The sequence below is a fragment of the Janthinobacterium sp. YR213 genome, assembly GCF_900099875.1.
Taxonomy (GTDB): Bacteria; Pseudomonadota; Gammaproteobacteria; order Burkholderiales; family Burkholderiaceae_D; genus Janthinobacterium; species Janthinobacterium lividum.
Map to the genome: position 1 here is coordinate 1 of NZ_FNDA01000005.1, position 114,610 is coordinate 114,610.

Annotated in this window: 98 protein-coding genes, 1 tRNA gene and 1 rRNA gene (1 of these 100 cut by a window edge); 28 read left to right on the forward strand and 72 right to left on the reverse strand. The window is 62.4% G+C overall.

Annotation, left to right across the window (positions count from 1 at the left end; genetic code table 11):
- Nucleotides 1-85: ribosomal RNA gene (locus BLT98_RS21015) — 16S ribosomal RNA — on the reverse strand; the annotation flags it as partial.
- A 605-nt stretch (nt 86-690) separates the two neighbouring features.
- Between BLT98_RS21015 and BLT98_RS21020 the strand changes: the two genes are divergently transcribed.
- The 3 genes from BLT98_RS21020 (at nt 691) to BLT98_RS21030 (ending at nt 4,148) form a co-directional block, all read left to right on the forward strand.
- The gene (locus tag BLT98_RS21020) at nt 691-1,971 is read left to right on the forward strand and encodes a sensor histidine kinase (protein ID WP_092611177.1); all 1,281 of its coding nucleotides are present in this window, start codon (nt 691-693) and stop codon (nt 1,969-1,971) included.
- A gap of 68 nt (nt 1,972-2,039) precedes the next feature.
- Nucleotides 2,040-2,798 carry a LytR/AlgR family response regulator transcription factor gene (locus tag BLT98_RS21025; RefSeq protein ID WP_034782231.1) on the forward strand — a complete coding sequence of 253 codons (759 nt, stop codon included), beginning with the start codon at nt 2,040-2,042 and terminating at the stop codon, nt 2,796-2,798.
- Nucleotides 2,799-2,954: 156 nt separating this feature from the next.
- Nucleotides 2,955-4,148, forward strand: coding sequence for a PAS domain-containing sensor histidine kinase (locus tag BLT98_RS21030; RefSeq protein WP_092611180.1), 1,194 nt, complete (start codon nt 2,955-2,957; stop codon nt 4,146-4,148).
- A 45-nt stretch (nt 4,149-4,193) separates the two neighbouring features.
- Here the strand turns inward: BLT98_RS21030 and BLT98_RS21035 are convergent, their stop codons facing one another.
- From BLT98_RS21035 to BLT98_RS21045, 3 genes are all read right to left on the reverse strand, one after another.
- Complete coding sequence (locus BLT98_RS21035) at nt 4,194-5,141, reverse strand: porin (protein ID WP_046682561.1); 948 nt, start codon at nt 5,139-5,141, stop codon at nt 4,194-4,196.
- 185 nt (nt 5,142-5,326) lie between these two features.
- Nucleotides 5,327-5,977, reverse strand: coding sequence for a class I SAM-dependent methyltransferase (locus BLT98_RS21040; RefSeq protein ID WP_034782226.1), 651 nt, complete (start codon nt 5,975-5,977; stop codon nt 5,327-5,329).
- Between the two features lie 61 nt (nt 5,978-6,038).
- A complete protein-coding gene (locus tag BLT98_RS21045) occupies nt 6,039-6,980 on the reverse strand; it encodes a CysB family HTH-type transcriptional regulator (RefSeq protein WP_034751505.1) in 942 nt (313 codons plus the stop codon).
- Nucleotides 6,981-7,140: 160 nt separating this feature from the next.
- Between BLT98_RS21045 and BLT98_RS21050 the strand changes: the two genes are divergently transcribed.
- The 8 genes from BLT98_RS21050 (at nt 7,141) to BLT98_RS21085 (ending at nt 14,920) form a co-directional block, all read left to right on the forward strand.
- Nucleotides 7,141-7,914, forward strand: coding sequence for a sulfite exporter TauE/SafE family protein (locus BLT98_RS21050; RefSeq protein WP_034782225.1), 774 nt, complete (start codon nt 7,141-7,143; stop codon nt 7,912-7,914).
- 81 nt (nt 7,915-7,995) lie between these two features.
- Nucleotides 7,996-9,684 carry a nitrite/sulfite reductase gene (locus BLT98_RS21055; protein WP_034782222.1) on the forward strand — a complete coding sequence of 563 codons (1,689 nt, stop codon included), beginning with the start codon at nt 7,996-7,998 and terminating at the stop codon, nt 9,682-9,684.
- The gene (locus BLT98_RS21060; RefSeq protein WP_092611183.1) at nt 9,677-10,237 is read left to right on the forward strand and encodes a DUF934 domain-containing protein; all 561 of its coding nucleotides are present in this window, start codon (nt 9,677-9,679) and stop codon (nt 10,235-10,237) included. The genes BLT98_RS21055 and BLT98_RS21060 overlap by 8 nt, the downstream gene beginning before the upstream one ends.
- A gap of 9 nt (nt 10,238-10,246) precedes the next feature.
- Nucleotides 10,247-10,963 (forward strand): phosphoadenylyl-sulfate reductase, encoded by a 717-nt coding sequence (locus tag BLT98_RS21065; protein ID WP_092611187.1) that lies wholly within the window; start codon nt 10,247-10,249, stop codon nt 10,961-10,963.
- Between the two features lie 39 nt (nt 10,964-11,002).
- On the forward strand, nt 11,003-11,914 hold the full coding sequence (gene cysD, locus BLT98_RS21070; RefSeq protein ID WP_092611190.1) for a sulfate adenylyltransferase subunit CysD: 912 nt from the start codon (nt 11,003-11,005) through the stop codon (nt 11,912-11,914).
- Nucleotides 11,914-13,230, forward strand: coding sequence for a sulfate adenylyltransferase subunit 1 (locus BLT98_RS21075; protein WP_034782214.1), 1,317 nt, complete (start codon nt 11,914-11,916; stop codon nt 13,228-13,230). The genes cysD and BLT98_RS21075 overlap by 1 nt, the downstream gene beginning before the upstream one ends.
- A 28-nt stretch (nt 13,231-13,258) precedes the next feature.
- A complete protein-coding gene (gene cobA / locus BLT98_RS21080; protein WP_092611193.1) occupies nt 13,259-14,023 on the forward strand; it encodes a uroporphyrinogen-III C-methyltransferase in 765 nt (254 codons plus the stop codon).
- A 246-nt stretch (nt 14,024-14,269) separates the two neighbouring features.
- The gene (locus BLT98_RS21085; protein ID WP_092611196.1) at nt 14,270-14,920 is read left to right on the forward strand and encodes a hypothetical protein; all 651 of its coding nucleotides are present in this window, start codon (nt 14,270-14,272) and stop codon (nt 14,918-14,920) included.
- Here the strand turns inward: BLT98_RS21085 and BLT98_RS21090 are convergent.
- The 4 genes from BLT98_RS21090 to lptF are packed head-to-tail and all read right to left on the reverse strand — an operon-like array spanning nt 14,917 to nt 18,600.
- Nucleotides 14,917-15,885, reverse strand: a complete 969-nt coding sequence (locus BLT98_RS21090; protein WP_092611199.1) for a Stealth CR1 domain-containing protein — start codon at nt 15,883-15,885, stop codon at nt 14,917-14,919. The two genes, BLT98_RS21085 and BLT98_RS21090, sit on opposite strands and share 4 nt — an antisense overlap.
- A complete protein-coding gene (locus BLT98_RS21095) occupies nt 15,882-16,289 on the reverse strand; it encodes a sirohydrochlorin chelatase (RefSeq protein WP_092611202.1) in 408 nt (135 codons plus the stop codon). The genes BLT98_RS21090 and BLT98_RS21095 overlap by 4 nt, the downstream gene beginning before the upstream one ends.
- On the reverse strand, nt 16,289-17,458 hold the full coding sequence (gene lptG, locus BLT98_RS21100) for an LPS export ABC transporter permease LptG (protein ID WP_034782207.1): 1,170 nt from the start codon (nt 17,456-17,458) through the stop codon (nt 16,289-16,291). The genes BLT98_RS21095 and lptG overlap by 1 nt, the downstream gene beginning before the upstream one ends.
- Nucleotides 17,455-18,600 (reverse strand): LPS export ABC transporter permease LptF, encoded by a 1,146-nt coding sequence (lptF, locus tag BLT98_RS21105; protein ID WP_034782206.1) that lies wholly within the window; start codon nt 18,598-18,600, stop codon nt 17,455-17,457. The genes lptG and lptF overlap by 4 nt, the downstream gene beginning before the upstream one ends.
- Before the next feature lie 67 nt (nt 18,601-18,667).
- Between lptF and BLT98_RS21110 the strand changes: the two genes are divergently transcribed.
- Nucleotides 18,668-20,161: a leucyl aminopeptidase gene (locus BLT98_RS21110; protein ID WP_034782204.1), complete on the forward strand. Its 1,494-nt coding sequence runs from the start codon at nt 18,668-18,670 to the stop codon at nt 20,159-20,161.
- A 94-nt stretch (nt 20,162-20,255) separates the two neighbouring features.
- Here the strand turns inward: BLT98_RS21110 and BLT98_RS21115 are convergent, their stop codons facing one another.
- The 4 genes from BLT98_RS21115 to BLT98_RS21130 are packed head-to-tail and all read right to left on the reverse strand — an operon-like array spanning nt 20,256 to nt 21,869.
- The gene (locus tag BLT98_RS21115; RefSeq protein ID WP_070282795.1) at nt 20,256-20,783 is read right to left on the reverse strand and encodes a hypothetical protein; all 528 of its coding nucleotides are present in this window, start codon (nt 20,781-20,783) and stop codon (nt 20,256-20,258) included.
- Between the two features lie 11 nt (nt 20,784-20,794).
- The gene (locus tag BLT98_RS21120; protein ID WP_058049645.1) at nt 20,795-21,265 is read right to left on the reverse strand and encodes a CreA family protein; all 471 of its coding nucleotides are present in this window, start codon (nt 21,263-21,265) and stop codon (nt 20,795-20,797) included.
- Nucleotides 21,266-21,298: 33 nt separating this feature from the next.
- Nucleotides 21,299-21,487 carry a DUF1653 domain-containing protein gene (locus tag BLT98_RS21125; RefSeq protein ID WP_034782199.1) on the reverse strand — a complete coding sequence of 63 codons (189 nt, stop codon included), beginning with the start codon at nt 21,485-21,487 and terminating at the stop codon, nt 21,299-21,301.
- Nucleotides 21,488-21,497: 10 nt separating this feature from the next.
- Nucleotides 21,498-21,869, reverse strand: a complete 372-nt coding sequence (locus BLT98_RS21130; RefSeq protein WP_034751548.1) for a phiTE_015 family protein — start codon at nt 21,867-21,869, stop codon at nt 21,498-21,500.
- A gap of 569 nt (nt 21,870-22,438) precedes the next feature.
- Here BLT98_RS21130 and xth point away from each other — a divergent pair.
- Nucleotides 22,439-23,203, forward strand: a complete 765-nt coding sequence (gene xth, locus BLT98_RS21135) for an exodeoxyribonuclease III (RefSeq protein ID WP_034782197.1) — start codon at nt 22,439-22,441, stop codon at nt 23,201-23,203.
- On the opposite strand, the gene BLT98_RS21140 is transcribed toward xth, so the two are convergent.
- On the reverse strand, nt 23,200-26,859 hold the full coding sequence (locus tag BLT98_RS21140) for a sensor domain-containing protein (protein ID WP_092611995.1): 3,660 nt from the start codon (nt 26,857-26,859) through the stop codon (nt 23,200-23,202). The genes xth and BLT98_RS21140 overlap by 4 nt on opposite strands.
- 211 nt (nt 26,860-27,070) lie before the next feature.
- Here BLT98_RS21140 and prpR point away from each other — a divergent pair, with 211 nt between their 5' ends.
- The 5 genes from prpR to BLT98_RS21165 all read left to right on the forward strand — a co-directional run bounded on the left by prpR (nt 27,071) and on the right by BLT98_RS21165 (nt 32,392).
- Nucleotides 27,071-28,696 carry a propionate catabolism operon regulatory protein PrpR gene (prpR, locus tag BLT98_RS21145; protein WP_092611205.1) on the forward strand — a complete coding sequence of 542 codons (1,626 nt, stop codon included), beginning with the start codon at nt 27,071-27,073 and terminating at the stop codon, nt 28,694-28,696.
- A 25-nt stretch (nt 28,697-28,721) separates the two neighbouring features.
- Nucleotides 28,722-29,660, forward strand: coding sequence for a phytanoyl-CoA dioxygenase family protein (locus BLT98_RS21150; RefSeq protein ID WP_092611208.1), 939 nt, complete (start codon nt 28,722-28,724; stop codon nt 29,658-29,660).
- 90 nt (nt 29,661-29,750) lie between these two features.
- Nucleotides 29,751-30,623, forward strand: coding sequence for an alpha/beta fold hydrolase (locus BLT98_RS21155; RefSeq protein ID WP_092611211.1), 873 nt, complete (start codon nt 29,751-29,753; stop codon nt 30,621-30,623).
- 3 nt (nt 30,624-30,626) lie between these two features.
- Complete coding sequence (locus BLT98_RS21160; RefSeq protein WP_092611214.1) at nt 30,627-31,676, forward strand: sensor histidine kinase; 1,050 nt, start codon at nt 30,627-30,629, stop codon at nt 31,674-31,676.
- Complete coding sequence (locus tag BLT98_RS21165) at nt 31,673-32,392, forward strand: LytR/AlgR family response regulator transcription factor (RefSeq protein ID WP_034782191.1); 720 nt, start codon at nt 31,673-31,675, stop codon at nt 32,390-32,392. The genes BLT98_RS21160 and BLT98_RS21165 overlap by 4 nt, the downstream gene beginning before the upstream one ends.
- Before the next feature lie 5 nt (nt 32,393-32,397).
- On the opposite strand, the gene BLT98_RS21170 is transcribed toward BLT98_RS21165, so the two are convergent.
- The 3 genes from BLT98_RS21170 to clpS all read right to left on the reverse strand — a co-directional run bounded on the left by BLT98_RS21170 (nt 32,398) and on the right by clpS (nt 38,522).
- Nucleotides 32,398-35,751, reverse strand: a complete 3,354-nt coding sequence (locus tag BLT98_RS21170; protein WP_244517622.1) for a S41 family peptidase — start codon at nt 35,749-35,751, stop codon at nt 32,398-32,400.
- Nucleotides 35,752-35,922: 171 nt separating this feature from the next.
- On the reverse strand, nt 35,923-38,223 hold the full coding sequence (clpA, locus tag BLT98_RS21175) for an ATP-dependent Clp protease ATP-binding subunit ClpA (protein WP_034751575.1): 2,301 nt from the start codon (nt 38,221-38,223) through the stop codon (nt 35,923-35,925).
- Nucleotides 38,220-38,522: an ATP-dependent Clp protease adapter ClpS gene (gene clpS / locus BLT98_RS21180; protein ID WP_034751577.1), complete on the reverse strand. Its 303-nt coding sequence runs from the start codon at nt 38,520-38,522 to the stop codon at nt 38,220-38,222. The genes clpA and clpS overlap by 4 nt, the downstream gene beginning before the upstream one ends.
- A gap of 321 nt (nt 38,523-38,843) precedes the next feature.
- Here clpS and BLT98_RS21185 point away from each other — a divergent pair, with 321 nt between their 5' ends.
- Entirely contained in the window at nt 38,844-39,047 is a 204-nt protein-coding gene (locus BLT98_RS21185; RefSeq protein WP_010395943.1) for a transcription antiterminator/RNA stability regulator CspE, read from the forward strand.
- Between the two features lie 87 nt (nt 39,048-39,134).
- Here BLT98_RS21185 and icd read toward each other — a convergent pair whose 3' ends face one another.
- Complete coding sequence (gene icd / locus BLT98_RS21190) at nt 39,135-40,388, reverse strand: NADP-dependent isocitrate dehydrogenase (RefSeq protein ID WP_070282785.1); 1,254 nt, start codon at nt 40,386-40,388, stop codon at nt 39,135-39,137.
- Between the two features lie 290 nt (nt 40,389-40,678).
- Between icd and BLT98_RS21195 the strand changes: the two genes are divergently transcribed.
- From BLT98_RS21195 to BLT98_RS21205, 3 genes are all read left to right on the forward strand, one after another.
- On the forward strand, nt 40,679-41,242 hold the full coding sequence (locus BLT98_RS21195; RefSeq protein WP_034782188.1) for a pseudouridine synthase: 564 nt from the start codon (nt 40,679-40,681) through the stop codon (nt 41,240-41,242).
- A 110-nt stretch (nt 41,243-41,352) separates the two neighbouring features.
- Nucleotides 41,353-41,673 (forward strand): hypothetical protein, encoded by a 321-nt coding sequence (locus BLT98_RS21200; protein WP_244517625.1) that lies wholly within the window; start codon nt 41,353-41,355, stop codon nt 41,671-41,673.
- A gap of 127 nt (nt 41,674-41,800) precedes the next feature.
- Entirely contained in the window at nt 41,801-42,244 is a 444-nt protein-coding gene (locus BLT98_RS21205) for a DUF192 domain-containing protein (protein ID WP_034782186.1), read from the forward strand.
- A gap of 161 nt (nt 42,245-42,405) precedes the next feature.
- On the opposite strand, the gene rpsT is transcribed toward BLT98_RS21205, so the two are convergent.
- Entirely contained in the window at nt 42,406-42,672 is a 267-nt protein-coding gene (gene rpsT / locus BLT98_RS21210; protein WP_010395935.1) for a 30S ribosomal protein S20, read from the reverse strand.
- 308 nt (nt 42,673-42,980) lie between these two features.
- Between rpsT and murJ the strand changes: the two genes are divergently transcribed.
- Nucleotides 42,981-44,528 carry a murein biosynthesis integral membrane protein MurJ gene (murJ, locus tag BLT98_RS21215; protein WP_092611219.1) on the forward strand — a complete coding sequence of 516 codons (1,548 nt, stop codon included), beginning with the start codon at nt 42,981-42,983 and terminating at the stop codon, nt 44,526-44,528.
- Nucleotides 44,529-44,707: 179 nt separating this feature from the next.
- Here the strand turns inward: murJ and BLT98_RS29355 are convergent, their stop codons facing one another.
- The 12 genes from BLT98_RS29355 to gspG form a co-directional block, all read right to left on the reverse strand.
- Nucleotides 44,708-45,205, reverse strand: a complete 498-nt coding sequence (locus BLT98_RS29355) for an FxDxF family PEP-CTERM protein (RefSeq protein WP_092611222.1) — start codon at nt 45,203-45,205, stop codon at nt 44,708-44,710.
- Nucleotides 45,206-45,446: 241 nt separating this feature from the next.
- Nucleotides 45,447-46,097 carry a type II secretion system protein gene (locus tag BLT98_RS21225; RefSeq protein WP_092611225.1) on the reverse strand — a complete coding sequence of 217 codons (651 nt, stop codon included), beginning with the start codon at nt 46,095-46,097 and terminating at the stop codon, nt 45,447-45,449.
- Between the two features lie 5 nt (nt 46,098-46,102).
- Nucleotides 46,103-46,495, reverse strand: coding sequence for a type II secretion system protein (locus BLT98_RS21230; protein ID WP_034782179.1), 393 nt, complete (start codon nt 46,493-46,495; stop codon nt 46,103-46,105).
- Nucleotides 46,496-46,498: 3 nt separating this feature from the next.
- Nucleotides 46,499-46,990, reverse strand: coding sequence for a type II secretion system protein (locus BLT98_RS21235; RefSeq protein WP_034782178.1), 492 nt, complete (start codon nt 46,988-46,990; stop codon nt 46,499-46,501).
- Nucleotides 46,987-49,011: a secretin N-terminal domain-containing protein gene (locus BLT98_RS21240; protein WP_092611228.1), complete on the reverse strand. Its 2,025-nt coding sequence runs from the start codon at nt 49,009-49,011 to the stop codon at nt 46,987-46,989. Before BLT98_RS21240 ends, BLT98_RS21235 begins: the two co-directional genes overlap by 4 nt.
- Complete coding sequence (locus tag BLT98_RS21245) at nt 49,011-49,532, reverse strand: hypothetical protein (RefSeq protein WP_070253562.1); 522 nt, start codon at nt 49,530-49,532, stop codon at nt 49,011-49,013. Before BLT98_RS21245 ends, BLT98_RS21240 begins: the two co-directional genes overlap by 1 nt.
- Nucleotides 49,529-50,101: a hypothetical protein gene (locus BLT98_RS21250; protein WP_092611231.1), complete on the reverse strand. Its 573-nt coding sequence runs from the start codon at nt 50,099-50,101 to the stop codon at nt 49,529-49,531. Before BLT98_RS21250 ends, BLT98_RS21245 begins: the two co-directional genes overlap by 4 nt.
- On the reverse strand, nt 50,098-50,646 hold the full coding sequence (locus BLT98_RS21255; protein ID WP_092611234.1) for a hypothetical protein: 549 nt from the start codon (nt 50,644-50,646) through the stop codon (nt 50,098-50,100). Before BLT98_RS21255 ends, BLT98_RS21250 begins: the two co-directional genes overlap by 4 nt.
- The gene (locus tag BLT98_RS21260) at nt 50,643-51,461 is read right to left on the reverse strand and encodes a hypothetical protein (RefSeq protein ID WP_139179346.1); all 819 of its coding nucleotides are present in this window, start codon (nt 51,459-51,461) and stop codon (nt 50,643-50,645) included. The genes BLT98_RS21255 and BLT98_RS21260 overlap by 4 nt, the downstream gene beginning before the upstream one ends.
- A complete protein-coding gene (locus BLT98_RS21265) occupies nt 51,454-53,160 on the reverse strand; it encodes a GspE/PulE family protein (protein WP_211615059.1) in 1,707 nt (568 codons plus the stop codon). Before BLT98_RS21265 ends, BLT98_RS21260 begins: the two co-directional genes overlap by 8 nt.
- Nucleotides 53,157-54,362 (reverse strand): type II secretion system F family protein, encoded by a 1,206-nt coding sequence (locus tag BLT98_RS21270; protein ID WP_092611240.1) that lies wholly within the window; start codon nt 54,360-54,362, stop codon nt 53,157-53,159. Before BLT98_RS21270 ends, BLT98_RS21265 begins: the two co-directional genes overlap by 4 nt.
- Before the next feature lie 36 nt (nt 54,363-54,398).
- Complete coding sequence (gene gspG / locus BLT98_RS21275) at nt 54,399-54,842, reverse strand: type II secretion system major pseudopilin GspG (RefSeq protein WP_034782166.1); 444 nt, start codon at nt 54,840-54,842, stop codon at nt 54,399-54,401.
- 465 nt (nt 54,843-55,307) lie between these two features.
- Here gspG and BLT98_RS21280 point away from each other — a divergent pair, with 465 nt between their 5' ends.
- The 3 genes from BLT98_RS21280 to BLT98_RS21290 all read left to right on the forward strand — a co-directional run bounded on the left by BLT98_RS21280 (nt 55,308) and on the right by BLT98_RS21290 (nt 59,795).
- Nucleotides 55,308-56,066, forward strand: coding sequence for an NF038120 family PEP-CTERM protein (locus tag BLT98_RS21280; RefSeq protein WP_092611243.1), 759 nt, complete (start codon nt 55,308-55,310; stop codon nt 56,064-56,066).
- A 43-nt stretch (nt 56,067-56,109) separates the two neighbouring features.
- Nucleotides 56,110-59,262 (forward strand): S8 family peptidase, encoded by a 3,153-nt coding sequence (locus BLT98_RS21285; RefSeq protein ID WP_092611246.1) that lies wholly within the window; start codon nt 56,110-56,112, stop codon nt 59,260-59,262.
- A gap of 113 nt (nt 59,263-59,375) precedes the next feature.
- Nucleotides 59,376-59,795, forward strand: coding sequence for a protease inhibitor I9 family protein (locus BLT98_RS21290; protein WP_170846456.1), 420 nt, complete (start codon nt 59,376-59,378; stop codon nt 59,793-59,795).
- Here BLT98_RS21290 and BLT98_RS21295 read toward each other — a convergent pair.
- From BLT98_RS21295 to BLT98_RS21310, 4 genes are all read right to left on the reverse strand, one after another.
- A complete protein-coding gene (locus BLT98_RS21295; RefSeq protein WP_092611252.1) occupies nt 59,792-60,463 on the reverse strand; it encodes a LuxR C-terminal-related transcriptional regulator in 672 nt (223 codons plus the stop codon). The two genes, BLT98_RS21290 and BLT98_RS21295, sit on opposite strands and share 4 nt — an antisense overlap.
- On the reverse strand, nt 60,460-61,158 hold the full coding sequence (locus BLT98_RS21300; protein ID WP_092611255.1) for a winged helix-turn-helix domain-containing protein: 699 nt from the start codon (nt 61,156-61,158) through the stop codon (nt 60,460-60,462). The genes BLT98_RS21295 and BLT98_RS21300 overlap by 4 nt, the downstream gene beginning before the upstream one ends.
- Nucleotides 61,159-61,345: 187 nt before the next feature.
- A complete protein-coding gene (locus tag BLT98_RS21305; RefSeq protein ID WP_092611258.1) occupies nt 61,346-61,984 on the reverse strand; it encodes an NF038129 family PEP-CTERM protein in 639 nt (212 codons plus the stop codon).
- Between the two features lie 10 nt (nt 61,985-61,994).
- Nucleotides 61,995-64,988: an ExeM/NucH family extracellular endonuclease gene (locus tag BLT98_RS21310; RefSeq protein WP_092611261.1), complete on the reverse strand. Its 2,994-nt coding sequence runs from the start codon at nt 64,986-64,988 to the stop codon at nt 61,995-61,997.
- Nucleotides 64,989-65,444: 456 nt separating this feature from the next.
- Between BLT98_RS21310 and BLT98_RS29360 the strand changes: the two genes are divergently transcribed.
- The gene (locus BLT98_RS29360; protein ID WP_092611264.1) at nt 65,445-66,194 is read left to right on the forward strand and encodes a PEP-CTERM sorting domain-containing protein; all 750 of its coding nucleotides are present in this window, start codon (nt 65,445-65,447) and stop codon (nt 66,192-66,194) included.
- Nucleotides 66,195-66,234: 40 nt separating this feature from the next.
- Here BLT98_RS29360 and BLT98_RS21320 read toward each other — a convergent pair whose 3' ends face one another.
- The 3 genes from BLT98_RS21320 to BLT98_RS21330 form a co-directional block, all read right to left on the reverse strand.
- A complete protein-coding gene (locus BLT98_RS21320; RefSeq protein ID WP_211551180.1) occupies nt 66,235-67,257 on the reverse strand; it encodes a TIGR03790 family protein in 1,023 nt (340 codons plus the stop codon).
- 157 nt (nt 67,258-67,414) lie between these two features.
- Nucleotides 67,415-67,993 (reverse strand): FxDxF family PEP-CTERM protein, encoded by a 579-nt coding sequence (locus BLT98_RS21325; RefSeq protein ID WP_081345400.1) that lies wholly within the window; start codon nt 67,991-67,993, stop codon nt 67,415-67,417.
- 78 nt (nt 67,994-68,071) lie between these two features.
- Entirely contained in the window at nt 68,072-68,626 is a 555-nt protein-coding gene (locus BLT98_RS21330) for an FxDxF family PEP-CTERM protein (RefSeq protein ID WP_070253550.1), read from the reverse strand.
- Between the two features lie 243 nt (nt 68,627-68,869).
- Here BLT98_RS21330 and BLT98_RS21335 point away from each other — a divergent pair, with 243 nt between their 5' ends.
- On the forward strand, nt 68,870-69,475 hold the full coding sequence (locus BLT98_RS21335) for a serine O-acetyltransferase (RefSeq protein ID WP_092611272.1): 606 nt from the start codon (nt 68,870-68,872) through the stop codon (nt 69,473-69,475).
- Here the strand turns inward: BLT98_RS21335 and BLT98_RS21340 are convergent.
- The 35 genes from BLT98_RS21340 to ggt all read right to left on the reverse strand — a co-directional run.
- Entirely contained in the window at nt 69,463-70,893 is a 1,431-nt protein-coding gene (locus BLT98_RS21340; protein ID WP_092611275.1) for a mannose-1-phosphate guanylyltransferase/mannose-6-phosphate isomerase, read from the reverse strand. The genes BLT98_RS21335 and BLT98_RS21340 overlap by 13 nt on opposite strands.
- A gap of 236 nt (nt 70,894-71,129) precedes the next feature.
- Nucleotides 71,130-72,410: a nucleotide sugar dehydrogenase gene (locus BLT98_RS21345; protein WP_070253547.1), complete on the reverse strand. Its 1,281-nt coding sequence runs from the start codon at nt 72,408-72,410 to the stop codon at nt 71,130-71,132.
- A gap of 49 nt (nt 72,411-72,459) precedes the next feature.
- Nucleotides 72,460-73,197, reverse strand: a complete 738-nt coding sequence (locus tag BLT98_RS21350) for a WecB/TagA/CpsF family glycosyltransferase (RefSeq protein WP_046682608.1) — start codon at nt 73,195-73,197, stop codon at nt 72,460-72,462.
- Complete coding sequence (gene wecB, locus BLT98_RS21355) at nt 73,194-74,303, reverse strand: non-hydrolyzing UDP-N-acetylglucosamine 2-epimerase (protein WP_092611278.1); 1,110 nt, start codon at nt 74,301-74,303, stop codon at nt 73,194-73,196. The genes BLT98_RS21350 and wecB overlap by 4 nt, the downstream gene beginning before the upstream one ends.
- Before the next feature lie 27 nt (nt 74,304-74,330).
- Nucleotides 74,331-76,313 carry a heparinase II/III family protein gene (locus BLT98_RS21360; RefSeq protein WP_244517627.1) on the reverse strand — a complete coding sequence of 661 codons (1,983 nt, stop codon included), beginning with the start codon at nt 76,311-76,313 and terminating at the stop codon, nt 74,331-74,333.
- Nucleotides 76,310-77,362: a glycosyltransferase family 4 protein gene (locus tag BLT98_RS21365; protein ID WP_092611281.1), complete on the reverse strand. Its 1,053-nt coding sequence runs from the start codon at nt 77,360-77,362 to the stop codon at nt 76,310-76,312. Before BLT98_RS21365 ends, BLT98_RS21360 begins: the two co-directional genes overlap by 4 nt.
- A 496-nt stretch (nt 77,363-77,858) precedes the next feature.
- Complete coding sequence (locus tag BLT98_RS21370) at nt 77,859-80,105, reverse strand: heparinase II/III domain-containing protein (protein WP_081345399.1); 2,247 nt, start codon at nt 80,103-80,105, stop codon at nt 77,859-77,861.
- A 177-nt stretch (nt 80,106-80,282) separates the two neighbouring features.
- On the reverse strand, nt 80,283-81,623 hold the full coding sequence (locus BLT98_RS21375) for a phenylacetate--CoA ligase family protein (protein ID WP_092611284.1): 1,341 nt from the start codon (nt 81,621-81,623) through the stop codon (nt 80,283-80,285).
- Between the two features lie 53 nt (nt 81,624-81,676).
- The gene (locus BLT98_RS21380) at nt 81,677-82,678 is read right to left on the reverse strand and encodes a glycosyltransferase family 2 protein (RefSeq protein WP_170846457.1); all 1,002 of its coding nucleotides are present in this window, start codon (nt 82,676-82,678) and stop codon (nt 81,677-81,679) included.
- Complete coding sequence (locus BLT98_RS29710; protein ID WP_070253542.1) at nt 82,656-83,141, reverse strand: serine O-acetyltransferase; 486 nt, start codon at nt 83,139-83,141, stop codon at nt 82,656-82,658. The genes BLT98_RS21380 and BLT98_RS29710 overlap by 23 nt, the downstream gene beginning before the upstream one ends.
- 58 nt (nt 83,142-83,199) lie before the next feature.
- The gene (locus BLT98_RS21390; RefSeq protein ID WP_070253541.1) at nt 83,200-84,699 is read right to left on the reverse strand and encodes an O-antigen ligase family protein; all 1,500 of its coding nucleotides are present in this window, start codon (nt 84,697-84,699) and stop codon (nt 83,200-83,202) included.
- Nucleotides 84,700-84,745: 46 nt separating this feature from the next.
- The gene (locus BLT98_RS21395) at nt 84,746-86,206 is read right to left on the reverse strand and encodes an oligosaccharide flippase family protein (RefSeq protein WP_092611290.1); all 1,461 of its coding nucleotides are present in this window, start codon (nt 86,204-86,206) and stop codon (nt 84,746-84,748) included.
- Between the two features lie 49 nt (nt 86,207-86,255).
- The gene (epsI, locus tag BLT98_RS21400) at nt 86,256-86,942 is read right to left on the reverse strand and encodes an exosortase-associated protein EpsI, B-type (RefSeq protein ID WP_070253539.1); all 687 of its coding nucleotides are present in this window, start codon (nt 86,940-86,942) and stop codon (nt 86,256-86,258) included.
- Nucleotides 86,939-87,838, reverse strand: a complete 900-nt coding sequence (gene xrtB, locus BLT98_RS21405) for an exosortase B (RefSeq protein WP_070253538.1) — start codon at nt 87,836-87,838, stop codon at nt 86,939-86,941. Before xrtB ends, epsI begins: the two co-directional genes overlap by 4 nt.
- Before the next feature lies 1 nt (nt 87,839).
- Complete coding sequence (epsG, locus tag BLT98_RS21410; RefSeq protein ID WP_070253537.1) at nt 87,840-88,715, reverse strand: chain length determinant protein tyrosine kinase EpsG; 876 nt, start codon at nt 88,713-88,715, stop codon at nt 87,840-87,842.
- A gap of 15 nt (nt 88,716-88,730) precedes the next feature.
- On the reverse strand, nt 88,731-90,140 hold the full coding sequence (gene epsF, locus BLT98_RS21415; protein ID WP_070253536.1) for a chain length determinant protein EpsF: 1,410 nt from the start codon (nt 90,138-90,140) through the stop codon (nt 88,731-88,733).
- A 53-nt stretch (nt 90,141-90,193) separates the two neighbouring features.
- Nucleotides 90,194-90,982, reverse strand: a complete 789-nt coding sequence (gene epsE, locus BLT98_RS21420; protein ID WP_070253535.1) for a polysaccharide export protein EpsE — start codon at nt 90,980-90,982, stop codon at nt 90,194-90,196.
- A gap of 46 nt (nt 90,983-91,028) precedes the next feature.
- A complete protein-coding gene (locus tag BLT98_RS21425) occupies nt 91,029-92,039 on the reverse strand; it encodes an EpsD family peptidyl-prolyl cis-trans isomerase (RefSeq protein ID WP_070253534.1) in 1,011 nt (336 codons plus the stop codon).
- Between the two features lie 662 nt (nt 92,040-92,701).
- Nucleotides 92,702-94,084, reverse strand: coding sequence for an undecaprenyl-phosphate glucose phosphotransferase (locus BLT98_RS21430; protein WP_070253533.1), 1,383 nt, complete (start codon nt 94,082-94,084; stop codon nt 92,702-92,704).
- Between the two features lie 7 nt (nt 94,085-94,091).
- Nucleotides 94,092-95,459 carry an XrtB/PEP-CTERM-associated polysaccharide biosynthesis outer membrane protein EpsL gene (gene epsL / locus BLT98_RS21435; RefSeq protein WP_211551197.1) on the reverse strand — a complete coding sequence of 456 codons (1,368 nt, stop codon included), beginning with the start codon at nt 95,457-95,459 and terminating at the stop codon, nt 94,092-94,094.
- Entirely contained in the window at nt 95,407-96,069 is a 663-nt protein-coding gene (locus BLT98_RS21440; RefSeq protein WP_170846458.1) for a CAAX prenyl protease-related protein, read from the reverse strand. The genes epsL and BLT98_RS21440 overlap by 53 nt, the downstream gene beginning before the upstream one ends.
- Nucleotides 96,070-96,245: 176 nt before the next feature.
- The gene (locus BLT98_RS21445; RefSeq protein ID WP_034782110.1) at nt 96,246-98,138 is read right to left on the reverse strand and encodes an ATP-binding cassette domain-containing protein; all 1,893 of its coding nucleotides are present in this window, start codon (nt 98,136-98,138) and stop codon (nt 96,246-96,248) included.
- Between the two features lie 160 nt (nt 98,139-98,298).
- Nucleotides 98,299-98,373 (reverse strand) — tRNA-Arg (locus tag BLT98_RS21450).
- A 65-nt stretch (nt 98,374-98,438) separates the two neighbouring features.
- The gene (locus BLT98_RS21455) at nt 98,439-99,173 is read right to left on the reverse strand and encodes a PEP_CTERM-anchored TLD domain-containing protein (protein WP_211615062.1); all 735 of its coding nucleotides are present in this window, start codon (nt 99,171-99,173) and stop codon (nt 98,439-98,441) included.
- A 122-nt stretch (nt 99,174-99,295) separates the two neighbouring features.
- Nucleotides 99,296-99,688 carry a RidA family protein gene (locus tag BLT98_RS21460; RefSeq protein ID WP_070253587.1) on the reverse strand — a complete coding sequence of 131 codons (393 nt, stop codon included), beginning with the start codon at nt 99,686-99,688 and terminating at the stop codon, nt 99,296-99,298.
- Between the two features lie 26 nt (nt 99,689-99,714).
- Nucleotides 99,715-100,875: an acyl-CoA dehydrogenase family protein gene (locus BLT98_RS21465; RefSeq protein ID WP_092611299.1), complete on the reverse strand. Its 1,161-nt coding sequence runs from the start codon at nt 100,873-100,875 to the stop codon at nt 99,715-99,717.
- A gap of 1 nt (nt 100,876) precedes the next feature.
- Entirely contained in the window at nt 100,877-101,731 is an 855-nt protein-coding gene (locus tag BLT98_RS21470; RefSeq protein ID WP_092611302.1) for an enoyl-CoA hydratase family protein, read from the reverse strand.
- Nucleotides 101,732-101,733: 2 nt separating this feature from the next.
- The gene (locus tag BLT98_RS21475) at nt 101,734-102,246 is read right to left on the reverse strand and encodes a MarR family winged helix-turn-helix transcriptional regulator (RefSeq protein WP_092611305.1); all 513 of its coding nucleotides are present in this window, start codon (nt 102,244-102,246) and stop codon (nt 101,734-101,736) included.
- Between the two features lie 13 nt (nt 102,247-102,259).
- A complete protein-coding gene (locus tag BLT98_RS21480; RefSeq protein ID WP_092611308.1) occupies nt 102,260-103,048 on the reverse strand; it encodes an SDR family NAD(P)-dependent oxidoreductase in 789 nt (262 codons plus the stop codon).
- A 1-nt stretch (nt 103,049) separates the two neighbouring features.
- Complete coding sequence (locus BLT98_RS21485) at nt 103,050-105,431, reverse strand: bifunctional salicylyl-CoA 5-hydroxylase/oxidoreductase (RefSeq protein WP_092611311.1); 2,382 nt, start codon at nt 105,429-105,431, stop codon at nt 103,050-103,052.
- Nucleotides 105,428-107,047: an AMP-binding protein gene (locus BLT98_RS21490; RefSeq protein WP_092612007.1), complete on the reverse strand. Its 1,620-nt coding sequence runs from the start codon at nt 107,045-107,047 to the stop codon at nt 105,428-105,430. Before BLT98_RS21490 ends, BLT98_RS21485 begins: the two co-directional genes overlap by 4 nt.
- Nucleotides 107,048-107,140: 93 nt before the next feature.
- Complete coding sequence (locus BLT98_RS21495) at nt 107,141-107,851, reverse strand: response regulator (RefSeq protein ID WP_034782102.1); 711 nt, start codon at nt 107,849-107,851, stop codon at nt 107,141-107,143.
- 86 nt (nt 107,852-107,937) lie between these two features.
- Complete coding sequence (locus BLT98_RS21500; RefSeq protein WP_244517629.1) at nt 107,938-112,167, reverse strand: hybrid sensor histidine kinase/response regulator; 4,230 nt, start codon at nt 112,165-112,167, stop codon at nt 107,938-107,940.
- A gap of 54 nt (nt 112,168-112,221) precedes the next feature.
- Entirely contained in the window at nt 112,222-113,391 is a 1,170-nt protein-coding gene (locus tag BLT98_RS21505) for a patatin-like phospholipase family protein (RefSeq protein ID WP_034751717.1), read from the reverse strand.
- Nucleotides 113,392-113,430: 39 nt separating this feature from the next.
- Nucleotides 113,431-114,610: the 3' portion of a gamma-glutamyltransferase gene (gene ggt, locus BLT98_RS21510; protein WP_092611314.1), read on the reverse strand. 596 nt of this gene lie beyond the right edge of the window; only the last 1,180 of its 1,776 coding nucleotides appear in the window; its start codon lies beyond the right edge, outside the window; its stop codon occupies nt 113,431-113,433.

The following is a 114,610-nucleotide window of genomic DNA, read 5'->3' on the forward strand; positions in this document are numbered from 1 at the left end:
AGCAAGCTCCGTGCTGCCGTTCGACTTGCATGTGTAAGGCATGCCGCCAGCGTTCAATCTGAGCCAGGATCAAACTCTTCAGTTTAATCTCTGTTTAATGTCATTTCTGACAGGTCGGACAGTATCACTACCATCCAAATCTTTTGCATTGCAAAAGATTTGCTCACTCAAAAAACTGACAGGCTACTTCCGAAGAAGTATCCTATTTCATTATTTCTTGTGAACATTTGATATTTTAAGTTTTACAGCGATCCGAAGATCACTGCTGCACTTACATCAAATGCCCACACTTATCGACTGTTAATTGTTAAAGAACTGTATTCGGTTACTGCTTTCGCGCTATCGACAAAGCGTTGTGTTTGTCAGCTGCGAAGAAGGAAGAGTATGAAGCAATTTGCTACGTCCGTCAACTCCTTCTTTTTTCTCACCGCACTCAACATTTGCATGCGTCGTTCAGCGAGGGGGCGAATTATAGCCTTGCCCCGCACGCCCCGCAAGCGCTATTTTTCCACCCTCACCGCCCAGCAAGCATAGTCTTCACTTCAAGCGCCTTTTTGTGCAGCCTGTCGCAATCGGCTGGCGTAGTTCGTGGTCTTTAGGCACAGTGGCAACATCAGACTCTGACGCTACTCAACAAGGGGTTAAACTTGCCCGCTGCGTCGATTAACTCTTGTACTTGAAAGTGCCCTCATGCTTCCGATTTCCAGCCTGCCCCAATTGTTGAAAACCATCCTCGCTTGGTTGCAACGGGCATTCGACGCGACGACGACCTGGGTTACCCAACTGTCCTGGTGGAAATTCTTCCTGTTCGCTGCACTGGCACTGATCGCCGGCTCCATTTTGCAAGATGAGCTGTTCTCGTCCAGCCCGGACGAAGAAGTGGTCATCAAGTCGCATAAACGCAGCAGCAAAGGCTCGGGTGAAACCAATATCCTGATCGACGATACGGGCATTCACTTCAATCCCCGCAACAGCAAGAACCGCCGTAGCAGCCCGGCCGATCCAGCCGATGCGGCCGAGGCAGACGTACAAGCCGGTGCCGTGCCGCCCGAACCGCCTGAACCACCGGCGGCCCCTGCCAAACCCAGCTATCCAGTAACGACGAATGCCTCGGGCGAAGAAGTCCATATTGAATTGCCGCCGCAAATCGGCGAAGAGCTGTCGAATGCTATTGAAGAAGCGGTCGATGATGCGGCAGAACAAAAAGTGTCCCGCTATCACCAGCAGGCATCGACCTGGTTCAAGAGCTTTGTGTCCTTGCTGGTATTGGCCCTGTTTGCCATGAAAGCCCTGGTTGGCGGCAAGAAACGTGCGGAAGCGGAAACTGTCACGGCAAACGAGGCGGCCGAGCGCGAATCCATGCAGCGCCAGCTCAGCGAAGCGAAGATGCAGATGATGCAGGCGCAAGTCGAGCCGCACTTCCTGTTCAACACACTGGCCTCCGTCGAACACCTGATCCAGGTCGATCCGCCGCGCGCGGCCAAGATGCAGCGCAGCCTGATCCAGTATCTGCGCGCCGTGCTGCCGCAAATGCGCGACAACGCCCTGATTACCAACCTGGGCCGCGAAGCGGATATGGTGCAAGCGTACTTGAACCTGCTGAAAATGCGCATGGAAGAACGCCTGACCGTCGATTTCCAGATTCCCGACGGCCTGCGCAGCGCCGCCTTCCCGCCCATGATGCTGCAATCGATGGTAGAGAATGCCATCAAACACGGCCTGGAAGTCAAACCGGAAGGCGGCACCTTGCGCATCGTGGCAGAAGTGGCGCACAGCAAGCTGCGCGTCACGGTGACCGATGACGGCCTGGGCTTTGGCGTGGTACCCAGCGATGGCACGGGACTCGGTTTACCCACCATCCGCGAGCGCCTGAAGCTGCTGCATGGCGACCAGGGCAGCCTGACCATTACGCCAAATCAACCGTCCGGCGTATGCGCCGTGATCGAAGTGCCATATCAATTGTCCAAATAAGACAGAGTAGTTGATAAAAACGCTAAATCATTGAATAATCAATCTTCGCCCGTTCACACTTGAGACCTATGCCTACCGCTATTATTGCCGACGACGAAAGACTGATGCGCGACCAGCTGCGCCTGCGCCTGGGCCAAGCCTGGCCTGAACTGGAAATCATCGGCGAAGCCAAGAATGGCGACGAAGCGATCGAACTGGTGGAGCAACTCAAGCCGGACTTTGCCTTCCTCGATATCCGCATGCCGGGCAAGACAGGCATGGAAGCAGCGCAAGTGATTGGCGGCAAGACGCATATCGTCTTCGTCACGGCCTATGATACCCACGCCGTCGAAGCCTTCGAGCGGGGCGCCGTCGACTACGTGCTCAAGCCGCCCGAGCATGAGCGCTTGCTGGTCACGGTGGAGCGCCTGAAAACCCATTTGAACAAGCCGGCCCTGGACGTCAACAGCAGCGTCACGGCCATGCTGTCGCAACTGGCGGAAAAAATCACGGCCAAGCCCACGTATCTGCAATGGATACAGGCCAGTATCGGCCAGGACTTGCGCATGATCCCCGTGGAAGAGATTCTGTTCTTCCGTTCTGACGAGAAATACACCTGCGTGCAGACAGCCAAGTATGAGGCGCTGATCCGCAAGCCCGTGCGCGACCTGGCCGAAGAGCTCGATCCTTCGCTGTTCTGGCAAATCCACCGCGCCACACTGGTCAACGTGAATGCCATCGAAGGCGTGACGCGCGACATCCGCGGCCGCCACCTGGTGCTCATCAAAGGCAAGTCCGACAAGCTCGAAGTGAGCCGAAGCTTCCTGCACCTGTTCAAGCAAATGTAAGTCTCTCGCCGCCGCCCGGCCCAGGCCGGGGCGGCGCATCACTCTCTTCTTTCCCCTTCCTGCGCCACATCAAGCCGCGCCGTGCCAACAAGCATAGGCTAAAGTCCTGTCTGCCATTCCTGTCTTGCCTTCGTTCACGTTCGCAAGGAGAACCCCATGCCTGACCGAGGCAGTTCCACACTGCTGCGCATCCTGCCGCTGGGGATGGCGGCAGCGCTTTTGCTGTGCTTGTTTCCTCCCCTGAAAGCCCTCCGGCAACGGCAGGCGCGTGGCCAGGCCATCATCGATAGCGCCAGCGACGCCATCATCAGCATCGACAGCGGGCAAATCATCCTGCATGCGAACGCGGCGGCAGCCAGGTTGTTCGATGACACGCCGGACGGCATGCGCGGCATGCGCCTGGGCCACTACATCCTGCGCGACTTGCGTACCCTTGACGGCCTGGGCAAGCACGATGGCGATCCGCCGTTTGGCGACATCAGCCAGGAGCTGCGTCTGACGGGCCGGCGCGCCACCGATTACACCTTGACGGGCCGGCGCAGCGATGGCGCCATGTTTCCCCTCGAAGGTTCGCTCTCGGCCATGCAGGAAGACGGCCATAGCGTGTTTACCATCATCGTGCGCGATATCACTGCGCGCCAGCAAATGCATGAACAGCTGGCCCGCTCCTTTTCGCAACTGCGCGAATTGTCGAGCGCGCTGCAATCCATCCGCGAAGAGGAGCGCAAGCATATCGCACGCGAACTGCATGATGACCTGGGGCAGCTGCTGGCCACCTTGCGCGTCGACCTGACCCTGGTGCGCCAGCACACGGATACCACCGCATCCTTGCAAGCACTGCTGCACAGCATGGACGGCTTGCTGGTGACGGCAATCACCTCGCTGCGGCGCATCGCCAGCAACCTGCGTCCGCGCGCGCTCGATGAAGGGGGCTTATATTTTGCGCTACAAAAACTGCGGCACGACTTCCTGCTGCGCCGCGCCATCCATTTCGACTTGCTGGCCGACGAAGCCGACCTCGTGCTCGACGATGCGCGCAGCACGGCCATCTATCGCATCGTGCAGGAAGCGCTGACGAATATCGCGCGCCATGCCGAGGCCAGCCACATCACCATCGCCCTGCACCGCATCGATTCCTCGCTCGCCATCACCATCCAGGATGACGGCCGCGGGATTGCCGAGCACGACCTGGAAAAAGCCACGGCCCTGGGCTTGCTGGGCATGCGCGAACGGGTGTGGGGCTTGAACGGCAGCATCCATATCGGCGCCGATAGCGAATTGGGCGGCACGCGCATCGACATCTCGCTGCCCATGCATGCGGAGGCGGCAGCAGCAGCGGCGATGCAATAAAAAAGGCGCCCGCAGGCGCCTTTGCTTCCTTACATCGAATGATGCTTAGAACTTGTGTGCCAGGCCGATCTGGTACGAAGTCAGCGACTTGACGCGCTCGCGGCCAGCGTAGGCGTACACGTCGGTGCGCTTCGACAGATGGTAGTCGTAGCCGACGCCGAATTCCTTGATGGTGTCCTGATCCTTGAACTTGTTGTTGCTTTGCTCTTGCTTGCCATACGACACTTTGGCATCGCCGCCGCCAACCGTGTAGTTCAGGCCGATCAGGTAAGACTTGAATTCGCCGGTCGTGGCAACTTTGGTGTCGCCTTTCGAGTAGGCGGCCGTGATCTTGGCTGGGCCGAATTTATAGCCGCCACCGATGGACCACAGGTCAGGCTTGGCGGCCGTTGCCGTTGCTTGCACGGCTTTTTCGTAGCCGGCGTGCAAGCTGATCGGACCATTGTCGTAAGTTGCCAGGCCGATCACGCCTGCGTCAGCGCTGTTGACTTCGCTCAGCACGTATTGCAGGCTGCCCACGAAACCTTCAAAGCTTGGGCTGTTGTAGGTCACGGCGTTGTTGACGCGCGACGAGCCGACGCCCGAACGCAGCAGGGTTTCATTGTTCTTGCCGACCACGCCGTAGGTGTTGAATGGATCGACGCGGGCGATGGTGCCATCGACCAGGTTCTTGGTGCGGCCCAGGATGGCGGTACCAAACGCGCCTTTCAAGCCCACGTAAGCTTGACGGTCGAACAACACGCCTTTTTGCGCGCCGGTATCGGCCAGGAATTCACTTTCCAGGTTGAAAATTGCGGACAGACCGCCACCCAGATCTTCCGTACCCTTGAAACCGAGGCGCGACGCATTGTTTTCGCGTTGTACCGTCGGCTGGCCAGTGGTCTTGGCAATACCGAGGTCAACCAGGCCGTACACGGTGACGTTCGATTGTGCTTGTGCCGTAGCTGCTGCGAAGGTGCCGATGATCAATGCTGCCAGAGTAATTTTTTTCACTTGAGATTCTCTACATTAGGTTGGACAAGAATGTTGCTGCTTAGCTGCTGAACCGAATCATGCCCACCAAATACTTCAACAATATGACATCGACAAGATGTTGTTTTTTAGCACAATGTCTTGTCAGATAAAAACAACAGGCGAAAAAAAACCGCCCGAGGGCGGCTTGTGGCGACAGTCCGGCCTTACTTCAGGCGGCAGCTCAGCAGCCAGTAGTACTCCAGGCGCTTCATGCGGATTTCGCGGGCCGAGTGGGCAAACTTCTTGCGCAGGTGGCTATCCGACGGGAAATTCTTCAGCACTTCATAGCGCTCGCCCCCATCCGTCGTGCGGAACTGGTGGGTATTGCCTTCCAGGTCGGTGCGCGCGATAACGGTGCTGCTGCCATCGACATAGGAATTGTCGATCAGTACCAGCAGGATGTCTTTGCCCAGCTTGCTGCGCAATTGCTTCAGGTATTTGTCCTGGTCTTCACGCTTGACGTGCGACCACCAGAAGCCGGCAAACACGGCCGTGAACTTGCCCAGCAAGTCGTCTGGCAAGTTGAACGCGTCGAGCTTGGCGAAGGTGACGTTGTCGGGCAAACCGCGCGCCTGGGCCAGCGCCAGCATTTCATCGTTGATATCGGTGGCCAGGACGGACTCGGCCGACTCGGCGACCACCTCCGTCCAGTAGCCGGTGCCGCAAGCCAGTTCCAGCACGGTGTGGCCTTCCAGCACGTCGGCGACCTTGTCGCGCAACACTTCCAGGTCTTCCTGGCGTTCGGGCTTGTCATAGACGCGCTCGTACTGCTGCGCGATGGTGGCGTAATATTTGGCAAGCTGATCGGTAATCATTATTTCTTCTCTTCTTAAATAATCTTGGCCAGGCACCTCGCCCGGCCGACTTCATGCATTGTTATAGTTCGTAGTGCTCTTTATCACCGCTCATCGCCTGCTCGATGAGTTTGCGATTCAGGGTCGGTGTCAGCAACTCGATAAAGGTATAAATATAGCTGCGCAAATACGCGCCTTGCTTGACAGCCACGCGCGACACATTCATGCCGAACAGGTGGCCGACAGGGATGGCGCGCAAGCCTTTGTCGCGCTCGGCATCGAAGGCCATACCCGCTATGATACCAATCCCCATGCCCAACTCGACATAAGTCTTGATCACGTCCGCATCGATGGCTTCGAGCAAGATGTCAGGCTTCAGGCCGCGCAGCACGAAAGCGTGGTCGATCTTGTTGCGTCCGGCAAACGCGCTGTCATAGGTAATCAGGGGGAAAGCGGCGATTTCTTCCAGGGTCACGGACTTCGATTTGAGCAGCGGATGGTCGACCGGCACCACCACCACGTGCTCCCACTGATAGCAGGGCAAGGTGATCAAGCCATCGATAGCGGCGATCGATTCCGTGGCGATGGCCAGGTCGGCCTGGTCGCGCTGCACCATTTCGGCGATCTGACGCGGGTTACCTTGCAGCAAAGACAATCTTACCTTCGGAAACTTCAACATGAAGGCTTGCACCACCTTCGGCAAGGTGTAGCGCGCCTGCGTATGCGTGGTGGCAATGGTAAAGCTGCCACTGTCCTGCGCCGCGAATTCCTTGCCGATGCGCTTCATGCTGTCGATTTCCTGCATGATCAGCTCGACGGACTCCAGTACCAGGCGGCCCGGCTCCGTCAAGCCGCGGATGCGCTTGCCGTGGCGCGTAAAAATATCCACGCCCAGCTCTTCCTCCAGCTCGATGATGGCTTTCGATACGCCCGGTTGCGACGTAAACAATGCCTTGGCGGCGTCCGTCAGGTTGTAATTCTGCCGGACCGCTTCGCGCACGAAGCGCAATTGATGGAGATTCATTGCTGGTTTGCCCTAGATTGCCGTAATTTGCCGAGTTTCCGCCCCACCCATGATTTTACGTTCATGCATATACGCATATCGCATATAAGCAAATGCGTACTTAGTAGTTTGGAATAAACACTAAGTTTATTACTATTGCGGGTACTTTGGGGGTGCAAGCATGACTTTGTCTTATATAGTCTCAGGATTTGCCGTAGGATTACTCGTAGGAATGACCGGCGTGGGCGGCGGTTCGCTGATGACGCCGCTGTTAACCTTGCTGTTTGGCGTGCCGCCTTCCGTGGCGGTGGGCACCGACCTGGCGTTCGCCTCGATCACCAAGAGCGCCGGCACCCTGACGCACCGCCTGCGCGGCACCATCCGCTGGGATATCGTCAAGCGCCTGTGCATCGGCGCCCTGCCCGCCGCCGTCATCGCGACCCTGGCGCTGAAATCGTTCGGCACCCTGTCGCCGGAAATCGGCCAGATCATCCGTTACTCGATCGCCGGCTCCGTGCTGCTGACCGTCGTGGCGCTGATTTTCAAGGGCCGCATGCTGGCCTGGATCAATGCACACCCCGAGAAACAATTGCAAGGTAACAAGCTTGCCGCTGCGACCATTATTTCCGGCGCCGTGCTGGGCGTGCTGGTAACGGTGTCCTCGATCGGCGCCGGCGCCATAGGCGCGACTCTGCTGGTGATGCTGTATCCACGCATGAGCTCAGCCGAAGTGGCGGGCACCGATATCGCCTACGCCGTGCCCCTGACGGCCATCGCCGCCCTGGGCCACTGGTGGCTCGGCTCCATCCACTGGGAATTGCTGGCCTCCTTGCTGGTCGGCTCCCTGCCCGGCATCACGCTCGGTTCCTGGGTCGCCCGCTCCGTGCCGGAAAAGTTTTTACGAGTGCTGCTGGCGATGACCTTGACCGGCGTGGCAGTGAAGCTAATCTATTAATTACCGAACAAGTGACAAGAGCAGTATCAAGAACATAATCCCAGGCAATCTTCCAGCACCCCGGCTTTTTTAGGAATTGATATGTACCACTACGATCAGTACGACCACCTCATCATCAAAGAACGCATCGCCCAGTACCGAGACCAGGTTGCGCGCCGTATCGCCAATGAGCTGACGGAAGAGGAGTTCATTCCGCTGCGCCTGCAAAACGGCCTGTACATGCAACGCCACGCCTACATGCTGCGCATCGCCGTGCCGTACGGCTTGCTGTCGTCGAAGCAGATGCGCATGTTCGCGCACATCGCGCGCAAGTACGACCGCGGCTATGGCCACTTCACGACGCGCCAGAATATCCAGTTCAACTGGATCGAGCTGGAGCAAACCCCCGATATCCTGACGGACCTGGCATCGGTGGAAATGCACGCGATCCAGACTTCCGGCAACTGTATCCGTAATACAACATCGGATCCGTTCGCCGGCGTCGCCGCCGATGAAATCATCGATCCGCGCCCGTACGCGGAAGTGTTGCGCCAGTGGAGCACCTTCCACCCCGAGTTCATCGCCCTGCCGCGTAAATTCAAGGTCGCCATCAATGGCGCCGAAGAAGACCGTGCCGCCATCGCCGTGCACGATATCGGCTTGACGGCCGTGCGCAACGAAGCTGGCGAAGTGGGCTTCAAGGTGATGGCCGGCGGCGGCATGGGCCGCACGCCGATCCTGGGCAGCGTCGTGCGCGAGTTCTTGCCGTGGCAGCATTTGCTGACATATATCCAGGCCATCATGCGCGTGTACAACCTGCACGGCCGCCGCGACAACAAATACAAGGCGCGCATCAAGATCCTGTTGAAAGCCATCGGCGTGGAAGAATTCACGCGCCAGGTGGAAGCAGAGTGGGTCGACTTGAAAGATGGTCCGGAAACCTTGACGGCCGAGGAAATGCAGCGCGTGGCGGACTTCTTCAATCCACCCGCCTACCTTGCCCTGCCGGAACTCGACTACAAGGCGGAGCACGCGGACAACAAGGCGTATGTGAACTGGCTGGCGCGCAACGTCAAGCCGCACCAGCGTCCCGGCTACGTGGCCGTGGTACTGTCGCTGAAGAAAACGGGCGTGCCGCCGGGCGACGCGACGGCCGAGCAGATCGACTTCGTGGCGGATCTGGCCGACCGCTACAGCTTTGGCGAACTGCGCGTGACCCACGAGCAAAACCTGGTGCTGGCCGACGTGGAGCAGTCGAAACTGTTCAAACTGTGGCAGGAAGCCAAGGCGCACGGCCTGGCCACGCCGAACATCGGCTTGCTGACGGACATGATCTGCTGCCCCGGTGGCGATTTCTGCTCGCTGGCCAACGCCAAGTCGCTGCCGATCGCGGCCGCCATTGCCGAACGCTTCGACAGCATCGACTTCCAGCATGACATCGGCGAGATCGAACTGAATATTTCCGGCTGCATCAATGCCTGCGGCCATCACCACGTGGGCAGCATCGGCATCCTCGGCGTCGACAAGGATGGCAGCGAATGGTATCAAGTGTCGATTGGCGGCGCGCAAGGCAACAATGCGGCCATCGGCAAGATCATCGGACCATCGTTCTCTTCCCTGCAGATGCCTGAAGTCATCGGCCGCCTGCTGCACGTCTATGTGCGCGACCGCCACGAAGGCGAGCGCTTCGTCGATACGGCTCAGCGCCTGGGAGTGGCGCCGTTCAAGGAACACGTATATGCAACGCCGATCACGGTCGGCAACCTGGTGGGAGAGGACGAATATGTTTGAAGTACGCGAAGAAATCATCAAGAATGCCGCCGTGGTGCAAAATACCTGGGGCTTGCTGCGCCTCGATGAAAACGACACGCCGGAAACAGTCGTCGTGCCTGCAGGCAAGGTCATCGTGCCCCTGCTCGTATGGCAAGCCCAGCGCGAGACCCTGACCGCCCGCCTGCCCGACATCGGCGTATGGCTGGCCAGCGACGAGCGCCCGGAAGAACTGGCGGCCGACGTGGCGCAACTGCCCGTGATCGGCGTGGACTTCCCGAAATTCACGGATGGCCGCGGCTATTCGATCGCCTTCAACCTGCGCGCCCGCCTGGGTTTCCAGGGTGAGTTGCGCGCCATCGGCGACGTGCTGCGCGATCAGCTGTTTTCCATGCACAGGGTAGGCTTTGACGCTTATGCCACCCGGCCCGACCGCAGCATCCACGACGCCCTGAAAGGTTTGTCGGTCTTTTCGGAAACCTACCAGGCTTCGTGGGATCAAAAATCACCGCTGTTCCGCCGCCACCAGCGCGAAGGCCAGAATCCTGACCTCGACAACGCGGCCGGCATCTGAGGGCCCATCATGAGCAATTTGACTTCTTTGATTGACGCCACCGAGCAAACGCTGACACGCATCGCCGCGGATTTTTCGCCGGCCGTGTTCGCGTCCAGCCTGGCAGCCGAAGACATGGTGCTGACCGACATGATTCTCAAGGCGAAGCTGCCCATCGGCATCTTTTCCCTGGAAACGGGCCGGCTGCACCAGGAAACCCTGGCCGTGCTCAACAAGGTCAAGACCCGTTACGACCACGACATCACCTTGTACCGCCCGCAGCCGGAAGCGGTGGCTGCCTACGTGGAACAGAACGGCCTGAACGCCTTTTATAACAGCGTCGAGATGCGCCGCGAATGCTGCCGCATCCGCAAGGTCGAACCGCTGGGGCGCGCGCTGGCCGGCAACAAGGCCTGGGTGACGGGACAACGCCGTGCGCAGTCCACCACGCGCGCCGAATTGCACGTGCAGGAAGACGACGCGGCGCACGCGATGACGAAATTCAATCCGCTGGCCGACTGGTCGGAAGAAGACGTGTGGGCATACATCCGCGCCAACGACGTGCCCTACAACGCACTGCACGACCAGGGCTACCCGTCGATCGGCTGCGAACCCTGTACGCGGGCCGTCCAGCCGGGCGAAGATGTGCGCGCCGGACGCTGGTGGTGGGAAAACCCGGACTCCAAGGAATGCGGCCTGCACATGGTGGACGGCAAATTGATACGCATCAAATCCGTGGCAGCCTGAACAGACACAACAGACTCAGCAGAATAAGAAAGCACCCATATGAGCAATATTTTGAACCAGCGTCACCTCGACAGCCTTGAATCGGAAGCCATCCACATCATGCGTGAAGTGGCGGCCGAATCGGCCAATCCTGCGCTGCTGTTTTCCGGTGGCAAGGATTCCGTCGTCCTCTTGCGCTTGGCCGAGAAAGCCTTCCGCCCGGGCAAGTTCCCATTTCCCCTCGTGCATATCGACACGGGCCACAACTTCCCGGAAGTCATTACTTTCCGTGATAAAAAGGTGGCGGAACTGGGCGAACACCTGATCGTCGGCTCCGTGGAAGACTCGATCAAGCGCGGCACCGTGCGCCTGCGCAACCCGGCCACGGATTCGCGCAATGCGGCGCAAGCCGTCACCTTGCTGGAAACCATTGCCGAACACGGCTTTGACGCCTGCATCGGCGGCGCCCGCCGCGATGAAGAAAAGGCCCGCGCCAAGGAACGCATCTTCTCGTTCCGCGACGAATTCGGCGCCTGGGACCCGAAAGCCCAGCGTCCGGAACTGTGGGACCTGTATAACACCCGCGTGCATCCCGGTGAAAACATGCGCGTGTTTCCCATCTCGAACTGGACGGAGCTGGACGTGTGGCAATACATCGCCCGCGAGCAACTGGAATTGCCGCCGATCTACTTCGCGCACGAGCGCCAGGTGATCCCGCGCAACGGCTTGCTGGTGCCGCTGACGGATCTGACGCCGCCACGCGAAGGCGAAACGGTGGAAACGCAAGTCGTGCGCTTCCGCACGGTGGGCGATATCTCGTGCACCTGCCCTGTCTCCTCGGATGCGGCGACGGTCGACGCCATCATCGCCGAAACGGCAATCACGCAAATCACGGAACGGGGGGCCACCCGCATGGATGACCAGACTTCCGAAGCCTCGATGGAAAAACGCAAGAAAGCAGGGTATTTCTAATGAACGCAGCAATCCAGAACACCAACCTCACCGACAGCCTGGAGCGCGGCATGTTGCGCTTCATCACGGCCGGTTCCGTCGATGACGGCAAAAGCACCCTGATCGGCCGTTTGCTGTTCGACAGCAAGGGCATCTTCGCCGACCAGCTCGACGCCATGTCGCGCTCCAAGCACAAGCGCACGGTGGGCGACACGGTCGACCTGTCCCTGCTGACGGACGGCCTGGAAGCGGAACGCGAGCAAGGCATCACCATCGACGTGGCCTACCGTTACTTTGCTACGCCGAAACGCAAATTCATCATCGCCGACACGCCGGGCCACGAACAATACACGCGCAACATGGTCACGGGCGCTTCCACCGCCGATGCCGTCATCATCCTGATCGACGTGTCGAAGGTGAAACTGGGCGACGATGGCAGCGTGGAATTGTTGATCCAGACCAAGCGCCATTCGACCATCGCGCACTTGCTGCAGATCGAGCATGTGGTCGTGGCCGTCAACAAGATGGACCTCGTCGACTACGATGAAACGGTGTACAAGCGCATCGTGGCCGCCTACCGCGAATTTGCCCAGTCGCTGGGTTTGAAGGACATCACGCCGATTCCCCTGTCGGCACTCACTGGCGACAACGTCGTCGAACGCGGCGACAAGCTGGGCTGGTACACGGGCCCGACCCTGATCGAGCTGCTCGAATCGCTGTCCGTCTACGATGAATCGCACGACACGCCATTCCGCTTCCCGGTGCAGCTGGTGGCGCGACACAATGGCCACGAAGCGAACGACTTCCGCGGCTACATGGGCCGCATCGAAGCGGGCAAGGTCAGCATCGGCGACACCCTGGTGGTGCAGCCATCGGGCCAGACGGCAACAGTCAAGGATATCGTCACCCTGGACGGTTCGCTGTCGACGGCCGTGGTGGGCCAGTCCGTGACCCTGCTGCTCAATGAATACCTCGATATCTCGCGCGGCGACTTGCTGGCAAGCAGCGAGCGTCCTGCCACCCTGCTGAAACAGGTGGTGGCCGACGTGTGCTGGCTGTCGGAAGACGCGCTGGACCTGCGCCGCAAGTACTGGATCAAGCACGGCACGAAACAGACGGCAGCCAAGGTGACGGCGATCGAATCGATCCTCGACATCAATACGCAGCAGCGCCATCCGGCCGAAGGCTTGAAGCTCAACGATATCGCCCGCATCAGCCTGAATGTGCAGCAGGCGCTGGCGGCCGACGCGTATGCCGATATCCGCGCCACCGGTGCTTTCATCCTGATTGATGAAGTCACTCACCAGACGGTCGCAGCCGGCATGGTTCGACTCTAACTCCGCATCGTCCAGGAAAGGCAGCCACATGAACAGCTCCCCATCTCTCCCCGGCAAGGTCTACCTGGTCGGCGCCGGCCCCGGCGCGCAAGACCTGATGACATTGCGCGGCGCGCGCCTGCTGGCGCAAGCGGACGTCGTGCTGCACGACGCGCTGGTCACCGAAGAGATGCTGGAGCTGTGCCCGCAGGCGAAGAAAATCCTCGTAGGCAAGCGCTGCGGCCAGTTGTCGACGGCGCAGGCCTTCATCAACAAGCAACTGGTCGACCATGCGCGCAAGCACGCCGTCGTCGTGCGCCTGAAAGGGGGCGACCCCATGCTGTTCGGGCGCGCCGATGAGGAATTGCGCGCGCTGGAAGAGGCAGGCATCACGGTGGAAGTGGTGCCCGGCATTACCACGGCACTGGCGGCAGCGGCCGCCACACAACAGCCGCTGACCAAGCGGGGCGTGTCGCGCAGCGTGGCCTTTTTCACGTCCAGCACGGCGCCGGGCGAACCGGACCAGACGCGCATTCCCGACTGCGACACCCTGGTGCAATACATGGGCGGCCGTGAAGCCATCGCCACGGCACAGCGCCTGCTGGCGCAGGGCCGCCGTGCCGACACCCCGGTGGTGGTGATTGAAAACTGCAGCCGCCCGGACCAGCGCATCGTGCGCCTGCCGCTGAGCGCCCTGGCGCATGGCCTGGGCGATACCCACGGCCCCGTGCTGGTGATGCTGGGCGACGCCATGGCCGCGCGCGCCCACCAGAGCACCGAAGAAGCAGCCGCCATGCTGGCGCGCCATGCTTGAATAAACACACCGTATTTTACCGACTTTAAAGTCAGTAATCGACGTCTTCAGAGGAAACATGATACGATGCGGACGCATCTTTTCTCGAGAAGTTGTTGTGTGATAGCAATAAATTCACGCTTCGCCCCGCCATAGCGCTTGCCATGCGGTCTCCCGGCTGACGGGAACCACTGGCAACCTCCCCGAAAAAAGCTGCGCCCGCAGGCTGCAATACCGCGCCGCGCAACTTTAGCCTTACGACCACACATGAATTTCACCTCCATGCGCGAAGCCCTGACTTCGCTCAGCCGCAGCAATGTCGGCGTCGCCAGTGCTGTGCTGTTAAGCATGCTCGCCTCCATCGCCCTGTGGACGGTGTTCCCGAATATCGACGACGAAAACCATTTGCTGGAATGGCTGCAAGCGCTGTTCCTGGCCCTGGCTTGCACCGTGCACGGCGTGCGCGCCTGGCAAGAGACTGACCGCCAGTCGCTGCGCTTCCTTATGCATGCAGGCTTGTGCGCCCTGCTGTTCGGCTTCCTGCTGCGCGAACTCGATATCGACCAGTTCGGCACTGCGCCCGTCTGGGCCCAGCTGGAAAAAGCCCTGCGCGTGCTGGAATTGCTGATCCTGATACGCATCCTGATCTTTTTCGCGCCGCGTGCCCGCAAGGTGTTTGCCCATGCCGGCCTGATTTTCAGCATGCGCATCACCATCCTGACGGCCATCGGCGGCTTGCTGATGGTCGCCGGCTGGCCCTTCGACAAGAAGGTCTTCCATGGCATGCCGGACGCCTACGCGCTGCTGGGCGAGGAAGTCTTCGAACTGGGCGCCTATCTGCTGCTGTTCCTCGCTTCGCTGTCCGACAGTTCGGCCGCCGCCCGCATCAGCCTGGCGCCAAAGAAGAAACCGGCTTAACCGCCTTCAAATGAAGATGGCAGCGGCAGCAGCCGCTGCAAGGTCGCGGCCACGCGCAGCAGGCGCGGGTCGTCATCCTCGGCCTCGTCGCAGGTATCGTTGATACAGAAAAACGGCAAGCTGCCAAAACGCGCCGCCAGCTCCTCAAGCTGCTGCGGCGCCGCCACATCGCCGCTGGCGATATGCAGCGGGTCGAGCATGCGCGACCGCGCAATCCCCTGATGCACCATCCAGCGCGGCACCAGGTCTGGCAGCAACGCCGGCACCTGCCACGAGCGAAACACCGTCGCGCGCACGCCGGCAAACATGGCCGGCGCCAGCCCTTCCAGTGCATGCAGCGCGCTTTTCAGCATGGGCCGCGGCGCGTGCGCATACAGGCGCGGTTCATGCTGGTAAGCTGCATACTGCGCCGACAGCCATTGCCGCGACAAGGTGGCGCAATTGACAGGCGCCGCCACGTCGGCGCGCAAGCACTGCATGTCTTCGTGCAGCGCACTCTCCGTGAAAACACTCAAACGCCCGTCCCCTTCCTCCCCAAACCAGAATGCGGGCTCGAACGGCGCGCCAAAAAATACGTCGTCGTTCAGATACAGGAAGCGCTCGGACAGGCCCGGAATATGGTGCAGATACGATTCGATATGGCCGGAATCGAACACGGGCAAGGCGGCGCCGGGCATCAGGCTCGCATGGTCGATCACCGTCAGGCGCGGTGAGGCGCGCAGCCACTCCGGCACTTGCCGGTCCGTCAGCAGGTAGACATGGCCGTGGCCGGGGAAGAAGCGCTCGAGCGCGCGCAGGTTGTAGCGCAGCTCGCCGTTGTCGCGGTAGCGCCCCGCCACGTTGCCGTGCAAGGCCAGCTGGCCGGGATGCGCCTGCGCCCAGGCGGCATACGCGTGCTGCCAACGCGCGCGCCAGGCGGGATCGGTGCCGTCGACCCACAGGTAGACGATGTCGATGCCGCTCAAGGGAGAGTGCTGGAGCCTGGCGCCGCCACGCAGTAATCGGCGATGGCGGCGAGCACGCTGGCGTTCTCGCCGACCGCCTCGACCACCTTCAGGCGCAGTGCCGGATGCCGCTGGCGCAATTCTTCCAGCAATAGCGGCAAGTCGCGCAGCACATGCCCGCCCTGCCCCAGGAACACGGGCACCACGGTGACGTCCAGAATGGCGCCGGCCGGCAGCTTGGCCAGCAGGGTCGCTACCAGCTCGGGCAGGCGTGGCGTCATCAGTTCAAGGAAAGCCAGGTGCACGCCGGTGCCGGGCATGCGCGCCTGGGTCAGGTCGCGCAGGCGCTCGAAGGGCGCGGCCCACGATGCGGCGCGCGCGCCATGGGCAAACAGGATCAGCGCCTGTTCCTCGTTCGTCTCCATCAGTGCCGCTCCACCCACCACAGGGCGCCCAGCGCCAGCAGCAGATACAGCGCGCTCGGCGCCACCGCCGTCAGGAAGGCCGGCCAGGTGCTGAGCAGCCCCAGATGCGAGAACAGGGTGTTGACCAGCATGAAGCTCACGCCGATCATGATGCCGATGAAGATCTTCAGGCTGATGCCGCCGCTGCGCGTATGCATGTAGGCGAACGGCAGCGCCAGCGCCATCAACACGAAAATGGCCAGCGGATCGATCAGCTTTTTCCAGAAGGCGATGCGGAAACGCTCGGTTTCCTGCTTGTTCTCGGCCAGGTGGCGCGTGTACACGGCCAGTTCGCTGGCCGACATGCGCTCGGGATCGGAAGCCGACACCGTCAGGATCTTCGGCGTCACTTCCGACGTCATGTCCTTGCTGGCGCTTTGCACCGTGTGCACCAGGCTCGTTTCCTGTCCATAGTAGTTCGACAGCTTCGGCTCGAAGCCGGGCGACGTGGCCGCGCTGTTCGAGAACGAGGTTTCCGTCACATCGGTCAGGCGCCAGATATTATTGCCCCGATACGTCGCGCCCTTGGCCACGGTCAGGGTGCGCAAACGCATATCGGTGTCGAATTCATACAGCTTGACGTTTTTCAGCTGGCCGTCCGGACGCGCTTCGCCGACATTGAAAAAGCGCGAACCGGTGACGGTGCCCGTCAGGCCATCGCTCTTGACCATGTCCTTGGTCCACAGGCCCGAGCGAAACTCGCTCGACACGGCCGCGCCGCGCGAGGTCAGCTTGAGGCGTTCGGCCAGCGGTTCCGTGCGCGGCGTGATCAACTCGCCGAAGATGAAGGTGATGACGACGAAGACGATACCGATGCGGAACAGGAAACCGGCCGCCATCGCCGTCGACATGCTCGATGCGCGCATGATGGTAAATTCGGAACTGGCGGCAAACTGCGCCATCGTGTAGATCGTGCCGATCAGCGCCGCGATCGGCATCACCTCGTACACGTGCCCCGGCACCAGCACCAGCACGTACAGGAAGGCATACTGGATGGTGTAGCCGTTGCGGCCCACCTTGGGCAGCTCGCCCGTCAGGTCGATGAAGGCTTGCAGTGCCAGGAAGGCCAGCAGCACGAACAGCACCGCCTGGAATATCGAGACCGCAAAATAGCGCTGTAAAATCTTCATTTCGATGCCGCTTTACTTGTATTGCCGGCGCGGCGCGCGCGCTTGAAAGCCGCCAGCAGGACCAGCGGATGATAGCGGTGGTTCACATTCAGGCGCCACGCAAACAGCGCCACCACGGCCAGCGCCGCCAGCAGGTGCAGCGGCCACCAGGCCAGGCCAAAGGTCAGGCGGCCCTGTTTCACGCTCGCTTCGATGACCTTGATCAGGTTGCTGTACGTAAAGAAAATCAGCAGGGCGATGATCAGGTTGGTCGAACTGCCGGCACGCGGATTGACAAAGCCCAGCGGAATGGCCAGCAGGATCAGCATCAGGCCGATCAGGGGCGCGCTGACACGCCACAGCAACTCGGCCATGGTATACGGATTCGGATCGGCGATGAGCGCCATGGTGCTCATGGCGCGCACGCCCAGTTCCGCGCCCAGTTCCTGCTGCTTGCTCTCGATGCGCATGATGTACTGTTCGAACTCCATGGTCTGGAAGTCCGCCTGCGTCGGCACGCCCTGGTAGCGGCGGCCGCTCTTGAGCACCAGGAAGCGTTCACCCTTGGCGTCGGTATTGATCACGCCTTCCTTGGCGACGACGACGACGGCGCTGCCTTTTTCATCTACGGTATTGACGAAGACGTTTTGCACCACCGTCTTTTCGCCGCTGACGCCCTCGACGAAGAAGATGCGGTTGCTGCCGGCCGATTCGCGGAACTGGCCCGGCGTGACTTTCTGCAGGTCTTCGCGCTTTTCAAAGCGCGCCACATATTCATCGCTTTTCTTTTGCGCCCACGGCGTGGCGTACAGGCTCAGGATGCCGGTGGCCAGCACCAGCGGCAGGCCGAAGCTGAGCACGGGCCAGATCCAGCGCGACAGGCTCAGGCCGGAAGCGAACCACACCACCATCTCCGACTCCTTGTAGCTGCGGGTGACGACCATCAGCACCGAAATGAATCCGGTGAGGATGATGATGGTGGGCAGCTGCATCAGGGCGGAAAAAACCATCAGCGACATGACGTCGGACGACGCAATCTTGCCGCCCGCCGCCTTGCCGAGAATACCGATCAGCATCCAGGTGAGCAGGATGCTGAACAAAACTGTGAAGGTGGCCCCGGCGGCACTAGCCAATTCACGTCGAAGGGCGCGTTGAAAGATCATTCGGAGTTTATAATTCGGATCAGTTAGTTGAGTAACACGTTACTAGTAAATGAAAACGGAGAACCAAATGGACTTTAGCATAAAAGCATTCGATACCAAGAGCACCCTCGGCACGGCCAAAAGCGGATGCATCGCGGTTGCGGTATTCGAAAACAAAAAACTGTCGCCAGCGGCAAAATCGCTGGACAGCAAGGGTGCAATTTCGGCTGCGCTGAAGTCCGGCGACATCAGCGGCAAGCCTGGCAGCACCTTGCTGCTGCGCGCAGTCGATGGCGTCGCCGCCGAACGTGTTCTGCTGGTAGGCATGGGCAGCGATGACACTGTCAGCGAAAAAAGCTTCACGACCGGCGTACAAGCCGCACTGAAGGCCTTCGGCTCGCTGGGCGCTGCGGACGCCATTATCGCATTACCGCTGGCTGAAGTGAAAGAGCGCGACGTAAATTGGGCAATCCGTTGCGTGGTGCAAGCCGCACATGACAGCCAATACCGCTGCGACTCGCAGAAAAGCAAAAAAGATCCGGCGCCAGCAGGCGTGCGCAAGATCGTCCTGGCTGCTCCTGCAACGGCCGCCACGCGCGGCGCGCTGGCGCAAGCCATCGCCATCGCCAACGGTTCCGACCTGACGCGCAACCTGGGCGACCTGCCGGCAAACATCGCCAATCCGACCTACCTGGCCAACACGGCCAAGCAGCTGGCCAAGGATTACAAGTTCGAAGTCGAAGTGCTGGACCGCAAACAGCTCGAAGCGCTGAAGATGGGCAGCTTCCTGTCCGTCACCAACGGCAGCGAGCAGCCGCCGAAGTTCATCGTCCTGAAGCACATGGGCGGCAAGGCCAAGGATGCGCCAGTCGTCCTGGTTGGCAAGGGTATCACCTTCGACACGGGCGGCATTTCGATCAAGGCCGGTCCTGGCATGGATGAAATGAAGTACGACATGTGCGGCGCCGCCTCCGTCCTGGGCACCTTCCGCGCCATCGGCGAAATGAACCTGAAGCTGAACGTCATCGGCATCATCGCCGCGTGCGAAAACATGCCGTCGGGCCGTGCCACCAAGCCGGGCGACATCGTCACTTCCATGAACGGCCTGACCATCGAAGTGCTGAACACGGACGCCGAAGGCCGTCTGGTGCTGTGCGACGCGCTGACCTACGCCGAACGCTTCAAGCCGGCAGCCGTGGTCGATATCGCCACCCTGACGGGCGCTTGCGTCGTGGCCCTGGGCCACCACAACAGCGGCCTGTTTACGCGCAGCGATGCGGCGCATGACCAGCTGGCCAATGAATTGCTGGCAGCGGGCAAACAGTCGAGCGACACGGCATGGCGCATGCCGATCGAAGAGGCGTACAACGAGCAGCTGAAGTCGAACTTCGCCGACCTGGCCAACATCGGCACGCCAGGCGGCGGTTCAGTGACGGCAGCGGCCTTCCTGGAAAACTTCACCAAGAAGTACACCTGGGCGCATCTGGACATCGCCGGCACGGCATGGAAATCGGGCGGCGCAAAAGGCGCGACCGGCCGTCCGGTGCCTTTGCTCACCACGTTCCTGATCAACCGCGTGTAAGTTGACGCCTGCCGGTAGCACGCCCTGCGCTATCGGCGCCGCGAAGCAGCCGCCACGGTCACTGACCCTGGCGGCTTTTTTATGTGCAGTTGAATCAGTAGACGACGGGATTGGGCAAGGGCGACGGCGCCACCTTCGGCTGCACCACTGTTTCCGGCACGGCGGCCGGCTGCGGCTTCGCGGCGACGGGCGCGGGCGGCGGCGCCAGGCGCGCGGGGTCCTGCATGACGATGGTCAAAATGGATGGGTAGTCAAAGCCGGCGCCCGTATTGCGGTCGACGAAATAGCCGACGCCCAGGGTCAGGATGACATTGCCCCAGACGCTGCCATTGAGCTTGGGGTCGATATGGTCGTCCGTCGCGATGGCGGGCGAACCGTGCTTGCGGCAGTCGACCTTCAACGGTTCCTGGCTCTTGCGGATGGTGATGCGCCCGGGCGTGGTGACGAACCACTTGCCCACGTCGTTGCTGAGGATGCAGCCGGCGCCCGTCAGTTCGCGGTTGTCCTGGATGGTTTGCACCAGCACCATCTGTTCGGTGTTGCCAGTCAGGGTGGCGCAGCCGCCCAGGCCAAACAGCAGCAGCGTCCTGGCGGCAAGGGCGGCAGACGATGGCACGCGCATGGGAAGCTCGCTTAACGGACGGGAATCGGCTGGTCGCCGGGCACGGCGACGGCGGTGACGCTGTTTTTCGGACTGCCGTCGATCAGGCGGTCGGAATACACGAGATAGACCAGCGCATTGCGCTTGCTGTCGACCATGCGCACGACGCGCACATGCTTGAAGAAGATCGAGGCTCGCTCGGTAAACACTTCTTCCTGGCGTGGCAGCTTGCCCTTGAATTGCAGCGGCCCCACCTGGCGGCACGCCACGGCCGCATCGGCCTTGTCTTCTGCCAGGCCGACGGCGCCCTTGATGCCGCCCGTCTTGGCGCGCGACAGATAACAGCTGACGCCGGCGACGCGCGGGTCGTCATACGCTTCGACGACGATCTTGTGGTCAGGGCCGATCAGTTTGAACACCGTGTCGACCGAACCGATGGTTTCGGCGTGCGCCGCGGCGCAGGCAAAGCCCAGCACCAGAGCGGCAGGCAGCAATTTACGCATGAAGAGTATCCCGGGCACGCACGCAGGCGGCCATCAGTTGATGGGAGCGAAACGCTGGACCATGACGCCTTCGACTTCGATCAGTTGAAAGAACACGTCCTTCGGCCGGGTCCAGATGGAACCGTCGGCGGCGCGATAGACGATCATCGGCGTCAGATCCGCTTCCAGCGTGGCTTCGCACACCAGTTCGTAAATGCCGCCCTTGTAGTGCCGATAACGCATCGCCGTCCCCTCAAGCCGTTGAATCTTCGCTCTTGTCGTCGGCCAGCGCCTTCTGCTTCTGCTTCAGGCCCTGGATCACTTTCAGTATGCCTTCCATGCCGGCCGCGCCATCGGCGCCGCTGAAGGCGTCGAGCACTTCATTGAGCACCTTGTTGCGCACGGTCGCTTCATCGGAAGACATTTCCAGCGCGCGCTGGGCTTTCGCCGCCTTTTCGGCAGCGCTCACGCGCGGCTTGGCAGCCGTCTTGCCATGCGTCAGAGCAGCCTGCCAGATAACCCAGCGGCGCTGGGTCTCGAAAATCAGGTACTCATCCGGTTTGTCTTCTCTTCGCCGCACAATGTGGCCGTCACGCTGCGCCCACGCTTCAAATGCAGTTCGCATTTTCTTCCTTTGCAAATGCTACGCGCAAGTTTCACTATTAAAACTGCAACATTTCAAAATAGTACCATCTATTGATGTCGCAAAACAGTCTCATAGATATAGTACTGCAATTTATATAACAAGTCTGGCGGCGCCAAGGACGGAATTGACACTCCGTCCCCGGCACAGTGGTCATGTAATCGGAATAGCAATTACAACTAATTACAACTGCTTCCTGTCTGGTTGCCAACTTGGCCGTAACAAAGCTGTGTGACACAGTTGTTACACGGTGCCATTTTAGTAGTTTTTATCGCGTTTTAGCGAGAAACTTTACACCTTTGTCGCGTTAATCAGCGAGACGCATCCTGCCACGCCAGCCACTTATGCCAAATCAAACATAGGGGTTGATCAATGATACACAAAAACATAATATTCATGCGCCACGATTGGTTAAGTATAAATACTTTATTTGTACTCTTTTTCCCTGCCAGCAAATAAAGCTCCTACCCGGCAAGCGGCGCAAGACGTCATCGACATGCATGCGGTAAGATTCGCGCCTATCGATACCCATTCAAGCAAGGATTTTTCCCATGAAACTCGCCACCTGGAACGTCAACTCGCTCAAAGTGCGCCTGCCGCAAGTGCTGCAGTGGCTGACAGACAACCCGGTCGACATACTCTGCCTGCAAGAGACCAAACTGACGGACGACAAGTTCCCCGTCGCCGAGATCGAGGCGGCCGGCTACCAGGTCGTCTTCAGCGGCCAGAAAACGTATAACGGCGTGGCCATCCTGTCGAAGCTGCCGATCACCGACGTGGTGAAGAACAACCCGCGCTATGAAGATGCGCAGCAGCGCATCCTGGCCGCCACCATCGGTGGCGTGCGCGTCGTCTGCGCCTACGTGCCGAACGGCCAGAGCGTCGACTCGGACAAGTACGAATACAAGCTGGGCTGGCTGGCCGCCCTGCACGACTGGCTGGCCGAAGAAGCGCAGCAGCACCCGCAACTGGCCGTCGTCGGCGACTACAATATCGCGCCCGACGACCGCGACGTGCACGACCCTGTCGCCTGGGAAGGCCAGGTACTGGTGTCGGACAAGGAACGCGCCGCCCTGCAGCGCCTGTTCGACATCGGCCTGACGGATGCCTTCCGCCTGTTCGAGCAGGCGGACAAATCGTTCAGCTGGTGGGATTACCGCCAGCTGGGCTTCCGCCTGAACAAGGGCCTGCGCATCGACCACATCCTGCTCTCGCCCGCCCTCGCCGCCCGCTGCACGGCGTGCGTCATCGATCGCGTGCCGCGCAAGTGGGAACAGCCGTCCGACCATGCGCCCGTCGTGGCCACCATCGATTAAACGCCGCGTCGCTCCAATAATACTTGCGCATTCGCCGCAGGCACTGGCGCGGAAAACAGATAGCCCTGCGCATAGCGGCAGCCGTTCGCCTGCAGCAGGGCGAACTGCTCTTCCGTCTCCACGCCCTCGGCCACGGCCGACAATTGCAGGCTGTCGGCCAGCGCGATGATGGCCGCCACGATGGCGCGGTCTTCCCCGCTGTGCTCCATATCCTTGATGAAGGCGCGGTCGATCTTCACCTTCTTCACGGGAAAGCGCTTCAGGTAGGCCAGGCTGGAATAGCCGGTGCCGAAATCGTCGATCGACAGGCGCAAGCCCATGCCATTGATCTGGCGCAAAATCTCCAGCGTATGCTCGCCGTGCTGCATCAGCGCCGTCTCGGTGATCTCGAATTCCAGCAGCGCCGGGTCGATGCCCGTTTCCCGCACCACGGCGCCAATCGCCGCCACCAGGCCCTTGTGCATGAACTGGCGCGGCGACAGATTCACCGCCAAGGGCACGGGCTGCAAACCCTGGCGCTGCCAGGCCATGCTTTGCTCGCAGGCCTGGCGCATCACCCATTCGCCCACCGGCACGATCAGGCCGTTTTCCTCCATGATGGGAATGAAGCGGTCCGGCAGCACCAGGCCGTGGCCCGGGCGGCGCCAGCGCAGCAGCACTTCCATGCCGTGCAGCCGGCGCGTGGCGATATCGATGACGGGCTGGTAAAACAGTTCGAACTGCTGCAGCGCCAACGCCGTGCGCAAGCTGCTTTCCAGGTCGAAGTGCAAGGCCGCCGCCTGGTTCATCGTCTGCGTGAAGAACTGGTAGTTATTGCGGCCATTGCCCTTGGCGTGGTACATGGCCGCATCCGCATGGCGCATCAGGGCGTCGACGTCGCCGCCATCGTCCGGATACAGGCAGATGCCGATCGACGGCGTCACATGCAGCACATGGCCGTCGAGCGGAAAGGCGGGTGTCAGCGCTTCGATGATCTTCTCGGCCACGCGCGCCGCTTCGTCGCTGCCGCGGATGCCCGGCACCAGCACGACGAATTCGTCGCCGCCCAGGCGCGCCACCGTGTCGCTGGCGCGCACGGCGCCGCACAGCCGGGCGGCCACTTCCTTGAGCAGCAGGTCGCCCGTCATGTGGCCCAGCGAATCGTTGATGGTCTTGAAGCGGTCCAGGTCGATGAACATCACGGCCAGCTTGCGCCCAGAACGCTGCGAGGCCAGCATGGCCCGTTCCAGCCGGTCCGACAGCAACGCGCGGTTCGGCAAGCCTGTCAGGTTGTCGTGATAGGCCATGTGGTGCACCCGCGCCTCGGCCTGGCGCCGCTCAACGATCTCGCCCTGCAACAGCAGGTTGGCGCCGGCCAGTTCGGCCGTGCGTTCCTGCACGCGCAATTCCAGCTCGTCGCGCGCGCGGCGCACCGCCTCGGCCGCCTCGCGGCGCGCCGTCACGTCGTCGACCAGCCACACGGAACGGCCATGCGCATGCGCCAGGTCGAACGGCCGGCCTGACAGGCGCGCCCAGAAGCGGCTGCCATCCTTGCGCACCAGCTGGTATTCCGACATGTGCACGCGTCCCGCATCGAAATCGCGCGCCGTCTCGCCGCGCGCCACCTTCCACGCGGCCATGTCCGGATACAGGGCCTGCACCGACAGGCCGTTGATTTCACCCGGTCCATAGCCGAACAGCTCTTCCATCTTGCTGTTGGCACGCAAATTGTAGCCGCCTTCTATCACCGAGATGCCCAGCACGGCGCTGTCCAGGATGGCCTGGTTTTCCAGCAGCGCGTTGCGCAGCGATTCTTCGGCGCGCTTGGCTTCCGTGCGGTCCTCGATGATCCAGATGGTGCCGGCGGCGGGATCGTCCGGATTGACGACATAGGCGATCAGCTGCGCCCACAAGGTGCTGCCGTCGCGGCGCATCATTTCCACTTCCGTCTGGAAGGGCTTGGCCACGGACAGGAAGGGGAAGGCCGCCGCGCCCAGCAGCTCGTACGATTGCTGCGACACGTACAGCGCGCGCCCGGGCAAGCCCAGCGCCTCGTCGCCGCTATAGCCGAACATCGCGGCAAAGCCCAGGTTATAGCGCGTGATCAGGCGGTTCTTGGTATACAGGATGCTCACCGAGGCATTCGTCATGATGGCCGCCACTTCCATCTGCGTCTGGCGGCTGGCCGTGATGTCTTCCAGTATCCAGATGGCGCCCTGCTCGCTGTGCGTCTGGTCGACGGCCTTGGCGCGGATGCGGCACCAGAACAGGCTGCCGTCGCGGCGGCGGAACAGCGATTCATCCTGCTCGTATGGCAAGCCCTGTCCCAGCAGCGGCGTGGCCTGTACGCCAAACTCCTCGTAGGCGGCGGGCGAAGGAAACAGTTCGGCGGCGGGCAGGCCCGTCATCTCCTCCTGCGCGTAGCCGAACATTTCGGCGAAACGGGGATTGCAGCGCAGGATCAGGCGCGAACGGGAAAACAGGATGCCGACGGAGGCATTGTCGAGGATAGCCTGCTGCTCGAGCATCAGCTGGCGCGTCGCCTCCTCGGCCGCCTTCTGCGCGCTGCGGTCGTCGAACAGCCAGATCGTGTCGCGCAGCGCGCGGTCGGACTGGCTCTCGGGATTCAGGACATAGCCATACGCCAGGGCCCAGAACGTGGAGCCGTCGCGGCGGCGCATCTCCATCTCGCCCTGGAACGGCAAGCCGCGCCGCAGCAGCGGTGCGGCCTGGCGCACGACACTGTCATACGCCGCGCGCGACGGATACAGGTCGGCGACGGCCAGGCCCACGCCGCTGTCGCAGTCAAAACCGAAGCATTCGGCGAAACGCCGGTTGTAGCGCCGCACGCCCTTGTCGCGCTGAAAACCGATGGCCAAGGGCGCGTTATCCATCACGGCCTGCATTTCCAGCATGGCGCGCCGCAGCTGGTCTTCATCGCGCCGGTGGTCGCTGATGTCTTCGATGATCCAGACCGTGCCGTCATGCGTATTGAGGGGATCGACGGCGCGCCCGTGCAGGCGGCTCCAGAACAGGGTGCCATCCTGGCGCCGCAATTCCAGCTCCGTGCGGTACGGCTTGCCCTTCGACAGCAGCGGCGCCGCTTCCAGCCCCAGGGCGCGGCAATGCTCGGCGGAGCGGTACAGCACCGCGCCCGGCATGCCCGTCAGCTGGTGGCGCGCGTAGCCGAGCATCTCGGCGGCGCGGATATTGCACTCCTCGATGAAGCCGCCCTTGGAAAAGACGATGCCGACGGCCGCGCTTTCCAGGATCGCCTGCTGCTCGAGCAAGGTCTTGCGCAAGGCTTGCTGGTCGCGCTGCTGCACGCTGATGTCGGCAAACACGAGGGTCGCACCGGGCAAGCCATCGTCCACCAGCAAGGGCCGCGACCAGACCTGCACGGCGATGGCGCCCGCCGCCCCTTCCAGGCTGCTGTCCCAGTGCCGCTCGCGCCCGGCCGCGCCAAGCGTACCGCGCAGCATGCTGGTGCTCGACGCCTTGTAGGCGTCCGTAAAGCAGTCGGCCAGCAGCCGGCCCGCGATATCCCGCCCCAACAAGGCCTGCAAGGCGCCATTCGCGGCCACCACCATGCCGCAGGCATCGCAGGCGCAGGCCGGCAAGGCGATCAGTTGCAAGGCATCGGCGATGAAATCGGGACTGGTCGGTACGCGGTTCATGGACACCATGGGATGGTTAAGGACAAGATAAACATGCGCCTGGGCAAATATTCTTCCAAGGATCATGGTGCTGCTAGATCATAAACCAGTTTCCCGGGGTTTTTTCATATTCCTTATTGGCAATATCTGAAACACCACAGACCACTTGCAACACGCCCGTTGCAACGCCGTTGCATGGCTGAAAAATGAAACAAATCGTTTAGAATAAAGCATGCGCCGCCCTCCCCAACCTCCGCTCGACCACCGCGACAAACCCGTCATCTGGACCGTCTCCGTCTCGCGCCTGTTCGACCTGTTCCGCGACATCACGCTCGAATACGACGACCTGGCGACGATCGAACCGATCAACCTGGGCTTCGACGACGCCGTGCGCCACATCCGCGAACGCATGGCCACGGAGCGCTGCGACGCCGTCATCGCGGCCGGTTCGAACGGCGCCTACCTGAAAGGCAGGCTGTCGGTACCCGTCATCATCGCCAAGGCCAGCGGCTACGACGTGATGCAGGCGCTGGCGCGCGCGCGGCGCATCTCGCCGCACATCGGCGTCGTCACCTACCAGGACCCGATGCCGGAACTGGCGGAATTTGCCGCCACCTTCGGCTTCCAGATCTTTCAGCGTACCTATGCCACCGAGGAAGACGCGCGCGCGCAGATCAATGAACTGAAGGCGGCCGGCGTCAAAGCCGTCGTCGGCGCGGGCCTCGTCACCGACCTGGCCGAAGAGGCGGGACTGGCCGCCGTCTTCGTGTATTCGGCCACGGCCATCCGGCGCGCCTTCGACGATGCGCTGGAACTGGCGCGCCTGACCCAGATCGAATCGAACCGCGGACGCCGCACGGTAGTGGCCGACACCCTGCGCGCGCGGCACGGCCTGCACGATCTGCGCGGCGAGTCGGAAGCGATGGAAGCGCTGCGCCAGTCGGTGGTGCTGTATGCGCGCTCGCCGGCAACGGTGCTGATCCAGGGAGAAACGGGCAGCGGCAAGGAACTGGTGGCGCAGGCGATCCATCGCGAAAGCCCGCGCAGCCTGGGCGCGAACCGCCCCTTCATCGCCATCAACTGCGGCGCCATCGCCGAATCCCTGCTGGAATCGGAACTGTTCGGCCACGAGGATGGGGCCTTCACGGGCGCCCGCAGGGGCGGCCATGCGGGCCTGTTCGAGGCGGCCAACCACGGCACCCTGTTCCTCGACGAAATCGGCGAAATGCCGCTGGCCCTGCAAACGCGATTGCTGCGCGTGCTGGAAGAGCGCGAAGTGGTGCGCGTGGGCGGCACGCGGCCCATCGCCATCAATGTGCGCATCATCAGCGCCACGCATTGCGACCTGGAACAGCGCATCCGCGAAGGACGCTTCCGCGCCGACCTGTTTTACCGCCTGGCCGTGCTGCGCCTGCATTTGCCCGCCTTGCGCGAACGCGCCAGCGACATTCCCGGCCTGGCCGAGTGGTCGCTGAAAAATGCGCTGGCCGCGCTGGGCGCCCGTCCGCACCCCAACCTGCATGCGGAAATCCAGGCTTGCGCGCCGCTGCTGCGCCGCTACGACTGGCCCGGCAACGTGCGCGAACTGCGCAACCTGGCCGAGCGCCTGGCCCTGTTCCTGGCCGCCGAACCGCTGCAGGCGCTGACGCCCGCCTTCGTGCTGGGCGTGGCGCCGGAACTGGCCAATGCTGCCGGCACGCCGGCGCCGCTGCCGGCGCCGGCCGCCGCCATCGCGCCGCGCCCGGAAGACGAAAGCGCCAGCGCCGTGCTGGCGCGCTTTGGCGGACGCCGCGACGCCGCCGCCCACTACCTCGGCATCAGCCGCACCACCCTGTGGCGCCGCCTGCGCACCGGCTGAATTCTTCAACCAGACAAAAGACACCATGGACGACTGGCCTCACTTGCACGAATTATGGCAACGCTGCACGGGACACGGCGGCGCGGCCGGCAGCCAGGGACTGGCGCGCGACCACCGGGACATCAAGGCGCTGTATGCGCGCGGCATTTCCATGGAAGACGCCATGCAGTTCCTGTTCCAGCAACGCCCTACGCTGGAAGCCTTCCAGGCGTGGCTGGCTGGCCGCACGCGCGTCCGCCCGGCGCACGCCGCCAGCGCGCATCAGGACGTGCTGTCGGCCGCCGAACTGCGCCATTTCGAGGAGCACGGCTACCTGGTGCTGCGCGGCGCCGTACCGCGCGCGCAGTGCGTCGCCGCACAAACGGCGATATGGGAATACCTGGGCGCCAGCCCCGATGATATGGCATCGTGGTACCGGCCGCACCCGGGCAAGCGGGGCCTGATGCTGCAGTTTTCCGACCATCCGGTCCTCGAGGAAAACCGCCACTGCGCGCACATACGCCACGCCTGTCAGCAGCTATATGACACCGGCATCGGCGCCGGCACCGGCATCTACGCCAGCATCGACAAGGTGAGCTTCAATCCGCCGGAAACGCCGCAGCACCGTTTCCTTGGCAGCGCCCTGCACTGGGACGTCAGCCTGCAACAGCCGGTTCCCTTCAAGCTGCAAGGCATGCTGTACCTGAGCGACTGTCCGGCGCAGCACGGCGCCTTTCACTGCGTGCCCGGCTTCCAGCACCACATGGCCGGCTGGCTGCGGCAAGTACCGCCGGGCCGCCAGCCGCGCGAATGGGCCGTCGAAGACTTGCGGCCCGTGCCCGTCGAAGGCATGGCCGGCGATTTCATCATCTGGCACCAGGCCCTGCCCCATTGCGCCACGCCCAACCGCGGCCCGGCGCCGCGCATGGTGCAGTACCTGACCTACCTCCCGGAGCACTGCCAGGATCAGGATGCGTGGATCTGAACCACTCATCCCGCCCTGGCGCCGCTCATCCCGCAGCGCTGGCCGCGCGCTCCCGGCGCCGCTAGCATGGTCGTCAAGGAGGAGTACCCCATGAAACGAACACTGCAAACATTGATCTTGCTCAGTACGGCGCTGCTGGCAGGCGCCAGCCAGGCCGCCGCGCCCACGGCATTCAAGGTCGAGGTCACAGGACAAGGCCGTCCCCTGGTCCTGATTCCCGGCCTGGCGTCTTCCGGCGAAGTCTGGCAAGGCACGGTGGCGCGCCTGTGCGGCCCGCAAGCCGCACGCCAATGCCACGTGCTGACACTGGCCGGCTTTGCCGGCGTGGCGCCCATCGAGGGCGACCTGCTGGCGCAGGCCGAGCAACAACTGGCCGACTACATCGGCACCCAAAAACTGGGCCAGCCGGCCATCATCGGGCATAGCCTGGGCGGCTTCCTGGCGTTGAAAATGGCCATCGACCATCCTGCCCAAACGGGCAAGCTGGTGATCGTCGACTCGCTGCCGGCGCTGGGCGCGACGCAGCTGCCCTCCATCACGCCGCCGCAGCTGCAAGCCATGGCCGCGCAGATGCAATCGGCCATGCGCGCGCAGGATGGGACCACCTACGCCGCCAGCCAGCGCCGCACGGTAAGCAGCATGGCCAGCGCGCAGGCCGACGTGGAGCGCATCATCGGCTGGGGCCAGCGCTCGGACCGCGAGACGGTGATCAAGGCCATGGGCACCCTGGTGGCCAGCGACCTGCGCCAGGACTTGGCGAAAATAAAATCGCCAACCCTGGTGCTGGGTACCTGGATCGCCTACAAGGACTATGCGCCGCGCGCCGCCATCGAGGCGACCTTCCAGCAGCAGTATGCACAGCTGCCCGGCGTAAAAGTCGCGCTGGCCGACACGGCACGCCACTTCATCATGTACGACCAGCCGGACTGGATGCAGGCGCGCATCGAACAGTTCCTGGACTAGGCGATGAACGCGCCCTTGCATCGGCCGCCGCTGCTGGCCAGGATCAACTGGTACTGGACCTTCCAGCTGGCCGGCTGGGGCGCGCTCACCCTGTTCAACAGCGTGTATGGCGGCTCCACGCAGCTGCGCATCGTCGTGACCATTGCCAGCTGGGGCTCGCTGGGCGGGTTGCTGCTGTCGCACCTGTGGCATGGCGTCCTGCGCCGGCGCGGCTGGGCGGCGAACGGCTTGCGCTGGCAGCGCATCGTGCCGTCGCTGATCGTGCTGGCCGCCATCCAGACGGCCAGCGTGGCGACCGCCTTCCACGTCATGTATCCGCCGGACACCATCCGCGGCATCGCCTGGCTGCCCGGCGCGCTGCTGTTCTGGTTCGGGGTATTCCTGACCTGGACGGTGTTCTACTTCACCGCGCTGTCGCTGCGCCGCGCCAGCCGTTTCGAGGCCGAGGCGCTGCGCCTGGAAGTGCTGGCCAAGGATGCCCAGTTGCGTGCCCTGCAGGCGCAAGTCAATCCGCATTTTTTCTTCAACAGCCTCAATAGCGTGCGCGCGCTGATCTTCGAAGACCGCGAAGCGGCCGCGCACATGATCGACCAGCTGGCCAACCTGATGCGCCATGCGCTGCAGTCCAGCCAGCACGCTACCGTGCCGCTGGCGGCAGAACTGGAGGCCGTGCGCGCCTACCTGGCCATCGAACAGAGTCGCTTCGAGGAACGCCTGCGCGTCAGCTTCGACATCCCCCCCGGCCTGGAGCTCGTGCGCGTGCCGCCCATGGCCCTGCAAACGCTGGTGGAAAATGCCGTCAAATATGGCGTCGAAGCGAGCGCCGATGGCGGCGACATCCGCATCGCGGCGCGGCGCGGCGCTGGCATGGATACGCTGCAGATCGAGGTCGCCAACACGGGCAGGCTGCGCAGCGCGTCCGGCTCCACCGGCATCGGCCTGCGCAATGCGCGCCAGCGCCTGCAACTGGCCTGCGGCGAGCGCGCCAGCCTGGAACTGTGCGAACATGCGGGCTGGGTACACGCCACCATCCACTTGCCGGAACTGGCATGAACGGCCAGCCGCTCAAGATACTGCTGGTCGATGACGAGCGCCTGGCGCGCGCCGAGCTGCGGCGCCTGCTGGCGCCGCATGTGCAGCAAGGTGCCGTGGAAATCGTGGGCGAGGCGGCCAGCGCGGCCGACGCCATCACGCAGATCGGCAAGCTGCGCCCCGACCTGCTGCTGCTCGACGTGCAGATGCCGGGCGGCTCCGGCTTCGACCTGCTGGCCGCGCTGGACGATGCGCCCGACGTCATCTTTTGCACGGCCTTCGACCAGTACGCGCTGCAGGCATTCGAGGTCAGCGCCCTCGACTACCTGCAAAAACCCGTGCAGGCGGCGCGCCTGGCCACGGCGCTGGCGCGTGCCGGCGCACGGGCGCAAGCCGTGCCGCCGCCCGCGCCGCGCAAGGTCTTCATCAAGGATGGGGAACGCTGCTGGTTTGTGGCGTTTGACGATATCCGCCTGCTGGAATCGGAAGGCAACTACACGCGCGTGCATTTCGGCGAACAGCGTCCGCTGATGCTGCGCACCCTGAACCAGCTGGAAGAAAAACTCGATCCCGCCCTGTTCCTGCGCGCCAACCGGCGCCAGATCGTCAACCTGGCGCAGGTGGCGCAGCTGTCACCGAACGGCGCCGATGGCCTCGACCTGCACCTGCTGGACGGCAGCGTGGTCGAGGTCTCGCGCCGCCGCGCGCAACAGTTCAAGGCCGCCTGCGGCCTGTAGCAGGACTATTTCAACGCGGGGATCGGCTGCGCCTGGAATGCGGGGCGCGGCTGCTCCTTGAGCTTTTTCGCCAGCATGTCGAGCGCCACTTCCAGCTGGCGGTCGGCGCCATTGAAGGTGGCGTGCGGCGGGTTTTCCACCTCCACGTCCGGCACCACGCCCACGCCTTCGATCAGCCACTGGCCATCGATGCCGAACTGGCCGTTTTCCGCCACGCGCGCCATGCCGTTATCCGCCAGGCGCGTATTGTCGCTGAGCCAGACGCCGGCACCGGCCGTGCGCTTGCCCACCAGCGGTGCCAGGCCCAGGGCCTTGACGCCGGCGGCAAAGGTCTCGCCATCGGAATACGTGAGTTCATCGACCAGCACCACCAGGTGGCCGCGGAAGGTGTTCTGCATGTTCGACGATGGCTGCACGCCCGGCGGCGCCCAGTAGGCCCAGGCCTTGCGCAGCAGTTTTTCAATGATCCAGCTGTCGATATTGCCGCCGTTATTGCGCCGTACGTCGATGATCAGACCTTCGCGGTTGATGTTGGCGTAAAAATCGCGCGCGAACGAGGCGATGTCATTCGGGCCCATGGCGCGCAGGTGCAGGTAGCCGATGCGCCCCTGCGAAGCGGCCGCCACCTGCTCGGCGCGGCTCAATTCCCAGTCGCCATAGCGCAGCGCCGTCTGTTTCGCCATGTTGACGGGCGTGACGATGACGGCGCGCGGCGCGCCCTTGCCATTCCCCCGTTTGACCTGCAACAAGACCTGCTTGTCGGCCTGGTTCAGCAGCAGGTCGCTGATATCGCGCGCGGCCAGCACGTCCTTGCCGTTGACGGCCGTGATCACGTCGCCCGCCTTCACATCCACGTCGGGGCGCGACAGCGGCGCGCGCGCCGAGGGCAATTCCGCTTCACTGCGGTAGACATGCTCGACCTGATAACCGTCGCTTGTCCGCGCCAGCACGGCGCCCAGGCCCGCAGGCGTGCCTTCCTGCTCCGTGCGGCGCAATTCGCCGGGACGGATCTGCGAATGCAGCGCGCCCACTTCGGCCACCATCATGCCGAGTAGATCATTGAGTTCGGCGCGGTCCGTGACCCGCTCGACCAGCGGCGCGTATTTGTCGCGCGCCGCCTTCCAGTTCACGCCGCGCATCTTCGCGTCGTACAGGAAGTCGCGGTGCAAGCGCCAGGCATCGTTGAACATCTGCTTCCATTCCAAGCGCGGATTCGACACAAACGTCCAGTCGTCAACCTTGACCTTGGCTTTCGACAGGTCGGACGGCAGCTTGGCGCCCGCCTCGATCACCAGCATCTCGCCCGGTCCCGTAGCTGCCGCCGTGCGGTAGTACAAATGCTTTTTATCCTGCGCCAGGTCGAATTCACGCACGTTGGCCACCAGCAGTTCCGGCTTGGAACCGGTATTGCCAATCGCCAAAGTCTTCAGGCTGGACTTGTTCTCGCCGCTGTCCCGTTCGAGGAAATACAGGCGCTTGTCATCGGCGGCCAGCGCGCTGTAATTGCCCGCCGCCAGCGGCACTTCATACAGGCGCTCGGCCAGGCCCTGGCTGACGATGGCCGGCAAGGCGGCCGGCGCCTTTTTCACGGTCCCCTTGCCGCCGGCCTTTTCCAATGCCTTTTCCGCTGCCTGTTCGGCCGCCTTTTCATCATCCGTCTCGGCCGGCTTGACGCCAGGGCGGCTCAATTCATCGTCGGGCTGGAACGGGAAACGGTTGCCCGGCTGCAGCGCCAGCGCATATACGCCGATACGCTTGTCGAACACGGGGCCCATGTTGCGGTCGCCCCACGGCGAACCATTGGCCAGCTGGAAATTGCGCGCCGACATGAAGTACAACCATCGCCCGTCGGGCGAGAACACGGGGGAACCGGAGGTATAGCGGTCGCTAGTGACGAACTGCAGCTGTTTCGACGCGAGGTTGTACAGGCCGATCTGCTCGCGCTGCTCATTGCTGGCCACGCGCACGATGGCCAGGTTGCGGCTGTCGGGCGACCATTGCACTTCGTCGTGCTTGTCCACGCCCGCCTTGCCCGCGTCGTCGATCAGCTGGTTGCCCCTGGTCGCCAGGTCCAGCAGCCAGAAACGGCCCTTCTTGTCCGTGTGGGCCAGCCAGCGCCCGTCCGGCGACGGGTACAGTTTCCAGCGGTGGTTATCTCCCTGCGTCGTCAGCTGCTCGCCCTTGCCCGAGCCATCGGCGGCGTACTTCCAGATTTCATTCTCTCCGCTCGTGTCGACGATGGCGAAGACGGATTTTTCGTCGCTGGAAAAGACGGCGTCGCGCGCCCGCGCCCCTTCGGGAATGGCGATATCGACGCGGCGCATGCTGCCCGTGCCGGCGATGCTGACGCGTCCGCGAGCCGTCAGGATGATGCGCTCATCCTTGCCGGACAGCTGCACATTGCTCAAGGTATCCAGCGGCGAGCGGATCTGGCGCGCGCGCTGCTGGTCGAAGTCGGATACGAGGCTGATCGGCAATGGCGATGAGTCCGTCCCCGCCGCCAAGTCCAGCACCTGCAGGTCCGCGCCCAATTGATACACAATCTTGCCATCGCCCAAGGAAGCATTACGCACGTCCCATTGCTTGTGCGTCGTCAATGCGCGGCGGTCGGAGCCGTCCGGCAGCATGCTCCACAAATTGTCGCTGCCGCCCGCGTCGCTAATATAGTAAACGCGGCCTTGCCACCACATGGGACGCTTGTTGTTGCCAGCCAATACAGCAGGTTCCGTATGCATGCGCACGGCCTCGCCCTTGCCGCCCAGCTCATAGCGCCACAGGGTGGCATGCGCGCCGCCCCGGTAATTGCGCACATTGTCGTTGGTCATGGCCAGGCCGAAACGCGTGAAGAACAGCGTCTTGCCCGCATCGTCGAGCACGGCGTCGTTGGCATCGGCCACGGGAAACACGCGGCGCGTCTGTTTCACGGGGTCGATGGCGGCGACGATGCGGCGCGAAGCGGGACCATCCGTGTTTTGCGTGCTGACCAGCACCTCGCCCTGCGCCGTCCAGCCCAGGACCAGCACGCCGCCGTTGTCATACGAAATACGCCGCGGCAAGCCGCCTGCCAGCGGCATCACATACGCTTCCTGCGCCCCTTCATAGGCGGCGGAAAAGGCAATCCATTGGCCATCGTGCGAAATCGCCGCGTTCGTTTCATAGCCGGGATGCGTGGTCAGGCGTTGCGCGGCGCCACCGCGCACGCTGCTTTTCCACAAGTCGCCTTCGGCGGTAAACACCACGGTATCGCCGCGCACGGCGGGAAAGCGGAAATAGCTGCTGGCAGGAGAAGAGGCAGCGGTGGCGTTGCCCAGCAGGCCGGCGGACAACAGGAGCAAGCTAAGATTGCGGGAAATTTTCATATGAGCATCCAGATAGCGTTCAGGTGGCATGGACATCATGTCGATACCGGACAGCAATTCTGGCATAACTATGACCAAAGAAAACCTTCTTAAAACCTTCTTTATTGCCCACAAAAACGTAAAAAAACCCGCGCCACTTGCGTGGGCGGGTTTTTGTTGACAGCAGGAAGCTTATTCCACTTCCACCGTTTCCGGCGCAGCCGTCGGCGCCGCGTCTGGCGGTTCCGGGAATTCCAGCAAGACCTGGTCCTTGTCGTCGAGGTCGACCGTGACACGTCCACCCGTCACCAGGCGGCCGAACAGCAGTTCGTCGGCCAGGGCCTTGCGGATCATGTCCTGGATCAAACGCGCCATCGGACGCGCGCCCATGAGCGGATCGAATCCTTTCTTGCCGAGGAAGGCACGCAACTTCTCGGTAAACACGGCTTCGACCTTTTTCTCGTGCAACTGCTCTTCCAGCTGCATCAGGAACTTGTCGACCACGCGCAGGATGATTTCCTGGTCCAGCGCGCGGAAGCTGATGGTCGCGTCGATACGGTTGCGGAACTCCGGCGTAAACATGCGCTTGATGTCGGCCATCTCGTCGCCAGCCTGCTTCGAGTTGGTGAAGCCGATCGACGTCTTTTGCAAGCTTTCCGCGCCCGCATTCGTCGTCATGATGATGATCACGTTGCGGAAATCGGCTTTGCGGCCATTGTTGTCCGTCAAGGTGCCGTGATCCATCACTTGCAGCAGGATATTGAAAATGTCCGGATGGGCTTTTTCAATTTCATCGAGCAGCAAGACCGCATGCGGCTTCTTGGTGATCGCTTCCGTCAGCAAGCCGCCCTGGTCGAAACCAACATAGCCCGGTGGCGCGCCGATCAAACGGCTGACGGCGTGGCGTTCCATGTATTCCGACATGTCGAAACGAATCAGCTCGATACCGAGGATGAAGGCCAGCTGTTTCGCCACCTCGGTCTTGCCGACGCCCGTCGGACCGGAGAACAGGAAGGAACCGATCGGCTTGTCTGTCTTGCCCAGGCCGGCACGGGCCATCTTGATGGCCGACGCCAGCGCGTCGATGGCGGGATCTTGCCCGAACACAACATTGCGCAAGTCGCGGTCGATCGTCTGCAGCTTGCTGCGGTCGTCCTGGTTGACCGTTTGCGGCGGAATGCGCGCGATCTTGGCGATGATGTCCTCGATCTCGGCCTTGCCGATGGTTTTCTTCTGTTTCGACTTCGGCAAGATGCGCTGTGCCGCGCCCGCTTCATCGATGACGTCGATCGCCTTGTCGGGCAGATGGCGGTCGTTGATGAAGCGCGCCGCCAGTTCGGCCGCCGTCGACAGGGCCGAAGCCGAGTATTTCACGCCATGGTGCTCTTCGAAGCGCGATTTCAAGCCGCGCAGGATCTGCACGGTTTGCTCGACGGTCGGCTCGTTGACGTCCACTTTCTGGAAACGGCGGGAGAGCGCATGGTCTTTCTCGAACACGCCGCGGAATTCCGTGTACGTGGTCGCGCCGATGCACTTCAACTGACCGTTGGCCAGTGCCGGTTTCAGCAGGTTGGACGCGTCCAGCGTGCCGCCCGACGCCGAGCCCGCACCGATGATGGTGTGGATTTCGTCGATGAACAGGATGCCGTTCGGATTGTCCTTCAATTGCTTGAGCACGGCTTTCAGGCGCTGCTCGAAGTCACCGCGGTATTTGGTACCGGCCAGCAAGGCACCCATGTCCAGCGAATACACGACGGCATTCTGCAGGATTTCCGGCACATCGCTTTGCGTGATGCGGTAAGCGAGGCCTTCGGCGATGGCCGTCTTGCCCACGCCCGCCTCGCCGACCAGCAGCGGATTGTTCTTGCGGCGGCGGCACAGGATCTGGATCACGCGGTCGACTTCTTCCTCGCGCCCGATCAGCGGGTCGATCTTGCCTTCGGCAGCGGCCTTGTTCAGGTTTTGCGTGAACTGGTCGAGCGGGCTTTCCTTCGGCTGGCCGTCGACGGGCGCTTCTTCCACACCTTCGGAGGCTTTCGCGCTTTCCGTCGACTGGTCCTTGCGCACGCCGTGCGAAATGAAATTGACCACGTCCAGGCGCGTCACACCCTGCTGGTGCAGGTAGTAGACCGCATGCGAATCCTTTTCGCCGAAGATGGCCACCAGCACATTGGCGCCCGTGACTTCCTTCTTGCCATTCGAGGCGGACTGGACATGCATGATGGCGCGCTGGATCACGCGCTGGAAACCAAGCGTCGGCTGGGTGTCGACTTCGCCCGTGCCAGGCACGGTCGGCGTGTTATCGCCGATGAAATTGGTGAGGGTCTTGCGCAGGTCTTCTATATTGACCGCGCAGGCACGCAACACCTCGGCAGCGGAGGGATTGTCCAGCAGTGCCAGCAGTAAATGCTCAACCGTGATGAATTCGTGCCGTGCCTGCCGAGCTTCGACAAACGCCATGTGCAAACTTACTTCTAATTCCTGCGCAATCATACTTCCTCCATCACGCACTGCAGGGGATGCCCCGCCTTGCGCGCATGCGTTAAAACGAACTCCACTTTGGTACACGCTATATCTTTAGAGAACACGCCGCACACTCCTTTGCCGTAGCGATGAACACTGAGCATGATTTGCGTCGCCGTTTCACGGTCCTTGTTGAAATACTCCTGAATGATGGCCACCACAAATTCCATCGGGGTGTAGTCGTCATTGAGCAAGGCTACCTGGTAGAGCGGTGGCGGCTTCAGCACTTGCCGCTCCAGCAGGGTTTCTGTGTCGTGCTTGGTTGCCATACGCTTATTCTAATGCTTTCACAGTGGTTGTCATGCGCAATATCTACGCCTTTCCAATTGTTTTCAATCTTACGCGTTTTCTTAATACTGCGCAGATGGCGACCTTGCCGTCAAAATCAAGAGTTGCTTTTTTGGTTGTCGTGAAGAATTTGGCAATATCGATGGAAAAGCGCTTGACTTCATTATTTATTCCGCCAACAATGCTGTATCGACTGTTGCAGTAATGTACAGCTTGATAAGAAGTGAGACGTCGAGGAGGGGGCAAGAAGCTTCTTGCTTTTATGGCTCGTGTGATTTGTTTTAATTTTGAAAGTTCTTTTTATGGCAACAGGTACAGTTAAGTGGTTCAATGATTCCAAAGGTTTTGGCTTCATCACTCCAGATGATGGCGGCGAAGATTTGTTTGCTCATTTCTCCGCAATCAACATGAACGGTTTCAAGACCCTCAAAGAAGGTCAAAAAGTTCAATTCGAAGTCACGCAAGGCCCTAAAGGCAAGCAAGCTTCCAACATCCAAGCAGCCTAAGCATCGCCGGCCCTCAGATGTGAAAAACCCCGTCTCCTGACGGGGTTTTTTTTCGTCCGCAGGGTGCGCGGCACCCTGCCCCTCCAGTTACATGTGCTCGATCATCACTTCGCCGAAGCCGGAGCACGACACTTGCGTGGCGCCTTCCATCAGGCGGGCAAAGTCATAGGTGACGCGTTTCGAGGCGATCGATTTTTGCATCGAAGAAATCACCAGGTCGGCCGCTTCCAGCCAGCCCATGTGGCGCAGCATCATTTCCGCCGATAAAATCAACGAACCGGGGTTCACGTAATCCTTGCCTGCGTACTTGGGCGCCGTGCCGTGCGTCGCTTCGAACATGGCGACGGAATCGGACAGGTTGGCGCCCGGCGCGATGCCGATGCCGCCCACTTGCGCCGCCAGCGCGTCGGAAATGTAATCGCCGTTCAAATTCAGGGTGGCGATGACGCTGTATTCGGCCGGACGCAGCAAGATCTGTTGCAGGAACGCGTCAGCGATGGAGTCCTTGACGATGATGTCGCGGCCCGTCTTCGGATTCTTGAACTTGCACCATGGGCCGCCATCGATCAGCTCGGCGCCAAATTCCTTTTGCGCCAGCGCATACGCCCAGTCGCGGAAGCCGCCTTCCGTGTACTTCATGATGTTGCCTTTATGCACAATCGTCACGGATGGCTTGTCATTGTCGATCGCATACTGAATGGCCTTGCGCACCAGGCGCTGCGTGCCTTCGATGGACACGGGCTTGATGCCCAGGCCCGACGTGGCCGGGAAGCGGATTTTCGTCACGCCCATTTCATTGACGAGGAAATCCATCAATTTCTTGGCCTCGGGGGAGCCTTGCTGGTATTCGATGCCGGCGTAGATATCTTCCGAGTTTTCGCGGAAAATCACCATGTCCGTCTTTTCCGGCTCTTTCACGGGCGATGGCACGCCCGTAAAGTAGCGCACGGGGCGCAGGCAGACGTACAGATCGAGCTGCTGGCGCAGTGCCACGTTCAGCGAGCGGATGCCGCCGCCGACGGGCGTGGTCAGCGGGCCCTTGATGGAAACCACGTAATCTTTCAGCACAGCCAAAGTTTCTTCCGGCAGCCACACATCGGGGCCGTACACATTCGTCGATTTTTCGCCCGCATAGATTTCCATCCAGCTGATCTTGCGCGCGCCGCCGTAGGCCTTGGCCACGGCGGCATCGATCACCTTGATCATGACCGGGCTGATATCGATGCCCGTGCCATCGCCTTCAATGAAGGGAACGATGGGATTATCTGGTACATTCAGCGAAAAATCGGCGTTGACGGTGATTTTTTGGCCGTCAGCAGGTACAGTGATATGTTGATACATCGTGATCTCCGAAGTGGGACACACCGCTGGCGGGCAACGCAGGCCGGCGACGCGCTCTGCGGTTGCAGAGTTTACAAAAACAAGTGCGAACATGGCGGCAACAACGCACTTTAGCAGGGAAAGAACACCCGGGCCATCTGCGGCGCCAAAGAATCTCATTGCCATACCGTCCATGTCTTCTATAAGACATAAGACTAACATCCACATTATGCACCAGTATCCTACAGGGCGCCACGCTTTTGCGGCGCCAACCAGCAGCCACCATCGCTTACATCAATTCCTCTACCAGCATGCCACTCATCCTCTTCAATAAACCATTCCAGGTCCTGTGCCAGTTTTCGCCGCAGGATGGCCGCGCCACCCTGGCCGACCATCTGAGCATCCCCGGCATCTACCCGGCCGGCCGGCTCGACGCCGACAGCGAAGGCTTGCTGCTGCTGACGGACGACGGCCGCCTGCAGCACGAAATCAGCCACCCGGACCGCAAGGAAGCAAAAACCTACCTGGTGCAGGTCGATGGCGTGCCCGATGCGGCCAGCCTGGCGCGCCTGCAGGCACCACTGGACCTGGGCGACTTCATCACCAAGCCATGCAAGGCCGTGCGCATCGCCGAGCCGGACTGGCTGTGGCCGCGCAATCCGCCCATCCGCGCACGCGCCGACAAGCCGACCTCATGGCTGGCAATCACCTTGAAAGAAGGAAAAAACCGGCAAGTGCGGCGCATGACGGCTGCCGTCGGCCTGCCCACCCTGCGCCTGGTGCGCAGCGCCATCGGCCCATTCTCGCTGGCCAGCCATCCCTTGCTGCCCGGAGAATGGTGCGAGGTGCCAGCCGAGAACATTGGGAAAACGTGAACCGGACAAGAAAAAACGCCTTCAGTACCGAATTTTGCCAATAAGCACTATTTATTTTTAGATAATGCATTAAAATCATCTGACCTCAACATGACCGAAAAGGAAAGATGATGACAAAAGTAATACTGGCCCTGGCCGCTTCCCTGCTTGCCGGCGCCGCACTGGCGCAATCGGGCGCCCAGGTGCATGCTTCCGCCGCGACCGATGCCGTCAAGCCGCCGCCCGCATCGGCTGCCAGCCATGCCTCGGCCGCCACCGACGCCGCCAAGCCGGTGCCGCCGGCATCGGCCACCGTCAACGCTTCGGCCGCGACGGATGCGGCGCGCTCAAGTGCATCGACCAAGGCCTCGGCCGCAACGGATGCGCCGCGCCTGATTCCCCAGGCGCGCAAGACCAAGCAGCCGGCCACTGAAGGCAAGCCCGTGAAATAAACGCAGTTCCCGGGGTTACGGCAGCATGTTGCTGTAACCCCACGCTTTCGGCGCGGCCCGGCAGCACGCTTGACCAGGCGGCCACCAGCATGGCTTAATCGCCGCTTCGCAGCCACCGTCCCGCCCCATGAAAAATTCCCTACGCCGTCTCAGCCTGTCGATCGCCCTGCTGGCGTGCGCCAGCATTGCTCAAGCGCAGACAAAGAGCTTGCAACTGTCGGCTGGCATGCATTTGATCCAGGCAGAAGTGGCCGCCACGGAAGAGCAGCGCGAACAGGGTTTGATGTACCGTGAAAAGATGCCGGCCAATGCGGGCATGCTGTTCGTCTTTGGCAACCCATCGACGCAATGCATGTGGATGAAGAACACGCCGCTGCCCCTGTCCGTGGCCTTTATCGATGCCGGCGGCAAGATCGTCAATATCGAAGACATGCAGCCGCACACGCTCGACAGCCATTGCTCCACCAGGACCGTGCCCGTGCGCTATGCGCTGGAAATGCACCTGGGCTGGTTCAAGCAAAAGAACATCAAGCCCGGCATGAACATCGGCAACTTGCCGGCGGCACGCTAGGCCGGCGCGGCCGCGGCCTGCCGCTGGCGGGCGCGGCCGCAAAAAAGGTGAAAAAACGCGAAAAAACCCGCCAGAATGAATCTGCGGGTTTTTGCTTTTCAACCAGTGCCAGCGTACCGGCACAGGCAAGGCCACCATGGTGGCTTGCCTGCTGGCGAATATTAAGCGGACAGTGCTTTCAAAGCAGCTGCCAGACGGCTCTTATGGCGAGCTGCCTTGTTTTTGTGGATGATCTTCTTGTCAGCGATACGGTCGATGGTCGACACGGATGCTTGGAAGATTGCAGCAGCAGCTGCCTTGTCGCCGCCCTGGATCGCTTTGCGAGCAGCTTTGATAGCCGTGCGCAAGGTCGAACGTTGGGACGAATTGTGTGCGTTTTGCTTAACTGCTTGACGAGCGCGTTTGCGCGCTTGTGCGGTATTTGCCATGGAATTTCCTAAAACAGGGTCAAAGTGCGTTTGCAAACATTAGTGTTTGCCAACCGGTGCGTTCTGTGCGTCTGCCGAACCATGTGTGCCAAACCAGTGCCTGTCAAACATTAGTGTCTGCGTAACAGAATTCTGTACAGCCTTCGATTATAGCGATATTTTCAAGCGGGGGCAAATCAAAAAACCGGGTATCGCGGTAAAAACACCTGAAAATGGGCCTGGCAAGGGCGAATCGGCGGCGCTTGTTACCCGCTTGTTACCATATTTTAACCGTTTGCCAGTACCGCGCCCGGCTATAATCTGGCCCCATGAACTTGCTTAAAACCCTCGCCGCCATTTCCAGCATGACCATGCTGTCCCGTGTAACCGGATTATTGCGCGAAAGCCTGTTCGCGCGCGCCTTTGGCGCCGGCGCCTACACGGACGCCTTCATTGTTGCCTTCCGCATCCCCAACCTGTTGCGCCGCCTGTTTGCCGAGGGCGCCTTCTCGCAAGCCTTCGTGCCGATCTTGTCTGAATACAAGAACCAGCATGGCCAGGAAGCCAGCAAGCAACTGGCCGACCATGTGGCCACCACCCTCGTCTGGGCCACCCTGCTGGTGTCCGCCATCGGCATCGTCGGCGCGCCGTGGTTCGTCTACGCCATCGCCACCGGCCTGTCCAAGGACCCGGGCGCTTTTGACGCGGCCGTGTGGATGACGCGCTTGATGTTCCCTTATATTACTTGCATGTCCTTCGTGGCCCTGGCCGGCGGCATCTTGAATACCTGGCGCGAATTCAAGATTCCCGCGTTCACGCCGGTGCTGCTGAACCTGTCGTTCATCGCCGCCTCGCTATTCCTCGCGCCCCATCTGGAGCAGCCGATCTACGCCATGGCCATTGCCGTGTTCGCCGGCGGCCTGCTGCAGGTGGCCATCCAGATCCCTGCGCTGATCAAGATCGGCATGCTGCCGCGCCTGTCGATCAACCCCGCCATCGGCCTGTCCGACGGCGGCGTGCGCCGCGTGCTGAAAAAGATGGGACCAGCCGTGTTTGCCGTCTCGGCAGCGCAGATCAGCCTGATGATCAACACCAGCATCGCGTCGCGCCTGGCCGAGGGCAGCATTTCCTGGCTATCCTATGCGGACCGCCTGATGGAGTTCCCCACCGCCATGCTGGGCGTGGCCCTGGGCACCATCTTGCTGCCCAGCCTGTCGAAGGCGAATGTGGATGGCGACAAGACGGAATACTCGGCCCTGCTGGACTGGGGCTTGCGCCTGACTTTCCTGCTGGCTCTGCCCGCCGCCGTCGGCATGGCGACCCTGGCCACGCCGCTGATCGCCACCCTCTTCCACTACGGCAAGTTCACGGCCGAATCCGTGACCATGTCGACGCAGCCGCTGGTGGCCTACAGCCTGGGCCTGATCGGCATCATCCTCGTGAAAACCCTGGCGCCTGCCTTCTATGCGCGCCAGGACATCCGCACGCCCGTGAAAATCGCCATCGGCGTGCTGATCGCCACGCAAATGATGAATCTGCTGTTCGTGCCCTACATCGCCGTGGCCGGCCTGGCCCTGTCGATCGGCCTGGGTGCCTGCCTGAACGCCAGTTTCCTGTACTGGGGCTTGCGCAAGCGCGGCATCTACCAGCCGAAGCCGGGCTGGGCCAAGTTCTTCCTGCGCCTGCTGCCTGCACTCATCGTGATGGGCGGCGTCGCGTATGTTGGCGCCATGCGCATCGACTGGATCGCCATGCAAGCCCATCCGCTGCTGCGGGCCGGCGCGCTGGCTCTGGTGGTGGCCGTGTGCGGCGTGGCGTACTTTGCCACTTTGTTCCTGGTTGGCTTCCGCTTCCGCGACTTCAAGCGCCACGCGTGACAAGCTGTGCAGGACGTTGTTGCCGGCGTCTCGCCGTACTAGCGTACTGTCTTCGACTTGGCGCCTGGTCCTGCGCAGCTTGTCCGGATTGCGCAGGACGTTGTTGCGGCGTCTCGCCATACTGACGAAAGACGAAAAAAAACCCGCCGAAGCGGGTTTTTTTTCATTGCAGCGAAAGCTTAGGCAGCTTTCTTGGCGCGGCGGCGTGCCACGGCGCCGACCAGTGCCAGGCCGCCCAGCAGCATGCCATAGGTTTCTGGTTCTGGTACTGGCAGGGCCGAAACCGTGCCTACGTACTGAACATTTTTCACCAGCGTCAGGCCCGTGACTTGCACCGTGTACGTGCCTGCAGCCAATTGACCGGCCCAGCTCAGATTCTGGATGCCGTTGGCCGTGCTCTTGTCCAGGCTGCCATAGCCGACCAGGCTGGCGGCGAAATCCTTGATCGCGCCGTTAGCAACGGAGAACGTTTGCAATGCACCGAACGAGGTCGACGATGGGGCCAGCAACTGGAAAGTCCACGAATCATTGATTTCCGAATTGATGGCGAACTTGGTCGTGAAAGCCGACAGGGTGTCCGAACCGGTTGGGTCCAGGATGCCCAAGTCGTAGGTTGCTGCCGACGCGCTGAACGATGCTGCTGCCAGAATGCCTGCAGCGATAAATTTCAATTTCATAGTTTATCCCTTAAAAAGTAATTTATGGCTGCAATGCGCAGGCCACCAATAGTTTTAGTACCGGAAGTACTAGACAGGATGGTAGCATAATCACATCAAATTACTTATAAATATTTTATCGAAGTTTCATCTAGGATAACTATTTTCGAAATGAACTATTTGCCACTATCTATGAATTTCTATGGAAAAATAGTTACCGGGGCATACATCTAATTTTTCCCATGTTTAACGGTGAAAATGCCTATTCGGCAGGGGTTTCAACGGGACTTTGCGGTTCAGGCGGATCAACTGGCTCTGGTGGCGCCTGTTCTTGCGATGGAGTAACAGGGCGGGAAAACAACGGTGGCGGCGGCAAGGCGGGCATGATGCCGGCCTCCTCACCCGCCGGAACAGTTGCCGATCCCGCAGGCGGCACGGATGACAGCCGTGCATCGACCATGAAGCGCCATTCCGAGAAATGCGCCCTGCCTTCGAAGCCCGCAAACCGGGCGTCGAAATTGCCAACCTTTAATGGCGCCGCCTGGGACAGGCTGTGTACGCCGATGATGCCCTGGCTGCCGGGCTGGTACAGCAAGCCCCACTCGGCGCGTCCCGTGATGGGGTCCACATACAGCTTGCGCAAATGGCGGCGCAGTTGCGGAAAGCGGGGGTCGCGCAGCAAGGCCGCCAGGGTCGGAGGCTGCTGCGGCTGGCCGGCCGGCGTGGCGGCCGCATAGCTGTAGAGGGCATCTGAAAACTGCGCGCCGATGTCGAGCAACTCCTGCTCGGTCGCTTGGCGCTGCAGCAAGGAACCCATCTTCAGTCCGGCCGCCCCCACGAGGCCCAGGATAGCCACCAGGATGATCAGGCCCAGGTAGGTAAAACCACGCTGGCGGCGCGCAGGACGGTGCATGGCCGCTACCAGTCGGCAAACGGCGTGCCGCTGCGGTCCTTGCCGGGCGCGCCGCTTTTCACGTCATACACCTGGCCCGGCGTGTCGTCGGGCGGCGGCACGATGAGCCAGCTGCTGTCGCTATCGGTGATGGGATCGATGGGCATGGCCCGCAAATATTTCTTTTCCACCAGCTGCTCCAGCGTATCGGGATAGCGCCCCGTATCGCCGTGGAACTGGTCGATGGTCGCGCGCAGGTTGCGCAAGTTGTCCGCCAACACGGTTTCCTTCGCCTTGTCCAGGCTGGGAAAGTAGCGGGGCACGGCCAAGGTCAGCAGCAGCGCCACGATGCCGAGCACCACCAGCAACTCGATCAGGGTAAAGCCGCGCCTGCGGTGTGGGATATTTTCAGCAGCCATGGTTCACCATAGACGGTAAGGCACGTTGTTCAAGCCCGTTTTGCCGGACGTACAATACACATCGTAGACATCGTCGCCCTCGCGTGGTTCGGCCGCTTCGCTGGCGTAGCTGCGCTTGCCCCACGTTTGCGCATCGCTCAGGCCAGCGTCCGCGTTGAACGGGTCGCGCGGTACGCGGCGCAGGAAAAACAGCTTGCTGCGCTTCGGGTTGCGCTGGTCAGGCACGCCCTCGACCAGCAGTTCCAGGCTTTTCGGATAGCCGCTGGCGTCTGGCGCGCGCAGGATACGGCCCTCGTCGCCAGCCCGTTTATAGGCATCGAGCCCCTGGCGGATCTCGCGCAGCGCGCGCCGCAATTCCTGCTCCTGGCGCCGCTGCACCGTCACCTGCGTGACGGGGATCACCAGGGTGGCCAGCACGCCTAGGATGGCCAGGGTCACCAGCAGCTCGATCAGGGTGAAGCCGCCCTGCCCGCCCTGCGCATGCGCCAGTCTCATTTGACGGGCGGCGGCGGCACCACCGGCACCGGCTGGCTCGATGACAGCGGCAAGGGCGCCGCCTGCAGCGGCACGGGCTGGCCCGACGATATCGGCAAGGGTGAGGCGGCCGGCTCGGGCGACGGCGCCACTTCCGGCGCCGGAACGCTCTGCGGCAAGGCCGATGGCACCTGGCCGGGCACCATCAGCGGCTGCGCCGGCGCCGGCTGCATGCCGACGGCCGACGGGCCGGAACGCACGATCACCGTGCCCGGCATCTGCGTGGGCGCCTTGGCCGCCATGTCGGGCCGGCGGCGGAAGCTGCCTTCCGTGCCGGCCGAGAATTCCGATTCCTTCGCTTCCGGACGCTGCACCGTGCGCACGAGGTGCGGCGTGATCGACAGCACGATTTCCGTCTTCTGGCTGTCGTCCTTGCTGCTGCCGAACAGGCGCCCCAGCACGGGTATGTCGCCCAGGCCAGGCACCTTGTTGCCCGAACTGCGCTCTTCATTGTTGATCAGGCCCGCCAGCACCTGGTTTTCGCCATCCTTCAGTTGCAGCATGGTCGACGCCTGGCGCGTGCCGATCTGGTACAGGGTCGAGCCGCTGCGGGTGGTGGTGGCCGCGCCCAGGTTGCTCACTTCGAGCGAGATGCGGATGCCCACTTCATTGTTCAAATAAATGGTCGGCTCGGCATTCACCGTCAGGCCGACGTCCAGGTAACTGATGGACTCGGAAGCGAAGCCGCCCGTGCCTGGCGAAATGGTGGTGGTCACCACGGGCACCCTGTCGCCGATGACGAACTTCGCCTTTTCCCGGTTGCGCACGCGGATGCGCGGATTGGCCAGGATATTCGCGTCGCCGTCCGTCTTCTTGGCGTTCGCCGTCACGGACAGGTCGCTCACGCCGATGGTGCGCTGGTTCAGGTTATTCAAGTCATTGATGGTCAGGCCCGCGCCGCCCGAGGTGGAGAGCGGCGTCAGGGTCAGGCTCGATGGCCAGACCACGCCCAGTTCCATCAGGCGGCTGCGCTTGACTTCGAGGATTTCCAGTTCCAGCACGACCTCGGCCTCCGGCACGTCCTGCAGCGCGATCAGGCGCTCGGCCAGGCGGATCGCCTCCGGCGTGTCGCGCACGATGACGAGGTTGAGTTTTTCATCGGCCACCACGTCGCGCGTCTTCAAAATGGTCTTGAGGGTGTTGGCCACCTGCTTGGCGTCCGCATTCGCCAGGAAGAAGGTTTTCACCAGCACTTCCTGGTACTCCTTCAATTTTGCCGCCACGTTCGGGTAGATCAGGATCGTGTTTGCATCCATCACCTGCTGTTCCAGCTGGTTCGTCACCAGCAGGAAGTAGACGGCCGATTCCACCGTGCTGTTTTTCAGGAAGATCGAGGTTTTCGCATCCGCCTTGACGTCCTTGTCGAAGACGAAATTGAGGCCGGAACGGCGCGCGATCAGCTCGAACACCTGTTTTAATGGCGCTTCGCGAAACTCGATCGTGATCGGCTGCTTGTACGATTTGGCCAGGCCCGATTCGACGACGGGCGGCGCCGTTTTGTCATCGACCTCGCGCAGCAGCGCGCGCGCGCCGGCGTGATTCGGCTGCTCGGTCAGGATCGCGTTCAGGCGCTGGCGCGCCGGGTCGTAGCGCTTGGCCTCGATATCTTTCTGCGCTTCGGTCAGCAGCTTGCCCTGGCGCTGCTCGCGCTCGAGCGCGCGCAAGCCGCTGTTGGCCCGTTCGTTCTGCGCATCGATTTCCAGCACGCTCATGAACGAGGCGCGCGCCAGCTCGCCCTGCCCCGCCTGCGCCTGGCGCTCGGCCTGCTGCAAGCGGCTGCCAGTCGCCCGTTCGCGCGCCTGCAGATAGGCGCTGCGGTATTGCGCATTGCCGGGGTCCTGCTGCAGCGCCTCCTGCAGTTTTTGCAGGCCGGCCGGGATTTGATCTTGCGCAATCAGCTCGCGCCCGTCGCGGTAGGCTTGCTGCCCTGCGCAGCCGGACAGCAGCAAGAGCAGCAGCGCCGATGAAAAGGAACGAGACATCACTCGGAAACTCCAATGTTGAGCTGCTGAACCTGGTTCAACGGCAGATAAGTGAGCGTCATGACGGGCGGCGCAATCGTCACGACCTTGTAGGCGCCATCGATGACGGTATTGGCGCGCACGATATACGTCTTGTCGGCGCGCGACAAAAACACTTCCCAGGCGCCATCGGCGGCCGCCTTGCCCAGGTAGACGAAGGGCAGCGGCGGCGCCATCGGCGGTGGCGGCGGCGGTGGCGCGACGGCTACCATTTTCGGCGGCGGCGGATTCCAGTTCTGGCTCTGGAAGACAGCGCCGGCGCCGGCAAAGGTATCGCCATCCTCGCCCGCCACTTCGCTGCGCGGCAGCAGGGCCAGGATGGCCGGCTGCGCGGCTGGCGGCTTGGCTGCCGCATGGCGCGCGGGCGCGACGGCCCGCTCCACCGCTTCGGCCACCTCGGCCACGGGCTGGCGCTCGCCGAACAGCAGCAAGGCGCCCGCGCCCAGCACGCCGGCCAGCATGAGCCAATGGCGCGGGGTCATGGCGCCTCTCCCGCATCACCAGGCGTATCGGTCAGATAAAAGGTGAGGCGCAAGCGCGCTTCGAGTTCCGTATCGGCGATCTGCTCGCGGCGAAAACTCAGTTCGTCGAGCGAGGCGAAGGGGACGGCGCGCAGCGCTTGCAGCGCGAACTGCCACACGGCCGCATAACTGCCCTTCAGCGGCAAGGTCACCTGATAGCTGGCAACCCTGCTGGCCTTGTCGTAGCCGCTCTTGTATTCGCCCTGCGCCAGCAGCAAGCCGTTTTTCGCGGCCAGGTCGAACAGCTGCTTGACTTGCTGCTCCGCGTGGCGCTGCTGTCCCAGGGCGGCATAAAAGCGCGCCAGGTTCTCGCTGGATGTCGCCGGCGGCGCCGCGATGACTGCGGCCAGCGATGGCTGCGGCAAGGGCCGCGCTTCCAGCTGCGCCGCCACGGCGCGCTGCTGCCAGGCCCACGCCCAGGCTGCCACGCCCAGCGCGAGCAGGGCCACGGCCAGGCAGGCAGGCGCGCCCAGGCGGCGCAGCAGCAGTTGCGCGCGCAGGCGCAAGCTATTGATGTCGATGGCCATCATGGCGTGCCCCAGCGCGCTTCAAGCTGAAAGCGCAAGGGTTTGTTCGGATCGAGCGCGTTGATTTCATGGCGCAGCAGCTGCACGCGGGTGCCGAACAGCTCCTGCTGCTTCAGTTGCGCCACATACGCGACCATGGCGTCGCTACTGGTCGTCTCGGCCGTGATCTTCAGCACGCGCTTGCGCGCATCCGGTTCCAGCGCCAGCAGCGCGATGGCGGGTGGCGTGGCGCTGGCCAGCGCATCCTGCACGTCGCGCCACGGCAGATTCAGTTGCAGGATGGCCGCATTCACGGCCGCCGCCTGCGCCGGCGCGATGGGTGTTTGCGGTGCAGCCACCGGTCCCTGCGTGGCGGCCATGACGCGCTGCTGCGCCAGCCGCCAATGTGCCTCGCTTGCCTGCTGCCGCTGCAGCGCGGCGCTGCCGCAGTACGCCGCCGTGGCGATCAGCGCCGCACCAACGGCGCCGATGCACCACGCCCACGCGGGCACGCGGTGCAGGCTGCGGCGCCAGCTGGGCGGCGCGAAATCGATATCGAGGCGCGTCATGCCACGCCCCCGCTGCGGGCCAGCCGGGCGGCCGGCGACAAGGCGCCGTCCCCATCCGGCGTGGATAAAATCTGGCAGTGGAACGCTTTCGCCTGTGTCAGCCATGCGGGCGGCGGCGCGCCGCACAGCTGCAGCAGCGCCGGTGCGGGCACGCCTTGCAGCAGCGCCTCGCGCGCCAAGGTCTGCGCCAGCCAGCCATGGCCGGCGTCTGCGGGCACGGGCAGCGCGCGCACGGCGCGCAGGCGGCCATCATGCCGCACGCCCAGGGTCAGGACGTTCTCCTGCAACTGGCCAAACCACGCCCCTGGCTTCAACGCGCCGTGCCAGCGGTTCCAGTGGCGCGCGAATTGCGGTGCGATAAAAATCAGGGCCAGCTTGCGCGCGTCGGCCACGCGCGTCAGCTGCGCCAGCAGCGCACGGGGCACGGCGCAAAAGAACGGCGCGCGCGCATCCCAGGCGCGGCTGCTGTGCCACAGGCCGGGCGCATCGCCATACAGCGACTGGAAGCGCAGCGCGGCGGCAGCCTCGATATCGGCCAGGCGCGCGGCGCCTTGCGGCATGTCCACTTGCCACAGGCGCGCCAAGCCATCGTCAAGCACCACGGACAGGGGCCAGCCGGCGTATAGGCTGGCTGGCAGAATCTGTTCCAACGCCTGGCCCAGGGCGGCAAAGTCGCCATGCAGCGTGCCGTCCGGCACATACGCGGCTTCGCCCAGCAAGATCCATGCAGGGGCGCGCCAGCGGCTGCTGCGCCACAGGCTCACCTTGCCCGCCGCCACGCCCAGGCGCAAACCTTGTCCAAAACCTCTACGCATGCAGGGTGACCCTCTTGATTTCCGTGATGGTGGTGGCGCCCCGCTTGACCAGTTCCAGCGCCGCCAGGCGCAGGCTGCGCGTGCCGTTCGCATACGCGGCCGCCTTGATCTGCCGGATCGGTTTCTTGTCGACGATCAGTTCGCGGATTTCATCGGTCAGCACGAGGATTTCGGCAATCGAGCGGCGCCCCTTGTAGCCCGTGCCGCGGCAGTCGCCGCAGCCCTTGCCCTGCTTGAATTGATACTGCGCCACGTCGGTGCGCGCCAGGCCCACGCTGGCCAGCTCACCATCGTCGGGCGTGTAGTCGGTGGCGCAATGGGGGCAGTTGGTGCGGATCAGCCGTTGCGCCCAGATGCCGTTCAGGGCCGAGACGAACGCATACGGATCGATGCCCATATGGGTAAAACGGCCGAACACGTCGAAGACGTTATTCGCATGCACGGTGGTGAGCACCAGGTGGCCCGTGAGGGCCGACTGCACGGCGATTTCCGCCGTTTCGCGGTCGCGGATCTCGCCCACCATGATCTTGTCGGGGTCGTGGCGCAGGATGGAGCGCAAGCCCTTGGCAAACGTCAGCCCCTTCTTTTCATTGACGGGTATCTGCAGAATGCCGGGCAGCTGGTATTCGACGGGGTCTTCGATGGTGATGATCTTTTCGCGCCCGTTGTGGATTTCCGTCAGCGCCGCATACAGGGTCGTCGTCTTGCCGGAGCCGGTCGGTCCCGTCACGAGCAGCATGCCGTAGGCTTCCTGCGCCAGCGCGCGCAACGCTTCCAGCGATGGCGCGTCAAAGCCCAGCGCTTCCAGGGTCAGGGCGCCATACGCTTCGATCATGGCGCGCTTGTCGAGGATACGGATGACCGCATCCTCGCCATGGATGCTGGGCATGATGGAGACGCGCAGATCGATTTCGCGTCCGCCCGATTCGACGCGGAAGCTGCCGTCCTGCGGCACGCGGCGCTCGGCGATATCGAGTTCTGCCAGCACTTTCAGGCGCGAGATGATGTGCTCGGCCACTTCGATGCCGTTGACGGACGTGGCGTGATCGAGCACGCCGTCGACGCGGTACTTGACGGCCAGGCCGCCGGCCGTGCTTTCCAGGTGGATGTCGGAAGCGCCCGCCTTCAACGCGTCATATAAGGTCGAGTTGACCAGCTTGACGGCGGGACTGGCCGCTTCCGACACGCTGGCGAACGACAGCACGGCCGCCGTCTTGCCGTCGCGACGCGCGTCCGTGGCGGCGCCGGGCAGCAGGCTGTCGACGGCGCGCGCCGATTCTTCCTGCTTCGACAGATAGGCGCCGATGTCGGCCTGCAGCGCCAGCCGCACGTGCAAGGCGCCCTGCCCGGCGCGCGCACTCAGCCAGGTTTGCAGGTCGAGATCGAACGGGTCGGCAATCACGCCTACCAGCTGGCCGTCGGCGGCGCGCAGCAGCACGCTGTGGCGCGCCAGCGCCTGCGACAGGGGCAGCACATCGAAGGCGGGAGAAAACGCCAGCATGTCGGCCGTTTCCAGCACGTCCAGGCCGAACGGGCGCGCCAGTTCGCGCACCACGGCGCGCGCCTCGATGCCGCTCAGTTCCTGCAATTCCTCGACCAGGCTGCGCTTCGATTGGCGGCTCAGGACGCGGGCGCGCTGCAGCAGGGTGGCGTCGATGGCGACGCTGGCCAGGGTGGATTCGGCAGCGGTCTGCATCATGAAATATCGCCGGCAAGGTCAAAGATGGGCATGTACAGCAGGATCACGATGGCGCCCACGACCAGGCCGATGCCAGCCATCAGCAAGGGTTCGAAAGTACGCGTAAAGCGGTCGATCCAGCGGCTGATTTCACCGTCGTAGAAGGCGGCCGACTGCGTCAGCATGGGCCCCATGTCGCCCGTGCGCTCGCCCACGCGCAGCATGCGCAGGGAAATCGGCGTCGTCAATTGATGCTGCTCGAAGGCGGACGACAGGGGCTGGCCCGCCTCGATGGCGCCGCGCGCGCCCTGCAAGGATGCCTGCATGCCCGGCGAGACCATCGCTTGCACGGTGGAAATCGCCTGCACGATGGTGATGCCGCCTTCGGCCAGCATGCCCAGGGTCAGGTACAGGCGCGACAGTTCATAGATGCGCACGCGCTCGCCGATGCCGGGCAGTTTCGCCAGCAGGCGCGTCACGCCGCCGTTGCGCAGCACGCGCCGCACGGCCATGAACACCGCGCTGCCGGCGAGCGCCAGCCCGAGCAGCAACAGCACGCCATGCTGCGTGACGAACTGGCCCCAGCTGAGCATGACTTGCGACATCCACGGCAGGTTGCGCCCTGCGCCCTGGTAGACCTCGGCGAAACGGGGCACCACATAACTGATCAGGAAGGCGCTGACGCCGCCGCCCACGGCCAGCAGGATGGTGGGATAGATGGCGGCGCTGACGATCTTGCCACGCACCGTATCGATGCGCTGCTGGTAGTCGATGTAGCGCGACAGCGCGCGCGGCAAGTCGCTCGTGCCCTCGGCCGCCTTGACAATGCCGATATACAAAGGGGGAAACAGTTCCGCCTGCTCTGCCAGCACGGCGGAAAAGCGCTTGCCTTCGCGCAAGCCTTCCAGCAGGCGCGTGAGCACGCTGCGCGTGGCCGGCGACGCTTCCTTTTCCAGCAAGGCTTCCAGCGCTTCGACAATGCCCAGGCCCGCTTGCAGCAGCGCCAGCAATTCCTGGCTGAACAGCAGCAGTGGCAAGGCCCGCGCCCGCTGGCGCCCGGCCGCGCTGAACGGCGTGGCCCGCAACGGGCGGATGGCGCTGACAAACAGGCCGCGCGCTTCGGCCTGGCGGCGCGCGTCGGCTTCGTCGCGGCCGTCGATCACGCACGTATGCAAGGTTGCTACGGCCTGGTCCGTGGAAAGCGCGCGTACTTCGAACTGCATGATGGCTTGTCCGTAGGAAAAAGAATGGCGCTGGCGTTATTGCGAGCTGATGTCGGCGTTCTCGCCGCTGCCGCCCGGCTGGCCATCCTTGCCCATCGAGACGATGTCGTACTCGCCCTTGCTGCCGGGCGCGCGGTATTGATAGGCATGGCCCCACGGGTCGAGCGGCACGGCCTTTTTCAGGTAGGGGCCATTCCAGCGCGTGCCGGCGGCGGGCGGCGCGGCCAGCAGCGCGGCCAGGCCTTCTTCCGTGGTGGGATAGCGCCCCACGTCGAGGCGGTAGGTGTCGAGCGATTTTTCAAACGCCTCGATCTGTGCCTTGGCCACCGTCACTTCGGATTTGCCCAGCTGGGCGAAATACTTGGGGCCGACATATGCCGCCAGCAAGCCGATGATCACGATGACGACCAGCAATTCGAGCAAGGTAAAGCCGCGCGCATGGCGCGTTGCCGCAAGGTTCTGCCTGTGTGCTGCATGCATCCGGTAACTCCTTATTGCCTACCTTCAATACATTGCGTCGCTGCGCGCGGCGGATGGCCACGCACAGGCGACACGCGCTTGCCTGATGCTTATCAGCCTACCATGCCGGTTATGGTTCATACAATCTTTTCTTTGTACTGTGAACAACAAATTCCGGCGGAAACCATCCAGTGTGCGCGAAACCGCCACGGCGACGCGCGCGCTTGACTGGCTGGTCAATCACTCAACTATTTTCAATGCGGAAACTATCTACTACTGGTTACCAATTCATAGTAAGTGATGAATTTTATTCATTCATTATTTGTAACTTTCAAATTAAATTTGCAAGAATATCAAACAATGGAATTGCCTCTTTTGCTATAGTAAAAATCAATTTTCTACGTATTGGTCTTATCCGTCCACGCAGGAAAGAGCATCCCAGACGCAAAACATATTGCATCCTACATAATCACCAAGGGAAAATTCATGACTCGTATTGTGCATTCGAAGGCAGCTTCCGCAGCAAGTCCTTTTTCGGCCAAGCAGTGGACCGGCGCCGCCATCCTGGCCCTGTCCGCCGCCTGGGCCCCCGCCGCCATCGCGGACGTGATCAACTTTGACAATCTGGATAGCCAGTTCGTCGGCCATGGCGACTCCCTGGAATTCGGCAAATTCCTGCTGACGGGTGCTTCGAATGCCGCCGGCGCCAGTTATGGCGACCTGGTCGGCGCCGTGTTCGACGGCACGGATCCGGCCGCCTGCGGCATGGCGTGCCCGACCAACAATACGAGCAATTACTATGCCTCGCTCAACGACGGCATCATCTACCTGGACCCGCTGAACCCGGGCGGCAGCGTCAGCCTGCAGGGTTTCGACGCCAGCTTCATCGGCTACGCCCAGGGCGTCACCTATCCGGCGGTAGCCGGCCTGCTGCGCGTGCAAGGTTTCTACGCGGACGGCTCTTCCATGTATGAAACATACCAGCTGGGCGGCCCCATCGGAGGCAACTTCCAGTTCCAACGCTACAACACCAGCGCCAGCTTCGGCAGCCAGCAATTCGCCTCGCTGGCCTTCTTCGGCTTCACTTGCAACACGGCCGGCAATTGCAACGCCTTCAGCACCAACAAGGGCCAGTTTGCGCTCGACAATATCGTCGCCTCGGTACCGGAGCCATCGACCTACGCGATGATGCTGCTGGGCCTGGCAGGCATCGGTTTCGCGGCGCGCCGCCGCCAGCAAGCCTGATTTATCCCTTTCGATTCCCGCTACCGTCACCAGGAAACCCTACATGACATTCCGTCCCGCCTTGCGTCCCATTTCGCTCGCCGTGCTGAGCCTGTTTGCCAGCCTCAGCTTCCAGGCCCACGCCGACGACCTGCGCCGCCCCTACATCGTGCAACTGAACGACAAACCGATCGCTTCCTACACCGGCTCGGTGGAAGGCCTGGGCGCCACCCAGCCTGCCGCCGGCGGCCGCCTCGACCTGGCCAGCACACAAGTGCAGCTGTACGGCGACTACCTGGAACAGAAACAGGCCCGGGTACAAGCCCTCGTCGCCGCCGCGCCCGTGCAATACCAGTACAAGATCGTCCTCAACGGCTTCTCCGCCCTGCTGACCGACGCCGAAGTGCGCCAGCTGCAGGCGAGCGGCGAAGTGGCCAGCATCGCCCCCGACGAACCGCGCGCCCTGCAGACGAACTACACGCCCACCTTCCTGGGCCTGGACCAGCCGGGCGGCCTGTGGAGCCAGCTGGGCGGCAAGCAGCATGCGGGCGAAGACATCATCATCGGCATCGTCGATGGCGGCGTGTGGCCGGAAAACCTGTCGTATGCGGACAAGGTCGACGCCAACGGCGCCCCGACCTTCGACCCGAACGCCACCCTGGCCTACGGCGCCGCGCCGGCCGCCTGGAAAGGCAGCTGCCAGACGGGCGAAGGCTTTACGCAAGACCACTGCAACAACAAGCTGCTCGGTGCGCAATACTTCAATGCCGTGCGCCTGACCGAGACGGACAAGATCCAGCACTGGAGCGAATTCACCTCGCCGCGCGATTCCATCGGCGACCCGAATGGCGAAGGCGGCCACGGCACGCACACCTCGTCCACCGCGGGCGGCAATGCGGGCGTGCCCGTCACGGCCAACGGCACGCCGCTGGGCGCCATTTCCGGCGTGGCGCCGCGCGCCCGCCTGTCCGTCTACAAGGTGTGCTGGTCGTACAATCTGGCTACCCAGCCGACCGGTGCGAAGAACGGCTGCTACGGCGGCGACAGCGTGGCGGCGATTGAAAAAGCCGTGCAGGATGGCGTACACGTCATCAATTACTCGATCAGCGGCGGCGGCACTGTCAACGATCCCGTCGAGCAAGCCTTTTTGCACGCCTCGAATGCGGGCGTCTTCGTTGCCGCTTCGGCCGGCAATGCGGGACCGGCCAATACCGTGGCCCACGTCAGCCCATGGATCACCACGGTGGCCGCCTCGACGCACAACCGCGCCAACCAGGCCAAGGTGACCTTGAGCAACGGCGCCAGCTACACGGGCGCCTCGCTCAACTACAATCCGCTGCCGGCCACCACCCTGATCCGCGCGCAAGACGCGGGCCTGGCCGGCGCCGATGCGCAAAAACTGGCCCTGTGCTACCGCGCCGGCGACAACGGCGGCGTGGCCCTGCTGGATCCGGCCAAGGTCGCCGGCAAGGTCGTCAGCTGCCTGCGCGGCACCACGGCGCGTACCGACAAGGGCGTCGCCGTGCTCGAAGCGGGCGGCGCCGGCATGGTGCTGGTCGACACGGGCGTGGGCCTGGTGTCCGACCCGCACGTGCTGCCGGCCGTGCACGTGAGCGCCGCCGATGGCGCGCTGATCAATGCACAGGCGCAAACGGGCACGGCCACGGCCGCCATCTCGCGCTTCGTCACCAACGGCAACGGCCCTGCCGCGCCCGTGGTGGCCGACTTCTCGTCGCGCGGCCCGAACCTGTACGACGCCAACCTGCTCAAGCCGGACGTCACCGCGCCTGGCGTGGACATCCTGGCCGGCGGCACGCCTGCCCTGTCGCGCGCCCAGCGCGACGCCGTGCAGGATGGCAGCCTGGTTCCTGCGCAAGCCTACATCTTCCTGCAAGGCACCTCGATGGCCAGCCCGCACGTGGCCGGCCTGGCCGCCCTGCTGCGCCAGCAGCATCCGGACTGGAGCCCGGCCGCCATCAAGTCGGCCCTGATGACGACCGGCAGCACCACCTTGCCCGACATCCAGGCAGGCGACGCGCGCGGCATCCTGCCATGGGGCCAGGGCGCCGGCCACGTGACGCCGAACAAGGCGACCGATCCCGGCCTCGTGTATGACGCCAACCTGGCCGACTACAAGAAATACATGTGCGGCGTCGGCATGACGGCCGAGTGCGCGGGCGGCACCCTGGCCGGCTACAACCTGAACATGCCGTCCATCACCATCGGCAACGTGCTGGGCACGCAAACGGTAACGCGCCGCGTCACCAACGTGGGCAGCAGCAGCGCCACCTACACGGCCAGCGCCTCGCTCAGCGGCTACAGCGTTGCGGTGGCGCCTGCCAGCCTGGCGCTGGCGCCCGGCGAAACCAAGTCCTTCACCGTCACCCTGACGCGCACCACGGCGCCGGACAACGCCTGGCAGTATGGTGCCCTCGTGTGGAGCGACGGCGTGCATACGGTACGCAGCCCCGTCACGGCCCGCTCGGGCCGCGCGGTGCAGTCGCCGGCATTACTGCAGGCCGACAAGGTCAGCGGCCTGCGTTCGCTGACCCTGTCCACCGGCTTTGCCGGCAAGGTCGGCGCGGCGACGGGCGGCCTGAAGGAAGTGGCGCGCAGCGCGCAAACCATCAGCCAGGCCGCGCCGGGCAGCGTGGAAACGCTGGTGCAGATGGCCGACGCGTGCAAGGCGGGCGGCAGCGGCGTGCGGGTCGTCAATGTCAGCATTCCCGCCAGCACCGTCGTGGCGCGCTTCGAAATCTTCGACCGCGACACCAGCGAAGGCGCGGGCAATGACCTCGACCTGCTGCTGCTCAACAGCGCTGGCGCGACCGTTGCCACCTCGGCCACGGTCGGCTCGAACGAGGCGATCACCGTGACCACCCCGGCGGCAGGCAGCTACAAGGTGTGCGTGGTCGGCTATGAGCTGGCAAATGGCGCGTCGACCGGCTTCGGCCTGTCGTCGGCCGTCGTCACGACAGCCGACAAGGTCGGCAACCTGAAAGCCACCCTGCCTACCAAGGTGTATGTGGGCGGCAGCGCCACGGCCGGCGTCAGCTGGTCGGGGCTGGAAACGGGCAAACGCTACCTGGGCGGCGTAGTCTTCCTTGATGGCAACAACGCGGCAGCGTCCACCACCGTGCTGTCGGTGGAGACCAACAGCCCGTTGCCGCTGGCCGTCCCCAGCCAGCGCAACGTGAAGGCGGACGCCAAGCTGTAACGGTATCGCTCCAGGCGGTAACACGACGCGCCCTGCGGGGCGCGTTTTTTATGCGTAACACGCGTACAATCGGCGCACGGGCAACTCGTCCGCCATGCGCAAAAGGAGTTTGCATGTCCGCATTTCGCCTCAGCCATGCCATCCTGGCCGGCATGGTCAGCCTCCATGCACTGCCTGTCGCGGCGCAGGCCGCTGCGGCGCGACTGTCCTATCTGGTGCAATTGCGCGCCCCGCCGCTGGCCTCGCAAGCGGACGGCGTGCATAGGCTCGATACGGACAGCGACGCGGCGCGGCGCTACACGGCCCAGCTGGAAGCGCAGCAGCGCGCCGTGCTGGCGCTGGTGCCCGATGCCCCAGTGCAATACCGCTACACGGTGGCCTTCAATGGCTTTGCCGCCATGCTGACACGCGCCGAAGTGGCGCGCCTGCAAGCGAGCCCGGACGTGGCACGGGTCTCGCCCGGCAGCATCGAACACACGCAAGATGGCGGCGGCAGCGGCAAGCCGCAGGCCAGGCCGCAGGACCAGCGCTAATGGCTGAGCAAGCGCAGCGCGATGCCGCGCGACACGGCTTGCATGCGATTGCTCACGCCCAATAATTTGTAGATACGCTGCAAATGGCTTTTCACGGTAGTGCCGCTGATACCGAGAATTTCCCCCACCTCCTCATTGCTTTTCCCTTCGCGCACCCAATGCAGCACTTCCAGTTCGCGCGCACTGGCCGCGCGCGTGGCAGCCGGGCCCGTCATGCGCGCACGCTGGCTGCCTGGCAGCGCCAGCCAGTGCACGTGCAGGTAGGGCAACAGCAGTTCCAGCACATACGCCTGGCGCGCAGCGTCCGCCGGCATCACGGCGAACAGGGCAAAAAAGCTGCCGCCGGCGTCGCCCACGCTGCCGTGCACCAGCACGCCGTCGATGACGGCAGCCCCCCGGCCGCCCGCGCGCCAGGCCAGTGCAAGGTGCGCCAGCTGGCCCTGGCGCTCGCGCAGCAGCGCGTGATCGGGCGCGGCGCTGTGCCAGGCTTCGCTGCGCAGCACGGCACCATCGGCATCCAGTTGCGCGCACATTAATATGTCGTGCGGCAACAGCGTTTGCAGCGGCCCCTGGCTCCACAGAAAGAAATCGCCGGGCGCGGCGATGCCATGCGCGCCGAGGATGGCGTGCAGCAGGTATTCCTGCTCCCGCCCCGTCAGCAGCATCATGCGCACACGGCGGCGTCAAACGCCAGATAGCGGTAGCCGCTGCCGCGCACGGTTTCGATGCGGTGGCCGCAGCCGCCCGGCTGCAGCGCCTGCCGCAAACGCCCCACGTGGGCGTCGACCGTGCGCTCGTCGAGATACGCTGCATGGCCCCACACCTGGTCCAGCAACTGCGCGCGGCTATGCACCCTGCCCGGATGGTTCATCAGGAAATGCAGCAGCTTGAATTCCACGCGGCCCAGGTTGACGGGCACGTTACCGGCCGTCACGCGCAGGGTGTGCGGGTCGAGCCGCAGCGCTGCCGTGCCTGCGCGCAGGGCCGATGGCGCGCGCCGGCGCAGCAGCGCGTGCACGCGGGCCAGCATTTCACGGGGACCGAAAGGCTTGCACAGATAGTCGTCGGCGCCGCTTTCCAGCGCCAGCACCTTGTCCTGTTCACTGTCGCGCGCACTGACCATGATGATGGGCAAGTCGCACAACACGCCATCCTGGCGCACCTGGCGCAGCAGCGCGATACCGGACGCATCCGGCAGCTCCCATTCCAGCAGCAGTACATCGGGCGGGTCGGCCGCCAGCAGCGCCAGCGCGCCGCGCGCATCCAGGGCGCAGCTGACCCGGTAGCCGGCGCCTGCGAAGTTATGCGCCAGCAGCGCTTGCATGGCAGGCGCAGGGTCCAGCACCAGGATATGGCCAGGCATCGATGCATCCTTCCAAAAAAGTGGCGGCCGCCCATGAAAGTACTAGACTGCCCGACAAGTTTTTTACTATGCATCAAGCGTAAAACGGTGACCAATACAATTTAGTTTCCTGATTTATAGCTATTTCAAATAAATAAACAAAAAAAACACAGCGGCCCGCAGGCGCGCTGTGTCCAGGCTGGAAAGACTAGGCCCGTGTGCCAGGCTGGCGGCGGCGCAGGGCAAAACCGATCAGCGCCAGGCCGCCCGTCAGCATCATCCATTCCGACGCTTCCGGCACGGCCGAGATCGTCGCGATGCTGGCGTAGCTACTGCCTGTAATGCTGGCGGGCAAGCCGCCGTTGAGCGGGGTCAGTTCGAATTGCACGAGGTTGCCATTCGCATTGCCCAGATAAGCCATGCCGGTGTAGTCGAGCAAACCCACGCCAAACGTCGTGCCCGCGTTGCCGGCCGTGTTCAGGAAGTCGCCGCCGAAGACGATATTGAAACCGAACTTGCCGCCCAGGGTCACGTTGTGAAACCAGTCGTTGTAGGCACCGCTATTGCCGAAGGTCAAGGTGCCGGGCAAGCTGCCGCTGACATTGCCTTCCTGCGATGCCAGCCCGCCGAACGCTCCCGAAAAATTGCTGAGCACGGCGCTGGCGCCCGGCGCGGGGCTGTTGCCCGCGATAAAGGCGAAGTCGAGGAAACCGGCGCCCGAGAACTGGCTCGTGTCGATTTCCACGCGGTAGCCGAGCGGATCCGCCAGCGCCAGGCTGGAGCTGGCGGCCAGCACGGCGGCCAGGACGGCGCGGCGCAGGGCCGGATGAAGTGTCGTTGTCAACATGATGGTGTCCTTAGAAGTTGCCGGCGAAAATGCTGGCGGAATAATTGATCGTCACTTTCGACGGATTGGTGAAACTGACGGCAAACGAGGCTGTCGCGCCCGGCGCCAGGCTGGCCGCGTTGACCGTGACATACGCGGCGCCCGCATGGCTGCCCGTGGCATTGGCCAGGGCCACGCCGGCAGGCAAGCCGCCGAACACCACCTGGAACGGGCCGGACAAGGCGCTCGTGCCCGTGTTGGTGAACGAGAAGGTGCCCGTGTATTTTTGCGTCACGCGGTTGTACGCGAGGCCCGAACTGGCTTGCGCCACGCCGGCCGTGATGTCGCGGTAAGCGGGCTGCAAGTCCAGGCTGATGACGACGGGATCGTGGTCCGAGGCGCGGTAAGGCAAGCCGTTGTACAAGTCTTGCGGCTTGGCCGAGTCGATGTTGTAGTCGATCACTTCCGGCTCGTCCGCATTCACATGCCATTCGGCCACGCCCGCCACTTGCGGGCTCAGCGACGCACTGGCCAGTGCATGGTCGAGGTAGCCGCTCTGGCCGCCGAATACGTACGAGTACGGCATGCCGGACGGCCGCACGAAACGCTCGAGTTCATTGACGAAGCCAGCGCCCGTGATGACCTGGATCGGGTCTTCCGCGCCATATGAATTCAGGTCGCCGATGACCAGCACGTCCGCGTCGCCGGCAGCGGCCGCCACTTGCGGCACGAAACTGCCCACCAGACGCTGGGCTTGCTGCACGCGGGTGGCATTCCAGCAGCTCTGACTATCGTTCTGGTCCGCGTCCAGGCCGCTCGATGGACAACTGCCCTTCGACTTCAGGTGGTTGACGACCAGCGAGAATTTCTCGCCATTGCCGGCGCGGAAGGTTTGCGCCATGGGCGGACGGTTGTTGATGGCGTTGGCATCCGACAAGGCGCCGCCTACCAGGCCCAGCTTGGCCGGCTTGTAGATCATGGCCACACGGATGGCGTCCGTTCCTGTGGCGGCCGGCTTCGGCACCACGGCATACGTGACGCCGCCGATGGCAGCGTTGAGCTGCTCGACCAGATAAGTGACGGCTGTTTCGCCATTGTTCTGGATTTCCATCAAGCCCACCACGTCCGCATCGATGGCTTTCAGTTCGGCGACGATCTTGTCGCGCTGGCGCACGAATTCGGCCAGGTTGTCGGCGCCGCGGCAATTGCTCTTGGTGGTAGACGAGCCCACGGTGCAGCCCTGTCCCGTCTGGCCAAATACGTTATTGCCATTGGTAAAGGTCGTAAAGAAGTTCAGCACGTTCGCGCTGGCCACCTTGACGTTGCCTGATGGCAGTTCCGGGCTGCCCGTGCGCGGGTTGTCGCGCGAAAATTGCGGCGCCTGCGTCGGCTGCAGTTTGTAGGCGGCACCGCCACCGCCGATGGCGCCAAAGTCCACCACGCCCGTCAGGTCGGCTACCGTGTCGCCGCTGCGCACGGTGCCATCCTGGCCGATGTACGGTATCGTCGGCGGTGCGACAAAGATGCCATCATCGAGCACGATCAGGTTGTTCGCATTGGCGGCGATCAAGGCTTGCGCCTCGGCGGAACCGGCCGGATAACGGTTGGTCGGCACTTCGCGCCGTCCCGCCGACAGGGTCAGTTCGCCGCGCGCGCCCAGGTAGGCGTTTTGCGACACGGTCAAGGGCTGCGTGAAGCGCACCAGCATGCCTTCCACGGCGGCCAGATTCTCGTTCGGCAAGGTCACATTCGTCGGCACGATGGCGTGGCCCGCGCTTTGCGTGAGAATGGCCGTCACGTCCTTGAATTCCGTATAGGAATTTTTCGCGCCCGACGGCGTGTATTCGACCACCGTGCCCGTCACGCGCACCAGCTCACCCGGCTGCACGGTGGTGGCCGTTGCGCCCGTGTACACGAAAATGCCGTCCGACGTCGATGGGTCGCCATCGCCGGCCGCGTCCTGGATGAAGAAGCCGGTACCCACTTTCAGGGTCACCACGCCTTGCGTCGTCTGCACGGAATTGGCGTAAGGGCTGGCCGCGCCGCTGCCCTGTATCTGCGGGATCGTGTGGCTGACGGCAGCCAGTCCTTGCACGGCGACATCGATCTTGCAACTGGCGCTTTGCTGCTGGTCGTTGCTGAAATTCACGATGACAGGGTAATTTCCCACCGGCACGCCGGCGGCCACCAGCAGGCTGACCATGGCGCTCTCGCCCGCCACGCCGGCCGCGCTGAAATTGGCCAGGCTGATGCCGGCCACGGCCGGCGAGCTCAAGGTGGCGGCATTCACGACGCCATCGACGTCGGATGCGCGCAGCACGGCGCTGCCGCCATTGCCCACGGCCAAGGCCAGGCTGGCTGGGCAGCTGGTGACGATCTGGTGCACGACAGGGCCGCCGCAGGCATTCAATGGCGAAGCCGTATTGCGCGGCGTCACGCTGCCGGTGGCAAAGTCGGCGCTGTTATCGTCCGTGTCGGCGCAGCCGCCATTCGCGCGCGCAATCGACAGCGTATTCGATGGCGCGGGCGCGACGGTGCCTTCGAAGCCGTTGGCCGTGCCGAAACCGACCAGGTCGATGATGGCGGCGCCCGTGGGGCTGGTGCCCGTCTGCGCCGTCTTGCTATTGCTCAACAACACCTTGCCCGCCGTACCGGACATGGCCAGGCTGCCCGTGGCATCCGGCGCAGGCAAGTCCTGCGTACCGCCCGCGCCCTTGGCTTGCTGGACCAGCAAATACTGGCCAGGTTGCAATTCGATAGCCTGCAAGGCCGTCACCGACCAGCTGGAACCGGCGGCGGACGCGTATTGCACGCTCCAGTTGCTCACATTCACGGGGCTGGCACCGCGGTTGAACAGTTCGATGAAATCGTTGCGGTACAGCGCCCCCGTATTGCCGCCCCCGCCATACACCTGGCTGATGACGATATCGGAAGCAGCCAGGGCCGGCACGGACAGGCTGGCCAGCAGAGAGGCCATGACGGTCAGGCGCAACGGCGTGCGCAAGGGGGAAAACGAGGTGTGCATGAGGATCCCGGTCGGTAAATAAAGGACGCCGGTCCCGCATGATCGGCCGGCGCGCCACAATTAACAAAAGTATTTCAGACTTGTTATTTGCATATTAAAGGCCCGGGATGACGACTTGATGACATTTGATTAAGCCGAATGGAGTAATTTTCTTTCCAGACGCATCAAAATAAGTATCTTTCAAACAACAAACAATGCTTTCCATTTACGCAAAGAAAGCGCCAATGTGAAAAATATGATATATTTCAGGCAAATAAGTTTTGTTCTTGATAAGCCATTGGCAACTTTGAGAACCTTGCAATACAAATGGATTGAGCGGGCCCCATACATGCCCGGCTCTTCATCTGCCATCCTGCCGTGCACAAACAATGTTGCACAGCTAGCGTAGGCACCAATTACATCCTCAGCGCCTGGCGATATGCGCCGCGCTCAGAATGCATTTCCAAGAGGTAAGTAATGTCAAAACCAGCCACCCCATCCAAGTTCGCATCCTTGTTCGCCTGCGGCGTGTTATTGCTGGCGGCTAGCACGGCGCAAGCGCAAAATGATGCGCAGCGTGCCAGCGGCGACGATAAACGCTGCCAGGCCACGGGAGCCGCCAGCAACGCAGGCGGCAAGGCGAAGGACGCCGACCTCGATAGCACGTACAGCGCTTGCAGCCTCGTCGATGGTTTCATCGGCTTCGGCGCACGCATCAACGACGGCACCAGCACGCCGCCGGAATTCGGCAGCGGCGCTTCGGACCAGGAATTGCGCAACCCGCAATTTGGCGGCGGCGGCCACCGCCTGGGCAATCAGTTTGCCGATGCGGGCGATACGGCGGGCGGCACGCGTGCGCGTCCGGCGCGCGACACGGGAAGCTATCAGTTTGGCACCCGCGATTTCGTTACCAGCCAGGAGTTCCCGCCGATTGATGGCGGCGCCGGCTACCGTGGACCGGGGCGCGCCTACCATGGCGCCACCGGCACCGATACCTATGCACCGCTGATCACGTCCGCCTCGCGCGGCACCGGCTCGCCGGCTGGCGGCTCCAGCGTGGGTGGCGGCGGGGCGACAGGCGGGATCGACAGCGGCAATAGCGGCATCGGCGTTCCCAGGCCGCCTATCGCCGTCGTGCCTGAGCCGGAAACCTACGCCATGCTAATCGCCGGCCTCGGCCTGGTGGCATTCGCGGCGCGCAGAAAGCGGAGCGTCAAAGCCGCTTAAGCTATCCTCCCCGGCGTCGGGCGCACCGCCAGGTCAGCGCTCAGCGCCGGTAAGCCATGTACGGCGCGGCCAGCGGGTCGCCGATAAACAGCCCCTGCGCCGGCCACAGCACACTCCCCCAGTACGCTTCCAGCGCCGTCATGCCGTTCAGGTAGCGGCGCAGGAGCACGGTAGGATTGGGGAATTTCTGCCAATAATTGCACGGCTCACTCACCGTACCGTAACTGGCCGTCGCGCCAGCTTCCAGCCAGCGCTGGCTGCTCATCTGTCCTGTGCCCTGCAAATCGCCACCGAATGACGTCAGGTGATCGGCCAGCGCCCCCGGCAAAAATCGCAGCGTGTCCAGCTTGGCCACATTGGCCACGCCGGTCTGGTACACCATGATGTTCTGGACACTTTCAATGCTGTTGGCATGCACATTCGTAATGGTCAGCTTGCGCTGACGCACCATGCCGGTCGGCGGAAAGAATGCCGCGCGGCTATTGCGCGCGGCGTCGCTGGTAGTCAAATAATAGGCGCCGGCGGCCGGTACGGCAAACCCGCTGGCCGTGCCGCGCTTGATGACGGCCTTGGCATCGTCCACGGAATCGACAGGCAACAGCATGGACAGGCGCATGCCCATCTGGGTCATGGGCCGGTCCACGTTGCTGTTGAAATAGATGCTGGGCTTGCCCGGGTCGCACGTCTTGACGCACTGCGCCATGTCATATCCCAGGGTAAATGCGGAGGTGATCGAATTGCACTCGACCGCATAGGGGGCGCTCCAGACCATCAGCACGGCCTGGATCTCGGGCTTGAGCTGCGCCTCGATGCGCTCCTTAAGCTGGGAAAATTGTTCGGCGCTAAGCTTGCGTGGCCGGTTTGGAATATTCACATGCACGACGTTGGCAAGCGGAATGTCGTGCGACTGGCGGTAGTACTCGCCGACCTCCACGCTATTCGGTTCCGCATCATTGATGATGACCGCCAGGTGCGCGGGCTGCAATCCTGGCGCCGCGCCAGCTTGCGGCACGGAGAAGAAAGCCGCCAGCAACACGGGCAAAAAACGTAGTGGAGTATGCAATGGATGGCTGCCAGAAAGATGAATCGAAACGACCGCAGCATGGCAGTCGGAGCTTGACGGCCAATTATAGCGCTGGAAATAGTGCCGCAACGCGGCAAACAAAAAACGGAAGCCAAGGCTTCCGTTTCTTATTGCTGCTGATAATGCCAGCGCGCGCTCAGGCTTGCAGCTTGCGCCGGCGCGCCACAAAGCCCATCAATCCCAGGCCGGCAAGCAGCATGGCGTAGGTTTCAGCTTCCGGCACGGCACTGGCCGAGATATTGCCGCTGTAGCTACCACCCGTTGCGGAAGCGACATAACCGTCAACTTGCAGGAAATAGGTTCCCTCAAGCAAAGGCGTCTTGCCGCTGTTCAGCACCCAGGCTTGGTCCTGCGCCGTGAAATTCAGCAGATCGAGCGCGCCCTGCAGCACTACGCCACTGGTATTGCTCAGGCTAAATCCCGTCAGGGTCAGGCCGGAATTGGCGCTTGGCTTGAGCGAAGTTGCCAGCCCGCTGAAATCATGGATGCCCGTCAGCGTGAAGAGGAATTTGTCGCTGAAAAAATTATTCCCGGCGCCAGCAAGCTGGCCGGCGCCCAGGCGGAAGGAACCAAACAGTTCACCGCTGGAATAGTCGATCAGGTCCTGCGTCAGGTCGACCGGCGCATGGCTCAGGTCGACGGGAGCGGCGTGGGCGCCCACGCTGGCAGCGGAGAGCACGAACGTCATGAACAGGGATTTCAATATTTTATGCATACTTTTCACCAAGATAACGGCGGTCAACGCAAGCGCGCCGCGGGAAAGGGACTATAGCGTCACGACAGCGAGTCGTGTTCAGGCGGATTTCTGACGGCGGCGGGCGACAAACCCCAGCAAGCCCAGGCCGGCAAGCAGCATCGCATAGGTTCCAGGCTCGGGCACGGCCGATACCAGGTTGCCATTGCCGCTGAACGTGGCGCCGGTGCTGAAGACGATATCGCCGCTGACCTTCATATAGTACGCACCGGCGGCCAGGTTCGCGAACGACAGGCTCCATTTGTCGGTCGCACCGCTCAGCTCCTGGGTACCGCCCTGCAGCAAGGTGTTGCCGACGCTGCTGTACAAGCCAAAGCCCGTCAAATTCAAGCCGGTCAGGGCGCTGGTGCTTTGCGACGTCAGGACCACGTTGAGCGCGCTGGGCTGCGTCACGTTAAACGTAAACACATCATTGAAAAAGCTGCCCTGTTGATTGTTCTTGAACTTGTCGCCAAATGTCAGCGAACCGCCGCTCTCCAGCTTGACGGCTTTCGGCAGGGAACTGATGTCGACAGCCGCAGTGGCCGCCTGGGACAGCAGGGCCGAACCGGCAAAAGCCAGGACAGCCAGAATAGAGCGGGTATTGTTCTTCATGCGACTCCACCAAGCAAAATTGTGGCCGCAACGCGGCCACATGAATTTATATAATCAAACCAGCAAGGATAATAGCATAAAGTAACTTTTTAAGTTATTTATTTTTTAATGAAAAGTTTCTTTATGGCATCAAAATAAGAGGCGAAAACTATCGCCCGTCAGCCACCAGGGCAGGCACATGCAGCAGTTATAATTGGCAAAGTTTTATCATATTGACGGATCATCTCAAGAAAAGGAAGTCATATGTCCACCTGGACGGCATTGCATGCGGACACATTCCGGTTATACGGGCGCAGTGGTTGGCGCCTGACGCTGAAAGGGGCTGTCGGCAGCCGTCCCTTCCGCGCGATCGTCACCATGCGCCTGTGCCAGGCCGCGCGCGACGCCCGCGCTCCCTGGAAATATCTGCTACCGTTTTGCAAGCTGCTACATCGCAGCGCCACCCGCCGCGCGGGTATCGACTTTTCCTGGCAAACCCGGGTCGGTCCCGGTTTCGCCCTGACGCATGGCTGGGGCACCGTCATTTCGCCTGGCGCCGTCATCGGCAGCAATGTCACCCTGCTGCACGGCGCGACCCTGGGCCGGCGCGACCGCATCACCGCCCCGGACCAGCGCAGCAGCGCCTATCCGACATTGGAGGACGGCGTCTGGGTCGGCCCCCATGCCATCATTACCGGCGCGATCACCATCGGACAGGGCAGCCGCGTCGCCGGCGGCACCGTGGTCGTGGCCGACGTGCCGCCCGCCTCCATCGTCGCGGGCAATCCCGGCAAGATCATCGCCAGCGACTGCGTTCCCGACGTCATGAATGCGGCGCCGCTCGGTACGCCCGCATCTCAGGCGCGCTGATACGCATCCGCATGGCGCACGATATCGTCCTCTCCCAGGTAAGCGCCCGTCTGCACCTCGATCAGGTGCAGCGGCAGCTTGCCAGGATTTTCCAGCCGGTGGATCATGCCGAGCGGAATATATGTCGATTCATTCTCTGTCAGCAGGCGCACCGTCTCGCCGCATGTGACGCGCGCCGTGCCGCGCACGACCACCCAGTGTTCAGAACGGTGATGGTGCATCTGCAGCGATAGTTTCCCACCTGGATTGACGACGATGCGCTTGACCTGGAAACGCTCGCCCACGTCGATGCCTTCATAGCTGCCCCAGGGACGGTACACGAGCCGATGCTGCACGTGCTCGGTGCGCCCATGGCGCTCCAGGTGTTCAACCACTTGCCGCACGCGCTGCACCTGATCGCGCCGCGCCACCAGGACGGCATCGTCCGTCTCCACGATCACCAGGTCCTGTGCGCCCAACACGGCCACGATGCGGCTTTCCGCCCGTATCATGCAGTTGCGGGCGCCGTCCAGATAGACATCGCCACGCACGACATTGCCCTGCTCATCGCCTGGCAACACGTCCCACAAGCCGGACCAGGAACCGATATCGCTCCAGCCCATGGCGGCGGGAAGCACCACGGCGCGGCGCGTGTGCTCCATCACAGCATGGTCGATCGAGACGCTGCGGCAGGACGAAAAAACATCCGCTGCCAGGCGAAAAAAATCGAGGTCGCGGCAACCGTCGGCCACCGCGGCGGCGCACGCCGCGTGCATGGCCGGTTCGAATTGCTGCAACTCGCGCAGGTAACTTGCGGCGCGGAACATGAACATGCCGCTATTCCACAGATAACGGCCATCGGCGAGGAAGCCACGCGCCGTCGCCAAGTCCGGTTTTTCCACGAAACGCTCAACTTCGCGGCCCTGCGGCGAACCGGCCAGCAGTGCGCCGGAAAGGATATAGCCGTAAGCCGTTTCCGCAGTGGTAGGAACGATGCCAAAGGTGGCAAGCTCGCCGGCCCCGGCCAGCGCAGCCGCTTGCCCGACCACCCGGTGAAACGCCGGTACGTCGGCGATGCAGTGATCGGCAGGCAGGACGAGCATGACCGCCTCGGCATCGAGCGTCAGCAGATATTGCGCGGCCACCGCCACTGCCGGCGCCGTATTGCGTCCCAGCGGCTCCAGGACGATGGCCAGCGGCGCCACGCCGATCTGGCGCAACTGCTCCGCCACCATGAAGCGGTGCTCATTGCCGCACACCAGCAGCGGCGGCATGGCCTCGAGCGCGGCATGACCCAGCCCGCGCACGCGCAGCACGGCTTCCTGCAGCAGGGTCTGCTGCGAAAGCAGCGGCAACAATTGCTTGGGCAACGCCTGGCGCGACAAGGGCCACAGGCGGCTGCCGGCACCTCCCGACAGGATCACTGGGTAGATTTTCATGTCGGGCTCCTGTCGACTCAATGGCGCACGCTTCCATCGGCGGTCCGGCACTCCGGTCGCGGCGCCGCTGCCTGTCTGTCTGAAGGATAGTTCGATAAGGCGCCGTCGGCGCCCCAGGAAGATGGCCAGGCCCAGTGTAGGGGACTATGCCAGAGAGGAAATTGATACAGTGCAAAAGAGGAGCACATTAACGGGACAAGCGTGGCCGCCTGTCCCGCCGTGCCGTCCAGCGGCTGTTACAAGCGCCAGACCTTGATCCCCACGGCGCGCAATGCCGCCTCGTCAAAACACGCCTTCACATCGATGAAACAGCCCCCCTTGATCAGTTTTTGCTGGAAGTCTTCCACGGGCAGCGACGTCAGCGCGCGGTGCGACACGGCAGCGACGATGGCATCGGCGCGCGGCAACTCATCCCACGCAAACAGGCGCACGCCATACTCGTGCATGGCCTCCTCCGCATCGGCATACGGATCGTGCACGAACACTTCCACGCCATAGGTCTTGAGTTCGTTAATGACGTCGCCCACCTTGGAATTGCGCAGGTCGGCGCAATCTTCCTTGAAGGTCAAGCCCAGCACATTCACGCGCGCGCCCTTGATATAGCTGCCGGCGGCAATCATGTTCTTGATGGTCTGCTCGGCGATGTACTTGCCCATGCCGTCATTGATGCGACGGCCGGCCAGGATGACCTGAGGATGGTAGCCCAGCGTCTCGGCCTTGTGCGTGAGGTAATACGGATCGACGCCGATGCAATGCCCGCCCACCAGACCTGGGCTGAACTTCAGGAAGTTCCATTTCGTGCCGGCCGCCGTCAAGACTTCGGAAGTATCGATGCCGATCTTGTCGAAGATGATCGCCAGTTCGTTCATCAGCGCAATGTTCAGGTCGCGCTGGGTATTTTCAATCACCTTGCACGCTTCCGCCGCCTTGATGCTGGAGCAACGGTGCACGCCCGGCTCGACGATGGATTCGTACATGGCGGCCACCGTTTCCAGCGTTTGCGGCGTGTCGCCCGAGACCACTTTCACCACGTTCGTCAGCATGTGCTTGCGGTCGCCCGGGTTGATGCGCTCCGGAGAATAGCCGACGAAGAAATCGCGCTTCCACTGCTTGCCCGACGCCTGTTCCAGCACGGGAATACAGATTTCCTCGGTCGCGCCCGGGTATACGGTCGACTCGTAGACGACGATGGCGCCCTTCTTCATGTGCTGGCCGACGCTCTTGCTGGCGCCGATCAGGGGGCCGAAGTCGGGGCTGTGGGCCACGTCGACCGGCGTCGGCACGGCGACGATGATGATGTCGGCCTGCGCCAGAATGGCGGGGTCGGACGAGTATTCGGCATGCACGGCGGCGGCCATCTGCTCGTCGCTCAGCTCGCGCGACGGATCGACGCCCCGCAGGCAGCTGTCAACCTTGCTTTGCACAATATCAAAGCCGATGGTGCGCGCCTGCTTGCCGAATTCGGCAACGAGGGGCAAACCGACATAACCGAGGCCAATCACGGCAATAGTAGTCATAACAATACTTTCAATCTAAAAGGTGGAAACCGTAATTCGGCGATGGCGCCTAGCGGCGCAGCGCTTCCTTGAAGAACAGGCGGATAAAGCCCATGTCCTCGATAAAGTAGCGCCGGAACATGCGGCGCGGTTCCTGTAAAAAACGATAAAACCATTCCAGACCCGATTTCTGCATCCACACGGGCGCACGCTTGACGCGGCCGACGGCAACGTCGAAGGTGCCGCCCACGCCCATGGCGAACGGGATTTTCATCTGCCCCTGGTACTGTCCCAGGAAGTGTTCCTTCTTGGGTGAACTGATGGCGACAAACAGCAGGTCGGCGCGCGCCTCCGTGATCTGCGCGACGACGCCAGGCTCCTCCTCCGCACTCCAGTAGCCATTACGGTAGCCGGCCACGGTCAATCCCGGATACTTCAGCTCGTACAGACGCTTGACCTCGCTGACGACCTCCTCGCGCGCGCCCAGCAGATACACGCGCCACTGCTTGTCGGCGCTGCGGCGCATCAGCGCCTCGAACAAATCGACGCCCGCGACGCGCTCCTTGAGCGGCTTGCCCAGCAGGCGCGACGCCCACACGACCGGCATGCCATCGGCATTGATCAGCGCGCAGTCATTGATGATGCGCCGCAATTCGGCATCGCGTTCCGCCTTGACCAGCTTGTCCACATTGACCACCACATGCTGATGGGGATGGCCGGACTGGATGAATCCCTCGACTTTTTGCAGGGTTTCTTCCATCGTCAGATTATCAATCTGACAGCCCATCATCGTGATACGGGCGCTCATGACAGCTGCGCGGCCAGCACGGCCACGATACGTTCGGCAGCCTTGCCGTCCCACAGGTGCGGACGCTGCCCGCGCTTGCCTTCGCCGCGCAGTATTTTGCCGGCCTCGGCCACGATGCGCTGCGGATCCGTTCCTACCAGTACATTGCTACCTTCATCGACAGTGACGGGACGCTCCGTGTTTTCGCGGATCGTCAGGCACGGCACGCCCAGCGCCGTGGTTTCCTCCTGCAAGCCGCCGCTGTCGGTCAGCACTACGCAAGCATCCTTCCACAGATTCAGGAAGGCCATGTATCCCTGCGGTCCCACCAGGGTCACGTTCGGCCCCAGGTCGATGCCGAACTTGTCCAGATTGGCGCGCGTGCGCGGATGCACAGGGAAAATCAGCGGCAAGTCCTGCGCGATCGTGCGCAGCGCGCCGCCGATCGATTGCATCATGTCCGCGTTGTCCACGTTACTGGGCCGGTGCAGGGTGACCACGCCGTAGCGCTGTCCCGCGCCCGTATGGGCCGCCTTGAAAAGCGCCCCCTCGCCTTCGGTGACGACGCCGGCACCGAGCTTGTTGGCCTGATACAGCACGTTGTCAACCATCACGTGGCCCACGTAGTGCACGGCCGCTTCCGGCTTGCCTTCGCGCCGCAGGTGTTCCAGCGCGCTGGGTTCCGTGACGAAAAACCAGTCGCTGATACTGTCGGTGACAAGGCGGTTGATCTCCTCCGGCATGGTCATGTCGCCGCTGCGTAAACCGGCTTCGACATGGGCAACGGGAATATTGAGTTTCTTGGCAACGATGGAACAGGCCAGCGTGGAATTCACGTCGCCCACCACCAGCACGGCGTCGGGACGCTCGGCCAGGCACAGCTCCTCGAAGGCCAGCATGATCTTGGCAGTCTGCTGCGCATGGCTGCCGCCGCCGGCGCCCATGAAGACGTCGGGCTGGGGGATACCCAGCTCTTCGAAGAAGACGTCGTTCATTTCGCGATCATAGTGCTGGCCGGTATGAATGATCTTGAACCCAAGCCCGCCGTGGGCTTGCAAGGCGCGCACGATCGGTGCGATTTTCATGAAGTTGGGACGCGCTCCGGCAACCAGATAGAGGGTAGGCATCGAATGTTCTTTCAACGTTAATAAGGTCTAAAATAATGCCATCGTAAATTCTGCCGCGATATCGCTGCCCTCGGCAGTGACGCACAAGGTCGTACAGGCAACTTTGACTTCGTAGTGGAGCGAATACCAGCCCAGCGGCGGCTGCTCTCTGGCGCTGGACAACTGCAAACGCAGCTGGCTGCCGGTAAAACGGCCTTCCAGGCGGAAACGCGCGCCGCTCACCACCAGCACCTCGCCGTCCAGCGCCACCGACAGGTCGGGCGCAAAATGCCAGAACTGTTCCAGGCGGTGCGCCTGACGTGCCTCGGCGCAATCCTGCACGCTCAAGCGCCGTGTTGCCGCATCGAATTGCACGCTGCGCACATGGCGCACGGGGTCGGTCAGGCGCAAATAGCCATCATGCGCACCGCGAAAGACAAACTGCGCGGGATCCTGCGGCATCTGCAGCACGCTGCTCGCCGCCTTGCGCAACCACATGAAGCGGCCGCCGCTGACGGACTGGTCCAGACCATCGACCCGCAAGGTGTTGTGCGCGGAAGTGCCGCGGAAATAATCGCGCCACTTCATATCCTGCCAATACGAGTAGGTACCGGGATCGACCAGGCACTCTTCGCCGCCAATCGACAGGGTCAGCGCCAGCGCGTCGGCATGCCCATGCGCCGCGATGCCCAGGTAGCCGAGCGGACCGCAATCGAGCATGCCCTTGATTTCTGTGGGTAGACCGAAATCGTTACCGAACAGCAGGTAACCGCCATCGGCAAAATTCCAGTCGCTGGCCCGTCCATCCACGGCAGGCACGGCTGGCAACTCCGTGCCGCCAAGCAACCATTGCGCCGTCGCGCCATACTGCGATGGCGCCTGCCCTCCCCACAGTACATCGGCCAGCGCCAGCAGCATTGCCGGCCGGTCGCCCATCGTACCGGGCTCCAGGCGAAAGACGATGCCGTCATCGGCGTCGCCCACCATAGGCACATGGCCGCCGACATCACGCACGGCACGCAGGAAATGTGTGGCCCGCTGCAGTACCTGCCAGTAAGCGTCGCTGAACGGCGTTTTGGCGCGCGCACCGCTCAAGCCCGCCAGCAGAAGGAATTCGGCGGCGAATACCTGATAGGCAAATGCCTGCTCGCGGTTGACGCCATCGGCTGAATGCTGCAACTGCGCTTGCTGCTCCAATTCGCGCGCCGCCTGATCGCGCCAGGCCGCACTGTGCTGCCAGCACGGCCAGGTCTGCGCCGCAACATACAGGCCGGCCAATTCACCGATCAGATGATTGTTTGCCGACGAGTGGCGCGACAGATGACGCTGGATAAACTGGCAGTGGGAAAAAATGCTGTCCAGCCAGCGCGATCGCCGCCGCGCCCCGGCTTCTCCCGTGAACAGGGCACCGTTGCCGCCCCCCATGATGTGCCAGATCAGGCTCCAGTTAATCAGGCGGATGCCCAGTTCCAGTGAGCTGGTCCAGTTCGGCCCTGTCAACGGCGGGCATTGCTCCAGCCAGGAGTCCAGCTGCCCCGCCAGCGCATCGCGGTAGCGCGCGTCGCCGCTCAGCGCCCAGGCCTGTGCCAGCCGCACCAGATGCAGATGACGGTTCAGCTCCCACACGTGCTTGATATCGCCCACGCTGCTACGGTCGGTAATGTCGAGCGCAAGGCTGAAACTGGCAGGTCCGGCCACCCCCGTCAGGGGATCGGTATTCCAGCGCGGCGCTGCGCCCACCTGGAAATGCGCCGTGGCAAAGAGTACCACGTCACCCGCCATGATCGCGTCGGCTTCGCGCAGATACAGTGCCGCGTCCGCCAGCCGTGGTGCAGCATACGGCGAGGCGATGCCGGTTTGCGCCAGCGGCGCCGGGATGGCCGTGCTCAGCAAGCCATGGCGCAACAGCCGCGACTGCCACACCTGACGCAGGCGATACAAAGGCTCGCCTGGCGGCATGCAGCGCAGCCGGTTCCATAGCCAGCCCAGGCGACTGGTCCGCGCGCGCACCATGCTCGTCGCCACACTCATCGTCCCGCTCCCTCGAGGCGCGCGTAAAGCGTCGCCAGCTTGTCGAGCATCAGTTCAGTATCGAAACGCTGCTCGATCGTGGCCCGCCCCGCCGCCGCCAGGCGCTCGCGCAACGGCTTGTCGGCAAGCAAACGCTGCAATGCACCAGCCAGGCTCGCGACACTCTCCGGCTCGATCAGCAAGCCATTGATGCCGTCCTGCACCGCTTCGGGGATGCCGCCGACGGTCGTCACCACCACCGCCTTTTGGGCCGCCATGGCCTCGAGCATGGCCATGGGCAAACCTTCATGATAAGAAGGCAGCACGAAGATGCTCGCGCGCTCCATTTCCGCGGCTTTCTGATCTGGATCTATCCATCCGAGCAATTCAAGCCGGTCGGCAATACCCAGTTCAGCAGCACGCGCACGGACCTCGGCCAGTGCGCCCTCGCCGCCCATGACCAGGCGCAGGTGGGGAAATTGTGCGCTCAGGCTGGCCACGGCTTCGATCAGTTCAAACACCCCTTTTTTCTTTTCGACGCGGCCGAGGAACAACAGGCGCCCCTCCTCTTCCGGCAGCACGGGGGGCAAGGTGGCCAACTTGACCGAATTGGCCACGACCAGCACGGCCGCGCGCGGCGCGAAAGTCTGCAGAAACTCGGCCCAGGATGGCGACAGGCCGATCACGGCCGAACTTTTTTCCAGGGTGTGGCGGATCCACCAACGGCCCACGGGACCCACCTCATCCATGGTGAACTGGCGGAACTCGCCACCGTGCAAGTGAAAGATGGTTTTGCATCCCATGCCGCGGGCCAGCGCCAGCAGGACGGACTTGCGGTAGAAACTGGCGCGCGACGAACAATGCGCATGCACGAGCGGCTTCACCCCGGTCAGGCGCACCGCGAGCAACTGGCGCAATGCGTTGAAGGCAAGGGCAAGCTTGTCCATCGCCGGCACTTCGGCATGCGTCACGACATAGCGTACCGCATGCTCATCCAGGAAACCCTCCCGCAGCAGGACGCAAACGACGGCCGCCACGCCCCCCTTGCCTTCCGGCGCGGTGCCCAGCATCAATGCCTGCGGCCTTTCGTCACTCACGCCGCCATCCCATGCCAGCCCACCGTGACCAGTAACTCACCCATCGATCATCTCCCAGATCAGATTCATTGAAGACATTGCAGAAAACACTTTGTGCACGTGCAATACGACTAACAAAAAAATAATGTTAAAACAACACAATCATTGCATTCATTACCACAATTGTCAACCGCAGCACGGCACTTTTCTTGTCTGTGCGCATCTGGAAAACCATGCACCAAGCATAAATCATGACGCATGGAAATTTGTCTCTTTCTCTCAACATCGGTTTGCCAACAGGTATCGACCGCCTCCGGTAAAAAAAAACCTCTCCGCCAGCGCCGCGCGGAGAGGTCATTTCATATCAGGAGAGCGTCAGGGGGTCGGCAAAAAAACGCGTCCACAACTTGCTCAACCATTGCCTGCAGCGTCTAAACCAATCCCACATCGAGCTTTCCGATGCGAACTGATCCGGCTGCCGGGCAGGCAGTCATTTCGGTATCGTGACCGTCTGTGCCCCAACCTTCAGGGTGCGCGCGACAGGATCGAACACGGGTGCCGGATTGCTGCAGCCGACATCGAGCACGACCACAAACTCGGCCTTGGGTTGCAGCACGGTATTCACAAACGCGCCGTGGTCTTCCACCGTGCCTACTTTTGGCGGAGGGCCGGTGCGCTTCTCGAAAGCAATCGGCATACCCGTCGACACGGGAATCAGGCACACCATTTGTCCATCTTTGGCGACAACCACCTTGCCATTCTCGCCCGTCTGCATCGGTGCATAGGAATGGAAATTCCATTCAAACTTGCGCGGCGTGGCCGACGCCAGGACGTCGACGACCACCGCCGCATTGGCACCGCGCAAATACCAGACCTTGCGCACGGCCTGCGTCAGGGCGCCACTGTACGCCGGCGTGGCATCGCCTTCCACGTAATCGAGCTGAGGTGTGGTCGAGAAGGCCGTGATCTTGCCGCCATAGGCTTTGGTCCTCGTGTAGCCCTGCGGTGTATAGCCATCGATGGCTTGACCCAGGCCGCCATCGAAGGTGACGGCATTGTGCGCCCGCGTCTGGCGATACCAAGTGCTGGCCAGCGGTGAACCATAATAGTCGGAGTAACCAGACTGCCCCAGCAGCGCGACGCCGTTGCGTACCAGGACAATGCTGTTCTGCTCGCCATGGCTGTGGTTATACGAGCCGTACGGACTCGATTTGAAATACAGCGAGGTCCGTCCGTTGTCGGCCATGCTGCTGTGCATGGCCGCCCAGCCTATGCTGGGGTACAAACGGGCATTCTCCGGAGGCAGCGGCGTGCTGACCGACGAGACGGGCAGCGGATACGGCGCCTGCAGCAGGGTCAGCGCGTCCATCTCCACAGGCAGCGCGCGGAAATACCAGGCCGCCTCGGGACTCGCATAATGCGACACGAAGGCCTTCAGTACCGCGAAGGTGGGTACGACTTCCGCCTCATCACCAAACAAGTGGCGCGGCGTACCGGGCGGCACGAAGTGCATGAAGTAGCGCACGAAACCCTTCGACCATGGCTTGCCGAACATATCGATGCCGGAAGCGCTGGCCAGCGGCTGCCATACCTGCAAGGCGAGGTCCGCCGTGTACTGCGCATACGCCGTGCCATTCGCAAAGCCGCCTTCCGGACCGCTCCAGGCGCTGAATGCCGCCGCGTAGGCGCGGAAGGAAAAGTCAAACCAGGTATCGGCTTCCTTGATTTCACCGAGCGACAAGGTGGCGATGAGGGCAAGGAAACCCAGGTTCGTGCCACCATGGGAGTCGAACGGATATTGATCCATGCGGCCATTGCTACCGGCCAGATCGGCGTAGATATCGTTGGTGCGCAAACGCACGACATTGAGCCACGCAGCGCGGCGGGTACCGTCGATGGCACTGCCCAGCGTATCGATGGCCTTGATCAGCGTCAGCGCGATGACGCGCGTGCCCTGATCCTGGTTGACATAGCTGGTCGGACCATATGGATTGAGCGCGGCCAGCATATCGCCGCGGTAGATCGCCTCGGTCAGGTACTTCTGCTCGCCGGTCAGGCGGTACAGCAGCGAAGCGCCCTCCAGTTGGCGTCCATTCGCCGATACCAGAGCACGGATATTAGCCGTCTGCGCAACGTTGGCAGCCGTCAACACGGAACCCGTCTGCAGTGTCCAGTTCGAATCCAGAACTCCAGCGCCAGGCTTGACTGTCACCCAGTCGACCTCGGAACGCATCTTGAGCATGGCGGCATTGCGCTCGGCCTTCAGCGGCGCGCTCCAGGCACTATATAAAGGCAGGCCCTGCAAACTGCGTGGCCTCGGCATTTTAGCGATGCGCGCGCGCAAGTCCGCATTCTCCGGCACAACGAACGGCGCCGAAGCCGTCGTGATCGTGAAGTTGCGGTAATCGGACCATTCCACGGTCGGCGTGGGGCGCACGCGCCAGGAATAACTACCGACTGGCAATAGCTGGCTGGGCAACAACCAGTTACGGGTCGTTGTATAGGTACTCACCGCGCCGGTGGCCGATTTGACTTCCACCGTATAAGATGCCGGCGCCGACACATGGCGCGACCAGGTAAAGGTGGGGGGATTTTGCGCTTGAATCTGCAGGTTTGTTGGTGCTGGCGCCACCACGACTGGGTCGACGGACTGCACCCAGTCGGCATGCGCCGGCCCTGCGACCGACAACACACCAGCTGCCAGCAATATTGGCAGCTTCACGGGAAAGAATTTCATAATTTAGCCTCCGAGGCAACGGCAATAAGATCGGAACCGATCTTGAAAAATAGGTGTGACAAGGCTGGCAAGATAAACCATTTTGCAGCGCAAAAATATTTGTGATTCAACGCGAGATTTAGAGACCTGGACAGGCCTCAATTGGAGTTGACGCCTAGCATTTTATTATACGCATTTTCATTTATTTTTTTTATGCTCATTCACGACCCAGCGGAACTTAACAGAAGATGTGTTGGGGATATCCGACGTTAATACAATTTCGACCATGATATCCTTATCTACCAATTGTCGAATATTCTCGATGAGCGCAAGTTCCTGCACTTTGGAGAACGCGGGTGCGGGTACGATGCGGATTTGCCAGCGGTCCTGCGCCACCTGCGCCACCTGTGACTTGAGGATATGTTCGACGCCCTTGAAGGCGAAGGTCAGCACGGATGGGCTGACGGGTTGACCATCGCCGCCAAAAATCGCATCCTCGTACTTGCCGCTGATTTCTTCCAGCACGGGGAATGGCCGGCCGCAGGCGCAAGCACCCGTCTTCCAGCGCGCGCGGTCCGACAAACGGTAGCGCACCAATGGCATGACGTGGTTATGCAGCGTCGTACCGACGACAAAACCGAAATCTGTCGTCGGCTGGCCATCGTCATCAACAATTTCCACATATGCATAATCGGCATTTACATGCATGGCGCCAAATTCACAGGCGCTGGCAAACGCCACCCGTTCGGCCATGCCATACATATCGCTGACCCGCGCACGGAAACGCTCCTCGATCAGCGCGCGCTGATGCGGATACAAAGGCTCGGAACTGGTAAAGACCAGCGGAATGGACAGGAAGCGCTGCTGGCGCTGCAGGTAGCTGGCCAGGGTGAAGGCCGTGGATGGATAGGCTTGCAGCATGGCCGGCGCGTAAGCGTCGAGCTGATCGCAAATCGCTGCCATATAGCCTTCCTTCAGGTGACGCGAGGAGATCATCAACTGTTTGTCATGGCGGTTATAAAACCAGAATGGCGGCGCCTCGCGCGACTGCGGCACGACAACGTCGCCGCGCAGCACGGCGCTGCGCGCGCCGCGGCGAAAACCGCTACATTCCCAGTGCCTCCACACAAAAGCCATTTCGTACAGCACGGAAAGCGGACTGCGGAAGATCGTCAGTGGCGTGCCCGTGGTGCCGCTGGTTTTGCCGACACTGTACCAGGGCTTGGTCTTGCCACCGTTCGGATACAAACGCTGGCGGTTGGCGAGCAAGGTACTCTTGTCGATGATGGGAAAGTCCCGGCGCAACACTTGCAGCGTGTCGCCTACGGGAAAATGCTTGTCGATGTGCGCGTAATACGGCAGCTTGTCGATCGCGCATTGCAAGGTTGCGTGCAGCAAGTTCAACTGCAAACGGTCCATGCCCGCCTGGTCCAGCTGCGCATTGCGGCGCAGGCGTGCCAGCAGATGCCGGCTCAGAAAATTATCGCGCAGCAGCGAACGAAGGCCATAAAACAGCTCTTTTTTTACATTTTTCTTCATTCGGTGTCTTTAATACGTGTACCACATTTACCATGGTGCCAAACTGCACCGGCCTATACCGCCGTATTCTCGGACAGGATCTGACTGGGAATCGCCTCGCACGGCGAGCGCAACCTGGCCGTAACGAAACCCCTTACCAGGCCTGCGGCAGAAAGATGCCACAGCAAAATAGAAAAACCGGCATCATTGACACTGCGCTTCTTGACGCACAGGGCCAATGCCGCCAGCCCCCCCAGCCCCAGGCATGCCGCAGGCAGACGCCAGTCGGGGGCCAGCAGCGCGGCACCGAGCACCAGCGCCCAGAAACACAGCACCGCCAGCGGATGCAAGCACATGCGCATCACACGCCAGCACCAGGGCCGTCCCAAGGCTGACTTGAGCAGCACGCCGCCAGCATCCATGCGTCTGCTACGCCATTGGCGCCAGATCAGCGCGCCTGTCGATTCGGCATGTCCCGTATGATACACCGCCACCGTGTCGAGCCGCAGCATGCGCCAGCCGTGACTGCCCAGGCGCAAGCCCAGTTCCGCCTCCTCATATGCCTTCAGGTTGCGGTTTCCCGCATATCCTCCGGCCTCGTCCAGCGCCGCACGGCGATACAGTCCGCCACCCGCCAGCCACTCGACGTCGCCGGCGCGCGCGGCGGGCTTGTTTTTCAGCCGGTGCCGGTCAAACCGATTATTGATGTGCCGGTCGCGTAATACGCCGGAAATGCCACCCAGCGTCGCGTCGTTTTCGATGAGCGCCAGCGCCTGCTTCAAAAAGTCGCCCTGCAGTTCCATGTCGCCGTCAAGCAGATACACGAACTGGGCGCGCGTATGCTGATAACCAAGCTGCACCCCGGCGCCGCAGCCGCGATCGGCGGGCAGCGTCAACTGGACGATCTTCACAGGATAAGCCCGTGCAAGGGCGACGGTGGCATCGGTCGACAACGAATCGGCGACCAGCACCTCCACGCCCCCGGCAATCCCGGCAATGGCATCAAACACGGCGTTGAGGCAGCGTTCGATATTATGCGCTTCGTTGTATGTCTTAATTAAGATCGCTAACTTCATTATCCACCTGTGTAGAGCTGTCCAGTCCATCTGTCGATAGCGGCCCGCCGGCCTGGCCACCGCGTATACGTGCAGGAATGCCAACGGCCGTGGCGCCGGCAGGCACGTCGTGCAGCACGACGGCGTTGGCGCCTATGCGCGCGCCATTGCCGATATGCACGGGACCAAGAATCTTGGCACCGCTACCGATGAGCACATCGTCGCCGATTTCCGGCACCCCGTTCAATCCGGCCCGTCCACCGAGCGTCACATGCGGGCCGATATTGACGCGGTCGCCAATCTTGCAGCGGGCATGCACCACGATGCCCAGTCCGCTATAACCGAACAGCACATCGCGGCCGACGATACTGGTGGGCGGCAGCACGATCGAAAACACGATACGGTTGAACATATAGAGAAGGCGCGGCAACAGGGGGATGCGGGCCCGCGCGAGCAAGTGCGCAATCCGGTAAATGGTCAGCATGGCGCCTCCCCGGTCCGCTCACGCGCCATCCGTTGGCAAGAAGAAACAACACGGCAACTCATGCTGGCCCCCTGAAACGCCCGTTGGCAAAGTATGCCGGCTGTTTTTTCTCAATGACATTACGCTTGCTCAACGGCCGCGCCCCGCGGTCAATGATGTAAAAAATATACGCCATGGTGCCGAAAAACTCGGCGCCCAGTATCCCGTTCGGCGCGATCGGCACTTCCGTCATCGAACGCACCAGCAGCACGGCAAGCATCACCAGGCTGGCGCCATTGGTGGCCTTCGAGGCGCGCATCGCATAGCGGACCAGGAAAAACAGAAAGGCCAGCAGGGACGCCAGTCCGATCAGCCCCGAACGGCTGAACACCTGCAAGTACAAGTTATGCGCGGAAACCGCGCCGCTCAGCCCCAGGCGCAGGCGGTTTTCCAGGTTCCAGAACGATGCTCCCTGGCCAAACAGGGGATTTTCCATCCCGCCCTTGATGGCTGCGGACCAGATCCACAGCCGGCCCGTGCCCGTACTGAGATCACCCACCGCGCGCGAGTCGAGCTTGCTCTCGATCATCGTTAATAAATTCACGTCAGAAAACATGATCCAGATACCCACCATGACGATCACGAAGCAAAAGCCCATCAGCAGCACGGCCAGGAAGGCCGAACTGTTGCGGTTGTAGCCGCGGGTTTGCGTCCTCAGGTAGTTCCATATCTGCATGCAGGTGATCATCATGCCACCCATGAAAGCCGTCAGGATCGACGTCTTGGACTGCGACATGATCATCGTCAGCCCTGCCGCAAAAAGAATACCGAAATGTAGCCAGCGTTTCTTTTCTGGCTCGGCCATCTCCATCAGGAAAAACGCGCAGGCGACCGCGCCGAGCGCATTGGCGTGCGCCGTCACGCCCCATAAACGCAGGTTGAAGCCTGGAATCAAGCCATTGTAGCCAGGCTGGAAAGCGGCGCTGGGCGTGACGATGGCCGCGACCAGGCTACCGAACACCAGGGCTCCCAGGCAATACTTTGAAACCCGCACAGGATCGATGTCCGATACCTGCAGATACAGGAACATGGCAAGGTAGACAAAAAAGGGATAGATCAGCGACACGTGGAAGTAATAACGCTGGCCCATAAAGATGGGCACGATGCTGAACGCCACATAAAACACCATGAAGGCGATCACGATATCGTTGGGCGCGCACATGTCACGGCGCGTAAAGCGCGAGTGCTGGCGCAGCTTCTTGTTGAAATCGAACAACCATGCCAGGCACAGGGCGAAGGAGCTGCCGATCACGGCCATCAGGATCAGCTTGGACAACAGGCCCGAGGCGCCATCGCCGTCGCTCATGTTCATCAGCCCCTGCTCGCTCAGGGTCAGCTTGCGGAACGACAGGACGATGCTGCTGATGCTGGCGGCCACCGTCAGCAACAAGACCGTCGCAAATGCCCAACCGCGCCAGCGTGCGGCAATGCCGGCCACGAAAACGGCGCCGCCAATCGCCAGCAAAGCAAAGAGCAAGGCGCCCAGAGGCAACAGAAAATAGATGATTAACTCTTCCATGGATAGCCCTTAGCTCGCTTTCATACTATTTTTTTTCATCAATTTCTCACAGGCCCAAGGCACTCGCCAGACGGCGTCCGGGGCCAAAACGTTGCAAAACATACATCAGCGCAGGGCAGAAGAAGAAGCTCGGGAACAGCTTGCACACGCACACGCTCACGATCAGCTTGCCCCCCAGTTCCAGCAGCTCGGCAAGCAGGCCCGGATGCCCCGGCGCCAGCCATGACACCAGGGGCAAGGACCAGAGCATGCCCAGCACGAGCGGGCCGCGCAGCACATTGCCGAAGTCGGACCCGGCAAGCCGGGCACTGACGGCGATGGTTCGCATCTGCAGCAGCAGGCGCACCGTATAAGCGATGCTGATCACGATGCCCACATAAACCAGCTCCACATGCACGGCGAAGTACAGTCCGGCCAACATCAAGGCCAGGCAATAAGCCTGCGAGCGCAGCACCGTGCCTTGCCCGCCCGTCGCCGTCAATACCGCGCCAGACAGGGTGCTCATGGCCAGCGCCACCATGCCGACCGTCATGGCGGCAAACAAGGACGCGGCCTGCAGCCATTTCTCGCCAAACACCAGATGCACGAGGAAATCGGCATGCGTCAGCGCATACGCATACGATGGCACTACCAGGATGGCAATCGATGCCAGCGCGCTCAGGTAAAGCTGGCGTATGCGTGCCAGGTCTCCCGCCAGCGCGGACGCAGTGGAAAACAACACGGTTTGCATGGTCTGCGCCAACTGCATGGCCGGCGTACGCGAGAGCATCGACGCGGCATTGAAATTACCCAGTGCCTGCGGTCCCAGCGCACCGGTGAAGACGCCGCTGGCGTTGTCCACGGCCCAATTCAACACATTGATGCCAGCCACCTGGCGGCCCAGTGCTGCGGCCTTGCAGGAGTGAAACGGATTGCCGAATACCAAAGGATGCGGACTAAAGTAATAGCTGAGGGCAAACTGCAATATCGCCTGCGCATACCAGGCCGCCAGCAGCGCCCATACACCGGCTCCGGCCAGGGCCATGCCGACGCCAACGACGGGATAGGCGATCAGGTAAGCGCCGGTGGTGGCATACTGGATTTCACGAAAACGCAACTCGGCGCGTAGCCGGGCCTGAGAAATGCCATACACGGCAATGACCAGATACGAGGGCGCCGAATAGCGGAACAAGGTGCCAGCCAGCGGATTGTCCAGCCAGATGGCAAGCGGATAGGACATGCCGAAAACGAACAGCATGCCGAATACCGAACCCAGCATTAACCGGGACAATACCACGCGCAGTTCCTCTTCCGAAAAATCACCCTGCATCAATGCCCAGCCAAAACCCTGGTCGATCACCAGTGCCAGCACGCCGAACACCAGCAGTGCATAGCCGAACGTTCCCACCAGTTCCGGTCCCAGTTCGCGCATGATGACGACTTGTGCACCGAATTGCGCCAGCACGCGGATCAGAGTGCCTGCGTAGTTACTTTTCACCGCGCCGAGTGTCTTTGCTGCAAGAGTCATGTTTTTCTAGGTAAGTGAAACAGCACATGGTGCGGCGCGCACCGTGTGTCTAGCCGTGTATGCCCATCAGGCGAAGCTTGCTGGCGGGGTCGAGCGCCACCTGCATAGCTTTGACGAAGTCGTCCTGCAGGCGGAAAGCGGCAGCCGTGTCGCGGTCGATCGACGACACGCGGAACAGCAGGCCATCGGGAATCTGTCCCTTGAAACCGTAGCGCATTTCCACCAGTTTCTTGTCCGTGCGGTTCGTCACCACCACATCGCCCACCGTCGTCCAGTACGTCACAGGCTCGTAGCGCTGGTTTTCCATGCTCGTCTCCAGTCGCTTCAAGGGGATATCGCCCTGGCGCGTCGACAGGATCTCCTCCCGCGTGGCACCGATCTGGAAGCCCTGTGCCGGATAGCAGATTTCCGGATAGTGCACTTGCGTGGTGTCGCTCTGGTCCTTGCCGTAGGCAATCGACAGCATGATGCGTTCGCCCCGGTCATTGACATAGGTGCGCGACAGGATCTGCGTGTAGATGCGCTTGAGTTCTGCCTGAATTTGCGGGTCGATCACGGCGCCGATAGACGTCTTTTCCTCATGCCATACGCCAAACTGGCTGGGGACGATTTTCTCGAGCGCCGGCATCGGCATGGTTTCGGCCAGGCGGATGGTCGGCTTGGCGTACGCCGCAGCCAGGGAGGCGAGCACCATCATGCAGCTCAGCACAAACATGGAAAGTCGCGATGGTTTCATACTGCCCCCTTGTGACGGCGCTGGCGCATATTCACGAACCATTGCAACAGCGAATCAATGGAAATGATCAGGATCAGGGCGCTGATGAACAACACCATGCCGGCAAAACCGTGCAGGAAGCCCTGGCCGGCGGCATCGCCAAAGTAATAGGTAATCAATGTCAGCACGATGACGCGCACCACGTTGGCGGTAAACGAAATCGGCACGATCAGGATGGCCAGCATGACATTGCGAAATGCCGACGTATGGCGCACCACATTCATGTAGAACAGGCCCAGCGATTCCAGGGTCAGCAGCGTCTGCAAGCCAGCGCAGGCATCGGCCACGAGCAGCTGGTACTGGCCGATCTGCAAGATGACGCCGCTGCGCGCGATCGGATAGCCAGCCCAGAAAAGCAGGTGCTCGGTGACATACGATACGGCCATTTTCATCGGCATCGTCAGCGCGCTGACAATAGCGCCTGGCAAGGGAATCATGAACAGCATGAAAAAGAAGGGGAACCACTGCGTTTTCAAGGCGCGCGCGCCAAAGAACAGCAGCAGCAGGGCCGCCAGCATCATGATGAAGGAAGCCAGCTCCATGCTCTGGATACTCTGCGAACGCCCCATTACATAGAACAGCAATGCCAGTATGGCCAGCGGCCAACCGGCAGCCGAGCCGCCCGTGCCGCCCGCAGCGGCAAGCATGGCCGGCCATTGCCGCCCTAGCAGCCACAAGGCGAGCAGCAGAATGATCGGACCGTGCGCGTAACTCTCCGTGGACCACAGGCCAAAGGCCAGGTCGTGGAAGGTGGGCACGTACATGGCCAGCAAGCCCAGCAGCATAGGCCACCAGTGCAGCAGCAACTGTTTCCAGTCCAGCGAGGCGGCTGGTCGCGACTGTGCGAGCGTGGCCATGTCAGTAATCGACCAGTACGGAACCAACCACTTCCGAACCGCTGCGCTGCAGCTGCTCGCGCATGGCGTCGATATCGGCCAGGCGCGTCTTGTTCTTGCGCACGACCAGCAACACGCCACCGACGCGGGCACCCATCACGAACGCATCGGATCCCGACGACACGGACGCCACGTCATACAGCACGACATCGTAGCGCTCTTCCAGCTGCGTATTGAGCGCGCCAAAGGCAGGACGACTCAGCAGCTCCTGTGGATTCGGCGGCAAGGTGCCCGCACCCAGCACGGACAGATCGACGAAGGAATCGATGACGGAAATGGCGTCCTGCTGGGCGCGCCCGGCCAGGACATCGGAGAGACCCTGGCGCTCTTCCAGCGCGAAAATCTCGTGCTGGCGCGGCTTGCGCAGATTGGCATCGACCAGCAAGGTGCTTTCACCGAGCTGCGAAAACACCACGGCCAGGTTGGCGGCGAACAGGCTGGCGCCATCGCCGCTATCGACGCTGGCCACGACGAGCGCCTTGCGCCCCAGCGAAAACCAGCGCAGCATCAACTGGCTGCGCACGGCGCGCAAGGTTTCCATTTGCGGGCTGAAAGGCTGATACGCCGCCACCAGCTCGCTGGCAAACTTGCCCTCGCCTTCCTGCAGATACGGATAGTCGAATTGTCGCGCCAGCACGTGCTGGATGTCAGCTTCGCTGATCAAGCCGAGACGCAAGGCCGCTTCGCCAAAACGGATGCCGAGCTCCTTCTGCATGCGCAGCACGCGTTCGGCATTTTCCGGGGTGATTTTGCCCGAGGCCAGCAACAGGGCGCCGATGCTGGAGTCGCCGCCCCGCAGGGGTGACGGTTTCGAAACAGGATGCGCGGGAAAGTTCATATTCAATTCCATCAATTAATTGGCACTCAGGCGGCGGGCCGGCAGAAGACGATGCAAGCCCTTGCGACGGCGCGGTGCGGCTTTCCAGTCGACCATGCCCAGTACTGGCACTTGCAGCAAGTCAGCCAGATCATGGTCGGAACGCACGCGGCGGTCCAGCATTTCAATCAACAGGCCCAGGCCGATACCCAGGAACGTTCCCAGGACGATGGACAACAAGGTATTCATCAGCACGCGCGGGCTGGACGGTTCGATCGGTGGCACCGCAGGGTTCAGCACGGCAATGTCGGACTGGTCGGACTGGCCTTCGATCTTGGTTTGCGAGAAGCGTTGCGATGTCACGTCGAAGGCGCGCTGGGCGCTTTCCACATCCTTTTGCAGCACGCCCATCTCATCGCGGGTACGGTTCAGTTCCAGCACCTTCGACTTTTGCGCCGCCAGCGCCGCGCGTACCGAAGCTTCGCGCTGCTGCTGGATCTGCGCCGCATTGCCTACGCTATTCGAGGCGACGCGCAGCTGTTCGCGCAGATCGGCACGCAGCTTGTCCGCTTCGGCCTTCGCGCTCTGGTACTGTGGATGATTCTTGTCAAGACGCTGTCCCAGTTCGGCCAGCTTGGCTTCGGCATTGCCGAGCCCCATTTTCAAGCTTTGAATCAGGGGATTCGACGCCACGTCCGGCGATTCGCCGCCATTGCCGCCAGTAGCCATGCGCTGGCGCGAATTTGCCTCCATCAACTGGCCCTGTGCCATCACCAGCTGTGCGGACAGATCATTCAAGCGATTCGATTCCACGTCGAGACGGTTGTCGACGCTGACGATACCGTTTTCCTGCTGATACTTGGAGAGGCGGTTTTGCGCCTTTTCCACGTTATCGCGCAGCATCTTGGTTTGCTCATCGAAATAACTGGCCGCCTTTTTCATCGGCTCCACTTTCAGCTGGATGCTGACTTTCTGATATTCGTCGGAAAAGGCATTGGCCACGGCTGCCACGAATTGCGGATCGGACCCCTTGAAGCTGATGTCGACCACGCTGCTTTCGCGCGATGGCACGATTTCCAGTTTTTTCAGCAAGAGATTGGCCAGCCAGTCACGGACCGTTCCCTTGCCTTCTGTCGCCGCATTGAATTGCTCGATGACGGCCGGACTATTGGCCAGGCCCAGGTGATCGACCACGCGCAAAGCCACATTCTTGCTGCTGATGATATCGATCTGCGTGGCCATGTATCCAGGCAACAATTGTCCAGGCATGGCCAGGCCCGTGACAGGATCGACGCCCTTGTAGTTCATGACCAGGGAACTGGTGGCTTTATAGCTCTTCGGCAATAACAGGCTGACAGACAGCGTGGCGAGCACGGTGATGATCAAGGTCAAGAAAATAATCTTCTTGCGCGCTTGCAAAATCAGCAAAAATTGAGAGAAATTCATGTTGGAACCTTCAATACTGAATGATAAGAACGAGGCGCCGGCCCCGTTCAAGACTAGAACAAGCTCTCTTTGACATACACGACATCATCGACCTGCAGCATATCGTCATGCTTGGCTTCAAGAATCTGCAATTTGCCTTCCGCATCGCGGCGCTTGATGCGGATGCCGCGTTCCGTGCCCCGCTGCGTCAAGCCGCCCCCTGCGGACAAACCCTGCAACACGGTCATCGAACGCTCCAGGCGGAATGGGCCAGGACGCTGGACTTCGCCATAAATATAAAAGCGTGGCGCACGCTCGACAAAAATCACGTCGTTGCCAGCCACATCAAGGTCGCGGTTCAAATCGGCGCTGCGCACCATTTCCACGATATCGATCACTTCCCGGCTGGTCTTGCCATCGCGTTTGCGGATCAGGTTGATCGAATCACCGCCATCGGCGCTGACGCCGCCAGCCATGGCCAGCATATCCATCACGCTGCGGCGCCCTTCGATCGGATAGCGTCCCGGACGGTTCACCTGGCCCAGCACCGACACCTGCTGGCTTTGCAGCGAAGTCACGATAATGTTGACCTGTGCCTTGCGCAGGAAACCGCCGCTTTCAAGCAAGCCGCCCAGTTTCTTTTCTGCCGCGGAAACCGACAAGCCGCCGAGCGCCACGTTGCCAACCAACGGGAAGGTGATCTGACCAGCTTCGCTGATGCGCGTCTCCAGCGCCAGGTCAGGACTGCCATACACGGAAATTTTCAATACATCGCCCGCACCCAGCTGTACATCGGCGGCACTGGCAACCCCCGTACCAATGGCCAGCAACAGGGTCAGGCACCACATGACAAGTCGTTTCATGATTCGTTCAATCCATAATGAGTTGCTTAACTTAAAATGCTGCGGCTTATTTCAAGCCAGCAACGCCACGATCATTCGATTCCGAAGAACTCGGTGCCGGTGCCGCCGGCGCCACCGGTACGCTTGGTGCTGGCGCGACAGGCGTCGCAACGGCCGGTGCCGCAGCCGGCGCACTGGCCACTGCCGATGCCGAGGCGCCATTCTTGTTCAGGTACTCGATCTTGGCGGCGGCACGCAAACGTTTCAGTTCAGCATCGGCTGCATCCTTGTTTTTCTTGTTGAACAAAAATTGTTCAATTTGCGGTGCGGCTTGTGCCAGGGTCACGGGATTGTCGCGGATATCGGCCAGGGAAATGAGCAAGGTGCGGTCCCCCTCGCGGATGATGAACAACTGGCCCTTCGGCATCGACAGCAATTTCGCGCTCAGCTCCGGCGCCAGGTCGGCGCTGGTGCGCGAGAGCTGGGTACGGGCAAACTTGACCTTGTTTGTCTCAAGCCAGGCCGCTACGTCGTCGAGTGTCTTGGCGCTGTCCATGGCCGCCTTCAACTGGTCGTTCATGTCGGCACTGGCAATGATCAGTTCGCGCATGTCGAACTGCTTGCGTTCGGTGAAAAATTGCGGGTTCTTCTGGAAATACTCTTCCACTTCCTGCTTGGTGGGGCGGGCGATCGTACCGATGCGTTTTTGCATGTAGGCTTGCGCGACGATCAGTGCCTTGGCGCGTTCGATCGCCTGCACCACCTTGGGATCGCGGTCCGTCTTGTCCTTGGCCGCCTCATTCTGCAGCAGTTGGCGGTCGATCAGCGATTCCAGCAACTGCTTGCTGGCCGCTTCCTGTTGCGCAGCCTGCACATTGGCGCGCTGCATTTCTTCATTGAGCTGAAGGACGGTGATTTCTTCCCCATTCACACTCGCCAGCGCCTGGCCGGCCTTTTTTTCTTTATCGCCACAAGCAGACAATCCTGCGACGGCCAGTACTACCAGGCCTGCGCACAGCAGGCGGGAATGCGTGGCGGATTTGCTCGAGGGCACACGGGCGATTTGCGCTTGGTTCAAAATGACTCCTTCAGTTCAGGTAAGGAAATCCGCTGACAGCTTTGTGAGCGTGATGATAACTCACTTAACAACAAAACATTGTCAAAAAAACAGATTTCGATTGAAATTATGGGCTTGCGACCACATGATTGTCAATATTATAAATATGATACACAGTGTACTAGCTTGCTAGGAAACTATTTGCTTAAAAAACTATTAAAAGGTCTTAAAAACAACTGTTTCATCAGAAACACAATCCTTGCAATCGCCAAGCCTCAATAAATAATTTTCACAAGGCAATATTTCTCGCACAGCGACGGGCACTTGCATGACGCCGCACAATAATGGAAGGCGGGCCAGCATGGGAAAGCGGCAGGGATGGGGCCGGTGCTTTGGGAACAGTATCAATTGAACAGCCGCCGTGCGCCATGCGGGCCGGGCGAGGCGACAGCGGGCATGCCACGGGGCACAAGCTGGCCCGCCGCCAGGCAGGCGGAGCATGTCACCGTGCACATCATGTCGCCGTGCTTGCCTCATAGGATCGTCTGGCTCGTCGAATCACTGTTCGGCCGGCTCCAGGAACCGGCTATTGGACATCTTGCATGATTGCGCCATTTTAACGCGTATTAATTCTCCGCAAAAAATATTCAAGCCTGGTGTGGCGGCCCGCCATCGGTCCACGTTCAATGCGCGTTGTCGCGCTTCAGCACCACCTTGACGGTGCGCAAAATGATCCACAAGTCCAGCCACAGCGACCAGTTGCGCAGATAGTCGAGGTCGAAATGAATGCGCGCCTCCATCTTGTCGAGCGTCTCCGTCTCGCCGCGCAAGCCATTCACCTGCGCCCAGCCGGTAATGCCCGGCTTGACCTTGTGGCGCAGCATGTAGCCCTTGATCAGCTTGCGGTACTGCTCGTTGTGCGCCACCGCGTGCGGACGGGGCCCGACAATGCTCATCCGTCCCTGCAGCACGTTAATGAACTGCGGCAGCTCATCGAGCGAACTGCGGCGCAGGAAACCGCCCACGCGCGTCACACGCTGGTCGTTCTTGGTTGCCTGCACCACCTTGTCGCCATCCTCGCTCACCGTCATCGAGCGGAATTTATACACAATAATTTCCTCTCCATACAGGCCGTAGCGGCGCTGGCGGAAGATCACCGGCCCCTTCGACGTCGACTTGACGGCGATGGCGATGACCAGCATAACGGGCAGCAGCATGATCTGGATCAGCAGGCCCAGCACGATGTCGCTGCCGCGCTTGACCATGCTGTTAAAGCCCGTGAACGGCGATTCGCGGATGGCGATCACCGGCATGCCGCCCACATTGTCGAAGCGCGCCTGCATCAGGTCGAAGATATAGATATCGGGCAAGAAGTACACGGAAGCCGTCGTATCCTGCAACTCATCGAGCATCTTGCGGATGCGCGGCTGGGCCGAAATGGGCTGGCTGATGAATATCATCTTGATATTGTGTTCGCGCACATAGGCGGCAATATCGGCCATCTTGCCCAGCATCGGTTCGCGCATCGTCTCCGGCCAACGGTCATCCGTACGGTCGTCAAAAAAGCCCCGCACACTCATGAACAGATTCGGGTTGCGCTCCACGGTCGCGGCAAACTTCAGGCTGGCGTCATTGGCGCCGATGATGACGACCGAACGCACTTCGCTGTCGCGCCCGGGATCGGCCACCATGCGCCGTGCGGCAAGATGACTGAGCAGCAATATGAATGGCGTCAGCATGAACCAGGCCAACACCAGCTCGCGGTCATAGTGAAACGCCAGTCCCGTCGCCGAACCCAGGAATACCAGGATCAGGGCCGTGATGCCCCAGCTGACGAAGATATCACGGGCATAGGCCAGCATGCGACCGCTGCGCCAGGTACGATAGGGATCGACATACTGGAATACTGATGATGAAATAAAGAACGCCAGGATCATCAGTACCAGCGAGTAACCGGTAAATGGCGAACCTGACAAGGCGGACAGCAGATACAGCGTGCCCATGATGATCAATGGGTCGAGTATGCGCTGGAAAAACGAGATCAGGGGTATATCATTAACCGTCATATTACACTCAGAACTGAACACTGGCGCTGAAGGAAACGCCTTTGGCGCGGTAGCTGCCTGTATTAATAATAGGGGCGCCCTTGCGGGTATCGCGGAAGGCATTCAAGCCCAGCTGGATATTCGGCCGCGGCGCATAGGTCAGCCCCAGCGACTCCGTATGTGTGGAGTCCGTGACATCGACAGGAAAGACCAGCCCGCTGGCAGCGGAAAAATCGCGTTTCTGGCGCCGCACTTCTGCATCCATGCGCACCTTCGACGAAATATCCCATGCAGCGGCCACGCTGGCGCCGTTATTCAGGCTGCTCGATACCAGCGCGCTTTCCACCGCGCCAAATTCGTGCCATAAGTTGCCCGTAAAGCGCACTTTCCCCAGCGGTGCCCAATTGACGATCAGGCGTCCGTTCGCGCCTTTCGAATCACGTCCCGAAAACGAGGCATAGCCGCGCCGGACCCAGCCGGCGAGCAACTGCACCTGCGTCACCTGGCTGTAGCGCCAATAGATATTCGCCTTCACCTCGTCCTGGGTATAACCATCCACCAGGCTAAATTGCGAACCGGCCAGACGATTCGGATAATTGCCCTTCAAGTGCCGCAGCTGCACCCCGATCTTGCTGCCGCTCGAAGCCAGGTAATCGAGCCCCAGTTCGCTCGCATCCTCCACGCGATTCGCATAACTGAGGCGTGAAAGGTCATAGTAATAGCGCTCGCGGCTGACGCCACCGCGCAGGCGCCAGCTCGGATGAAACAGCCAGCCGCCGTCGAGGTAGGTCCTGTGCCGCGTACGCATATTGCGATCCGTACCTGTGGTTTGAAAGTCGCTGAATGGCGTCAGGGTCTCCGAATAGGTCGCTCCCGCATGGCCATCCAGGTGATTGCCAATATGCCACTCCAGGTCGGCCTGCAAATCCTTGCCGTTATAGTTCAAGTCATCGAAATGCTGGAACGATACCCGCGACCACTTGGCTTGTCCGCTCAGCACCTGGCGTCCGATCGGCCGGTTGAACAGAAAGCCGGCCTGGATCTGGCGCGAAGTATCGGAACGGGGACCAGTGTAGCCAGGCGTGTTGTCGTCAAGACGCAAAAGGTTGTCATCATACGAATATGACGTGGCCAGGAATGGGAAAATCGTGTCGCTCCATGAGGCAAGAGCAGCCGGGCTGGCCATGCTTCCCAGCAACAATAAACAACCGGCACGCAATGCTGATGCAGCCGGAAAACGGCGTGATGCGGCAGCAAGACGGTAACTGTCATCGACATCTTTTTTTTGCGGGGAATTCAACATAGGTATTCTCTTTGATAGAGCAAACAGTTGATTGGCAATATTACCAGTAAGTCCAGTATCCACCGGAAACAATCCAGAGACCCAGTACGCCATTCGTGACGCCGTGCGCCAGGATGGGCGACCACAATGACTGACTGCGCATATAAAGCAGTGTATAGGCGGCACCGGCAACAATGCCCGCCAGCCACAAATTATGTTCAAAGCCAAACAACACGACGCTGATGACAAACGCCTTGGCACTGGCCAGGCGTGGCTGGAATTTCAGGAAATCAGGGGCATCGATCCAGCGCAGCAGGAAGGAACGCCAGAACAGCTCTTCCATCACGGGCACCACCAGGGCGGCGCCGGCGATGCGCACGGCCACCAGGCTCCACTCGATCCGCCCCTCATTGCGGGGGTCGAAGCCGTCGGCACTGCCGATCGTCATCCAGCCCGCATCGAGGTTGATCCACAGCAGGAAAACAACAATGCCGGTCACCAGCGCCACGGCCAGCGCGCGCGCGCCCAATGGCACCCAGGCCAATTCCGTATAGCTGCGGCGCCAGTACAGCAGCATGCCCAGTACGACGCCGATCTTGACGGCATACAGCCAGCGCAGGTCCTGCGCGGCAAAGCCGAGCCGGCCCAGCATGTCGGCGATGAAGATGAAGGAAAGGTAGGCGAGGAATGGCGCTACCCGGGGCAAGGCGGCGCGGTCAAACATGCTGATGCGCACTGGAGGCGGAACCACGCGCCGGACGCCGTGGTCCGGAGCGCGTGCTTTTAATAACAAACATGCATCCCCCGATGTAAAAAATATAATTATATAATTATATCAAGCTGAACCGTTGCCGTGGCAAATAATCCTAACTTAATTACAACAGGAGAGGTGGAAAACAATCAACCGTTGGCGCGCGCCTCGATCTGCTCCCACTTTTCCAGCGCTTCCAGCAGTTCGCCTTCGATCTCGGCCACGCGCGCATTCAGGCGCTTGCCTTCGGCCGGCGTCTTCTTGTAGAAGTCCGGGTGCGACAGTTCGGCGGCCAGCACCGATTGCTCGTCTTCCAGCTTGGCGATCAGTTTCGGCAACTCTTCCAGCTCGCGCTGTTCCTTGTAGCTGAGCTTTTTCTGCTTGGCGGCCGGCGCGGCAGCCTCGACCTTCACGGCCGGCTTGCTGGCGGGCGCCGTGGCGATCGGCAAGGTGCGCACGCGCTCCCAGTCCGTGTAGCCGCCGACGAATTCGCGCCACTTGCCCTCGCCTTCGGCAACGATCACTTGCGTGACCACGTTGTCGAGGAAGGTGCGGTCATGGCTGACAAGGAAAACGGTGCCCGTGTATTCTTCCAGCAACTCTTCCAGCAACTCCAGGGTATCGATATCCAAGTCATTGGTCGGCTCATCGAGCACCAGCACGTTGGCCGGCTTGGCGAACAGGCGCGCCAGCAGCAAACGGTTGCGCTCGCCACCAGACAGCGACTTGACGGGCGAACGGGCACGCTCCGGCGCGAACAGGAAATCGTTCAGGTAGGTCATCACGTGACGGCGCTGGCCATTGATCTCGACCCAGTCGCTGCCTGGCGCGATGGTTTCCATCAGGTTTGCCTCTTCGTTCAGCTGCGTGCGCATCTGGTCGAAGTACGCCACTTGCAGCTTGGTGCCCAGGCGGATGGTGCCCGTGTCCGACTCTTCCTGGCCCAGGATCATCTTCAGCAAGGTGGTCTTGCCGGCGCCGTTGGCACCGATCAGGCCGACCTTGTCGCCGCGCAGGATGGTGGCGCTGAAATCCTTGACGATGACCTTGTCGCCATAGATCTTCGAGACGTTTTCCAGGTCCGCCACGATCTTGCCCGAGCGTTCGCCGGCAGATACATCCAGCTTGACCTGTCCCTGCTGTTCGCGGCGCGCATTGCGCGTCAGGCGCAGCGCTTCCAGGCGGCGCACGCGGCCTTCGTCGCGCACGCGGCGGGCCTTGACACCCTTGCGTATCCACACTTCTTCCTGCGCCAGGAACTTGTCGAACTTGGCATTTTCCACTTCCTCGATTTCCAGCTGCTCCGCCTTGCGGGTCTGGTAAGCCGTGAAGTTGCCCGGGTACGACAGCAAACGGCCGCGGTCAAGCTCGATGATGCGCGTGGCAACATTGTCGAGGAAGGAGCGGTCATGGGTAATGAACAGCACGCTACCTTTGAAGTCGCGCAACAAGCCTTCCAGCCACAGGATGGAGCTGAAGTCCAGATGGTTGGTCGGCTCATCGAGCAGCAGCACGTCGGGCGCCGAGACCAGCGCGCGCGCCAGCGCCACGCGCTTTTGCATCCCGCCGGACAGGGTTTTCATCAGCATGTCGCCCGTCAGGTTCAAACGGTCGAGCACGGTTTCCACCTTGTTCGGCAAGCTCCACGCATCGGCCGCATCGAGTTTGACCTGGATGTCGTGCATGCGTTCCATCAGTTCGTCGTCATTGCCCTGGCCGAACTGGCCCGTCAGCGCATCGTATTCCTTCAGCCACGCCTGCGACTCGCCCATGCCGGAAGCGACGGCGTCGAACACGGACATGTCCGGGTCGAATTGCGGTTCCTGCTCCACATAGGCGATCTTGATGCCTTGCTGCATCACCAACAAGCCGTCATCGAGCTTGAACTTGCCCGAAATAACCTTCAACAGCGACGATTTACCCGTGCCGTTGCGGCCAATCAAGCCGACCCGCTCCGAGGTTTCCAGTGAAAATTCCGCGTGATCGAGCAGCGCGACGTGACCGAACGCAAGTTGCGCCGATGAAAGAGAAATGACAGCCATAATGAGTAAGAGTGCTCGGGCGCCGCCTCGCGCGCACCGCGTGGTGCGCCAAACAGCCGCCGATTAGATGAATGAAGCACGCATTGTACCGACAACTCGGCACCACCAGTGCATTGCGGCCAGCATAAACTCAGGCCACCGGCGCGCGTTGCGTGGAATGTGGTGTCGCCAGCAGGAATCGAACCTGCATTTAAGTCTTAGGAGGACCTTGTACTATCCATTGTACGATGGCGACACGCGCAGCGGCATTATACAGGCAAGCGCCTGCCATTAACAGCCTGGCAAGCGGGCGGTGCCACTTCAGGCAACGCGTGCCATAGCCCTGCCGCGCTGGCGCACCAGCAACACAAGCAATCCGGCCAGAAGCAGTCCATAGGTGGCCGGCTCCGGTACGGCACTGATGGCAAATACCTGGATGGCGCCGAAGGTCACATCGTTGCCATGCCACGTGGAGCCATCGAGCAAACTGAGGCCTGTCAATGACTGCCCAGGGTAGTTATAGGTATACAAGAAAGAACTGCCGCCATGCGTGAGGTCTTGCGGCACATACAAATCATGCCCATAGCCAAATGTCGGGCCATAATTGGACTGATTGTAGGTCTGGTCCTTGCCGATACCGTCACCGTTGAAATACTGCGGCAGTTGCTGCAGCCTGAAGCCGGCAGTCAGATTGAACAGGAAGGCCGTGCGTTGGCTGTCATCCATGGTGACATGCATGCCATCGGTGGAGCTCCAGCTCTGTGGATTGTAGCCGCCCACCAGCCACGTCTTGCCCGATGAATTCGTGGCCTCCATGACGGAAAAGGTGCGTCCCTTGCCATCGGATGCCTTGTGAAAGTCCAGCGAAGTGTCGCCCGCTGCCTTGCTGTAAATGTTCGTCAGCGCCAGATTGCCTTCACCGAGCCAGGTTTCCAGTTGCGCCTGATAGCCGGGGGACAATAGCGACGTACCGGGCCCCGCCTGCGCGCCCAGGCAAAAACCCATACTGGCCACGGCTAGCACCACACTTCTTGCCGTTCTGAAATTATTGCGCATCCTCTACCTCGACTGTCAGTATTTAAAACCGGTCTATGTTCCGGTTGCCAAATATAACACGATAGATAATGTTTTTATATTTATTATTTAGATGCCGATACGCAATATTTCATAGCAGAAATTCAGTCAGGCAGCACCGCCGTCACTTCGATCTCGACCTTCGCCCTGTCTTCGATCAGTCCCGCCACCTGCACCGCCGTCATGGCCGGAAAATGCTTGCCGATCAGCTCGCGGTAGGCAAGGCCGATTTGTGGATATGCCGCCACATATTCCTTCTTGTCCAGTACATACCAGTTCATGCGCACGATGTGCTCGGGCAAGGCGCCCGCCTCGGCCAGCACGGCGACGATATTCTGCAAGGCCTGGCGCACCTGTGCCGCAAAATCGTCCGTGTGGAACTGGCCCTGCGCGTCCCAGCCTATCATGCCGCTGACGTACACCGTGCGCCCGCTGGCGGCAATGCCATTCGCATAGCCGCGCGGCCTGGCCCATCCCGGTGGTTGTAACACTTGCATATTGTTTTCCTCGTTGTTCATGCGCTTCATGTGTCCGCTGCCTCGCGCAGCAGTTCGCGCGCGATGATCAGTTGCTGTACTTCGCTGGCGCCCTCGTAGATGCGCAAGGCGCGGATTTCGCGGTACAGGCGCTCGACCGGATGCCCGCTGACCACGCCCATGCCGCCAAACAGTTGCACGGCCGCGTCGATCACCTGCTGCGCCGTTTCCGTGGCCGTCAGCTTCGCCATGGCCGCCTCCTTCGTCACCTTGCGGCCCTGGTCGCGCTGCCAGGCGGCGCGGTAGGTGAGCAGCGCGGCCGCGTCAATGCCGGTGGCCATCTGCGCCAATTTTGCCTGCGTCAGCTGAAAGTCCGCCAGGGTCTGGCCAAACATCTGGCGCTTTGTCGCGTGGCGCAGCGCTTCGTCGAACGCGCGCCGCGCAAAGCCCAACGCCGCGGCGGCGACCGAGGTGCGGAACACGTCGAGTGTCGCCATCGCCACCTTGAAGCCCTGCCCCGCCTCTCCCAGGCGCTGCGACACGGGCACGCGGCAATTGGCAAAGCGCAGGCGCGCCAGCGGATGCGGCGCAATGACGGCGATGCGCTCGGCGATTTCCAGCCCGGGATTGTCGGCATCGACGATGAAGGCGCTGATGCCGCGCGCGCCCGGCGCCTCGCCCGTGCGGGCGAACACCACGTAAAAGTCGGCGATGCCGCCGTTCGATATCCACGTCTTTTCGCCGTCGAGCACATACTCGTCGCCATCGCGGCGCGCCGCGCACGCCATGGCCGCCACGTCGGAGCCGGCCTGCGGCTCGGACAGGGCAAAGGCGGCGATGCGCTTGCCGCTGGCCACGTCCGGCAAATAGCGCGCCTTGTTTTGCGCGCTGCCGAACAGGCCGATGGCGCCCGAACCGAGTCCCTGCATGGCAAAGGCGAAATCGGCCAGGCCGTTGTGGCGCGCCAAGGTTTCGCGCATCAGGCAAATGGCGCGCGTATCGATCTTGCCATCGATACCCGTGGCATGCGCCAGCCAGCCGCCCTGCCCCAGCTGTGCCACCAGCGCGCGACAGGCCGCATCGACGTCGGCGCCGTGCGCGTCGTCCAGGTGCTGCGTCGCCCAGGTATCGAGCTCAGACTCAAGCTCGGCATGCCGCGCTTCGAAAAACGGCCAGTCCAGGTAAGTCGTATCGCGTGTATGTTGCATCTTAATCGCCCTCGAATTGCGGTGTTTCTTTCGCCACGAAGGCGTGATAGGCGCGGTGGAAATCGTTGGTGGCCATGCAAATGGCTTGCGCCTGCGCTTCCGCTTCGATGGCTTCATCGACACCCATGTTCCACTCCTGCTGCAGCATTTTTTTCGTCATGCCGTGCGCGAACGTGGGACCGCTGGCCAGGCCGGCGGCGAACAGCTGCGCCGCCTGCGCCAGTTCTTCCGGCTCGACCAGGCGGTTGAGCCAGCCCCAGCGTTCGGCCTCCGTCCCTGGCAAGGAGCGCCCCGTATACAGCAGCTCGGCGGCGCGGCCCTGGCCGATCACGCGCGGCAGCAAGGCGCAGGCGCCCATGTCACAGCCGGCCAGGCCCACGCGGGTAAACAGGAAAGCCGTCTTGCTGCGCGCCGTGCCGATGCGGATATCGGAAGCCAGCGCCAGCATGGCGCCGGCGCCCGCGCAAATGCCGTCGATGGCGGCGATGATGGGCTGCGGGCAGGCGCGCATGGCTTTCACCACGTCGCCCGTCATGCGGGTAAACGCCAGCAGGCCGGGCATGTCGAGCTGCGTCAGGGGGCCGATGATGTCGTGCACGTCGCCGCCGGAGCAGAAATTGTCGCCGCTGCCCGTAATCACCACGGCCTTGACGTCGTCCGCATGCGCCAGCGCGCGAAACAGCTCGCGCAGTTCCGCATACGAGTCAAAAGTGAGCGGATTCTTGCGCTCGGGCCGGTGGAGGGTCAAGGTGGCGACGCCTACGTCGACGGAAAACAGGAAATGCCGCGCGGCGTAGCCAGCCAGGCTGGCGCGGTTGCCTGGCAGGTCTTGCGGCTGGCCGGGTAGATGGCGCATGGTCAATCCTTGAGGGTAGTGTTATTCAACTGCTGCTTCATGTGCGACAGCAGGTCGATCAATTGGTTTTTGTCGTCCGGCGTCACGCCGTGCAGCAGTTCCGCGATCCAGCCTTCGTGCACGCGCGCCATCTCGTCGAACGCGCGCCGGCCGGCCGGCGTCAGCTTGACGCTGTACGAGCGGCGGTCCTTCGGATCGACCACGCGCGCCACCAGTTTTTCCTGCTCCAGCTGGTCAGTGATGCCCGTGATATTGCCGCCCGTGACCATCATGCGCTTGGACAGTTCGCCCATGCGCAAGCCATCGGGAAAGCGTTCGAGCTGCGCCATCAAGTCGAAACGGGGCAAGGTGATGCCGAAGGTGGCGCGCAAGCGCGTGCGCACCTCGTTTTCAATCTTGACCGTGCACGAGAGCATGCGCAGCCACAGCTTGAGCGACTGGTGGTGGTCCTGCGTCAGCCGGCTCGCCAGGTCCAGTACAGGTTCTTCCGGTACGTTCTCGGTTTCTTTATCCATGGTCTTCATTCAGTTACATGACTTCGCCGCCGGCGACGGCGATCGATTGTCCATTCATGGCGGCCGACGCGGGCAGGCAGAGCCACGCTACCGCATCGGCCACTTCCCGTGGCTGCACCAGCCGCTGCTGCGGATTGCCGGCCGCCAGTTCCGCGCGCGCAGCGTCTTCGCCGCGCCCCGTCTTGCGCACGATGTTTTGCACGGCCTGCGCCACCATGTCCGTTTCCGTGTAGCCGGGGCAGACGGCATTGACGGTGACGCCGCGCGGCGCCACTTCCAGCGCCAGCGCGCGCGTCAGGCCGATCACGCCATGCTTGGCGGCGACATAGGCGCTGACATAGCGATAGCCTTTCAAGCCCGCCGTTGACGCCACGTTGACGATGCGCCCCCAGCCCGCTTCCAGCATGGCCGGCATGGCCGCCTGGCAGCAGTGGAACACGCCCGTCAGGTTCACGGCCAGCATCTGCTGCCAGATGGCCGCGTCCGTCTTGCCGAAAGGCGCCGCATGCGCCTGGCCCGCGTTATTGATCAAGATATCGATGCGGCCGAAATGCGCGGCAGCCTGCGCGAAGCCCGCCTGCACGGACGCTTCCACGGCCACGTCGAGCACGCAGATGGCGACCCTGCCCGCATGGCCCTCCTCTTCCAGCTGCATGCGCGCGCGCGCCAGCCGCGCGCCATCGCGCCCGGCCAGGGTCACCCTGGCGCCCGCGTCCAGCAAGGCGGCCGCGCAAGCCAGACCGATGCCGCTGCCGGCGCCCGTCACCAGCGCATGCTTGTCGATTATCGCTTGCGTCTTCATGTCATCCTTCCAGCAGCCGCGCGGCCACCTGTTGCGGGGTGAGGCCCATGCTGGCGGCGGCCAGCTGGCGCTCGCGCTGCAGATTGCGTTCCAGCTGCTGCTGGCCCGGGCGGTACTGTTTCGGCCAAGCCGCGCCGGCGCCAGCGCCGCTGTAGCCGATGCGCGCCATTTCCGTCAGGGTCCAGGCGGGGTTGGCCAGGTGCGGCCGGCCCACGGCGCACAGGTCGGCGCGCCCTGCGGCGATGATGCTGTTGGCGTGGTCCGCTTCGAAGATCGAGCCGACGGCCATGCTGGCGATGCCCGCCTCGTTGCGCACGCGGTCGGCAAACGGCGCCTGGAACATGCGCCCGTACACGGGCTGTTCGAGCTTGCTGACCTGGCCCGAGGAACAGTCGATCAGGTCGGCGCCTGCCTGCTTGAACAGGCGCGCGATCAGTACCGCATCGTCGGGCGTGATGCCGCCGTCGACCCAGTCGTGGGCCGAGATGCGCACGCTCATGGGTTTATCCTGCGGCCAGGCGGCGCGCATGGCGCGGAACACGCGCAGCGGATAGCGGCAGCGGTTTTCCAGGCTGCCGCCATATTCGTCCACGCGGCGGTTGGTCAGCGGCGAGATAAAACTCGACAGCAAATAGCCATGCGCGCAATGCAGTTCCAGCCAGTCGAAACCGGCGACGGCCGCAGCCAGGGTGGCGCGCACGAAATCCTGCTCGATGCGCGCCAGGTCGCTTTCCGTGGCCGCCCGCGCCACCTGCGACACGCCCGCCAGATATTGCTGTTCCGATGCCGCCAGCAGCGTCCAGTTATCCTCTTTCAAGGGCAGATCGATGCCATCCCACATGGGCCGCGTCGAGCCTTTCGGCCCCGCGTGGCCCAGCTGCAGGGCGATCTTCGCATCGCTGTTCGCATGCACGAAATCGACGATGCGGCGCCAGGCTTGCGTATGCGCTTCGCTGTACATGCCGGGACAAGCGGGCGTGATGCGCGCATCGGCCGACACGCACGTCATCTCGGCAAACACGAGCCCCGCGCCGCCCATGGCGCGCGCGCCCAGGTGCATCAGATGGTAGTCGCCCGCCACGCCATCGACGGCGCTGTACTGCGCCATCGGCGAGACAGCGATGCGGTTTTTCAGCAGCACGCCGCGCAGTCGGAAGGGCGTGAGCATGGGCGGCAAAGCCTCGTCCCGCATCTCCACGCCAGCCTGCTCGCCCGCGCGCCGCGCCAGCCATTGTTCATAGCCGGCCACGTAGGCAGGGTCGCGCAGGCGCAGGTTTTCATGCGAAATGCGCTGGCTGCGCGTGAGCATGGAATAGGCGAACTGCGGCGCTTCCATGGCGCTGTAGCGCTCGACGTTTTCAAACCACTCCATGGAATTGCGCGCCGCGCTCTGGATTTTCAGCACCTCGATGGCGCGCAGCTGCTGGTAGGCGGCCAGCGCCGCAGCCGTCTCGGCATGCCGGTCGAAGCAGCGCGCCAGCTCGATGGCGTCTTCCAGCGCCAGCTTGGTGCCCGAGCCTATGGAATAATGGGCCGTGTGGGCCGCGTCGCCCATCAGCACGACGGGCACGCCGTCCTGTACATGCACCCATTGCCGGCAGACGATGCGGGGAAAGGTGATCCACTGGGCCGAACCGCGCAAGTGCGGCGAATTGCTCAGCAGGCCATGGCCGTCGAGTTCCTCGGCGAACAGGGCTTCGCAAAAGGCGATGCCCTGTTCCTGGCTCATGGCATCCAGGCCCGCCGCGCGCCACACGTGTTCGGGCGTTTCGACGATGAAGGTCGAGGTCTCGCCGTCATACTGGTAGATATGCGCCTGAAACCAGCCGTGCGGCGTCTGGCGGAAGGCAAACGTGAACGCTTCGAATTTCTTGCGCGTGCCCAGCCAGACGAAGCGGCAATGGCGCTGCTCGATTTCCGGCTGGTAGCTGGCCGCATAGCGCGTGCGGATGCGGCTGTTCAAGCCGTCGCTGGCGATCACCAGGTCGGCGCCGTACTGGCGCGCGATGGCCTGGTCGTCCTGCACCTCCGTCTCGAATACCAGCTGCACGCCGAGTTCCTCGCAGCGCGCCTGCAGGATATTGAGCAGGCGCTTGCGGCCGATGCCGCAAAAGCCATGGCCGCCGGAACGCACGGTCTCGCCCTTGAAGTGGATCTCGATATCGTCCCAGTGGTTGAACGCCTGCAGGATGGCGCGCGCAGTCGGCTCGTCCGCATTGGCCAGGTTGCCCAGCGTCTGGTCGGAAAACACCACGCCCCAGCCAAACGTGTCGTACGGGCGGTTGCGCTCGATGACGGTGATGCGGTGATCCGGGTTCTGCTTTTTCATGAGCAGGCTGAAATACAGGCCGGCGGGACCGCCGCCGATGCAGACAATATTCATGGAGTGTCCGTGCGAAGTTTGAAGCGCTGCAGCTTGCCCGTTTCCGTGCGCGGCAGGGAAGGCAGGAAACGGATGGCGCGCGGATATTTATACGGGGCGATCTGCTGGCGCACGAAGTCCTGCAGTTCGGCTGCCAGCAGGCCGCTGGCCTGGCAGCCATCCTTCAGCACCACATGCGCCTCGACGATCTGGCCACGCTCGGCATCGGCGCGCCCGACCACGCCGCATTCGGCCACGGCCGGATGGCGCAGCAGCGCCTCTTCCACTTCCGGACCGGCGATGTTGTAGCCGGCCGAGACGATCATGTCGTCGCTACGCGAGCGGTAATAGAAATAGCCGTCGGCATCCATCTCGAAGGTGTCGCCCGTCAGGTTCCAGCCATTCTGCACATACTCGCGCTGGCGCGGGTCGGACAGGTAGCGGCAACCGGTGGGGCCTTTCACGGCCAGGCGGCCCGTCACGCCGGGCGGCTGCGGCACGCCGGCGTCGTCGACGATGCACGCCTGGTAGCCGGGAATCGCCTTGCCGATGGCGCCGCGGCGGATGCCCTCGCCCGTGGCGGAAATGAAGATATGCAGCATCTCGGTGGCGCCGATGCCGTCCGTCATGGCCAGGCCCGTCGCCGCCTGCCAGGCGTCGCGCGTGGCCAGCGGCAGCGCCTCGCCGGCCGACACGGACAATCGCAGGCTGCGCACATCGTGGCTGGCCGCCAGGGGCGCCATCTGGCGGTAAAAGGTGGGCGCCGTGAAGCAGATCGTGGCTTGATAAGCGCCGATGGCGCGCAGCAGGCCGTCGGGCGTGAGTTTTTCCAGCAGCACGGTGGCCGCGCCAAAGCGCAGGGGGAACAGCAGCAAGCCGCCGAGGCCAAAGGTGAACGCCAGCGGCGGCGTGCCGATGAAGATATCGTCGGCGCGCACCTGCAGCATGGAGCGGGGAAAGCAGTCGCAGATGGCCAGCAGGTCGCGGTGCATGTGCATGGTGCCTTTGGGGACGCCCGTCGTGCCCGAGGTAAAGCTGATCAGGCAGACGTCGTCGGCCGCCGTGTCGCATGCGGCAAATGGCGCATCGTGGGCCGCCATGCGCTGCTCCAGTTCCGTGTCGTCGGCGCCAAAGCACAGCATGGGCGGCAGGGACGCCAGTGCGTCAAGTTCCGCGCGCAAGCCCTGCGCGCACAGCACGGCGTTTACTTCCGCCTTGGCCAGGATGGCGGACAGTTCGCGCGCGCGCAGCAGCGGCATGGTGGGCACGGCGATGCAGCCGGCTTTCAGCACGGCCAGCAGGCAGGCGGCCATCATGGGCGTATTCGCGCCGCGCAGCAGCACGCGGTTGCCGGGGATCAGATGCAGGTCGCTGCGCAGCACGTGGGCGATGCGGTCGACCTGCCGCGCCAGCTGCGCATAGGTCCAGCGCTGGCCGTCGGCAAGGATGGCGGTGCGCTCGCCACCGCCGCTGGCCACGGCCACATCGAGCAGCGCGGCGACGCAATTGAGACGCGGCGGATACTGCAGCTCGGACAAGTCCAGGCACAGCTGCGGCCAGAGTTCGCGCGGCGGCAAGTGCGTGTGGGCAAAGTCGTCCTGGGGAGATGCGGTGGTAGGCGAAGGGTCGCTGCTCATGCTCATCCTGGCTGATAGCGGGCGCGTGCACAAGGCCCGGAAGCAGATACTTTAAACCTAAAGTATTTTTCCAGCAAGCGGAAAACAGCAATTTCAGTCGACGCCGTCCTGCTGCCGCAGCAAACGCGCCTGCTGCGCCACGCTGCGCGCCAGCGCGGCCAGGGCCGCTTGTATCTGGTCGCCATCGAGCACCGAGGCCTGCAGCAGCGCCATCATGCCCGCTTCCGCGCCATGCAAGCCGAGGGTGCGGCAACCGAGGTGCAGCCGTTCGAGCTGCTGGCGCGCCTGGGCCGGTTCGCCGCGTGCCAGCAAGGCATCGACCTGTTCGCCGGCGGCGACTATCTGCCCCTGGAAGCCCGTCAGATACGCCAGCAGGCGTTCGCTGTCGATGCCCAGCCGCTGCAGCGTATCGCGCGGCGCCTCGGCCGGCAAGGCCGAGACGTCGAAGCAGGCGTCGATATGCTGGCGCACCTGCTCCGGCTGGAAAGGCTTGACGATATAGCCGGCAGCACCTGCCTGCACGGCGTCACGCACCGTGTCATGGTCATTGGCCGACGATACCAGCACGAGCGGCATGGCATCGAGCGCGCTGTCGGAGCGGATTTTCTGCAGCAGCTCCATGCCGGACAGGCGCGGCATGCGCAAATCGCAGAAGCACAGCGACGGACGCAAGCCGCCTTCGAGCTGCTCCCACGCGGCCGCGCCATCTTCGGCTTCCACGATATCGTGCACGCCGCAACTGTCGATCAAATGCATCAATACCATGCGCGACACGACATCATCGTCAACCACCAGTACTTTCATTGCTTTCTCCATTGGCGGCAGCGTCAAGGTGCCTGGCCGTATTCTACCCAGTTTCGCCGCGCGCTCGATGGCCGGCATTGCCTATTTTACATTTCCTTGCCCGAAACGGCTATTTGCGCCAACAGTGCGCGCAATTGCGGCAAATGCACGGCCACTTGCGTCCAGCGCCCGCCGTCCGCCGCCTCTTCCATTTCCGTGCACAGCATGTGCAGCTGCGTTTCATCGAGATAGGCGGCGCTGCCCTTCAAACCGTGCAGCAGGCGCCCGGCGCTTTCCTTGTCCTGCGCCGCCAGGGCGGCATCGAGTTCACGCAGGCGTCCCTCCAGGTCGGCGACAAAGGCGACGCGGATGCGCCGTTGCAGTTCGCCGCTGCGGATGGACTGGGACGGCGCCGGAACGGGAATCGCCGGCGCGATGCCGAACAGCGCATCGAGTTCGGCCTGCCCCCGCGCCGCGCCGCGCGGCACGTTCGACGGCATGCGCGGCAACATGAAGCCGCGCTGCAGCTGACGCTCGATGGCGCGCGCCAGCAAGCCATGCAGCGCCGCCTCGTCCACGGGCTTGCTGAGGAAATCATCCATGCCGACGCCGAGATAGCGGCTGCGGTCTTCTTCGCTGGCATTCGCCGTCAGGGCCACGATCATCAGTTCCTGGTCGCGCACGGGCTGGTCCGGCCAGCCGCCCACGCGGATCAGGCGCGTCGCCGTCGCCCCATCCATCTCCGGCATGCGCCCGTCCATCAGGATCAGGTCATAGCGCGTATGCACGCAGGCCGCCACCGCCAGCACGCCGTTGGCGACCACGTCGACCCGGTGCCCCAGCTCTTCGAGCATGACGCGGATGATGATCTGGTTGGTGGGGAAGTCTTCCGCGCACAGCACGCGCAGCTGGTGGCTGTGCGGCGCCAGCGCCACCTGCGGCACCAGCGGCGGCGCCACGCCATCGGCCAGCGGCAAGGTGAAGGCAAACGTGCTGCCCTGCCCCGGCGTGCTGGCCACCTCGATCTCGCCATCCATCAGTTCGACCAGCTGGCGGCAGATCGCCAGGCCCAGTCCCGTGCCGCCGTAGCGCCGCGTGGTGCTGGCGTCGGCCTGCTCGAACTTCTGGAACAGCCGCGCCATGGCTTCCGCATCGATGCCGATGCCGCTGTCGCTGACGGTGAAGCGGATCAGGTTGACCTTGCGTCCGCCGCTGCCGCTGGCCACGCCGGCGCGCTCGACGCACACGCTGACGCCGCCGCGCTGGGTGAACTTGAAGGCATTGCCGACCAGGTTGACCAGCACCTGGCGCAAGCGGGTCGGGTCGCCCACCACGAAGGGCGGCAGGTCGGGCGCGAAGTCGATGGAGAAACCGATGCTGCGCGCGGCCGCCTGCTCCTCGAACAGGCTGACGACCGTCTCGATCGCCGCGCCGAGCGCGAAGTCGATGTTTTCGATGCTCAGCTTGCCCGCCTCGATCTTGGAAAAATCGAGCAAGTCATTGATGATCACCAGCAGCGACTGGGCGTTGGCCTGGCCGCGCAGGATCTGCTCGCGCGTGGCGTCGTGCAGCTGCTCGTCGCGCAGGGCAAAGCCCAGCATGCCGATCACGCCGGCCAGCGGCGTGCGCATCTCGTGGCTCATGTTGGCCAAAAATTCCGACTTCTGGCGCGTCGCATCCTCGGCCTTGCGCTTGGCCTGGCGCAGGCTTTCCTCGTTTTTCGTCAGGCTGCTGTTCACTTGCGCCAGCTTTTCCGACTGGGCCAGCACTTCGATTTCCTTGCTCTGCAACTCGGCCGTGCGTTCGCTGACCTGCTTTTCCAGTTCATTCTGTTGATGCCGCAGCGCGCGCACGCGCTGGCGGTAGGCGCCATAGATGGCGCCCAGCAGCAGCACCGCCATCAGGGTGCGGAACCACCAGGTTTTCCAGAACGGCGGCAGGATCGTGATGGCCAGGGTGGCGCCGCTCTCGTTCCAGACACCGTCCTTGTTGGCCGCCTTGACGCGAAACACGTAGTTGCCGGCATCGAGGTTGGTATAGGTGGCAAAGCGCCGCCCCGCATCCGTCATGACCCAGTCCTGGTCGAAGCCTTCGAGCCGGTAGGCGAACATGTTGCGCTGGGGCGCGGCGAAATGCAGGGCCGCGAATTCCAGCGAAAAGACGCTTTCGCGGCTGGTCAGCACGAGGTTGCGCGTGTGGTCGATGGCCGCCTTGAGCACGTGCGCGAACTCGCCGCGGCCGATGGCCACCGGCTTGTTGAATATCTGCAGTTCCGTGATGGCCACCAGCGGCGGCACGCGGTTGTCGTGGATATCCTGCGGCACGAACGCCGTCATGCCGTTGAAGCCGCCGAAATACATGGTCCCGTCCGAGGCGCGCAAGGCCGCGCCATCGAAGTACGAGCCTTCCACCGTGCCATCGGCGCTATCGTAGTTGCGAAACAGGCCGCTGCGCATGTCAAGCCGCGTGATGCCGCTATTCGTACTGAGCCACAGCTGCTCGTTGTCGTCGCCGAGAATGCTGGCGACGGCGTCGTCGGCCATGCCATCCTTGCGCAGGAAGCGCCGGAAACGGATCTCGCCCTTGGCATCGACGTCCATGCGGTTCAAGCCATTGGCCGTGCCCACCCACAGCACGCCGCGCTTGTCTTCGTGCAGGAAATGCACTTCATCGTGGCTCAGGCTATGCGGATTTTGCGGATCGTGGCGGAAATGGCGGAAGTGGCCGCTGGCGCGGTCCAGCAAGTCCAGACCGTGGAAGGAACCGATCCACAGGCGCCCCTTGCCGTCTTCCAGCACGGGCCGCACCATGTTGTCGGACAGGCTGTTCGGGTTGGCCGGGTCGTGGCGGTAGGTGGTGAAGCGCTTGGTGACGGGGTCGAAGCGGTGCACGCCGCCCCGCGTCGAGACCCACAGCATGCCGCTGCGGTCGCTCACGATATTGCGGATGGTGTCGCTGTTCGGGTCGCCGGCGGCAAAGCGCATGGTGAAGAAGCGCCCCAGTGCGGGATCGAAGCGGTGCAAGCCCGTCGAGCCGCCCACCCACAGGGTGCCGTCCGGCGCCTTGTACAGGGTGGTGACCTGTTCGTCGCGCGACATGCCGGGAGAACTGCGCAGGTCGAACAGGCGCGAGCTGCCGTCGCGCGTGTCATACAGTTTCAGGCCGCCCTTGGTGGCCAGCCACAGCTTGCCATTGCCCGCGTCGGCCACGGCGCGCACTTTCTTGTCCGCCAGCGCGCCTACATCGCCGGGCGCGCGCGCCATGCGCGAAAAGCCGCCGCTGCCCAGGTCGACCCGGCTCACGCCGTTGTACCAGGAGCCGACCCAGAAGGTGCCGGCGCGGTCGCGGTACAGCGACGACAGCTGGTTATCGGCGACGCTGAATTTGTCGCCCGTCTGATGCCGGTACTGCAGGAAGGTGTCGCTCTCGGGCAGCCAGCGGAACAGGCCATCGGCATTGCTGCCCAGCCAGACAGTGGCGTCGACATCCTGGTACAGGCTGGCGACGCGGATGGCGGAAAAGCCATTTTTCTCACCGAAGCGCACTCTTGCCTGCGGCGGCTGGCCGGCGGCGCCCAGGCGCCAGCGCTCGGCGCCGGCCATGGTGCCGATCCACAGGTTCTGCTGGCGGTCGATCAGCAGCGACTGGATCACGTTGTACTTCGAGCCGGGCTCCGTGTCGACGGAAAAATGCTCGAAGCGCTCGCTGCCCGGCGCCAGCATGTCCAGGCCCGTTACCGTGCCGATCCACAGGCGCTGCTGCGCGTCCAGCGCCAGCGCCTTGATTTCATTGTCGCCCAGGCTGTGCGGGTTTCCCTCTTCATGGTGCCAGGTACGGAAGACGCCCGTGGCGGGATCGAAATGCTGCAAGCCGTCCGAGGTGGCGATCCAGAAGCCGCGCGCGCCATCTTCGAGAATGGCGTGGATATGCCGGTTGCCGTTACCGCGCTTGCTCTTTTCGGCCGGGACGTAATGGATGAAGGTCTGGCTGGCGGCATCGAAGCGGTCCAGGCCATTGTCGGTGCCCACCCACAGCTGGCCCTGGCTATCGACATGCAGTTCGCCCACCCAGTTGTCGGCCAGGCTGGTCTTGTCGCCTTCGATATTCTTGTAGACGACCATGCGGTAGCCATCGTAGCGGCTCAAGCCAGACTGGCTGCCGAACCACATATAGCCCTGCCGGTCCTGGGCGATGGCCAGCACCGATTCCTGCGCCAGGCCCTGGTCGACGCTGAGCTGGTCGAAACGCAGGGTGGGCGCAGGCGCCGCCGCGGCCGGGCCGCCCAGCAGCAGAATTAATAGTAAGGCAACATCGTAAACACGTCGAAATACCAGCACAATCGTCCTGTCAAAAAAAACGCGAAAAACCCGCACGCCGCTCCAAGGGCCGTCTCAGGAACCAAAGAACGCCAGGACATCATCCTTGCGGGCTTGCGTATCGCGCTGTCCAAGACGGATCAGCTCGTTAGTATACGTCGATTCGAACAATAAATACGATGCCAGCGCCGCGCCGCGCGCTTCTGCCGCGCCGATGCCCGACAACATGGTGCGGATGGGACGCGGCAGACTGCCGATATGCCGGCTGGCGATGGCGTCGAGCCGTTCGGACGGCGCGATGACCAGCAATTCCACCGGCCGCAAGGCCGTCTTGCCCAGCAATTCGGGCGGCAGCATCGACAGGGTCAGGTTGATGCGGTTCAGGCGCTCGATGTCGACGGCCAGGCCATCGAGGAAGATCGACGACAGCGCATGGCCGGCGATCTGCGCCAGGCTCGGGTAGCGCGCCGCCTCGGACGCGGCGGGCGCCGGTTCCGTCATGCGCCCCGCGCCCACCACCAGCACCTTGTTCGCGCCCAGGTGGATCGCCGGCGAGATCGGCGCCAGCTGGCGCATGGAGCCATCGCCGCAGTACTCGCGCTGGCCGCCCACATACAGGGGCACGGCAGGAAAGATGAAGGGGATGGCGGCCGAGGCGAGCAAGTGCTCCACGCCGATCTGGTCCGGCAGGGCCAGGCGCTGCGTGCGCACCCACGGCGCGATATCCTCGGCCGTCTGGTAAAACGTCATGTGGCGGCTGCCCGAATACGACGACGCCGTCACGGCCAGCGCATGCAGCAAGCCGTCGGCCAGGGCCGCGTCCAGGCGCGGCAAGTCGAGCATGCGGTGCAGCAGGCTGACCAGCGGGGTATTGTCGAGCAGGGAACTGGGCGGCGACGCATGCCACTGGCGCAGCAGCCAGCCGAACGACAGCAACGACAGCCAGCGCGCGCCCGAGCGGATCACGCCCAGTGAATCGGCCCGATACACTTGCTCGACTTCGATGTGCTGCCACACGTCGAGCAGCTTTTGCACGCCTTCGCCGAAGTTATCCGCGCGGCAGGCCAGCGCCGTGGCGTTGATGGCGCCGGCCGAGGTGCCGCAGATGATGTCGAACGGGTTGCGCGCCGGCGCCCAGCCCGCTTCCCACAGAATCGCTGAAATCGCCTGCAGCACGCCCACCTGGTAGGCGGCACGGGCGCCTCCTCCCGTCAGTATCAAGCCTGTTTTATTTTGCATTCCCATGCCGGCAGATTAGCAGGGTCTTGATACTTTGTGGAAATTTCAGTCGCCGCGCACCATGCCTTCCCTGCGTGGGTCGGCGCCGCCAAACCAGAAATCCTTGCCATGCGCATTCAGGCGCATGATGCCCTGCAAGCCGGAATTCTGTTCGATGACGCGCACTTCGTGGCCCATGGCCTGCAGCGCCTCGACTTGCGCGGCAGGCGCGCGGCCCTTTTCCAGTTCCGTCGGGCCGTTGCGGCTGCCAAAGTTCGGCAGGTTGATCGCCTGCTGCACGTTCATGCCCCAGTCCATGGTGCCGACCAGGACCTTGGCGACATAATTGATGATGGACGAGCCGCCGGGCGAACCCGTCGCCAGCACCAGCTTGTGCGTGCCCTTCTCGAACACGAGGGTGGGCGACATGGCGCTGCGCGGACGCTTGCCCGCCTCGACCCGGTTGGCAATCGGGCCGTCCGCGTCGCGCGAATCGAACGAGAAATCCGTCAGCTGGTTATTCAGCAAAAAGCCGTCGACCATCTGGCGCGAGCCGAACGCGTCTTCCACGCTGGTGGTCATCGACAGGCCGCCCCCAAAAGCGTCCACGGCCACCAGGTGCGAGGTCGACGGGCGCTGCAAGGCGTTGTCCATGCCCCACGCCACCTGCATGCCTGGCGGCGTGCCGGGCATGGCCTTGCCCATGGATTTGTCGCCGATCAGCGAGGCGCGCTGCGCCAGATAGGTTTTATCGAGCATCGAGGCGATACCGTTGCCCGGCAGCGGCACGAAGTCCGTGTCGGCCACGTAGCGGTTGCGGTCCGCGTAGGCCAGGCGCCCCGCTTCCGAGAACAGGTGGATCGCTTGCGCATCGAGCACGCCGTCGACGGGCGCATACGGCCGGATATCCTTCACTTCCAGCATGCCCAGCATCTGCGCGATGGCGATGCCGCCCGACGATGGCGGCGGCATGCCGCACACGGTCCATGCCTTGTAGTCGCTGCAGACGGGTTCACGCACCTTGGCCCGGTAGCCGGCGATATCTTGCGCCGTCAGCTTGCCCGGATTGGTCGGATGCGCCGCCACCTTGGCGGCGATGTCGCGCGCGATGCGGCCCTGGTAAAAAGCGTCGGCGCCGCCACGGGCGATCTCGCGCAGGGTGCGCGCCAGCTGCGGGTTTTTCAGCACGTGGCCGACGGACCAGGCCTTACCCTCTTTATCATAGAAATAGGCGGCGGCGACAGGG

What these genes read in the sequence shown, in the direction of transcription:
- BLT98_RS21310 (WP_092611261.1), bottom strand. Translation starts at nt 64,988, where the DNA reads ATGCACACCTCGTTTTCCCCCTTGCGCACGCCGTTGCGCCTGACCGTC.
- BLT98_RS21025 (WP_034782231.1), top strand. Translation starts at nt 2,040, where the DNA reads ATGCCTACCGCTATTATTGCCGACGACGAAAGACTGATGCGCGACCAG.
- rpsT (WP_010395935.1), bottom strand. Translation starts at nt 42,672, where the DNA reads ATGGCAAATACCGCACAAGCGCGCAAACGCGCTCGTCAAGCAGTTAAG.
- BLT98_RS21280 (WP_092611243.1), top strand. Translation starts at nt 55,308, where the DNA reads ATGACTCGTATTGTGCATTCGAAGGCAGCTTCCGCAGCAAGTCCTTTT.
- BLT98_RS21360 (WP_244517627.1), bottom strand. Translation starts at nt 76,313, where the DNA reads ATGAGTGTGGCGACGAGCATGGTGCGCGCGCGGACCAGTCGCCTGGGC.
- BLT98_RS21260 (WP_139179346.1), bottom strand. Translation starts at nt 51,461, where the DNA reads ATGCGTAGAGGTTTTGGACAAGGTTTGCGCCTGGGCGTGGCGGCGGGC.
- xth (WP_034782197.1), top strand. Translation starts at nt 22,439, where the DNA reads ATGAAACTCGCCACCTGGAACGTCAACTCGCTCAAAGTGCGCCTGCCG.
- BLT98_RS21245 (WP_070253562.1), bottom strand. Translation starts at nt 49,532, where the DNA reads ATGACCCCGCGCCATTGGCTCATGCTGGCCGGCGTGCTGGGCGCGGGC.
- BLT98_RS21270 (WP_092611240.1), bottom strand. Translation starts at nt 54,362, where the DNA reads ATGCAGTTCGAAGTACGCGCGCTTTCCACGGACCAGGCCGTAGCAACC.
- BLT98_RS21380 (WP_170846457.1), bottom strand. Translation starts at nt 82,678, where the DNA reads ATGAAGTTAGCGATCTTAATTAAGACATACAACGAAGCGCATAATATC.
- BLT98_RS21115 (WP_070282795.1), bottom strand. Translation starts at nt 20,783, where the DNA reads ATGCGCGTGCCATCGTCTGCCGCCCTTGCCGCCAGGACGCTGCTGCTG.
- xrtB (WP_070253538.1), bottom strand. Translation starts at nt 87,838, where the DNA reads ATGGCCACGCTCGCACAGTCGCGACCAGCCGCCTCGCTGGACTGGAAA.
- BLT98_RS21285 (WP_092611246.1), top strand. Translation starts at nt 56,110, where the DNA reads ATGACATTCCGTCCCGCCTTGCGTCCCATTTCGCTCGCCGTGCTGAGC.
- BLT98_RS21365 (WP_092611281.1), bottom strand. Translation starts at nt 77,362, where the DNA reads ATGCTGGGCACCGCGCCGGAAGGCAAGGGGGGCGTGGCGGCCGTCGTT.
- BLT98_RS21330 (WP_070253550.1), bottom strand. Translation starts at nt 68,626, where the DNA reads ATGAAGAACAATACCCGCTCTATTCTGGCTGTCCTGGCTTTTGCCGGT.
- BLT98_RS21075 (WP_034782214.1), top strand. Translation starts at nt 11,914, where the DNA reads ATGAACGCAGCAATCCAGAACACCAACCTCACCGACAGCCTGGAGCGC.
- gspG (WP_034782166.1), bottom strand. Translation starts at nt 54,842, where the DNA reads ATGCATGCAGCACACAGGCAGAACCTTGCGGCAACGCGCCATGCGCGC.
- BLT98_RS21230 (WP_034782179.1), bottom strand. Translation starts at nt 46,495, where the DNA reads ATGGCTGCTGAAAATATCCCACACCGCAGGCGCGGCTTTACCCTGATC.
- BLT98_RS21375 (WP_092611284.1), bottom strand. Translation starts at nt 81,623, where the DNA reads ATGAAGAAAAATGTAAAAAAAGAGCTGTTTTATGGCCTTCGTTCGCTG.
- BLT98_RS21495 (WP_034782102.1), bottom strand. Translation starts at nt 107,851, where the DNA reads ATGAAAGTACTGGTGGTTGACGATGATGTCGTGTCGCGCATGGTATTG.
- BLT98_RS21120 (WP_058049645.1), bottom strand. Translation starts at nt 21,265, where the DNA reads ATGCGTAAATTGCTGCCTGCCGCTCTGGTGCTGGGCTTTGCCTGCGCC.
- BLT98_RS21340 (WP_092611275.1), bottom strand. Translation starts at nt 70,893, where the DNA reads ATGAAAATCTACCCAGTGATCCTGTCGGGAGGTGCCGGCAGCCGCCTG.
- BLT98_RS21110 (WP_034782204.1), top strand. Translation starts at nt 18,668, where the DNA reads ATGGACTTTAGCATAAAAGCATTCGATACCAAGAGCACCCTCGGCACG.
- BLT98_RS21030 (WP_092611180.1), top strand. Translation starts at nt 2,955, where the DNA reads ATGCCTGACCGAGGCAGTTCCACACTGCTGCGCATCCTGCCGCTGGGG.
- epsL (WP_211551197.1), bottom strand. Translation starts at nt 95,459, where the DNA reads ATGGCGTACTGGGTCTCTGGATTGTTTCCGGTGGATACTGGACTTACT.
- BLT98_RS21065 (WP_092611187.1), top strand. Translation starts at nt 10,247, where the DNA reads ATGAGCAATTTGACTTCTTTGATTGACGCCACCGAGCAAACGCTGACA.
- BLT98_RS21255 (WP_092611234.1), bottom strand. Translation starts at nt 50,646, where the DNA reads ATGACGCGCCTCGATATCGATTTCGCGCCGCCCAGCTGGCGCCGCAGC.
- BLT98_RS21475 (WP_092611305.1), bottom strand. Translation starts at nt 102,246, where the DNA reads ATGGATAAAGAAACCGAGAACGTACCGGAAGAACCTGTACTGGACCTG.
- icd (WP_070282785.1), bottom strand. Translation starts at nt 40,388, where the DNA reads ATGTATCAACATATCACTGTACCTGCTGACGGCCAAAAAATCACCGTC.
- BLT98_RS21325 (WP_081345400.1), bottom strand. Translation starts at nt 67,993, where the DNA reads ATGCATAAAATATTGAAATCCCTGTTCATGACGTTCGTGCTCTCCGCT.
- BLT98_RS21430 (WP_070253533.1), bottom strand. Translation starts at nt 94,084, where the DNA reads ATGACGGTTAATGATATACCCCTGATCTCGTTTTTCCAGCGCATACTC.
- BLT98_RS21390 (WP_070253541.1), bottom strand. Translation starts at nt 84,699, where the DNA reads ATGGAAGAGTTAATCATCTATTTTCTGTTGCCTCTGGGCGCCTTGCTC.
- cysD (WP_092611190.1), top strand. Translation starts at nt 11,003, where the DNA reads ATGAGCAATATTTTGAACCAGCGTCACCTCGACAGCCTTGAATCGGAA.
- BLT98_RS21295 (WP_092611252.1), bottom strand. Translation starts at nt 60,463, where the DNA reads ATGATGCTGCTGACGGGGCGGGAGCAGGAATACCTGCTGCACGCCATC.
- BLT98_RS21040 (WP_034782226.1), bottom strand. Translation starts at nt 5,977, where the DNA reads ATGATTACCGATCAGCTTGCCAAATATTACGCCACCATCGCGCAGCAG.
- BLT98_RS21185 (WP_010395943.1), top strand. Translation starts at nt 38,844, where the DNA reads ATGGCAACAGGTACAGTTAAGTGGTTCAATGATTCCAAAGGTTTTGGC.
- BLT98_RS21305 (WP_092611258.1), bottom strand. Translation starts at nt 61,984, where the DNA reads ATGTTGACAACGACACTTCATCCGGCCCTGCGCCGCGCCGTCCTGGCC.
- epsF (WP_070253536.1), bottom strand. Translation starts at nt 90,140, where the DNA reads ATGAATTTCTCTCAATTTTTGCTGATTTTGCAAGCGCGCAAGAAGATT.
- prpR (WP_092611205.1), top strand. Translation starts at nt 27,071, where the DNA reads ATGCGCCGCCCTCCCCAACCTCCGCTCGACCACCGCGACAAACCCGTC.
- BLT98_RS21170 (WP_244517622.1), bottom strand. Translation starts at nt 35,751, where the DNA reads ATGAAAATTTCCCGCAATCTTAGCTTGCTCCTGTTGTCCGCCGGCCTG.
- epsG (WP_070253537.1), bottom strand. Translation starts at nt 88,715, where the DNA reads ATGAACTTTCCCGCGCATCCTGTTTCGAAACCGTCACCCCTGCGGGGC.
- BLT98_RS21505 (WP_034751717.1), bottom strand. Translation starts at nt 113,391, where the DNA reads ATGGGAATGCAAAATAAAACAGGCTTGATACTGACGGGAGGAGGCGCC.
- BLT98_RS21300 (WP_092611255.1), bottom strand. Translation starts at nt 61,158, where the DNA reads ATGCCTGGCCATATCCTGGTGCTGGACCCTGCGCCTGCCATGCAAGCG.
- BLT98_RS21205 (WP_034782186.1), top strand. Translation starts at nt 41,801, where the DNA reads ATGAAAAATTCCCTACGCCGTCTCAGCCTGTCGATCGCCCTGCTGGCG.
- BLT98_RS21440 (WP_170846458.1), bottom strand. Translation starts at nt 96,069, where the DNA reads ATGTTTGACCGCGCCGCCTTGCCCCGGGTAGCGCCATTCCTCGCCTAC.
- murJ (WP_092611219.1), top strand. Translation starts at nt 42,981, where the DNA reads ATGAACTTGCTTAAAACCCTCGCCGCCATTTCCAGCATGACCATGCTG.
- BLT98_RS21160 (WP_092611214.1), top strand. Translation starts at nt 30,627, where the DNA reads ATGAACGCGCCCTTGCATCGGCCGCCGCTGCTGGCCAGGATCAACTGG.
- BLT98_RS21240 (WP_092611228.1), bottom strand. Translation starts at nt 49,011, where the DNA reads ATGTCTCGTTCCTTTTCATCGGCGCTGCTGCTCTTGCTGCTGTCCGGC.
- BLT98_RS21465 (WP_092611299.1), bottom strand. Translation starts at nt 100,875, where the DNA reads ATGCAACATACACGCGATACGACTTACCTGGACTGGCCGTTTTTCGAA.
- BLT98_RS21195 (WP_034782188.1), top strand. Translation starts at nt 40,679, where the DNA reads ATGCCACTCATCCTCTTCAATAAACCATTCCAGGTCCTGTGCCAGTTT.
- epsI (WP_070253539.1), bottom strand. Translation starts at nt 86,942, where the DNA reads ATGAAACCATCGCGACTTTCCATGTTTGTGCTGAGCTGCATGATGGTG.
- BLT98_RS21140 (WP_092611995.1), bottom strand. Translation starts at nt 26,859, where the DNA reads ATGAACCGCGTACCGACCAGTCCCGATTTCATCGCCGATGCCTTGCAA.
- BLT98_RS21200 (WP_244517625.1), top strand. Translation starts at nt 41,353, where the DNA reads ATGACAAAAGTAATACTGGCCCTGGCCGCTTCCCTGCTTGCCGGCGCC.
- BLT98_RS21470 (WP_092611302.1), bottom strand. Translation starts at nt 101,731, where the DNA reads ATGCGCCATCTACCCGGCCAGCCGCAAGACCTGCCAGGCAACCGCGCC.
- BLT98_RS21480 (WP_092611308.1), bottom strand. Translation starts at nt 103,048, where the DNA reads ATGAAGACGCAAGCGATAATCGACAAGCATGCGCTGGTGACGGGCGCC.
- clpS (WP_034751577.1), bottom strand. Translation starts at nt 38,522, where the DNA reads ATGGCAACCAAGCACGACACAGAAACCCTGCTGGAGCGGCAAGTGCTG.
- BLT98_RS21350 (WP_046682608.1), bottom strand. Translation starts at nt 73,197, where the DNA reads ATGAGCGCCCGTATCACGATGATGGGCTGTCAGATTGATAATCTGACG.
- BLT98_RS21335 (WP_092611272.1), top strand. Translation starts at nt 68,870, where the DNA reads ATGTCCACCTGGACGGCATTGCATGCGGACACATTCCGGTTATACGGG.
- lptG (WP_034782207.1), bottom strand. Translation starts at nt 17,458, where the DNA reads ATGAAGATTTTACAGCGCTATTTTGCGGTCTCGATATTCCAGGCGGTG.
- cobA (WP_092611193.1), top strand. Translation starts at nt 13,259, where the DNA reads ATGAACAGCTCCCCATCTCTCCCCGGCAAGGTCTACCTGGTCGGCGCC.
- BLT98_RS21490 (WP_092612007.1), bottom strand. Translation starts at nt 107,047, where the DNA reads ATGAGCAGCGACCCTTCGCCTACCACCGCATCTCCCCAGGACGACTTT.
- BLT98_RS21235 (WP_034782178.1), bottom strand. Translation starts at nt 46,990, where the DNA reads ATGAGACTGGCGCATGCGCAGGGCGGGCAGGGCGGCTTCACCCTGATC.
- BLT98_RS21290 (WP_170846456.1), top strand. Translation starts at nt 59,376, where the DNA reads ATGTCCGCATTTCGCCTCAGCCATGCCATCCTGGCCGGCATGGTCAGC.
- BLT98_RS21455 (WP_211615062.1), bottom strand. Translation starts at nt 99,173, where the DNA reads ATGCGCAATAATTTCAGAACGGCAAGAAGTGTGGTGCTAGCCGTGGCC.
- BLT98_RS21150 (WP_092611208.1), top strand. Translation starts at nt 28,722, where the DNA reads ATGGACGACTGGCCTCACTTGCACGAATTATGGCAACGCTGCACGGGA.
- BLT98_RS21250 (WP_092611231.1), bottom strand. Translation starts at nt 50,101, where the DNA reads ATGATGGCCATCGACATCAATAGCTTGCGCCTGCGCGCGCAACTGCTG.
- BLT98_RS21060 (WP_092611183.1), top strand. Translation starts at nt 9,677, where the DNA reads ATGTTTGAAGTACGCGAAGAAATCATCAAGAATGCCGCCGTGGTGCAA.
- BLT98_RS21155 (WP_092611211.1), top strand. Translation starts at nt 29,751, where the DNA reads ATGAAACGAACACTGCAAACATTGATCTTGCTCAGTACGGCGCTGCTG.
- BLT98_RS29360 (WP_092611264.1), top strand. Translation starts at nt 65,445, where the DNA reads ATGTCAAAACCAGCCACCCCATCCAAGTTCGCATCCTTGTTCGCCTGC.
- BLT98_RS21045 (WP_034751505.1), bottom strand. Translation starts at nt 6,980, where the DNA reads ATGAATCTCCATCAATTGCGCTTCGTGCGCGAAGCGGTCCGGCAGAAT.
- BLT98_RS21395 (WP_092611290.1), bottom strand. Translation starts at nt 86,206, where the DNA reads ATGACTCTTGCAGCAAAGACACTCGGCGCGGTGAAAAGTAACTACGCA.
- BLT98_RS21225 (WP_092611225.1), bottom strand. Translation starts at nt 46,097, where the DNA reads ATGCACCGTCCTGCGCGCCGCCAGCGTGGTTTTACCTACCTGGGCCTG.
- BLT98_RS21130 (WP_034751548.1), bottom strand. Translation starts at nt 21,869, where the DNA reads ATGCGAACTGCATTTGAAGCGTGGGCGCAGCGTGACGGCCACATTGTG.
- BLT98_RS21085 (WP_092611196.1), top strand. Translation starts at nt 14,270, where the DNA reads ATGAATTTCACCTCCATGCGCGAAGCCCTGACTTCGCTCAGCCGCAGC.
- BLT98_RS21445 (WP_034782110.1), bottom strand. Translation starts at nt 98,138, where the DNA reads ATGGCTGTCATTTCTCTTTCATCGGCGCAACTTGCGTTCGGTCACGTC.
- BLT98_RS21165 (WP_034782191.1), top strand. Translation starts at nt 31,673, where the DNA reads ATGAACGGCCAGCCGCTCAAGATACTGCTGGTCGATGACGAGCGCCTG.
- BLT98_RS21125 (WP_034782199.1), bottom strand. Translation starts at nt 21,487, where the DNA reads ATGCGTTATCGGCACTACAAGGGCGGCATTTACGAACTGGTGTGCGAA.
- BLT98_RS21020 (WP_092611177.1), top strand. Translation starts at nt 691, where the DNA reads ATGCTTCCGATTTCCAGCCTGCCCCAATTGTTGAAAACCATCCTCGCT.
- BLT98_RS21050 (WP_034782225.1), top strand. Translation starts at nt 7,141, where the DNA reads ATGACTTTGTCTTATATAGTCTCAGGATTTGCCGTAGGATTACTCGTA.
- BLT98_RS21460 (WP_070253587.1), bottom strand. Translation starts at nt 99,688, where the DNA reads ATGCAAGTGTTACAACCACCGGGATGGGCCAGGCCGCGCGGCTATGCG.
- BLT98_RS29355 (WP_092611222.1), bottom strand. Translation starts at nt 45,205, where the DNA reads ATGAAATTGAAATTTATCGCTGCAGGCATTCTGGCAGCAGCATCGTTC.
- wecB (WP_092611278.1), bottom strand. Translation starts at nt 74,303, where the DNA reads ATGCCTACCCTCTATCTGGTTGCCGGAGCGCGTCCCAACTTCATGAAA.
- BLT98_RS21485 (WP_092611311.1), bottom strand. Translation starts at nt 105,431, where the DNA reads ATGAATATTGTCTGCATCGGCGGCGGTCCCGCCGGCCTGTATTTCAGC.
- BLT98_RS29710 (WP_070253542.1), bottom strand. Translation starts at nt 83,141, where the DNA reads ATGCTGACCATTTACCGGATTGCGCACTTGCTCGCGCGGGCCCGCATC.
- lptF (WP_034782206.1), bottom strand. Translation starts at nt 18,600, where the DNA reads ATGATCTTTCAACGCGCCCTTCGACGTGAATTGGCTAGTGCCGCCGGG.
- epsE (WP_070253535.1), bottom strand. Translation starts at nt 90,982, where the DNA reads ATGAAACGACTTGTCATGTGGTGCCTGACCCTGTTGCTGGCCATTGGT.
- clpA (WP_034751575.1), bottom strand. Translation starts at nt 38,223, where the DNA reads ATGATTGCGCAGGAATTAGAAGTAAGTTTGCACATGGCGTTTGTCGAA.
- BLT98_RS21265 (WP_211615059.1), bottom strand. Translation starts at nt 53,160, where the DNA reads ATGATGCAGACCGCTGCCGAATCCACCCTGGCCAGCGTCGCCATCGAC.
- BLT98_RS21345 (WP_070253547.1), bottom strand. Translation starts at nt 72,410, where the DNA reads ATGACTACTATTGCCGTGATTGGCCTCGGTTATGTCGGTTTGCCCCTC.
- BLT98_RS21055 (WP_034782222.1), top strand. Translation starts at nt 7,996, where the DNA reads ATGTACCACTACGATCAGTACGACCACCTCATCATCAAAGAACGCATC.
- BLT98_RS21095 (WP_092611202.1), bottom strand. Translation starts at nt 16,289, where the DNA reads ATGGAGACGAACGAGGAACAGGCGCTGATCCTGTTTGCCCATGGCGCG.
- BLT98_RS21370 (WP_081345399.1), bottom strand. Translation starts at nt 80,105, where the DNA reads ATGAAATTCTTTCCCGTGAAGCTGCCAATATTGCTGGCAGCTGGTGTG.